The 111105-nt window shown below is 68.5% G+C and carries 107 protein-coding genes and 3 tRNA genes (1 of these 110 only partly in view); 55 read left to right on the forward strand and 55 right to left on the reverse strand.

From position 1 onward, the window contains the following. The 12 genes from dnaA (at position 1) to AC3B5L_RS00060 (ending at position 13372) form a co-directional block, all read left to right on the forward strand. Positions 1–1392 carry a chromosomal replication initiator protein DnaA gene (gene dnaA, locus AC3B5L_RS00005; RefSeq protein ID WP_187662787.1) on the forward strand — a complete coding sequence of 464 codons (1392 nt, stop codon included), beginning with the start codon at positions 1–3 and terminating at the stop codon, positions 1390–1392. A 485-nt stretch (positions 1393–1877) separates the two neighbouring features. Continuing rightward, the gene (gene dnaN / locus AC3B5L_RS00010; protein WP_490096416.1) at positions 1878–3020 is read left to right on the forward strand and encodes a DNA polymerase III subunit beta; all 1143 of its coding nucleotides are present in this window, start codon (positions 1878–1880) and stop codon (positions 3018–3020) included. A 49-nt stretch (positions 3021–3069) separates the two neighbouring features. Next, positions 3070–4284 carry a DNA replication/repair protein RecF gene (gene recF, locus AC3B5L_RS00015; RefSeq protein WP_280567582.1) on the forward strand — a complete coding sequence of 405 codons (1215 nt, stop codon included), beginning with the start codon at positions 3070–3072 and terminating at the stop codon, positions 4282–4284. Next, the gene (locus AC3B5L_RS00020; protein WP_268777835.1) at positions 4277–4786 is read left to right on the forward strand and encodes a DciA family protein; all 510 of its coding nucleotides are present in this window, start codon (positions 4277–4279) and stop codon (positions 4784–4786) included. The genes recF and AC3B5L_RS00020 overlap by 8 nt, the downstream gene beginning before the upstream one ends. A 118-nt stretch (positions 4787–4904) precedes the next feature. Further along, positions 4905–6986, forward strand: a complete 2082-nt coding sequence (gene gyrB / locus AC3B5L_RS00025) for a DNA topoisomerase (ATP-hydrolyzing) subunit B (RefSeq protein WP_187662791.1) — start codon at positions 4905–4907, stop codon at positions 6984–6986. A gap of 72 nt (positions 6987–7058) precedes the next feature. Further along, positions 7059–9614, forward strand: a complete 2556-nt coding sequence (gene gyrA / locus AC3B5L_RS00030) for a DNA gyrase subunit A (RefSeq protein WP_187662792.1) — start codon at positions 7059–7061, stop codon at positions 9612–9614. After that, complete coding sequence (locus AC3B5L_RS00035; protein WP_025102877.1) at positions 9611–10015, forward strand: DUF3566 domain-containing protein; 405 nt, start codon at positions 9611–9613, stop codon at positions 10013–10015. The genes gyrA and AC3B5L_RS00035 overlap by 4 nt, the downstream gene beginning before the upstream one ends. Before the next feature lie 163 nt (positions 10016–10178). Next, positions 10179–11531 (forward strand): sensor histidine kinase, encoded by a 1353-nt coding sequence (locus AC3B5L_RS00040; RefSeq protein ID WP_259954809.1) that lies wholly within the window; start codon positions 10179–10181, stop codon positions 11529–11531. Beyond that, a complete protein-coding gene (locus AC3B5L_RS00045; RefSeq protein ID WP_187662794.1) occupies positions 11519–12208 on the forward strand; it encodes a LuxR C-terminal-related transcriptional regulator in 690 nt (229 codons plus the stop codon). The genes AC3B5L_RS00040 and AC3B5L_RS00045 overlap by 13 nt, the downstream gene beginning before the upstream one ends. Next, complete coding sequence (locus AC3B5L_RS00050) at positions 12205–13110, forward strand: DUF4097 family beta strand repeat-containing protein (RefSeq protein WP_268777833.1); 906 nt, start codon at positions 12205–12207, stop codon at positions 13108–13110. The genes AC3B5L_RS00045 and AC3B5L_RS00050 overlap by 4 nt, the downstream gene beginning before the upstream one ends. Positions 13111–13196: 86 nt before the next feature. After that, positions 13197–13270: transfer RNA gene (locus tag AC3B5L_RS00055), tRNA-Ile, on the forward strand. A 26-nt stretch (positions 13271–13296) separates the two neighbouring features. Beyond that, a tRNA-Ala gene (locus AC3B5L_RS00060) sits at positions 13297–13372 on the forward strand. Between the two features lie 18 nt (positions 13373–13390). Here AC3B5L_RS00060 and AC3B5L_RS00065 read toward each other — a convergent pair. Both AC3B5L_RS00065 and AC3B5L_RS00070 read right to left on the reverse strand, forming a co-directional pair. Next, positions 13391–14512, reverse strand: coding sequence for a M24 family metallopeptidase (locus tag AC3B5L_RS00065; RefSeq protein WP_490096008.1), 1122 nt, complete (start codon positions 14510–14512; stop codon positions 13391–13393). A gap of 51 nt (positions 14513–14563) precedes the next feature. Continuing rightward, positions 14564–15010 carry a DUF1801 domain-containing protein gene (locus AC3B5L_RS00070; RefSeq protein ID WP_187662797.1) on the reverse strand — a complete coding sequence of 149 codons (447 nt, stop codon included), beginning with the start codon at positions 15008–15010 and terminating at the stop codon, positions 14564–14566. A 136-nt stretch (positions 15011–15146) separates the two neighbouring features. Between AC3B5L_RS00070 and AC3B5L_RS00075 the strand changes: the two genes are divergently transcribed. Then, positions 15147–15569: an NUDIX hydrolase gene (locus AC3B5L_RS00075; RefSeq protein WP_187662798.1), complete on the forward strand. Its 423-nt coding sequence runs from the start codon at positions 15147–15149 to the stop codon at positions 15567–15569. 10 nt (positions 15570–15579) lie between these two features. Here AC3B5L_RS00075 and AC3B5L_RS00080 read toward each other — a convergent pair whose 3' ends face one another. Together AC3B5L_RS00080 and AC3B5L_RS00085 are read right to left on the reverse strand one after the other, a co-directional pair. Further along, positions 15580–16062, reverse strand: coding sequence for an aminoacyl-tRNA deacylase (locus AC3B5L_RS00080; protein ID WP_232089133.1), 483 nt, complete (start codon positions 16060–16062; stop codon positions 15580–15582). Next, the gene (locus tag AC3B5L_RS00085) at positions 16059–16556 is read right to left on the reverse strand and encodes a hypothetical protein (protein WP_025102885.1); all 498 of its coding nucleotides are present in this window, start codon (positions 16554–16556) and stop codon (positions 16059–16061) included. The genes AC3B5L_RS00080 and AC3B5L_RS00085 overlap by 4 nt, the downstream gene beginning before the upstream one ends. 146 nt (positions 16557–16702) lie before the next feature. Here AC3B5L_RS00085 and AC3B5L_RS00090 point away from each other — a divergent pair, with 146 nt between their 5' ends. Beyond that, positions 16703–17260, forward strand: a complete 558-nt coding sequence (locus AC3B5L_RS00090; RefSeq protein ID WP_187662799.1) for a peptidylprolyl isomerase — start codon at positions 16703–16705, stop codon at positions 17258–17260. Between the two features lie 21 nt (positions 17261–17281). Next, positions 17282–18175 carry a rhomboid family intramembrane serine protease gene (locus AC3B5L_RS00095; protein WP_490096009.1) on the forward strand — a complete coding sequence of 298 codons (894 nt, stop codon included), beginning with the start codon at positions 17282–17284 and terminating at the stop codon, positions 18173–18175. 151 nt (positions 18176–18326) lie between these two features. On the opposite strand, the gene AC3B5L_RS00100 is transcribed toward AC3B5L_RS00095, so the two are convergent. Further along, on the reverse strand, positions 18327–18566 hold the full coding sequence (locus AC3B5L_RS00100) for a cell division protein CrgA (RefSeq protein ID WP_025102888.1): 240 nt from the start codon (positions 18564–18566) through the stop codon (positions 18327–18329). 104 nt (positions 18567–18670) lie between these two features. On the opposite strand from AC3B5L_RS00100, the gene AC3B5L_RS00105 reads away from it, so the two are divergent. The 3 genes from AC3B5L_RS00105 to AC3B5L_RS00115 are packed head-to-tail and all read left to right on the forward strand — an operon-like array spanning position 18671 to position 20275. Then, the gene (locus AC3B5L_RS00105) at positions 18671–19465 is read left to right on the forward strand and encodes a class E sortase (RefSeq protein ID WP_187662801.1); all 795 of its coding nucleotides are present in this window, start codon (positions 18671–18673) and stop codon (positions 19463–19465) included. A gap of 25 nt (positions 19466–19490) precedes the next feature. Continuing rightward, a complete protein-coding gene (locus tag AC3B5L_RS00110; protein WP_136051341.1) occupies positions 19491–19646 on the forward strand; it encodes a DUF4175 domain-containing protein in 156 nt (51 codons plus the stop codon). Then, positions 19643–20275, forward strand: a complete 633-nt coding sequence (locus AC3B5L_RS00115; RefSeq protein ID WP_490096010.1) for an anthranilate synthase component II — start codon at positions 19643–19645, stop codon at positions 20273–20275. Before AC3B5L_RS00110 ends, AC3B5L_RS00115 begins: the two co-directional genes overlap by 4 nt. Before the next feature lie 19 nt (positions 20276–20294). Here the strand turns inward: AC3B5L_RS00115 and pknB are convergent, their stop codons facing one another. The 7 genes from pknB to AC3B5L_RS00150 are packed head-to-tail and all read right to left on the reverse strand — an operon-like array spanning position 20295 to position 29169. Continuing rightward, entirely contained in the window at positions 20295–21986 is a 1692-nt protein-coding gene (gene pknB / locus AC3B5L_RS00120; protein WP_187662803.1) for a Stk1 family PASTA domain-containing Ser/Thr kinase, read from the reverse strand. Between the two features lie 44 nt (positions 21987–22030). Next, positions 22031–23782 (reverse strand): serine/threonine-protein kinase, encoded by a 1752-nt coding sequence (locus AC3B5L_RS00125; RefSeq protein WP_232089135.1) that lies wholly within the window; start codon positions 23780–23782, stop codon positions 22031–22033. Continuing rightward, positions 23779–25233 carry a peptidoglycan D,D-transpeptidase FtsI family protein gene (locus AC3B5L_RS00130; RefSeq protein ID WP_268777826.1) on the reverse strand — a complete coding sequence of 485 codons (1455 nt, stop codon included), beginning with the start codon at positions 25231–25233 and terminating at the stop codon, positions 23779–23781. The genes AC3B5L_RS00125 and AC3B5L_RS00130 overlap by 4 nt, the downstream gene beginning before the upstream one ends. Position 25234: 1 nt before the next feature. Beyond that, positions 25235–26620 (reverse strand): FtsW/RodA/SpoVE family cell cycle protein, encoded by a 1386-nt coding sequence (locus AC3B5L_RS00135; protein ID WP_187662805.1) that lies wholly within the window; start codon positions 26618–26620, stop codon positions 25235–25237. Beyond that, a complete protein-coding gene (locus tag AC3B5L_RS00140) occupies positions 26617–27921 on the reverse strand; it encodes a PP2C family protein-serine/threonine phosphatase (protein ID WP_060922719.1) in 1305 nt (434 codons plus the stop codon). Before AC3B5L_RS00140 ends, AC3B5L_RS00135 begins: the two co-directional genes overlap by 4 nt. Before the next feature lie 7 nt (positions 27922–27928). Beyond that, the gene (locus tag AC3B5L_RS00145; RefSeq protein WP_187662806.1) at positions 27929–28447 is read right to left on the reverse strand and encodes an FHA domain-containing protein FhaB/FipA; all 519 of its coding nucleotides are present in this window, start codon (positions 28445–28447) and stop codon (positions 27929–27931) included. Beyond that, positions 28444–29169: an FHA domain-containing protein gene (locus tag AC3B5L_RS00150; RefSeq protein ID WP_315636788.1), complete on the reverse strand. Its 726-nt coding sequence runs from the start codon at positions 29167–29169 to the stop codon at positions 28444–28446. Before AC3B5L_RS00150 ends, AC3B5L_RS00145 begins: the two co-directional genes overlap by 4 nt. A 144-nt stretch (positions 29170–29313) precedes the next feature. Between AC3B5L_RS00150 and AC3B5L_RS00155 the strand changes: the two genes are divergently transcribed. Beyond that, positions 29314–29396: transfer RNA gene (locus AC3B5L_RS00155), tRNA-Leu, on the forward strand. A gap of 209 nt (positions 29397–29605) precedes the next feature. On the opposite strand, the gene AC3B5L_RS00160 is transcribed toward AC3B5L_RS00155, so the two are convergent. Beyond that, positions 29606–31381 (reverse strand): transposase, encoded by a 1776-nt coding sequence (locus AC3B5L_RS00160; RefSeq protein WP_490096011.1) that lies wholly within the window; start codon positions 31379–31381, stop codon positions 29606–29608. Beyond that, complete coding sequence (locus AC3B5L_RS00165) at positions 31378–32466, reverse strand: hypothetical protein (RefSeq protein WP_490096012.1); 1089 nt, start codon at positions 32464–32466, stop codon at positions 31378–31380. The genes AC3B5L_RS00160 and AC3B5L_RS00165 overlap by 4 nt, the downstream gene beginning before the upstream one ends. 1117 nt (positions 32467–33583) lie before the next feature. Between AC3B5L_RS00165 and AC3B5L_RS00170 the strand changes: the two genes are divergently transcribed. The 8 genes from AC3B5L_RS00170 (at position 33584) to AC3B5L_RS00205 (ending at position 37972) form a co-directional block, all read left to right on the forward strand. After that, entirely contained in the window at positions 33584–33907 is a 324-nt protein-coding gene (locus tag AC3B5L_RS00170; RefSeq protein ID WP_490096013.1) for a hypothetical protein, read from the forward strand. 360 nt (positions 33908–34267) lie between these two features. After that, positions 34268–34414, forward strand: a complete 147-nt coding sequence (locus AC3B5L_RS00175; RefSeq protein WP_490096014.1) for a hypothetical protein — start codon at positions 34268–34270, stop codon at positions 34412–34414. A gap of 191 nt (positions 34415–34605) precedes the next feature. After that, positions 34606–35127 (forward strand): hypothetical protein, encoded by a 522-nt coding sequence (locus AC3B5L_RS00180; RefSeq protein ID WP_490096015.1) that lies wholly within the window; start codon positions 34606–34608, stop codon positions 35125–35127. A gap of 291 nt (positions 35128–35418) precedes the next feature. After that, a complete protein-coding gene (locus AC3B5L_RS00185; protein ID WP_490096016.1) occupies positions 35419–35673 on the forward strand; it encodes a hypothetical protein in 255 nt (84 codons plus the stop codon). 59 nt (positions 35674–35732) lie between these two features. Beyond that, positions 35733–36287, forward strand: a complete 555-nt coding sequence (locus tag AC3B5L_RS00190; protein ID WP_490096017.1) for a hypothetical protein — start codon at positions 35733–35735, stop codon at positions 36285–36287. A gap of 176 nt (positions 36288–36463) precedes the next feature. After that, positions 36464–36967 carry an ImmA/IrrE family metallo-endopeptidase gene (locus tag AC3B5L_RS00195; protein ID WP_490096018.1) on the forward strand — a complete coding sequence of 168 codons (504 nt, stop codon included), beginning with the start codon at positions 36464–36466 and terminating at the stop codon, positions 36965–36967. Continuing rightward, positions 36968–37417, forward strand: coding sequence for a hypothetical protein (locus AC3B5L_RS00200; RefSeq protein WP_490096019.1), 450 nt, complete (start codon positions 36968–36970; stop codon positions 37415–37417). A 282-nt stretch (positions 37418–37699) separates the two neighbouring features. Then, the gene (locus AC3B5L_RS00205; protein WP_490096020.1) at positions 37700–37972 is read left to right on the forward strand and encodes a hypothetical protein; all 273 of its coding nucleotides are present in this window, start codon (positions 37700–37702) and stop codon (positions 37970–37972) included. Positions 37973–38045: 73 nt separating this feature from the next. On the opposite strand, the gene AC3B5L_RS00210 is transcribed toward AC3B5L_RS00205, so the two are convergent. The 4 genes from AC3B5L_RS00210 to AC3B5L_RS00225 all read right to left on the reverse strand — a co-directional run bounded on the left by AC3B5L_RS00210 (position 38046) and on the right by AC3B5L_RS00225 (position 43100). Next, positions 38046–38612 carry a hypothetical protein gene (locus AC3B5L_RS00210; protein ID WP_490096021.1) on the reverse strand — a complete coding sequence of 189 codons (567 nt, stop codon included), beginning with the start codon at positions 38610–38612 and terminating at the stop codon, positions 38046–38048. Between the two features lie 99 nt (positions 38613–38711). Next, entirely contained in the window at positions 38712–39731 is a 1020-nt protein-coding gene (locus AC3B5L_RS00215; protein WP_490096022.1) for a discoidin domain-containing protein, read from the reverse strand. Positions 39732–39906: 175 nt separating this feature from the next. Beyond that, a complete protein-coding gene (locus tag AC3B5L_RS00220) occupies positions 39907–40923 on the reverse strand; it encodes a metallophosphoesterase (protein ID WP_490096023.1) in 1017 nt (338 codons plus the stop codon). 779 nt (positions 40924–41702) lie between these two features. Continuing rightward, positions 41703–43100 carry a phosphoribosyltransferase-like protein gene (locus AC3B5L_RS00225; RefSeq protein ID WP_490096024.1) on the reverse strand — a complete coding sequence of 466 codons (1398 nt, stop codon included), beginning with the start codon at positions 43098–43100 and terminating at the stop codon, positions 41703–41705. Between the two features lie 145 nt (positions 43101–43245). Here AC3B5L_RS00225 and AC3B5L_RS00230 point away from each other — a divergent pair, with 145 nt between their 5' ends. Continuing rightward, a complete protein-coding gene (locus AC3B5L_RS00230) occupies positions 43246–43794 on the forward strand; it encodes a hypothetical protein (protein WP_490096025.1) in 549 nt (182 codons plus the stop codon). A gap of 283 nt (positions 43795–44077) precedes the next feature. Here the strand turns inward: AC3B5L_RS00230 and AC3B5L_RS00235 are convergent, their stop codons facing one another. Next, a complete protein-coding gene (locus tag AC3B5L_RS00235) occupies positions 44078–44365 on the reverse strand; it encodes a hypothetical protein (RefSeq protein ID WP_490096026.1) in 288 nt (95 codons plus the stop codon). A 23-nt stretch (positions 44366–44388) separates the two neighbouring features. After that, a complete protein-coding gene (locus AC3B5L_RS00240; RefSeq protein ID WP_490096027.1) occupies positions 44389–44778 on the reverse strand; it encodes a hypothetical protein in 390 nt (129 codons plus the stop codon). A gap of 401 nt (positions 44779–45179) precedes the next feature. Here AC3B5L_RS00240 and AC3B5L_RS00245 point away from each other — a divergent pair, with 401 nt between their 5' ends. Beyond that, positions 45180–45404: a hypothetical protein gene (locus AC3B5L_RS00245; RefSeq protein WP_490096028.1), complete on the forward strand. Its 225-nt coding sequence runs from the start codon at positions 45180–45182 to the stop codon at positions 45402–45404. On the opposite strand, the gene AC3B5L_RS00250 is transcribed toward AC3B5L_RS00245, so the two are convergent. From AC3B5L_RS00250 to AC3B5L_RS00260, 3 genes are all read right to left on the reverse strand, one after another. Beyond that, complete coding sequence (locus AC3B5L_RS00250) at positions 45401–46324, reverse strand: hypothetical protein (RefSeq protein WP_490096029.1); 924 nt, start codon at positions 46322–46324, stop codon at positions 45401–45403. The two genes, AC3B5L_RS00245 and AC3B5L_RS00250, sit on opposite strands and share 4 nt — an antisense overlap. A gap of 145 nt (positions 46325–46469) precedes the next feature. Further along, positions 46470–47237: a DUF4145 domain-containing protein gene (locus AC3B5L_RS00255; protein ID WP_490096030.1), complete on the reverse strand. Its 768-nt coding sequence runs from the start codon at positions 47235–47237 to the stop codon at positions 46470–46472. Between the two features lie 65 nt (positions 47238–47302). Further along, positions 47303–48448 (reverse strand): DUF4062 domain-containing protein, encoded by a 1146-nt coding sequence (locus tag AC3B5L_RS00260; protein WP_490096031.1) that lies wholly within the window; start codon positions 48446–48448, stop codon positions 47303–47305. 248 nt (positions 48449–48696) lie between these two features. Between AC3B5L_RS00260 and AC3B5L_RS00265 the strand changes: the two genes are divergently transcribed. From AC3B5L_RS00265 to AC3B5L_RS00295, 7 genes are all read left to right on the forward strand, one after another. Further along, positions 48697–49029 carry a helix-turn-helix domain-containing protein gene (locus tag AC3B5L_RS00265; RefSeq protein ID WP_490096032.1) on the forward strand — a complete coding sequence of 111 codons (333 nt, stop codon included), beginning with the start codon at positions 48697–48699 and terminating at the stop codon, positions 49027–49029. After that, positions 49026–49799: an ImmA/IrrE family metallo-endopeptidase gene (locus tag AC3B5L_RS00270; protein ID WP_490096033.1), complete on the forward strand. Its 774-nt coding sequence runs from the start codon at positions 49026–49028 to the stop codon at positions 49797–49799. Before AC3B5L_RS00265 ends, AC3B5L_RS00270 begins: the two co-directional genes overlap by 4 nt. Further along, complete coding sequence (locus tag AC3B5L_RS00275) at positions 49789–50427, forward strand: PIN domain-containing protein (RefSeq protein WP_490096034.1); 639 nt, start codon at positions 49789–49791, stop codon at positions 50425–50427. Before AC3B5L_RS00270 ends, AC3B5L_RS00275 begins: the two co-directional genes overlap by 11 nt. A 51-nt stretch (positions 50428–50478) precedes the next feature. After that, entirely contained in the window at positions 50479–52269 is a 1791-nt protein-coding gene (locus AC3B5L_RS00280) for an RNA-guided endonuclease InsQ/TnpB family protein (RefSeq protein ID WP_490096035.1), read from the forward strand. A gap of 161 nt (positions 52270–52430) precedes the next feature. After that, positions 52431–52898, forward strand: a complete 468-nt coding sequence (locus AC3B5L_RS00285) for an MCP four helix bundle domain-containing protein (protein ID WP_490096036.1) — start codon at positions 52431–52433, stop codon at positions 52896–52898. Positions 52899–53019: 121 nt separating this feature from the next. Then, entirely contained in the window at positions 53020–59754 is a 6735-nt protein-coding gene (locus AC3B5L_RS00290) for a DUF7507 domain-containing protein (protein ID WP_490096037.1), read from the forward strand. A gap of 65 nt (positions 59755–59819) precedes the next feature. Next, complete coding sequence (locus AC3B5L_RS00295; RefSeq protein ID WP_490096038.1) at positions 59820–60287, forward strand: YdgH/BhsA/McbA family protein; 468 nt, start codon at positions 59820–59822, stop codon at positions 60285–60287. A 24-nt stretch (positions 60288–60311) separates the two neighbouring features. Here the strand turns inward: AC3B5L_RS00295 and AC3B5L_RS00300 are convergent, their stop codons facing one another. After that, a complete protein-coding gene (locus AC3B5L_RS00300) occupies positions 60312–61172 on the reverse strand; it encodes a ribokinase (RefSeq protein ID WP_363590210.1) in 861 nt (286 codons plus the stop codon). 49 nt (positions 61173–61221) lie between these two features. Between AC3B5L_RS00300 and AC3B5L_RS00305 the strand changes: the two genes are divergently transcribed. Then, positions 61222–62154, forward strand: a complete 933-nt coding sequence (locus AC3B5L_RS00305; RefSeq protein ID WP_187662812.1) for a nucleoside hydrolase — start codon at positions 61222–61224, stop codon at positions 62152–62154. A 3-nt stretch (positions 62155–62157) separates the two neighbouring features. Here the strand turns inward: AC3B5L_RS00305 and AC3B5L_RS00310 are convergent, their stop codons facing one another. Continuing rightward, on the reverse strand, positions 62158–63159 hold the full coding sequence (locus AC3B5L_RS00310; protein ID WP_259954164.1) for a LacI family DNA-binding transcriptional regulator: 1002 nt from the start codon (positions 63157–63159) through the stop codon (positions 62158–62160). Between the two features lie 131 nt (positions 63160–63290). Between AC3B5L_RS00310 and uriT the strand changes: the two genes are divergently transcribed. After that, positions 63291–64700 (forward strand): uridine transporter UriT, encoded by a 1410-nt coding sequence (uriT, locus tag AC3B5L_RS00315; RefSeq protein WP_259954163.1) that lies wholly within the window; start codon positions 63291–63293, stop codon positions 64698–64700. Between the two features lie 6 nt (positions 64701–64706). On the opposite strand, the gene AC3B5L_RS00320 is transcribed toward uriT, so the two are convergent. The 5 genes from AC3B5L_RS00320 to AC3B5L_RS00340 form a co-directional block, all read right to left on the reverse strand. Then, positions 64707–65843 carry a calcium:cation antiporter gene (locus tag AC3B5L_RS00320; protein ID WP_259954162.1) on the reverse strand — a complete coding sequence of 379 codons (1137 nt, stop codon included), beginning with the start codon at positions 65841–65843 and terminating at the stop codon, positions 64707–64709. Positions 65844–65965: 122 nt separating this feature from the next. Continuing rightward, on the reverse strand, positions 65966–66769 hold the full coding sequence (locus AC3B5L_RS00325; protein WP_490096039.1) for an SDR family NAD(P)-dependent oxidoreductase: 804 nt from the start codon (positions 66767–66769) through the stop codon (positions 65966–65968). Then, positions 66766–67239, reverse strand: coding sequence for a MarR family winged helix-turn-helix transcriptional regulator (locus tag AC3B5L_RS00330; protein ID WP_187662817.1), 474 nt, complete (start codon positions 67237–67239; stop codon positions 66766–66768). Before AC3B5L_RS00330 ends, AC3B5L_RS00325 begins: the two co-directional genes overlap by 4 nt. A gap of 27 nt (positions 67240–67266) precedes the next feature. Continuing rightward, on the reverse strand, positions 67267–67581 hold the full coding sequence (locus AC3B5L_RS00335; RefSeq protein ID WP_187662818.1) for a hypothetical protein: 315 nt from the start codon (positions 67579–67581) through the stop codon (positions 67267–67269). Continuing rightward, positions 67578–67844 carry a hypothetical protein gene (locus AC3B5L_RS00340; RefSeq protein WP_187662819.1) on the reverse strand — a complete coding sequence of 89 codons (267 nt, stop codon included), beginning with the start codon at positions 67842–67844 and terminating at the stop codon, positions 67578–67580. The genes AC3B5L_RS00335 and AC3B5L_RS00340 overlap by 4 nt, the downstream gene beginning before the upstream one ends. Before the next feature lie 361 nt (positions 67845–68205). Between AC3B5L_RS00340 and AC3B5L_RS00345 the strand changes: the two genes are divergently transcribed. Continuing rightward, positions 68206–68340, forward strand: a complete 135-nt coding sequence (locus AC3B5L_RS00345; RefSeq protein WP_255218720.1) for a hypothetical protein — start codon at positions 68206–68208, stop codon at positions 68338–68340. Between the two features lie 149 nt (positions 68341–68489). Beyond that, positions 68490–68801, forward strand: coding sequence for a hypothetical protein (locus AC3B5L_RS00350; RefSeq protein ID WP_187662820.1), 312 nt, complete (start codon positions 68490–68492; stop codon positions 68799–68801). Between the two features lie 8 nt (positions 68802–68809). Here the strand turns inward: AC3B5L_RS00350 and AC3B5L_RS00355 are convergent, their stop codons facing one another. The 4 genes from AC3B5L_RS00355 to AC3B5L_RS00370 all read right to left on the reverse strand — a co-directional run bounded on the left by AC3B5L_RS00355 (position 68810) and on the right by AC3B5L_RS00370 (position 72715). After that, positions 68810–69787 (reverse strand): SRPBCC family protein, encoded by a 978-nt coding sequence (locus AC3B5L_RS00355; RefSeq protein WP_259954160.1) that lies wholly within the window; start codon positions 69785–69787, stop codon positions 68810–68812. Beyond that, entirely contained in the window at positions 69784–70029 is a 246-nt protein-coding gene (locus tag AC3B5L_RS00360; RefSeq protein ID WP_259954159.1) for a hypothetical protein, read from the reverse strand. Before AC3B5L_RS00360 ends, AC3B5L_RS00355 begins: the two co-directional genes overlap by 4 nt. A 69-nt stretch (positions 70030–70098) precedes the next feature. After that, on the reverse strand, positions 70099–71283 hold the full coding sequence (locus tag AC3B5L_RS00365; RefSeq protein ID WP_259954172.1) for a zinc-dependent alcohol dehydrogenase: 1185 nt from the start codon (positions 71281–71283) through the stop codon (positions 70099–70101). A gap of 103 nt (positions 71284–71386) precedes the next feature. Continuing rightward, complete coding sequence (locus AC3B5L_RS00370) at positions 71387–72715, reverse strand: cytochrome P450 (protein WP_490096040.1); 1329 nt, start codon at positions 72713–72715, stop codon at positions 71387–71389. Positions 72716–72864: 149 nt separating this feature from the next. Between AC3B5L_RS00370 and AC3B5L_RS00375 the strand changes: the two genes are divergently transcribed. Then, the gene (locus AC3B5L_RS00375) at positions 72865–73302 is read left to right on the forward strand and encodes an SRPBCC family protein (RefSeq protein WP_259954156.1); all 438 of its coding nucleotides are present in this window, start codon (positions 72865–72867) and stop codon (positions 73300–73302) included. A gap of 15 nt (positions 73303–73317) precedes the next feature. Here the strand turns inward: AC3B5L_RS00375 and AC3B5L_RS00380 are convergent, their stop codons facing one another. Beyond that, complete coding sequence (locus AC3B5L_RS00380) at positions 73318–74133, reverse strand: shikimate 5-dehydrogenase (RefSeq protein WP_490096417.1); 816 nt, start codon at positions 74131–74133, stop codon at positions 73318–73320. A gap of 487 nt (positions 74134–74620) precedes the next feature. Here AC3B5L_RS00380 and AC3B5L_RS00385 point away from each other — a divergent pair, with 487 nt between their 5' ends. Next, a complete protein-coding gene (locus AC3B5L_RS00385) occupies positions 74621–74827 on the forward strand; it encodes a cold-shock protein (protein ID WP_017203899.1) in 207 nt (68 codons plus the stop codon). Positions 74828–74918: 91 nt separating this feature from the next. Here AC3B5L_RS00385 and AC3B5L_RS00390 read toward each other — a convergent pair whose 3' ends face one another. After that, positions 74919–75584 carry an HAD hydrolase-like protein gene (locus AC3B5L_RS00390; protein WP_187662826.1) on the reverse strand — a complete coding sequence of 222 codons (666 nt, stop codon included), beginning with the start codon at positions 75582–75584 and terminating at the stop codon, positions 74919–74921. Positions 75585–75728: 144 nt separating this feature from the next. Between AC3B5L_RS00390 and AC3B5L_RS00395 the strand changes: the two genes are divergently transcribed. Next, positions 75729–75965, forward strand: a complete 237-nt coding sequence (locus tag AC3B5L_RS00395) for a hypothetical protein (RefSeq protein ID WP_062637647.1) — start codon at positions 75729–75731, stop codon at positions 75963–75965. A 3-nt stretch (positions 75966–75968) separates the two neighbouring features. Here the strand turns inward: AC3B5L_RS00395 and nucS are convergent, their stop codons facing one another. Then, the gene (gene nucS / locus AC3B5L_RS00400; RefSeq protein WP_187662827.1) at positions 75969–76664 is read right to left on the reverse strand and encodes an endonuclease NucS; all 696 of its coding nucleotides are present in this window, start codon (positions 76662–76664) and stop codon (positions 75969–75971) included. A gap of 35 nt (positions 76665–76699) precedes the next feature. Next, complete coding sequence (locus AC3B5L_RS00405) at positions 76700–77551, reverse strand: GAP family protein (protein ID WP_490096041.1); 852 nt, start codon at positions 77549–77551, stop codon at positions 76700–76702. A gap of 115 nt (positions 77552–77666) precedes the next feature. Between AC3B5L_RS00405 and AC3B5L_RS00410 the strand changes: the two genes are divergently transcribed. Both AC3B5L_RS00410 and AC3B5L_RS00415 read left to right on the forward strand, forming a co-directional pair. After that, on the forward strand, positions 77667–78863 hold the full coding sequence (locus AC3B5L_RS00410) for a sensor histidine kinase (RefSeq protein WP_490096042.1): 1197 nt from the start codon (positions 77667–77669) through the stop codon (positions 78861–78863). Continuing rightward, complete coding sequence (locus AC3B5L_RS00415) at positions 78860–79504, forward strand: response regulator (RefSeq protein WP_490096043.1); 645 nt, start codon at positions 78860–78862, stop codon at positions 79502–79504. The genes AC3B5L_RS00410 and AC3B5L_RS00415 overlap by 4 nt, the downstream gene beginning before the upstream one ends. Before the next feature lie 2 nt (positions 79505–79506). On the opposite strand, the gene AC3B5L_RS00420 is transcribed toward AC3B5L_RS00415, so the two are convergent. Continuing rightward, complete coding sequence (locus AC3B5L_RS00420; RefSeq protein WP_259954142.1) at positions 79507–80745, reverse strand: MFS transporter; 1239 nt, start codon at positions 80743–80745, stop codon at positions 79507–79509. Between the two features lie 60 nt (positions 80746–80805). Between AC3B5L_RS00420 and AC3B5L_RS00425 the strand changes: the two genes are divergently transcribed. Next, the gene (locus AC3B5L_RS00425; RefSeq protein ID WP_259954141.1) at positions 80806–81867 is read left to right on the forward strand and encodes a LacI family DNA-binding transcriptional regulator; all 1062 of its coding nucleotides are present in this window, start codon (positions 80806–80808) and stop codon (positions 81865–81867) included. A gap of 13 nt (positions 81868–81880) precedes the next feature. On the opposite strand, the gene AC3B5L_RS00430 is transcribed toward AC3B5L_RS00425, so the two are convergent. After that, entirely contained in the window at positions 81881–83383 is a 1503-nt protein-coding gene (locus tag AC3B5L_RS00430; protein WP_490096044.1) for a hypothetical protein, read from the reverse strand. A gap of 120 nt (positions 83384–83503) precedes the next feature. On the opposite strand from AC3B5L_RS00430, the gene AC3B5L_RS00435 reads away from it, so the two are divergent. From AC3B5L_RS00435 to AC3B5L_RS00465, 7 genes are all read left to right on the forward strand, one after another. Then, a complete protein-coding gene (locus AC3B5L_RS00435) occupies positions 83504–86476 on the forward strand; it encodes a Na+/H+ antiporter subunit A (RefSeq protein WP_187662836.1) in 2973 nt (990 codons plus the stop codon). Further along, positions 86476–87066 carry a Na(+)/H(+) antiporter subunit C gene (locus tag AC3B5L_RS00440; RefSeq protein WP_232089137.1) on the forward strand — a complete coding sequence of 197 codons (591 nt, stop codon included), beginning with the start codon at positions 86476–86478 and terminating at the stop codon, positions 87064–87066. Before AC3B5L_RS00435 ends, AC3B5L_RS00440 begins: the two co-directional genes overlap by 1 nt. Further along, positions 87063–88616 (forward strand): Na+/H+ antiporter subunit D, encoded by a 1554-nt coding sequence (locus tag AC3B5L_RS00445; protein WP_259954137.1) that lies wholly within the window; start codon positions 87063–87065, stop codon positions 88614–88616. The genes AC3B5L_RS00440 and AC3B5L_RS00445 overlap by 4 nt, the downstream gene beginning before the upstream one ends. Beyond that, positions 88613–89206, forward strand: coding sequence for a Na+/H+ antiporter subunit E (locus AC3B5L_RS00450; RefSeq protein ID WP_292797088.1), 594 nt, complete (start codon positions 88613–88615; stop codon positions 89204–89206). The genes AC3B5L_RS00445 and AC3B5L_RS00450 overlap by 4 nt, the downstream gene beginning before the upstream one ends. After that, positions 89203–89472 carry an MrpF/PhaF family protein gene (locus tag AC3B5L_RS00455; RefSeq protein ID WP_187662839.1) on the forward strand — a complete coding sequence of 90 codons (270 nt, stop codon included), beginning with the start codon at positions 89203–89205 and terminating at the stop codon, positions 89470–89472. Before AC3B5L_RS00450 ends, AC3B5L_RS00455 begins: the two co-directional genes overlap by 4 nt. Beyond that, positions 89469–89858 (forward strand): monovalent cation/H(+) antiporter subunit G, encoded by a 390-nt coding sequence (mnhG, locus tag AC3B5L_RS00460; protein WP_071328007.1) that lies wholly within the window; start codon positions 89469–89471, stop codon positions 89856–89858. Before AC3B5L_RS00455 ends, mnhG begins: the two co-directional genes overlap by 4 nt. A 659-nt stretch (positions 89859–90517) precedes the next feature. Next, positions 90518–91039: an endonuclease domain-containing protein gene (locus tag AC3B5L_RS00465; protein ID WP_490096045.1), complete on the forward strand. Its 522-nt coding sequence runs from the start codon at positions 90518–90520 to the stop codon at positions 91037–91039. 38 nt (positions 91040–91077) lie between these two features. On the opposite strand, the gene AC3B5L_RS00470 is transcribed toward AC3B5L_RS00465, so the two are convergent. The 5 genes from AC3B5L_RS00470 to AC3B5L_RS00490 all read right to left on the reverse strand — a co-directional run bounded on the left by AC3B5L_RS00470 (position 91078) and on the right by AC3B5L_RS00490 (position 97902). Continuing rightward, positions 91078–91839 (reverse strand): alpha/beta fold hydrolase, encoded by a 762-nt coding sequence (locus AC3B5L_RS00470; RefSeq protein WP_490096046.1) that lies wholly within the window; start codon positions 91837–91839, stop codon positions 91078–91080. Between the two features lie 35 nt (positions 91840–91874). Continuing rightward, entirely contained in the window at positions 91875–94514 is a 2640-nt protein-coding gene (locus tag AC3B5L_RS00475; protein WP_490096418.1) for a penicillin acylase family protein, read from the reverse strand. Positions 94515–94649: 135 nt separating this feature from the next. Beyond that, positions 94650–96485 (reverse strand): YhgE/Pip family protein, encoded by a 1836-nt coding sequence (locus AC3B5L_RS00480; protein ID WP_490096047.1) that lies wholly within the window; start codon positions 96483–96485, stop codon positions 94650–94652. After that, complete coding sequence (locus AC3B5L_RS00485; protein WP_490096048.1) at positions 96482–97279, reverse strand: hypothetical protein; 798 nt, start codon at positions 97277–97279, stop codon at positions 96482–96484. The genes AC3B5L_RS00480 and AC3B5L_RS00485 overlap by 4 nt, the downstream gene beginning before the upstream one ends. Beyond that, complete coding sequence (locus tag AC3B5L_RS00490) at positions 97276–97902, reverse strand: TetR/AcrR family transcriptional regulator (RefSeq protein WP_187662845.1); 627 nt, start codon at positions 97900–97902, stop codon at positions 97276–97278. Before AC3B5L_RS00490 ends, AC3B5L_RS00485 begins: the two co-directional genes overlap by 4 nt. Before the next feature lie 201 nt (positions 97903–98103). On the opposite strand from AC3B5L_RS00490, the gene AC3B5L_RS00495 reads away from it, so the two are divergent. Beyond that, positions 98104–98811, forward strand: a complete 708-nt coding sequence (locus tag AC3B5L_RS00495) for a GntR family transcriptional regulator (RefSeq protein WP_490096049.1) — start codon at positions 98104–98106, stop codon at positions 98809–98811. A gap of 42 nt (positions 98812–98853) precedes the next feature. On the opposite strand, the gene argG is transcribed toward AC3B5L_RS00495, so the two are convergent. Then, positions 98854–100299 carry an argininosuccinate synthase gene (gene argG / locus AC3B5L_RS00500; protein ID WP_259954124.1) on the reverse strand — a complete coding sequence of 482 codons (1446 nt, stop codon included), beginning with the start codon at positions 100297–100299 and terminating at the stop codon, positions 98854–98856. A gap of 115 nt (positions 100300–100414) precedes the next feature. On the opposite strand from argG, the gene AC3B5L_RS00505 reads away from it, so the two are divergent. Further along, positions 100415–101122 carry a ZIP family metal transporter gene (locus AC3B5L_RS00505; protein ID WP_259954122.1) on the forward strand — a complete coding sequence of 236 codons (708 nt, stop codon included), beginning with the start codon at positions 100415–100417 and terminating at the stop codon, positions 101120–101122. An 18-nt stretch (positions 101123–101140) separates the two neighbouring features. Here the strand turns inward: AC3B5L_RS00505 and AC3B5L_RS00510 are convergent, their stop codons facing one another. The 9 genes from AC3B5L_RS00510 to AC3B5L_RS00550 form a co-directional block, all read right to left on the reverse strand. Next, positions 101141–101548 (reverse strand): pyridoxamine 5'-phosphate oxidase family protein, encoded by a 408-nt coding sequence (locus tag AC3B5L_RS00510; RefSeq protein ID WP_187662849.1) that lies wholly within the window; start codon positions 101546–101548, stop codon positions 101141–101143. Between the two features lie 87 nt (positions 101549–101635). Then, entirely contained in the window at positions 101636–102334 is a 699-nt protein-coding gene (locus tag AC3B5L_RS00515; RefSeq protein WP_259954120.1) for a phosphotransferase family protein, read from the reverse strand. 24 nt (positions 102335–102358) lie between these two features. Beyond that, entirely contained in the window at positions 102359–103462 is a 1104-nt protein-coding gene (locus AC3B5L_RS00520) for a DUF4064 domain-containing protein (RefSeq protein WP_259954119.1), read from the reverse strand. Then, on the reverse strand, positions 103456–104205 hold the full coding sequence (locus AC3B5L_RS00525; protein WP_187664061.1) for a hypothetical protein: 750 nt from the start codon (positions 104203–104205) through the stop codon (positions 103456–103458). The genes AC3B5L_RS00520 and AC3B5L_RS00525 overlap by 7 nt, the downstream gene beginning before the upstream one ends. A 126-nt stretch (positions 104206–104331) precedes the next feature. Next, the gene (locus AC3B5L_RS00530) at positions 104332–107871 is read right to left on the reverse strand and encodes a PKD domain-containing protein (RefSeq protein WP_490096050.1); all 3540 of its coding nucleotides are present in this window, start codon (positions 107869–107871) and stop codon (positions 104332–104334) included. A gap of 216 nt (positions 107872–108087) precedes the next feature. Continuing rightward, positions 108088–109140, reverse strand: coding sequence for a vWA domain-containing protein (locus AC3B5L_RS00535; RefSeq protein WP_187662852.1), 1053 nt, complete (start codon positions 109138–109140; stop codon positions 108088–108090). Beyond that, positions 109137–110123, reverse strand: a complete 987-nt coding sequence (locus AC3B5L_RS00540; RefSeq protein WP_232089139.1) for a VWA domain-containing protein — start codon at positions 110121–110123, stop codon at positions 109137–109139. Before AC3B5L_RS00540 ends, AC3B5L_RS00535 begins: the two co-directional genes overlap by 4 nt. Continuing rightward, positions 110114–110602 (reverse strand): hypothetical protein, encoded by a 489-nt coding sequence (locus AC3B5L_RS00545; protein ID WP_259954116.1) that lies wholly within the window; start codon positions 110600–110602, stop codon positions 110114–110116. Before AC3B5L_RS00545 ends, AC3B5L_RS00540 begins: the two co-directional genes overlap by 10 nt. Then, positions 110589–111105, reverse strand: partial view of a DUF58 domain-containing protein gene (locus AC3B5L_RS00550; RefSeq protein ID WP_490096051.1) — the 3' portion only. Its footprint extends 371 nt past the window's final position; the window shows 517 of its 888 coding nt (coding positions 372–888); its start codon lies off the right edge, out of view — the gene reads right to left on this strand; it ends in the stop codon at positions 110589–110591. Before AC3B5L_RS00550 ends, AC3B5L_RS00545 begins: the two co-directional genes overlap by 14 nt.

A 111105-nucleotide genomic window follows, 5' to 3' on the forward strand; every position in this document is an offset into this window, starting at 1 on the left:
ATGTCCTCACCAGCCCAGCCCGAAGTCCCGATCTGGACCACGGTGCAGGAGCTGCTGGAAGCCGACGATCGGGTCACGCCGCAGCTCCAGGGCTTCCTGAGCCTCGCGGTGCCCGCCGGGGTGATGTCGGCGACCCTGTACCTCGAGGTGCCGAACGACCTCACCGCCGCGCAGATCAACAAGCGTCTCCGCCTGCCCATCATGGAGGCGCTCGCTCACGTCGGCGAAGAGGTCACGTCCTACCGGGTGGTCGTGAACCACGAACTCGCGGACCAGCCCACGGCCCCCATCGCGGTCGCCGACTTCGGTCGCCAGGAGCCGGTACGCGCCGAGTCGCCGATGGAGCAGCCGACGGCGCTGCGCCACGAATCCCGCCTCAACCCGAAGTACACCTTCGACAACTTCGTGATCGGCCAGTCCAACCGGTTCGCACACGCGGCCGCCGTGGCCGTGGCCGAGGCTCCGGCCAAGGCCTACAACCCGCTCTTCATCTACGGCGACTCCGGACTGGGCAAGACACACCTCCTCCACGCCATCGGTGACTACGCGCAGTCCCTCTACGCCGGGGTGAAGGTGCGGTACGTATCGAGCGAGGAGTTCACGAACGACTTCATCAACTCCATCGCCAACAACCGCGGCGCCGCGTTCCAAGCGCGGTACCGCGACGTGGACATCCTCCTCATCGACGACATCCAGTTCCTCCAGGGACGGGCGGAGACGCAGGAGGCGTTCTTCCACACGTTCAACACGCTGCACGACCACAACAAGCAGGTCGTCATCACCAGCGATGTCGCACCGAAGCACCTGACCGGCTTCGAGGACCGCATGCGCAGCCGGTTCGAGTGGGGCCTCATCACCGACGTGCAGGCGCCCGACCTCGAGACCCGTATCGCCATCCTGCGGAAGAAGGCGCAGAGCGAGGCCCTCCACATCCCGGACGAGGTGCTCGAGTACATCGCCACGGTCGTGTCCTCGAACATCCGCGAGCTGGAGGGTGCACTCATCCGCGTCTCCGCGTTCGCGAGCCTGAACCGCTCTGCCCTCGACATCTCCCTGGCTCAGACCGTGCTGCGGGACATCATCGACACGGCCGAGGACAACATCATCTCGCCGACCGACATCATCACCGCGACCGCGCAGTACTTCAAGCTCACCGTCGACGACCTCTACGGTTCCAGCCGTTCGCAGCAGATCGCCACCGCACGGCAGATCGCCATGTACCTCTGCCGTGAGCGCACCAGCCTCTCCCTCCCGAAGATCGGTCAGCTCTTCGGCAACCGGGACCACACGACGGTCATGTACGCCTACAAGAAGATCAGCGAACTCATGAAGGAGCGTCGCTCGATCTACAACCAGGTGACCGAGATCACCACGCAGCTCGGTCGTCGCTGACGACCTGCATCCACGAGAGGGACGCCGCAACCGACATCGGACGGCGTCCCTCTCGGCGTTTCGGCGACATGCACCCGCCGGATAGATGCGTCTATGCACATGTGGATAACTTGTGGATGAACGTGGAACGCGCCGTCTCGAATGTGGGGCGATCGGGGAAACCTGTGGATAACCCCGGGACGGCGAAACGACGACCGACCCCTGTCCACCCGCGGATTCCTCAGGGTCTCCACAAGTGACACGTGTGTAGTTCCCTACTCGCGCCTGCTTTCCACCGACTTATCCACAGTATCCACAGGTGTTAACACCGTTAAGGAGTTAAGTCATTCAGGGTGCGATCCGATCACCAGACGGTGGGGAGAACCGGCGGCGGCATGACAAGTCCTCCGGCGTAGGGAACCGCAGGACTGTGGGGCTAGCATGGGATTCCCTGCAGTGGCAGGACCCGACGACGACCCGTCATGTTCGACGACAAGGGAGCACCCGTGAGGTTTCAGGTCAACCGCGATGTCTTCAGCGAGGCTGTGTCCTTCGTCGTCAAGCTGCTGCCCCAGCGCAATCCACAGCCGATCCTCGCCGGTGTCCTGATCGAGGCGGACGGCTCCGGACTCACCCTCTCGGCCTTCGACTACGAAGCATCCGCACGGACGACCATCGAGGCGACGGTCGAGACACCGGGCACGATCCTCGTCCACGGGCGGCTGCTCTCCGACATCGCGAGCCGCCTCCCGAACGCTCCCATCGAGATCGCCGTCGAGGATGACGGCGGAATCGCCGTGACCTGTGGCTCGGCTCGCTTCACCCTCGCGGCCATGCCGGTCGAGGAATACCCGTCCATTCCCGAGGTGTCCGGATCCTCCGGCGTCGTCCCGGCCGACGATTTCGGCACGGCGATCGCGCAGGTCGGCTTCGCCGCGTCCCGTGACGATGTGACTCCCGTGCTGACGGGTGTCCAGCTCGAGGTCTCCGGACAGACGCTCAGCCTCGTCGCCACCGACCGCTACCGGGTCTCGCTCCGCGACGTGCCCTGGGACGGCGAGGCCGTCGAGGCCACCGCACTCGTTCCCGCCCGCACCCTCGTCGAGGTCGGCAAGACGTTCGGACACGCCGGCACGATCCAGATCGCCTTCTCGGGTGCCGGGGATCGCGAGATCATCGCGTTCACCGCCGGCAACAAGACCGTGACGTCGCTGCTCATCAAGGGCAACTTCCCCCCGGTCCGCCGCCTCTTCCCCGAGCAGACCGACCACTACGCCGTCGTCAACACGGCCGATCTCATCGAGGCCGTCCGCCGTGTCTCCCTCGTGCTCGACCGCGCGGCGCCACTGCGTTTCACGTTCTCGACCGACAGCGTCACGATGGATGCATCGGGCAGCGAGCACGCCCGCGCGTCCGAGTCGGTCGACGCGATCCTCTCCGGCGGCGACGAGGTGACGCTGGGTCTCAACCCGCAGTACCTCATCGAAGCCCTCGGTGCGGTCAAGAGCGAGTTCGTGCGGGTGACCTTCACCTCCAGCGACAACGCCAACAAGCTGAGCCCGGTCCTCATCACCAGTCAGACGTCGGTCGACCAGGCCGGTCTGGACTCGTTCAAGTACCTCCTCCAGCCCAACCTCCTCCTGCGCTGAGCACCCCCGGCCCCGAGGGAGTGTCCGACCCGGAAGGTAGGCTGGCTCCGTGATTGTGGAGCATCTCAGCCTGGTCGATTTCCGCAATTACGCGACCGCGGAACTCGCCTTGCACCGCGGGCCGAACGTCCTCGTCGGGCGGAACGGCCAAGGCAAGACGAACCTCGCGGAGGCGGTGGTGTTCCTCGCGACGCTGGGATCGCATCGGGTGTCCTCGGACGCGCCGATGGTGCGGGACGGGCAGGAGTTCGCCGTCATCCGGGCCCGGCTCGCGCACGGTGAGCGACGCGTGCTCGTCGAGGTGCAGCTCAATCGCCAGGGGTCGAACAAGGCGCGGATCAACGGCTCCCCGTCGAAGACGAACGAGCTCCCCCGCTACGCACATGTCGTGCTGTTCGCGCCGGAGGATCTCCAGATCGTGCGGGGCGACCCCTCGGCCCGCCGCCGGTTCGCCGACCAGCTCCTCATCCAGCGCACCCCGCGACTCGCCGCCGTGCTGGGTGACTACGACCGCGTGCTCAAGCAGCGCAACGCCCTGCTCAAGTCGGCGCGGGCGCGGGGCATCCGCGGTGAAGCGCTGAGCACCCTCGACGTCTGGGACGACAAGCTCGTCTCCCTCGGATCCGAGATCATCACGGCACGGCAGCGGCTGGCGTCCGATCTGCAGCAGCCCGTCGCCGATGCATACGCGGCGATCGCCGGCGCGGACCACCGTCCCCGGCTCGACTGGGCGCTGTCGGTCGCCGGCAGCGATCCCGAGGATGACGACGACCGCGATGACGCGGACGGTGCCGCTCCCGTCGACGACGTGCGCGGGGACGCCCGTCGCATCGCCGAGATGTTCCGCGCCTCTCTCGCGGCGAAACGCTCGAACGAACTCGACCGCGGCCTCACCCTCACCGGACCCCATCGGGACGACCTGGTGCTGCGGGTCCGGGACCTGCCGGTGAAGGGGTACGCCTCCCACGGCGAGTCCTGGTCGGTCGCACTCGCCCTGCGACTGGCATCCGCCGAGCTGCTCCGCAGCGAGTCCCCGGCCGGCGACCCGGTACTGATCCTCGACGACGTCTTCGCGGAGCTGGACGCCGATCGGCGGCAGCGGCTCGCCGCGCTCACCGCGGGCTACGAGCAGGTGGTGGTCACGGCCGCGGTGGAGGAGGATATCCCCGACGTGCTCCATGCTCACGTCGTCCGCATCACGGCGGGGACCATCACCGATGAGCGGGACCGGCTGCAGGGAGAGGGCGGTGCGCCGAATGACTGACGTGGTCACCGACAGCCCGGCCTCGGCGGAGGCTCCCGAGACCGTCGCCACCTACCTGCGACTGCGGGGACTCAAGCCGAGCGCCAAGAACTGGAAGCGCAAAAGGCGGATCTCCGTCGACGACGACAACGCGCCGTTCACCCCCGGCCGTGATCCGGGAAGCCTCGGCGCCGTCCTCGACACGCTCAGCCGCGAATCCGGCTGGGAGACGACGCTCGCCCGGGAGGACCTCGTCCGCCAGTGGGCTGACCTCGCGGGGGCGGACACCGCGAAGCACTCGGAGCCGGTGTCTCTCGAGCGCGGACTGCTCACCGTCAAGTGCGATTCCACCGCGTGGGCGAAGAACCTCCAGTTCATGCGCGCGACGATCCTCACGGAGATCGGACGACGGTACCCGGAGGCGGGAGTGGAGAACCTCCGCTTCATCGGACCGGACGTCCCCTCGTGGAAATGGGGTCCCAGAGCCGTTCCAGGGCGGGGCCCGCGCGATACCTACGGGTAGGGCACCATGCAAGGGGTCCGAAACGCTCAGAGGGCCACACGCGGCCGTTGAGCGGCATTTCGACTCGAAACCCGGCTAGAATGGGAGTTCGAGATATCGATCTGGAGAATGCCCTCTGATGACGCCTGAATCCCCTGCTGACGAGACGGAACCGAACAACGACGCTTCGTCGGGCTCACAGGCCGGAGGATCGGCGGCACCCGCACCGAAGAAGCAGCAGCCCGGTGAGTACGGCGCCGACTCGATCCAGATCCTCGAAGGACTCGAAGCGGTCCGCAAGCGACCCGGCATGTACATCGGCTCGACCGGTCCCCGCGGACTGCACCACCTCGTCTACGAGATCGTCGACAACTCGGTGGACGAAGCGCTGGCCGGGTATGCCGACACGATCTTCGTCACCCTCCTCGCCGACGGCGGCGTGCGCGTGGTCGACAACGGTCGCGGTATCCCCGTCGACCCGCACTCGTCGGACCCCTCGAAGTCGACCGTCGAGGTCGTGCTCACGATCCTGCACGCGGGCGGCAAGTTCGGTGGCGGCGCCTACGCCGTCTCCGGCGGTCTGCACGGCGTCGGATCCTCGGTGGTGAACGCCCTGTCGACCCGCTTCGACGTGGAGGTCAAGCAGAAGGGCTTCGTCTGGCGGCACAGCTTCGCCGACGGCGGCGTCCCGCAGCAGAAGCTGGAAAAGGGCGAGGCCACCGAGGAGACCGGGACCAGCATCACGTTCTGGCCGGACGCGGAGATCTTCCAGGAGACCGTCGAGTTCGACTACGACACGCTCCGCACCCGGTTCCAGCAGATGGCGTTCCTCAACAAGGGACTGCGCATCGAGCTCTCCGACGAGCGGCCGGAGTCGGCGTACGAGACCGAGGAAGACGGCCAGGCGGTCACGAAGCAGCCGGGCGACGTCTTCTTCTACGAGCGCGGTCTCGTCGACTACGTCGAGTACCTGAACAAGGTGCGCCACGCCGAGGTCGTCAACGAGGAGATCATCGCCTTCGAGTCCGAGGACACGGCGCGCAAGATCTCGCTCGAGGTCGCGATGCAGTGGACGACGTCGTACACGGAGAACGTGTTCACCTACGCCAACACCATCAACACGCACGAGGGTGGCACGCACGAGGAGGGCTTCCGGGCGGCGCTCACCACGCTCGTCAACCGCTATGCCCGTGCGAACAACCTCCTCAAGGAGAAGGACGACAACCTCTCCGGAGACGACGTGCGCGAGGGGCTGACCGCCGTCATCTCGATCAAGCTCGGCGAGCCCCAGTTCGAGGGTCAGACCAAGACGAAGCTCGGCAACACCGAGGCGAAGGCCTTCGTGCAGAAGGTCGTCGGCGATCAGCTCGGCGACTGGTTCGAGCGCAACCCGAACCAGGCGAAGAACGTCATCCGCAAGGCCATCGACGCGGCGACGGCACGCCTCGCCGCGCGCAAGGCGCGCGAGACCGCGCGTCGCAAGAGCGTGTTCGAGTCCGCGGCGATGCCCGACAAGCTCAAGGACTGCACGAGCAAGGACCCGTCGATCAGCGAGATCTTCCTCGTGGAGGGCGACTCGGCCGGCGGTTCGGCGGTGCAGGGTCGGGACCCGCACACGCAGGCGATCCTGGCGCTGCGCGGCAAGATCCTCAACGTCGAGCGCGCGCGTCTCGACAAGGCGCTCGGCAACAAGGAAGTCCAGGCGATGATCCAGGCCTTCGGCACGGGCATCGGCGAGGAGTTCGACATCGAGAAGGCGCGGTATCACAAGATCGTGCTGATGGCCGATGCCGACGTCGACGGTCAGCACATCACCACCCTGCTGCTCACCCTGCTGTTCCGTTACATGCGCGGACTCATCGAGGCCGGCTTCGTGTACCTCGCGATGCCGCCGCTCTACCGCCTCAAGTGGTCGAACGCGGCACACGAGTACGTGTTCAGCGACGCCGAGCGCGATGCGCTGCTGGCCTACGGCCTGGAGAACGGCAAGCGCATCCCCAAGGACGCGGGCATCCAGCGCTACAAGGGTCTCGGCGAGATGAACGCCAAGGAACTGTGGGAGACCACGATGGACCACACCACCCGGACGCTTCGTCAGGTGACCATCGAGGACGCCGCCGCCGCGGACGAGATCTTCAGCGTGCTGATGGGCGAGGACGTGGAATCGCGTCGGAGCTTCATCCAGCGCAACGCCAAGGACGTCCGGTTCCTCGACATCTGATCACCGCGGGGTCCCTGAGTCCGTCGAACGGGACCCGCTGCTCCGACCAGCTCAGCCCACCAGGAAAGACACATGACTGACGAAGAACGCCCCGACATCACCGAGGGTCACGAGCACGGCAAGATCGACCAGGTCGATCTGCAGTCGGAGATGCAGCGCAGCTATCTCGACTACGCCATGGCGGTCATCGTCGGCCGCGCCCTCCCCGACGTCCGCGATGGCCTCAAGCCGGTGCACCGCCGTGTCATCTACGGCATGTACGACGGTGGGTTCCGCCCCGACAAGTCGTTCTCCAAGTGCGCCCGCGTCGTCGGCGAGGTCATGGGTCAGTACCACCCGCACGGCGACTCGGCGATCTACGACGCCCTCGTCCGTCTGGTGCAGCCCTGGTCGCTCCGGTACCCGCTCGCCCTCGGCCAGGGGAACTTCGGCTCCCCGGGCAACATGGGTGCCGCAGCCCCGCGATACACCGAGACGAAGATGGCTCAGCTCGCGCTCGAGATGGTGCGCGACATCGAGGAAGACACCGTCGACTTCACCGACAACTACGACGGTCAGACGCAGGAGCCCACAGTCCTGCCCGCCCGCTTCCCGAACCTGCTCGTCAACGGCTCGGTCGGCATCGCGGTCGGGATGGCGACCAACATCCCGCCGCACAATCTGCGCGAGGTGTCCGACGCGGCGCTCTGGGCTCTCGACAACCCCGGGGTCTCGCGCGAGGAACTGCTCGAGGGTCTGATCCAGCGCATTCCGGGCCCGGACTTCCCGACCGGCGCGCAGATCCTCGGCACCAAGGGCATCCATGAGGCGTACCGCACGGGTCGCGGCTCGATCACGATGCGCGCAGTCGTCAACGTGGAGGAGATCCAGGGTCGCACCTGCCTCGTCATCACCGAGCTGCCCTACCAGGTCAACCCCGACAACGTGGCGGTGAAGATCGGCGACCTCGCCCGTGACGGCAAGATCACCGGCATCGCCGACATCCGTGACGAGTCGTCGGACCGCACCGGTCAGCGCCTGGTCGTGGTGCTCAAGCGCGATGCGGTCGCGAAGGTCGTGCTGAACAACCTGTACAAGCACACGCAGCTGCAGGAGAACTTCGGCGCGAACATGCTCGCGATCGTCGACGGTGTCCCCCGGACGCTCGCGATCGACGGCTTCATCTCGCACTGGATCGCTCACCAGATCGATGTGATCGTCCGACGCACGGAGTTCCGCCTCCGCGAAGCCGAGAAGCGCATGCACATCCTGCGCGGCTACCTGAAGGCGCTCGACGCGCTCGACGAGGTCATCGCCCTGATCCGTCGTTCGCAGACCACCGCGGATGCGAACGAGGGACTGCAGAAGCTCCTCGACATCGACGAGATCCAGGCCGACGCGATCCTGCAGATGCAGCTGCGTCGACTCGCCGCTCTCGAGCGTCAGAAGATCATCGATCAGGCCAACGAGCTCGAGGCTCAGATCACCGACTACAAGGCGATCCTGGCCGACGAGGGCCGCCAGCGCTCGATCATCCGCGAGGAGTTGACGGGCATCGTCGAGCGGTTCGGCGACGAGCGGCGGACGCACATCCTGCACGGCTTCGACGGCGACGTGTCGATGGAAGACCTCATCGCCGAGGAGGAGATGGTCGTCACCGTCACGCGCGAGGGCTACATCAAGCGCACGCGCAGCGACAACTACCGCTCGCAGCACCGCGGCGGCAAGGGTGTCAAGGGCGCCCAGCTGCGCGCGGACGACATCGTCGAGCACTTCTTCGTCACGACGACGCATCACTGGCTGCTGTTCTTCACCGACAAGGGCCGGGTCTACCGCGCGAAGACGTACGAGGTGCCGGAAGCAGGGCGCGACGCGAAGGGCACCCATGTCGCGAACCTCCTCGCGCTGCAGCCGGACGAGAGCATCGCGCAGGTCCTCGACATCCGCGACTACGCGGTGGCGGACTACCTCGTCCTCGCCACGCGCGAGGGCCTGGTCAAGAAGACCCGTCTGGACAACTACGACACGAACCGCCAGGGCGGCGTGATCGCGATCCGTCTGAACGACGAGGACGAGCTGGTCAGCGCCCTCCTCGTCAACGCCGAGGACGACATCCTGCTCATCAGCCGCCGGGGCATGTCGGTGCGATTCCAGGCGACCGACGAGGCGTTGCGCCCCATGGGCCGTGCCACCGCCGGGGTGAAGGGCATGAAGTTCCGTGAGGGTGACAGCCTGCTGTCCGCCTCCGTCGCCGCACCCGGGAAGTACGTCTTCGTGGTCACCGACGGGGGCTATGCGAAGCGCACCGCCGTCGAGGAATACCGCGTCCAGGGGCGTGGCGGATACGGCATCAAGGTCGCCAAGTTGAACGACGATCGGGGCACTCTCGCGGGTGGTCTGATCGTGTCCGAGGACGACGAGGTCTTGGTGGTTCTGTCCAGCGGCAAGGTGGTACGCTCTGCCGTGGCCGAGGTCCCCGCCAAGGGTCGCGACACCATGGGAGTGGTGTTCGCCCGCACGACGGAGGCCGACCGCATCCTCGCCATCGCCCGGAACGGCGAACGTGGTCTCACCGAAGAGGAGACCGAGCCGGATGCCGACGCCGAGGCCCCCCAGACGACTGAGACACCCGAGGATACAGACGCATGAGCACAGTGGCTGACAAGCTGGCGAAGAAGTCGACACGCAAGACCGGTGGCAAGCAGGTCCGGCTGCGGCTCGTCTACGTCGACTTCTGGTCCGCGGTGAAGCTCTCGTTCCTGGGAGCGGTCGCTCTGGCCGTCGTCACGATGGTGTCGTTCTTCCTGATCTTCCTCGTGCTGCAGGCGACCGGCATCATGTCCACGGCCGACGAGTTCGTGCGGAGCTTCACCGACGGCGCGATCCCGCTGTCCGAGCTCGTGGGGCTGCCGCAGGTCATGGCGTTCGCGGCGGTTGTCGCGATCCTCAACCTCATCGTGTTCACGGTGCTCGGCGCCGTCGTCGCGGGCATCTACAACCTGGCCGTGAAGGTCACGGGCGGGTTGCTCGTCGGCTTCATGTCGAACTGACCCGAAACCCCGTCTTTCCGCCGAAACCCCGGCCTGCGCACCGATGCAGGCCGGGGTTTCGGCGATAGCGCGGGGTCTCGGCGGGTGGGGGTAGGGAAAACCCGAACGTGAGTGTCCGGTTGACTCGGTGGGCGAGGTCCGGCGGCGGCCCTACCGTGGAAGCATGACCACACAGACTGCGACCCCGGGCACCGCGCCAGCGGTGAAGCCGCCGTTGCGCATCCCGCTCACGATCCTGCATCTCGCCGGTGTCGGGGTGATCGGGGGCGCCATCTTCGGCATGCTCGGCGGGCTCCTCGGCACCGGACTCGGCCTCCTCTTCGTCTTCGGCGTCGGCATCGTGGTGCTCGTGGGCCTCGTATATGTGCTCTTCGGCGTCGGCTGGTTCGAGATCGCTCGCGTCGCCGCCCTGTACCGGGTACCGAACGCCCCGCTGCGGCTCCAGCCGCGGGACCGTCCCGGCTTCGGCGGCTGGCTCCGCGCGCTCGGGAGGCAGGCGATCGATGGGCGGATGTGGCGTGCGGTGGCGAACTTCGCCATCACCGCGGTCCTCGGCTTCGTGGTGCTCCGACTGTTCTGGGCACTCCTCTGGTCGATGATCATCGCCTTCGCACCGCTGACCTCGGCCGAGACCATCGTCGGCCCCTTCGGTGGCGGGCAGATCCCGGTGTCCTGGGCGCCCGTGATCGGCATCCTCGGCGCACTCGCCTCCGCCGCCGGGATCATCGGCCTCGCGCTCCTGGCCCGGACACTCGCGCTGGCGATCGTCGCCCGGGCTCGTGAGGTCGAGCTCACCGAGCGTGTCCGCGCATCCACCGCCCAGCGTGAGGGTGCCGTCCGTGCGGCCGATGTGGAACGGACGCGGATCGAGCGCGATCTGCACGACGGCGTCCAGCCGCGGCTCGTCTCCGTCGGGATGACCCTCGGGCTCGCCCAGCAGAAGATCGACACCGACCCCGACGCCGCGAAAGAGCTCATCTCCGAGGCCCACACGTCGACGAAGGCCGCCATCACCGAACTGCGGCAGCTCGCCCGCGGGATCCACGCCTCCGTGCTCGACGACCGCGGACTCGACGCCGCGTTGTCCGCGCTCGCCAGCCGCTCCCCCATCCCCGTGCAGTTGGACGTGCGGATGGACCCTTCGACAAGCTCAGGGACCCAGGGTGGCGGGGCAGGGACCCAGGGGTACGGCTCAGGGACCCAGAGTGGCGGCGCCGGGGCAAGCCGGCCCGGACGCGATGCGGAGGCGGCGGTGTACTTCTCCATCGCCGAATCGCTGACCAACGCGGCGAAGCACTCCCGAGCGAGCGAAGCGCGGGTCACCGTCCGGCTCCGCGAGGGAAACGTCCTCTGGGCGCGGGTCGAGGACAACGGCATGGGCGGCGCCCAGGTCATCCCGGGCGGGGGCCTCGACGGCATCGCGAACCGGATCCTCGCCGCGGGCGGGACCTTCCGTCTCGACAGTCCGCAGGGCGGCCCGACCAGCCTGGAGGTGAACGTGCCATGCGCATCCTGATCTGCGAGGATTCCGTCCTCCTGCGCGAGGGGCTCGTGCGTCTGCTCGAGGACGCCGGCCACGAGGTGGTCGCGGCCCTCACCGACACGACCGGTCTCCGCGAGGCCGTGACGTCGACGACGCCGGACCTCTGCATCCTCGATGTGCGGCTGCCGCCGACCTTCACGGACGAGGGCATCCGCGCGGCGCTCGATCTGCGGGCGGTGCATCCGTCGCTCGCCATCCTCGTGCTGTCCCAGTATGTGGAGGAGCGCTACGCGTCCGATCTCATCGCCGCGCAGGGCGGTCCGCTCGGCTACCTCCTGAAGGACCGGGTGGCGGATGTCGCGGAGTTCATCGATTCGGTGCAGCGGATCGCCGACGGCGCCACGGTGCTGGACCCGGAGGTCGTGGCCCAGCTCCTGACCCGCCGGAACCGCGACGATCGCATGATGCGGCTCACCGAGCGGGAGCGCACCGTGCTGGCGCTGCTCGCCGAGGGCAAGTCGAACCAGGCGATCGCTGCCCTCCTCTTCCTCTCGGGAGCGAGCGTCGAGAAGCACATCACCTCCATCTTCCAGAAGCTGGGCTTCGAACAGGACGAGGCGGGCAACCGCCGCGTGCTCGCCGCGCTGGCCCACCTCGAGAACACGGGCGGCACGACGCCGTCGAACGGCCAGACAGGAGTCTCACGATGACCACCGAGAACACCGGAGCACAGGGCGGGCACACCCCGATCACTCCCCCGCCGCCGTCCGCGGCTTCCCCCACGCCGTCGCCGAGCGCGCCCGGACCGCGGCGTTCATCCGGAGCGACCGCCGTCATGATCGTCACCGCCGTGGTCGGTGGGATCGCCCTGCTCGGAGCCGGAGGCACGGCGGCCGTCGCGGCGACCGGCACCCTTCTGTCCTCCAGCCGACCGGATTCGGTGCAGACGGTGGACGTCGACGGCGTCACTGCGATCGATCTCGACGCCGATGCGAGCATGGTCCGCATCGACTTCGGAGATGTGGACGCGGCGGAGCTCTCCGTGACCAACGGTCGAGGTTCGTGGACGTTCGAGCGCGAAGCGGACGAGCTCGTCGTCCGGAGCCCTCGGCCCGCCTTCGGCTGGTGGTTCGGCAACTGGTTCGGTGACGACGAGCGCGCCGTGCTCACCCTTCCGAAGGAGCTCAGCAGCTCGGACCTCGACGCGAGCCTCACGCTCGATGCCGGCGCTCTCGACGTCTCCGGCGAGTTCGGCACCCTCGAGGTGCAGATCAACGCCGGATCCCTCGATGTCTCCGGAGCGGCCTCGGCCGTCGATGTGCAGATGAACGCGGGGCGGGCGGACGTCCTCCTCGACGGCGTCGACCAGGCGGATCTCGGCATCGCAGCAGGCGACCTGACGGTCGAACTCACCGGCGACGCGCCGACGGCGACCACCATCGATGTGAGCGCCGGATCCCTGAACCTGACGCTTCCGGATGTGGAGTACCGGATCACGCAGGACATCAACGCGGGATCGTTCGATGCCCGTGTCGACGAGTCGCCCAGCGCCCGTCGCACGATCGATGTGTCCGTGTCGGCCGGCAGTGTGAACGTCGACCCCGGACGATGAACCGGGCGAGGGCGGGGCTCCGGTGCGGGGCCCCCGCCCTCGATTCGGATTTTCGGCGAAACTCCGGTAAAGTTCTGGAGGTTGACGGGGCTATAGCTCAGGCGGTTAGAGCGCTTCACTGATAATGAAGAGGTCCCAGGTTCAAGTCCTGGTAGCCCCACCCTTTCAATTCAAGAATTCCCTCACGGGGCCTTAGCTCAGTTGGTAGAGCGCCTGCTTTGCAAGCAGGATGTCAGGAGTTCGAATCTCCTAGGCTCCACCATCCTCCCCCCGACTCACTTCACCCGTCGGTTGCCGTGAGTCCGTGCGGTGCCGTGTTCAGGCGTTCGACTCCGTCCGCCGTCACGACCACGATGTCCTCGATGCGGGCGCCCCACTCTCGCGGGAAGTAGATGCCAGGCTCGATGCTGAAGGCCATGCCCTCTCGGATCACGAGGTCGTTGCCGGGGGCGATGTAGGGCTCCTCGTGCACCGAGACGCCGATCCCGTGACCCGTGCGGTGCAGGAACGCCTCCCCCAGCCCGGCCTCCGCGAGCACCGAACGGGCGGCCGCGTCGACCTCCGCCGCCGTGACTCCAGGGCGCACCGCATCCACCGCCGCCTGCTGCGCGCGGACGAGGGTGGCGATGCGGTCCGCAGCATCCGGATCAGGCGTTCCGACGACATAGGTCCTCGTGCTGTCCGAGTTGTAACCGCTCGGCACGGCGCCGCCGATGTCGACGACCACCACGTCGCCCTCCTCGATGACCCGGTCGGAGACCTCGTGGTGCGGATCCGCGCCGTTGGGCCCAGAGCCGACGATGACGAACTCGACCGTCCGATGGCCTTCCTCGACGATCGCGGCGGCGATGTCGGCGGCGACCTCTCGCTCGGTGCGCCCCGCGCGCAACCAGGCGGGTACGCGGCGGTGCACGGCATCGATCGCCGCGCCGGCGCGACGCAGCTCGGCGATCTCCTCGTCATCCTTGATCATCCGACCCTCCCGGAGGACGGGCGTGGCGAGTTCGAGCCGCGCCTGCAGCCGTTCCCCGATCGGCACGACGTGCAGCGCGGGAAGCGCATCCGAGACGCCGACGCGGGAGACGGAACCCGTCGCCGCAGCCACGAGGGCGTACGGGTCCTCGCCGTCCACCCAGTCGGCGACCGTCAGTCCCAGCTCGCCGATGGCCGTACTGCGCACCTTGGCGAGCTCCATGCGTGGGACGACCACCGTAGCCGCGCCGCGGGGAGTAAGGACCAGCGCGGTCAGCCGCTCGATGGTGTCGCCCTCGACGCCGAGGAGGTACTGGAGGTCGGGGCCGGGGCCGACGACGATCGCGTCGAAACCGGCAGCATGCGCGAGGTCCTGCGCGCGCTCCAGGCGGCGGGCGTAGACGGCGGCGGAGAAGGGGAGGGTGCTCACAGCCACCACGCTAACGCGAGCGACACCGCTGCGTCAGGCCTTCACCGCGAATCAGCTGATCGCCTGGCGGATGCGCGCGGCGAGGAACTCGAGATCCTTCTCCGTGAGCGCGGTCACCGCGTACGCGGTCGGCCAGACGGTGCCGTCGTCGAGGTGGGAGATCGGCTCGAAGCCGAAGGTTCCGTAGCGGACCTTGAACTTGCTCGCCGGCTGGAAGAAGCACAGCACCTTGCCGTCTCGGCCCCACGCCGGCATGCCGTAGTACGTGCGGGGCACGAGCTCCGGCGCCACCTCGGACACCAGCGCGTGAAGCTTCTCGGCGAGCCGCCTGTCCTCGTCGGTGAGCTTCGCGACGGCTTCCTTGAGATCGGCCTCGCCGGCGGCGCGCAGTTCCTCGGGCGACTTCTTGGCTCGGGAGCGTCGGGTGCGCGCCTCCTTCGCGGCGGCCTGCATGGCCTCGCGCTCCTCGGGGGTGAAGTTCTTCTCGGTGTCGGCCATGATGGTCCTCTCGTGCGGCCTCGATGATGGTCCCAGCGTAGGGACGCCGACCGCTCCCGTGCTTCTCGATTCGTGATCGATCCGCCGGTCCCGTCACGCGGCGGGCGATGGCACGATACCCGGATAGGGTGTCTCCATGGACCTGCGCGTCGCCGCATACGGGGTCGTCACCGATGAGGGTGGGCGCCTCCTCCTGGCGCGATGGACCGAGGGCCGGCGGGTGGCCTGGACCCTTCCCGGCGGCGGGCTGGAGCCGGGCGAGGCGCCCGAGGATGCCGTGCGCCGGGAGATCCGCGAGGAGACGGGCTACACGGTGAGGGTCGGGTCGCTGCTCGGTATCCATTCCCGTGTCATCCCCGCCGGGCGGCGCGTGCAGAAGTCGTCGGATCCGCTGCACACCTTGCGCATCGTCTACCGGGCGGAGGTATCCGGCGGGAAGCTCCGTTGGGAGACGGAGGGCTCCACCGATCGCGCGGAATGGTTCCCGCTCCCCGCGGTCGCGGGTTTGCAGCGCGTTCGCCTGGTCGACATCGCGTTGCGGATGGCCGGCATCCTCTAGGAGTCGACCGTCAGCGTTCGTCGGGAACCGAGATGTCGGCGACGGTGGCGTCGTACGCGGCGATGAGGTCGTCGGCGTCGACGAAGAGGCTGTAGCCGTGCGTGCCGGCGCCCATCGCCACCCGCTGACCGACGATCGATGCGTCGGCGTAGACCGGCCAGTCGGTGGTGCTGCCGATCGGCACGATGGTCCCGCGCTCGTAGCCAGTCGCCGCGAGGGCCAGCTCGGGCTCCGGGAGGCGCAGCTTGTTGACGCCCACGAGGGCGCGCAGCTTGGGCCAGGAGATGGATCGTCCGCCGGGGACGAGAGCGAACAGATACGTGTCGTCCGAGCGTTTCACCACGAGGGTCTTCACGATGCCCGACGGCGGGATGCCGAGGATCTCGGCGGCCTCGACGAGGCTACGCGCCTGCGGCCGCTCGCGGATCTCGATGTCGAGTCCACGGGCGGCCGCAGCATCCCGCACCCGCGCGTGCGGGTCGGGAGTGGTCACGCGTCGGGAGCCGACAGCGGGTCGTCGGCCACCCACAGCTCATCGTCGGCCCGCAGCGCCTGCCAGGCGGCGTAGAGCACGCCGACCGCGGCTGCGGCACCCAGGACGATGGCGATGACGGATCCGAGACCAGGACCCTTCTTCTGCGAGACGGCCTTGCGCGCCTTGTACTCGACGCCGTGACGCTTGGCGTTCGCGACGTCCCAGGCGGTCAGTGCCGTACCCACGACACCGCCGACGATCGGGACGACCTTGTCGTCCACGACGTGCTTGCCGGCCTTCACCGAACGGTCGACGACCGGGGCGACGCGGCGGTTGTAGGTGTCCTGGACGACCGGGACGATCTGCTCGCGATTGAAGTTGCCGAGCTGGCGACCTGCCTCACGAGCGACGTCGGCAGCGTGGCCGACGAGCACCTGCTGGTCTTCCCACAGCTGGTTCGCGTCCTTCTGAAGACGACGAAGCTGCTTCTTCCGCTTGCGGCTGAGGCTCACGATGCTCTCCTGTCCATTGGAGTACGGGTTCCCCATCTTGCCACGAGAGGCTGGATGCGGCGAGGGAATCGCCCGCCCCTTGCATCATCGGCGCCGTGCCTGTACGCACCCGGCCCGCTCACCGGAAGCTCTGCGAGAATGAACGCATGGTTCACGCTTCCCACGTCGCAACTCTGCACACCAACCACGGTGACATCGTCATCAACCTCTTCGGCGACCACGCCCCGAAGACGGTCAAGAACTTCGTCGGCCTCGCCGACGGCTCCCAGGAGTGGACGCACCCCGCCACCGGCAAGCCGGGCGAGGGCCCCCTCTACAAGGACGTCGTCTTCCACCGCATCATCCCGAACTTCATGATCCAGGGCGGCGACCCGCTCGGTCAGGGCGTCGGCGGTCCGGGGTACAACTTCGACGACGAGATCAACAACGAGCTCAACTTCAACGAGCCCTACATCCTCGCGATGGCCAACGCGGGTCTTCGCCGCAACGCCATCACCGGCAAGGTCGAGGGCACGAACGGCTCGCAGTTCTTCATCACGACCGACCCGACGCCGTGGCTGCAGGGCAAGCACACGATCTTCGGCGAGGTCGCCGACGACGCGTCGCGCAAGGTCGTCGACGCGATCTCCGCCGTTCCGACCGCGGCGGGCGATCGCCCGATCGAGCCGGTCGTGCTGCAGTCGATCGACATCGTCGCCGCCTGACGACAGCGACGGCCGATCCGGATGACGACGCCCGAGTTCACGAACAACCGTGAGAACTTCTGCTACCGGCATCCGGATCGGCAGAGCTTCGTGCTCTGCCAGCGGTGCCTTCGGACGATCTGCCCGGAGTGCCAGACGCCTGCCCCGGTCGGCGTCATCTGCCCGGAGTGCATGAACGCGGAGCGCAAGAACCGCACCCCTGGGCAGAAGAAGGCCGCGCGTCGGTGGCGCGGCGGTGGGGCAGCCACCATGGGTGCCGTGCGCAGCGGCAAGCCCGTGGTCACGTACGCGCTGCTCGCGGTGACGTCGTTCATCGGCCTCGTGCAGCTCATCCCCGGGCTCAACGCCCCGATCATCCAGGCCCTCGGCTTCTACGCGCCGTTCCTGTACCCGAACCTCTCCCTCCTGCCGTTCGAGCCGTGGCGGTTGCTGACGGCGCTTTTCGTGCACGGCGGCTTCGTGCATCTCGCCCTGAACATGCTCGCGCTGTGGATGCTCGGACAGAATCTCGAACCGATGCTCGGTCGCGTCCGCTACCTCGCGCTGTATCTCATCAGCGGTCTCGGCGGTTCGGTCATGGTGGCCGTTCTCGCGCCGGAGACGTGGACGGTCGGCGCCTCGGGGGCGATCTTCGGACTCCTGGCGTCGCTCCTGATCATCGGACGGCACATCGGGGCGAACGTCACCGGCATCCTCGTCATCCTCGGCATCAACTTCGCCTTCGGATTCTTCGCGGGCGGCATCTCCTGGCAGGCGCACCTCGGCGGCGCGATCACGGGCGCTCTCGTGGCGCTGATCTACGTCCGCACGAAGCGCCGCGATCAGCGGACCTGGCAGATCGTGTCGCTCGCAGCCCTGGTGGTGCTGTTGATCGTCGTGGTCGCCGTGGTACCGCCGCTGATCCTTTTGGCCTGATCCCGAGTTGTTAACAGGGTTGTTAACCCCTGTGAATAACATCGGTGTAATTCTCCCCAGTGTGGGGATAACCTGTGGATAACTTCCGCTTCGCTCCACAGACGAAAACCCCCCGCCGAAGAGGCGAGGGGTTTTCCGTCGTTCTGCGCGGTCAGCGCCAGCGTGTCGTCATGAGGAATCCGATGAGGGCGATGCCCAGGCCGATGGCCAGATTCCAGTTGTCGAGCCCGGGGATGGGGAACTGCATGCCCGAGATGTAGAAGACGAGGATCCACGCGAGGCCGAGGAGCATGAAGCCGATCATCACCGGCTTGAACCAGACGGCGTTGGGAGCGGCGTCGCCTTCGGCGCGCTCGACGGCGGGTTCTTCGGTCTTGCGGTCACGTGCCATGCCGTCATTGTACCCGGGAGACCTCGGCGCCGACGAGCCGTCAGGGCGCGGATCGGCGATGCCCCAGCTCCTGCTGCACAGGTCGGACGGATATGATCACGCCCATGACTGCATCTGTCGCGCCTGGGGGGCGGCGCGAACGGCGGCAGCGACCACGGTCGCGAGCCACGTTCGCGAGCGTGCTCGGCGAACTGCTCCTGACCGCGGGCGTCGTCGTCCTCCTCTTCGTCGCCTGGCAGATGTGGATCGGCGACATCATCATCGCGGCCCAGAAGAACGAGGAAGGTGCCGCGATCTCGCAGCAGCTCGCCGCGGGGGAGGCACCGGAACTGCCGCCGCTGGTCGAGACGGACGACGGCGAGACCGTGTACGAGGCGCCCGTCCCCACGGCGCCGGCCGACGGGGAGTGGTTCGGTCAGATGCACATCCCCCGATTCGGGGCCGACTACAACTTCGGCATCTACGGGGGCACGAGTCGCGCGCGCACCCTCGACCAGAAGGGCATCGGCGTCTACACGCAGTCGAAGATGCCCGGAGAGGTGGGGAACTTCTCGCTCGCCGGCCACCGGACGACCTGGGGGAAGCCGTTCAACCAGCTCGACAAGCTGCACGTGGGCGACGCGATCGTGGTGGAGACGCCCGACGGCTGGTACACCTACCGGTTCCGCACCCTGGAGTATGTGAAGCCGACGCAGACCGACGTGCTCGCCGACGTGCCGCAGATGCCGGAGCAGCAGACCGGCGAGCAGTACATCACACTGACGGCGTGCTCGCCGCTGTACTCGCTCGCCGAGCGCATCGTCGCCTACGGGGTGTTCGAGAGCTTCCAGCCTCGGGCCGAGGGGCCTCCGTCCGCCCTCACCGACCCACCGCCCCCGCCGGCCGCGCCGTCCGTCTGACCCGCCACCAGGAGAGAGAAGACCCATGTACGCCGCACTCTGGCGCCTGCTGCCCGGCCCGTGGTGGCTGCGCGTCCTCATCCTGCTCGTGGTGATCGCCGCGGTGCTCTACGCGTTGTTCTGGTACGTGTTCCCGTGGGTCAGCCCGCTCATCGCGCCGGGCGAAGTCGACGTCGAATGACCAAGGTGCTCGTGGTCGACAACCACGACAGCTTCGTGCACACCCTCGTGGGCTACCTCCGGGAACTCGGCGCCGACACCACGCTGGTGGAGTCGGACGCGACCGACCCGGCCGGGATCGACGCGCTTCTCGGCGCGCATGACGCCCTCCTGCTCTCTCCGGGGCCGGGGGCGCCCGCCGATGCCGGCGTCTCGGTCGACGCGGCACGCATCGCGATGCGGCGGGGAGTGCCCACCCTCGGAGTATGTCTCGGGCACCAGGTCATCGGGGCCGCATTCGGCACGGCCGTCGGTTCCGCCCCCGAGGTGATGCACGGCATGGTCTCGGCCGTCCGGCATGACGGCTCCGAGCTGTTCGCGGGTCTGCCCTCACCCTTCGACGTCGGGCGCTACCACTCGCTCGCTCTCGCGGCGGGTGACCTTCCCGCCGACCTCATCGTGACCGCGACCGCCCCCGACGGCACCGTCATGGCGCTCGCGCACCGGACACTGCCGGTGCACGGGGTGCAGTTCCACCCGGAGAGCGTCCTCACCCCAGGGGGCTACCGGCTCCTCGCCAACTGGCTCCGGCTGTGCGGCGACGAGGAGGCCGTCACCCGCTCCGTCCGCCTCGACCCGCTCGCACGCTGAACCGCCGCGGAGTGTCGCGTCAGGATCCGGTGCAGTAGCGGAGTTCGACCGACGACCCGACGGGGACGTCGCCCGGCGCGACGGACATCGAGTGCACGGTCTCCGGGTCCGTCGCCGGGCACTCCGGCGCCTCGGTCGGCACCGGGGTGAGCCCCAGGTCCTCGAGCGCCTGCGTGGCCGAGTCCAGGGACCAGCCGACGACGTTGTTCAGGGTGACCTTCCCGCTGGCGACCTCGAGGTTCACGACGGTGCCGGGAGCGACCTCGGCATCCGCCTCCTCGCTCGCCGTCATGACGGTGTTGGCGGCGAGGCCCTTGTCGTTGCGCTGCGTCACGGTGCCGAGTTCGAGGCCGGCGGCCTTCAACGCCTTCGTCGCGGCATCGAGGGACATCCCCTCGAGCTTCGGCACGACCACTGTCTCTTCGCCGGAGGACACGTAGAGGGTGACGGTCGAACCCTGCTCCACGGAGACGCCGCCCTCGGGGTCGGTGCGGATCACGTTGCCCTCGGCGATCGACGGGCTCGACTCGATGACGATCTTGGAGGAGAGATCCAGCTCAGCGAGATCGTCCTGTGCGCGCTCGGAGGCGACGTTCGTCAGGTCGGGGACGACTCGCGAGGTGCTGGGCACGTCGGCGGGACGCATGCTGATGGTCCAGACCCAGAACAGCACCGAGGCCAGGAGCACCGCCAGCAGGGCGACTCCCGCCCAGATCCAGGCGACGGGCGGTCCCGACTGCGTGCGTGCCATCGTGGTGTCGGTGCTGAGCTGACGCAGCGACCGCGCCGTCTCCTGCGCCTGTCGGGGGCTCGGGCCGTAGAGCTCGCTGGTCAGCGCGCCGATCTGCTTGCGGGTGGGTGCGGCGCCCGTCACCGCGGCATCCAGAGCGGCGCGGAAGTGCGCGGCATCCGGGTACCGCTGGTACGGGTCCTTGGCGAGGGCACGCAGCACGATCGGGTCGAGGGCGGCGGGCGACTCCTCGTTGACCTCGGAGGGCGGGACCGGCGTCTCGCTGACGTGCTGGTAGGCCACGGCGACCGGCGACTCGCCACGGAACGGCTGTCGCCCCGTCAGCAGTTCGTAGAGCACGACCCCGGTGGAGTAGAGGTCGGCACGGGCGTCGACAGGTTCGCCCTTGGCCTGCTCGGGGGAGAAGTACGCGGCGGTGCCGATGATCTGAGTGGTCTCGGCCACCGTCGAGGACGAGTCGGACACCGCGCGCGCGATGCCGAAGTCCATGACCTTCACCTGGCCCTTGTCGGTGACCATGACGTTGCCGGGCTTGATGTCGCGGTGCACGACGCCCGCGCGATGCGAGTAGTCCAGCGCTTCGAGGATGCCGTCGACGTAGCGCACCGCGTCCTCGACGGGAACCGGACCGTCGGCGATGATCTTCTTGAGCAGGGTGCCCTTGACCAGCTCCATCACGATGTACGGCGGCTCGTCCGAGGAACTGTCGACCGTCGACGGATCACCGGCGTCGTACACACGGACGATCGACGGGTGCGACATGCGCGACGCCGACTGCGCCTCCAGGCGGAACCGCGTGCGGAAACTGGTGTCGCGGGCGAGATCGGGATCGAGGATCTTGATCGCGATCTCGCGGCCGAGGGTCAGGTCGTACCCGCGGTACACCTTCGCCATCCCGCCGTGTCCGATGAGCTCGTCGACGCGGTACCGGCCCGCGATGACTTGTGGCTCTGTGGACACGGATGACCCCCTGGAAACGACTGCGGCTGGACTGGATACTCAGGCTACCCTTGGGCGCCGTCGCCGCCGTCACCCTCGCCGTCCTCCGGTGCCACGATCGTGACGGAGAGCGGGGGAGAGGCGTTCGACGTGCGCTGGTCGCCACCGGAGCACAGGCCCTGATACGTCGCGATGAGCTGCTGTCCCACGGCGTCGCCGACGGTCACCTGAGCGTTGCGCTGCGTCGGCTGGAAGTTCGGGCCGCCGGAGGCGAAGGTGCCGTTCTGCAGCGAGACGACGTAGCCGGACAGCGTCGTGCCGCTGGGGCAGGTGAAACCGGTGCCCCAGGAGATCGTCACGGTGCTGCCCGCGACCGGGTCGCCGGTGATCGTCGGCTGGTCGGTCGGCGTCGGCAGCGGCGTGCGGCCGGCGTAGACCGTGAGCGCGATCGGGGTCGTCGTGGCGACGTTCCCCTCCGGCTGCACCCGGTAGACCTTGCCGACGTCGCCGTCGCTCGGGGCGGGGTCGCCCTCGCCGCAGGCGATGTCGGAGAACCCGGCCTCCTTGAGCGTCGCGGTCGCGGTGCCGCAGTCCATGCCGTTGAGACCGAGTGCGGTCACGTCGACCCGGGTCTCGTCGGGCGTGGGCTCCTGCGAGGGCGTCTGCGTCTGTGTCTGCGTGGGGGTGCGGCTCGCGGACCCGGTGGGGTCGGGGTCGGCATCCTTGCCCTGGTTGCCGAACAGCGCCCACAGCGTGCCGGCGACGACGATGAGCAGCAGGACCAGCAGCGCGATGAGCGGCCAGGTCCAGGCGCTCTTCTTCTTCTTTTTCTTCTCCTGCTCCTCCGCGGCGGCCTCGTCGGTGGGAAGCTGCGCGGTGGTGGGGAGGATGCGTGTCGTGCCGTCGTCACCGGTCGCGGTGAGCATGCGCGTGGCGTCGTCGTCGCCGGCGATGCCGCCCGTCGCGATGGCGGGCACGGCGATGGCCGCGGAGTTCAGGTCTCCGCGACGCAGGGCCTGGGCCGCACGAGCGACCGTGGCCGAGGAGGAGGGGCGATCCGCCGGCTTCTTGGCGATCATCGCCATGACCAGGTTCTGCACGGGGATCGGGACCGTCGGCGGCAGCGGCGGCGGCTGCTCGTTGATCTGCGCCATGGCGATCGCGACCTGCGACTCGCCCGTGAAGGGGCGCTTGCCGGCGAGGCACTCGTACGCGACGATGCCGAGCGAGTACGTGTCGGTCGCGGGGGAGGCAGGGTGACCCGACGCCTGCTCCGGCGACAGGTACTGCACCGTGCCCATGACCTGACCGGTCGCGGTGAGCGGTACCTGATCGGCGATCCGGGCGATGCCGAAGTCGGTGATCTTCACACGGCCGTCGGGCGTGATGAGGAGGTTCCCGGGCTTGATGTCGCGGTGCACGAGACCCGCGGCGTGCGCGGCCTGGAGGGCCGAAGCGGTCTGCGCGACGATGTCGAGCGTCTTGTCGGCACTCAGTGCGCCGTCCCGCTCCAGGATCGTCGACAGGGCCTCACCCGGCACGAGCTCCATGACGAGGTAGGCGCTGCCGTTCTCCTCGCCGTAATCGAACACGCTGGCGATGCCCTCGTGGTTGACGAGCGCAGCATGACGCGCTTCCGCGCGGAACCGCTCGAGGAACCCGGGGTCCCCCATGTACTCGTCCTTGAGGATCTTGATGGCGACGGTGCGTCCGATGACGTGATCCGTCGCCTCCCACACCTCGCCCATGCCGCCGATCGCAATCCGCGACTGCAGCTCGTAGCGACCACCGAACGACACACCCTGCGTCGGCCTCATCTGCCCAGCACCGCCTCTATGACCTTCTTCGCAATCGGAGCGGCGATGGTGTCCCCGCTTCCTGATTGACCCTGTCCGCCGCCGTTCTCGACGACGACCGCTACCGCGACCGCGGGGTCGTCCGCGGGGGCGAACCCCGTGAACCACAGCGTGTGCGGCCTGTTTCCGTTCTCCGCCGTTCCGGTCTTACCGGCCACGTCGACCCCGTCTATTCTTGCACCCTGCGCCGCGCCGTTTGAGACGCTCGCGACCATGGCGGAGGTCACCTCGTCGGCGACGTCCGGCTCCATCGCGCGACCGAACTCGGTGCTGTCGAACGACCGGATCACCGAGAGGTCGTTGCCGATCACGGCGTCGACCATCTGCGGGTTCATGACGACGCCGTCGTTGGCGATGCCCGCGGAGACCATGGCGATCTGCAATGGCGTCGCGGTCACCTGCCCCTGCCCGAATCCGGTGAGGGCGGTCTGCGCGTCGTCGAGCCCCTGGGGGTAGCTCGAGGGCGTCGAGGTGAGCGGGATGTCGAAGCTGCGGTTGAACCCGAACTTCTCCGCCATCTCCCGGATCGTGTCATCGCCGAGCTCGACCGCGAGCTCGGCCATGGGGATGTTGCAGCTGAGACGGATCGCCTCGGCGATCGTGACCGTCGCGCCGGAGCCGCAGGTGCCGCCCCACGCGTTGGAGACGCGACTGTTCGAGCCCGGCAGCGTGTACGAGGCGGGGTTGGGGAGGGTCGACTCCGGCGTCCACTCTCCGCTGGCGTAGGCGGCCGCCGCCACGACGATCTTGAAGGTCGACCCCGGGGGATTGAGGTCGCCGGCGATCGCCCGGTTCGACAGTGGTTTGCCGGGGTCGGCCACGAGCTGGTCGTAGGTCGCGTTGGCGGCGTTCGCGTCGTGGGTCGCCATGCTGTTCGTGTCGAAGCCGGGGGTGGACGCCAGCGCGAGGATGCGTCCGGTCTTCGGGTCCATCGCCACGACGGCGCCCTGCAGGCCGTCCAGTGCCTCGGTGGCGGCGCGCTGCGCAGCCGTGTTCAACGACAGCTCGACGCTGAACCCGCGCTGGGGCTGACCGGAGAGGATCCGCTCGATCTCCGCGAAGAACGCGTTCGAGCCCGTGCCCGAGAGATCGGCGTTCATCGCCTCCTCGATGCCGGTGCTGGAGCCGAGCGCGGGGTTGAAGTAGCCGGTGACGGGCTCCCACATCTCGGCGTCGGTGTAGACGCGCTGGAACCGGTACGTGTCGTCGCTGGGGACCGAGTTGGCGATCGCGGTGCCGTCGACGATGATCGCGCCGCGCTGGATCTCGTAGCTGTCCAGCCGGGTGCGCTTGTTGTGCGGGTTCTGCGACAGCCCGTCGGTCTCGACGACCTGGATCCAGCTCGTCGCGGCGAACAGCGCGATGAACATGAACAGCATGACGATGCTGAGTCTGCGGAGTTCTCGTGTCATGTCAGCCGATCACCACCCGGGGCTGACGGCGGACGCCGTCGGAGATGCGGAGGAGGAGTGCCACGATGAGCCAGTTCGCGACGAGCGACGAGCCACCGGCGGCGAGGAACGGGGTGGTCAGACCGGTCAGCGGGATGACCCGGGTGACACCGCCGACCATGATGAACACCTGCAGCGCGATGGTGAACGACAGGCCCGTGGCGAGCAGCTTGCCGAAATCGTCCTGACCGGCGAGACCGATGCGGACGCCGCGGCTGACGAACACCATGTAAAGGCAGAGGATCGCGAAGAGCCCGATGAGGCCGAGCTCCTCGCCCAGGCTCGTGATGATGTAGTCGCTGTGCGCGAGCGGCGTGATCTCCGGGCGGCCCTGCCCCCAGCCGGTGCCGATGAGGCCGCCGCGGGCGAGCCCGAACAAGCCCTGCATGGGCTGGTATCCGGCGCCGTCGGGGTCGACCTTCGAGGAGTCGAACAGGAAGAGCCAGTTGACGAAGCGGCCCTGCACGTAGCTGAGGATCTGGGAGGCGACGGCGACGCCGGCGACCACGAGGCCGAGACCGATGAGCACCCAGCTCGTCTTGCCTGTCGCGACGTAGAGCATGGCAACGAACATGCCGAAGATGAGCGTTCCGGTACCGAGGTCGCGCTGGACGACGATGATGCCGAGCGAGACGAGCCAGACGACGAGCACGGGTCCGAGCTCGCGCATGCGCGGCCAGGTGATCCCGAGCACTCGCTTGCCCACGGACGTGAGGCTCTCCCGCGTGCGTACCAGGTAGCCGGCGAAGAAGATCGCGAGACAGATCTTGGCGAGCTCTCCGGGCTGGAAGGCGAACATGCCGCCGAGCGACACCCACACCTGTGCGTTCGCGTCGGGGATCCGCAGACCGGGGACGAACGGCAGGAGCAGGAGGAGGATTCCGGCGAGTCCGAAGATGTAGGTGTATCGGAACAGGATCCGGTAGTTGCGCAGCAGGATGACCACCGTGATCGCCCCGGCCAGGGAGATGGCGGTCCAGGCGAGCTGTTTGGTCGAGTAGGCGTTCCACCCGGTGTTCGCGAAGGCGATGTCGATCCGGTAGATCATCGCGACGCCGAGTCCGGTGAGCAGCGTCGCGATGGGGACGACGAAGGGATCGGCGTCGGCGGCGACGAAGCGGAGCACGATGTGCAGCGCGAACGCCAGAGCTGCCAGGCCGCCGCCGATCGCCAGGATCATCGGGTCGATGGTGCCGAGGGCGCCGAGCTGGACGAGGGTGAGGGCGGCGCCGCTGATCGCACAGGCGAAGAGGAGCAGCCAGAACTCGCGGTTGCGCTGCGTCTGCGGCATGCGCAGCCGGCGCAGCGCCTTGATGACCGTGGTGTCGGCCTGGACGTCGGTGCTCACCCGGCACCTCCCGACGGTGTGGCGCTCGGGGAGGGGAGCGGTGTGGGCAGCGGGGTCTGCTCGATGATGTTCGCCTCGGCGCCCGTGCGGAGACGGTCGACGATGGCCATCGCGTCGGAGAGCGAGCGTGCGCTGATCGTGCGCTCGACCGAGGCCCGCTGATACGGGGGCAGGTCGGCGAGGAGGATCTCGGTGTCCTCCACCGGCGTCGACAGCGTGATCGGACCGATGTTCTGCTGCACACCTTGGAAGATCACGACACTGTCCTCATCGGCGCCGATGAAGTAGCGCGTCTGCGTCCAGCTGTAGGCGGCGAACGCGGCGAAGCCCAGCATCGCGAGGACGACGAGGGTGCCGGCGATCCAGCCCAGCCGGCGGCGCTTGGCGCGACGGCGGTCCTCCTCGATCAGCTCCTCGAGGTACTCGGGCGCCGGCTCGAAGTGGCTCGGCTCGTTCGCGGCCTGGCGGACCGGATGCAGCCAGTTGCTCCGCGGGGCCCGCACCGGCGGCACGTAGACACCCGACGGGTTCGATGCCGCGCCGACGATCGTGGCGGTGCCGGAGTGGACGGGATGCTGACCGCCGACGTCGACGATGACGATCGTGACGTTGTCGGGGGCGCCGCCGTCGAGGGCCTGCTTGAGGAGGTTGTCCGCCGTGCGGCCGGGGGCGAGCCCGAGCTGCATGGCCTTGAGGATGCGGGCCTCGTCCACGACACCGGAGAGGCCGTCGGAGCAGAGCAGCCAGCGGTCGCCGGGCTGCGCGTGCATGACGAACATGTCCAGCTCGGGGTCGGCGTCCATGTCGCTGAGCACGCGCATGAGCACGGAGCGCCGCGGGTGGTACCTGGCCTCTTCCGGCGTGATGCGGCCGGAGTCGACCAGGCGCTGCACGAAGGTGTGGTCGGCCGTGATCTGCGTCAGCGCGTCGTCGCGGTAGAGGTAGATGCGGGAGTCGCCGATGTGACCGATGACGGCATACTCGTCCACCATGATGATGGCGCTGAGCGTGGTGCCGAGCCCGGCGAGCTCCGGACGATCCTTGGCGGCGCGGATGAGGTCGCCCGCGGCGGTCGTGGCGGCGGCCTGGAGGGCGGCCTGCGCATCCTCCGTGGAGGAGTACGGCTGGTCCAGCGGCTCCATGCGCTGGATGGCGATGCTGGAGGCGACGTCGCCGCCCGCGTGTCCGCCCATGCCGTCGGCGACGACGAACAGGTTCGCCCCGGAGTACCCGGAGTCCTGGTTGTTGGAGCGGACCTTCCCGGTGTGGGAGATCGCGGCGCTCGAGCCTTCGAAGACCATGCCGGCGTCAGGCCCTCAACTCGAACGTCGTCGCGCCGACCTTGACCGGGGTGCCGAGGCTCAAGGAGACGGGGCCGCCCGTCACCCGCTGGCCGGCCACGAACGTGCCGTTCGTCGAGTCGAGGTCCTGGATCGCCCAGGTGTCACCACGGAGTATGAGTCGGGCGTGATGGCTGGACGTGTAGTCGTCGCGGATCACGAGGGCGGATTCGCTGGAGCGGCCGATCGTCATCGCGTCGGAGCCGAGGGGGAGCTCGAGACCGGCCTTCGGCCCGGACGTGATCACGAGGCGCTTCGCCGTCGCCACGGTCGCGGGGCCGGTCGAGGGTCGCGCCGACGAGGGACGGGGCGGAGCGGTCGGTGCCGGAGCGGCAGCAGCGGGTGCTCCCGCGGTGGCCTCGGCGGGGAGCTTGCGAGCACGCACCCCGAACAGGTCGGCGCGCAGGGAGTAGACGACCCCGAACACGAAGAACCACATCAGCACGAGGAAGCCGATGCGGAGCAGGAGCAGGACCAGTTCGCTCATCCGAGGGCTCCGAACACGCGGGTCGCGTCATCGTCGGGGCGGGACGACCGTGACGGGGTGGCGACGGGGACGATGCGGAACACGAGGTCGGTGCGACCGATCGTGATCGTGGTGTCGGAGGGGAGGGCGGCTTCGCGGAGCTTCTGCCCGTCGACCTTCGTGCCGTTCGTGGACCCCATGTCGCGGAGCATGGCGCGCTCGCCGTCCCAGAGGATCTCGGCGTGACGACGGCTCGATCCCGCATCGGCGATGGTGATGTCGGCGTCGGAGCCGCGGCCGATCACGGTGCGGGCGCGCGTGAGGGTGTGCCGGCGCCCGTCGACGTCGACCACGGCCTGCCAGCTCACGCGTCCTTCGACGGTGCCCGAGGTGACGCGCACGGTGCCGGTGGCGACCTTGTCGTCCGCGTCGAGTGTGAGGGACAGCGGGCCGGCGAAGCTGTAGCCCTGCGACTTCGCGTGCTTCGTGAGGAGGGCGTGCAGCTCGTCCGTCAGCGCGCCGCCGAGCCCGCGCATGCGCTCCGCGTCGTCGGGGCTCAGACGCACGACGTAGTTGTTGGGCGCGATGATGCGGTCACGGCTCACCACGGCCGCAGTGGTATCCGCCTCGCGTCGCAGCGCCGAAGCGATCTCCACGGGCTGGATGCCGCTGCGGAAGGTCTTCGCGAACGCGCTGTTCACTGCGCGCTCGAGACCCTTCTCAAAGCTGTCAAGTAGTCCCACTGGGCTCCTCTGGCATGCCGACCGGTAGGGACATCGTAGCCAGGTGACCTGGGGGAACGCCGCCGACGCCCCTCCGGGGGTGTGCAACGAGGCCGAAAACGCGTGATATCCTCGGAAAGTTGAGTTCTTCGGAACGAGACGCTCGCGCGAGTGGCGGAATGGTAGACGCGCTGGCTTCAGGTGCCAGTGTCCTTATGGACGTGGGGGTTCAAGTCCCCCCTCGCGCACAGGGCAGGTTCATGAAAATCCATGAACCAGTTCATGAAATGCGGGTTCGGCGGTTGCCTCGGTGAAAATCGGGGCAGCCGCCGCTTCATTTTCCGGCCTCGACACAGCCCCTGGTTCCGCATCCGCGCTCGCTGCAGTTTCGCCCCACGACGAATAGCCCCTGAGGGGCTGGCGGTCTTGCTATTCGATTGCGAGCGATTCGTCCTGACTATGCGGGCGGGGCAAGCGCTCCGACTGTCGCTGGACGGGCGTTCGGTACGTCCGCGATGGTGAACTTCTTGGTCGACTTGCGCTTCTTCTCTGCCGGTGTGCATTCCTCGCGGATTGCTCGCACCAGGACACGGATGTTGTAGGCGACAGCCATCAGCGCTGTGGCGATGGAGTGATAGGCCTCGCCTCGTCCGGGGCGCTTCGCGGCCGATTCCAAGTCCGTGAATCGAGTGTGCTTGATGGACTTGTTGACCGACTCGACCTGGTTGCGTTGACCGTATACAGCTTTCCACTCTGCGGTTCCCCACGGGTAGCGCTGCAGGTGACGTACGACTTCGGGGTAGGGGTGAATGGTGACCGAGCCGCGGAGGGCGTTCTTGGATGGCCTCATCGGCTTGTTGGTAGCGGGGTCGAAGGCCCTGTACGTCCGGCGGTCGGGGTAGGTGAACCGCTGGTCGCCGCGGTTGTGCTCCTTGTTGGAGATGTCTCCGTGGCGCTTCATGGCGTAGGGCTTGCGGGCTTCGATGGTCCGCTCGACGTCTGCCCAGGTGACGGGCAGACCCGTGACTTGGTTGACCTTCTTGTATTTCTTGTCGTGGAACCACATCGTCATGTACTTGAGTTCCGCGGGCATGTATTCGACGTACAGCGCTCCATCGACGACGATGATGGGGAGTCCCGGCACGGTTGCCTGGATACCGAACTGCTTCTTGCCGTAGTCGTACGCGAACTCGAAACCGTCGACGCGGCATGCCTGTGAGAAGTTCTCCGACATCATCCCGTTGAAGGCGCGGTCGGCGGCCGCGATGCCGCGCTGTTCGAAGCTGCGGGAATGCTGGAACATTGCCTCGCGGGGCTCGTCGGTGATGTTCCCCGGTCGATGGAAGCCGATGCCGGTGATGATGCGGGCGAAGGCGGGATGATGGTCGTAGCCCTTCGTGTCCATCATCGTGACGATATCCATCTCGAACGCGGGCCGGGGAGGCTCGCTCCCCTTGTCTTCTCGGTGGGAGCGGTCATAGGTGCCGGCGGAGAAGTCGACGTTTGTCAGGAGGCCGCCTGAGCGCAGGGACTTGCTAGCCTCGCGCACATCTGGGTGGTCGAGAGCGAGGCCGTTTCTCACCAACGTTGTGGCCCTGCTGTGGGCCTGCCCGAGGATGGGCACCTCGGTGGAGTCGATAGCGACATCGCCTGAGTACCGCTCGCGGTACCGCTGGGGGAGTTTGCAGACAGACGAATCAAGGAGTGACTGTCGCATCCACCGAAGCCGGTCGGCGCGCTGTTCGTCGCGGGCGGCGTCTGCGATGACCTGCTCTGCGATGGAGAGCCGACGACGCTTCTGCGTCCGGTAGTACGGGTCGACCAGCTTGGTGAGACGGTTCTTCGCACGCCAGTGCCGGTGCAGCCACCTGTTCCCGTCGACGTCCTCCCACTCGATACCGAGCGCTTCGAACTGGGCGACGGTCAGGCGATGGGCGTAGGTCTCGGCGAACTCCGTGTACTGCGCGCCTTTGCTCCACACCGCGCTGATGAGCTCGATGACGAGAACAGCACGGAACGAGATAAGTGCCTTGCGTCCTGACTTCTTCTTTCGTTCGAGAGCAGCCCATTCCTCAAGCTGCTGCGGGACGCCGGACTTGTCGATGATGTTCACGTAGTTGTTGAACATAGCCATCGGCATCGGGCCCGTGACGGCCATTGCGCGCTGGTACTCGAAGTTGCCGACACCGACGATGTCCCGCAGCTCCGCGTCGAGGTCTAGGTGCGCGCTCACAGCTCGACCTCCCCGCGCAGAAAGTCGATGTAGTCGTCATCGGGGACATCCGCGACGTAGTGCAGGAGTCGGCCCAGGTGCTCGAACTTCTCGAAGCCCCCAGCGATGAACAGGGACTTGATGCCGGCGATGGCGCGCAGATGAGTGACCAGCCAGGTTGCACGCAGACGCGCACCAGTGGGTGCATCGCCGTCGGTGAGCTGGGTGAACGCCGAGAGCACGGCCGTGGGCCGAGTGCGGTTCGGGGTCCCCCACAGTGTCTCGTGTCCGGCCGGAATCTGCTCGAGGATGGCGGTCATCCATTCGTCCCATTCGCGCAGCAGCGGGACGCTGCGTTCCAGGTCTCCGAGGACCCGGATGACGAAGCCCCCATCGTTCTTGGCCTCGACGTCCTGCGTTCGGACACTGACGAGCTCTCCTGGGCGTACGCCTGCGCCGGCGCACAGAGTGAGCATGAGCATGCACCGGTACACCTTGAGCGGGGTGCGCTGCGCGACGGCCCAGTGACGGAACTCCGCCATCTCAGCGGCGGTGTACGGGGCCGCCGTCGTCTTCCGGCTCAGGGCTGTCATCTTCTCGCCATGCTCTTCCGGAAGGAGAATCTCGGAGATGCGCATGAGGTAGCCGCGGTAGTTGCGGCGTGTGCCGTCGGCGAGGCGGAGCCGCTTGTCATTGACGTATAGGTCAATGGACTGCCGAGCCCAGATGGTCTCCGCGTCCAGCGGCCAGCCTTGGCGCAAGCACCAGGAAACGAAATGCGATGCCGCCCGGATGAGGACTTCCGCGGAATAGGGAGTCACTGGTGCGGCGACAGACACGGCATCGCGGACGAACGGGCCGATGCGCTCCCAGACGGCCTTGTCGATGTTTGGTACGTACTCCGTCATGAACGCGACCACCGAGACGGCGAGGATGGTCCACGACGCGCGCCGGAGCGCTTCCTCGATGCTGGACTCGATATCAATGAGTTCGCGGAGGGAACCGAGGTTCTCGCGAAGCACGCGGCTGTGACGTCGCGCCCATGAGGTGTCGTCGAAGTGGAGTTGCTTGGACTGTCTGATGAGGTTCTTCTGAGTGATTGACACAGGGGCCTATGCAGCCCGTGCGTCCGGTGCGCACGGTCGAGTGGGCAGTGTCGCTGTGTATATTGGTCGAAGCGGAAGTGAAGAACAGCAGCCTCTGTGAATTGACACGATCCGCAGTGCATTTTCAGCAGAAGGGTCGTGCCATGGTGCGTCCAATTGACGGACAGGGATTCGCTTTCGTTCCCAGAACGCTCGTTGCGCAACCAAAAGCGTTTGGTCAAGTCTTGGGTCTTCTGGGCCCCGCTCATGACGTCGCCGAAACAGGGGAACGGTATCGAGCTGCGATGGTGCAGCACCTCATGGCAGCTGCCGTGCGCGGCGAGCTCCTCGCCACTGAGGGAATCTCGCCCAGTGCATTCGCCGGTCGGTTCGCATCTCGGGGAATGGGTGCCGACCGGATTCGCCGGATTTTCCGGGGTGAGACCATGGCGCAGCTCACGGATCTTGTGTTCTGGTCAACCCAGTTCCCCGCCGTAGGAGCTGTCATTGTGGAGCACACATCGGGCTGGACCCTCACTGAGTCCTCCGAAGAGGAGGTGCTCGCGGAGAGTCCGTCAATGGACGTGAAGCCTACGTCGCTGGCGACTCCTGTTCTCGGCGAACATCTAGGCGCCCGGACATCACGCGAACAACTCGAGGCGCAACGAAGAGAGTCTGCCGCGCCGGGGCTGCGGCGAACTCCACAAAACCCGTACTCGTCGACTCCTCGTCGCATTCGATGATCCTTGGATAGATCACAGCAGGATAGGCCCACTCTGCGGGGTCCGACAAGTAAGGCCTGGTCTGTAGGGTGTATCACTCGGGGCCTTATCGTTCAATATCGGAATGGTGTGGGGTTCTGAGGACGCAGTACGGTTCGGCAAGGCGTTGAAGTCGCTGAGGACGGCGAACCACTTCACGCAGGAACAACTCGCATATGCGGCCGGTCTCACTAAGAACCAGATCCAGCTGTTTGAAGCGGGTCGAGGGTCCGGAAAGGCTGGAAGCACCAATCCGGCAAACCCCACGATGGCGACTATTGCTGGACTCGCGTCAGCATTCGACATGACAGTCTCGGAGTTGTTCGCAGCACTCGACATGTGAAGCGTCCATGCCACTGCGGTGCACCGCGCATGGCATGGACGTGACGAATTACTGGACTCCTACCGCGATGCTTCTGCTTCGACCGGATGATGCATTGACTGCGGACGAGCGCGCCTCGGTCGAGACGTACCTCGCGTTCATCGACGAGATGGACGGGATCGGACGATCCACACCGCTGGGGCGGTGGTGCGCGGCCGCATGGCGCATCGAGCGGCCAGCTCGTGCCTTGGGCCGCATCGCCGGTCCTGGTGAAGGAGCGACTCAGAAGGAGCTCGACTGGATTAAAGAGCAGAGGTGCAAGGAGCTGAACTCCTTCCAACGCGCCCGCCTCGTGGCGATCCCCGGATGGACATGGTGACGTGATCTGACCGGTGCGGGCGATGCCGATGTTCTCAGCTGCGCCGGGATGCCGCGGCGCGACGGACGTCTGCGGGCAACGGAGTCGTCGTGTAACGAGGCCCGGTGATCTGCGCCCTCAAAAATGGCACCTCATCACCCGTAGCGACACTTCTCAGTTCCCTGCTCGTGACGAGCGCGCGGGAGTCGTCGGTCCCCGAGCGTCTGGCCTTTCGCATCGTGCGCGTCCAAAGCCATCCCGGGGCGAACCTTGTGATGTCCGAGCCTTCTCGTACGCTGGCGGCGTCGATGACCATACACCTGGGGAGGTACAACGATGTTGCATGTCAATGGGGCGTGGAAGGGGTGGGATGGCCATACCGTGGTGAAGCTAACCGACGGCAGCGTGCGGGAACAGGCGGAGTACCGATACGAGTACCACCACGCCTACCGGCCCGAAGTGGTGATCTCCAACGGGCGCATGCTCGTGGCTGGCATGAGTCAGTCGGTCCGCGTTCGTCGCGCGTGAGGTGCAGCGATCCCGAGCGCCGGAATAGTGGGTAGTTCATTCATAGTGGCTGCGAAGGAGGCCATCAGCGATCCGGTTGACGACCCGCAGAGGCACTCGCGTGCTGATGTTCTGCGCAGCCCATGCGCCGTGCCTTAAGGAACCGGGATCGGCTCTGGGGTGATGTCTGTGCTCGCTACTACTGTGAAGGTGTGACGGAGATGGAGAAGCCCGCGCCCGTCGAGCGCCCGGCTGAGGACGAGGTGCAGCGCGCCCGGTTCGCGCGCGTGCGACTTCTGAATGATGAGTTGGACAAACTCACCACGGACGCGTCAGAGCGGACCGCCAGCGTGACGAACAAGGCGTCGTTCCTTGCGGTTTCCGCCGGGGTCCTCGTCGCGGCGTCCACCGTTCAACTGTGGACACACGCACCGTGGCTCGGCGTTGTGGCCCTCGCCCTCTCGTGCATCGCTCTCGCGTGCGCGGCCGTCGCCATGAGACCTGGAAGCCGCCTCGGCATCCAGGCACGGCGCCTCGTCGACCGTTACGCCGACTCGGCGATGAGCGCGCTCGCGGTCGAAGCCCAGCTCATCGAGGACAAAGCCGCCGCGATTACCCAGCGCGAAAGCGACCTTCGCGCCCGCGCGGCGTGGGTCTGGATCGGCTTCGCGGCACTCGCGGTCGCCGCGGCAGCATTGGCAGTAGTTTTCGGATTTGAAGTCCTAGGAGCGTAGAAGATGGCAAGACCCGGCTACGAAGACAGTGTCGCCAGTGGTGACGGTTCAGCACCCGCATCAGGAGGGCTGCACATTGGCGGCGACAACCTCGGCACCTTGACTGCAAGTGGTGGCAGCACCCTTAGTCGCGTGCTCGGAACCCTCCAGGAGAGCGACAATGGGACGCCCTGAGTACGACGACGCCACCGCCGGCGATAGCGGCCCGACGAACACTTCGGGTGACACGACCGGGTGGCTGCAGCACGGCCAGAGCACGGACGACTTCGAGACGCGATGAGCATGGACCTCATGGGCGACATCGAGGCGCAGCTGCGTCGCCGTGGGCACATGCAGGTCAACGTCGCCACCGACGACGAGGCCGACCAGTGGAAAAACGCGGCACGAGCTGCTGCCCGACGCCTTTCACGCCCGGTGGAGACTATCCAACACCGCCACATCGTTGTCGCGGCGCTCAAAGACTGGCCGGGGAACGCGCTCGAACAGCAGGTCCAGGATGCGGGACTGCGCAACGTCATAAACAGGATCCCGAACCCGCTGGGCTGAGCGATTTGCTCAATCGTGTCGCTCCTGAGGGGCGGTATCGAATACGGAAGGCTCTCATCGTGGAGAATGCTGTTATCGCCGTGGTGGGCTCGTTGGCCGGTGTGAGTCTTGGAATGCTTGGAAACTGGGGGCTCGCGGTTCGTCAGGAACGGGTCCAGAAGCGACGGGACGCAGCCGCCGCAGAACACGAGCGTGCCGATGAACGTCGCCGCGTTGCCGGACGGATCGCTGACGGATTTCTCGCTCCGCTCCGTACTCTTCGTTCGCTGGATGAACTGCACTTCCAGGACCTCGTTGTAGAGGTGTTTCTGCCCCAAAACTGGTATGAGCACTATGAGCCGGCGCTGCTGCGCGTCATCGGTGACCTTGACGACGAGGACGCACGTAGCGCTCTCTTGGACGTCGTAACGCTCCTCGGGGAACGCAACCTCTTTCCGGACTATCGTGCGGGCTACCACTACGTCGAGGCGCAGCTACGACTTGGACTGGAGATCGCACAGGCCCTGGCCCGCGGCGAATCGTTGACCGAGAAGGCACGCGCGGAGGTCGCGGCGTTGAGGGAGCGCAAGGCCGAGCTCGACGAACACGGGCCACGACCGCGACGTCGTATGTGACAGGGCGGCACGACCAGCTCTGGCCGACATGGCCGGGAGACGATGTCACGGGACTGGCGAGGAGGAGGCTTGGGCTGCGCATAGATGTGGCCAGAACAACCTCACTCGCCGCAGGGTGTTAGGTGATGGTGCTCACGACGACGATAGGTTAAGGGGAACTGGGAGAGGAGGCTGTGGTGACCCGCGAGATTCGTGCTGAGGCCGAAGAGGAAGCCGAACGCATCCTTTCCGACTATTGGGACGTGAACGAGGTTCCGGTCAACCCAGTCGTCATCGCCAGGCGGCTCGGTGCAGAGGTGTTCACGGCGCAGTTGCCGTCGGATGTGTCGGGAATCTTTCAGCGCGATGCTGACGGTAACGACAAGATCTACATGGACTCGGACGACAGCGTCAGCCGACAGCGCTTCACCGCTGCTCATGAGATTGGCCATCTGGTGCGGATCCCCAAGGGAGACACCGCTATCCGAGTGGAGCGTCGCGACACCCGTGCGACGACGGGACGCGACCCGGAGGAGGTCTTCGCCAACTCGTTCAGCGCCGCTCTTCTGATGCCTCGCAGCGTCATTCGTCGTCTCCTGGCTGCGGACGTCAGTCGGGCCGTTGTCGCCAAGAGCCTGCGCGTGTCCCAGGAAGCGTTGAACAACCGCATCGACAACCTGTCCCGTGACGGCAAGCTGTAGATGCCGACGAACGACGACGCCGCGGCGCAAGCTGCAAAGATTCAGCGGCTCATCGAAGGCAGCAGCCCGACGCCGGCGGAACCCGACGACTACTCGTTGCCGACCGCGACGGGGGCGGTCCGATGGTACGACCCCCGCACCTGGAAGCGGCGGCAGAGGAGCAGCCTGACGGTCGATGAGATCGTGCTCGACGGTGCTCGATTCGACCACTCGCTCAAGAAGACATTCGGCCGCGTCATCCTGTGGCTCGTCATCATCCAGATCGCCTTGCCGAATGTGATGATCCTGTGCCACTTCTTCCTCGGCGCTGGTGCAAACGTGGAGAGCACGGTCATCATCGCGTGGATCACGGGAACTGTCGTCGAATCGGTGGGCCTGATGGCAGTGGTCACCAGATACCTCTTCAACTCGGACAAGCGCCCAACGGACCCGACCGCAGCACCGTCCTAACCGCGCATCGCTCAGTTGACGCTTCAACAGTTGCCGCGTCCTCATCGACCGGATCGCCGGGAACCGTCTATCGGATCATCGCCGAGCACAGCCGGTACGCGCTCGCCTGCCCGCGACTTGCGAAAACGTCGCTAAGGCGTACTCGAGCACCGAGCCAACGGCGGACCCCTACATATCTGCCAGGATTCGGCTGATCACCAATAAAGAGAAGTATCAGACATCGCCGTTCGCGCTAGGTTTGTCCCACCCGCGGCCGCGGGTATCGAACGCTGGGGAGAAAACGTGGCAGTGCACTGGGTGAACTATGACCTGAACAAGACCGGGCAGAACTATGACGCTCTCATCACCTACTTGAAGTCACACCAGACGTGGGCGAAGCCTCTGAAGAGCAGCTTCTTCGTGAAGACGACGTTGACTGCGGGTGCACTTCGTGAGGGCGCTCAGAAGTACATCGACTCCAATGACGACCTGATTGTCGTGGATGTCACGGGCCGGTCGTGGTCATCCTGGGGGCTTCCGAAAGAGGTCACGGACTGGCTTTACACGAACCTCTAGCATGACTGACGCTCTTGTCCGTGTTCGGTACATGCTGCCGGAACTTTGGATCGCTGTCGAGCTCATCGGTGCGTCATTCGAGATGGTCCGGAATGGGCGGCGGGTCGAAGTGCGCCTCCCTGGGACGGAAGGTGACTTCTCCGCGCTCCCGGAGTCGATCTCGCACCAGGCGTTGCCGTCTCTGGTCAAGGCGGGCCCTGTCTTTCAAGAGCCGGGCAGGGACAGCCGTACGGCAGGGGTGCTGATTGTCGAAGTGGCGGTAGAAACCGAAACAGACGTGTCGTCCCCGAAGCCGATGGTACTTACAGACGAGCTTCGGTCGATTGTCGAGGGAGATCTGCGTGCCGGCCGGGCCATCGCCGATGAGGTGGCCCACGAACTCACTCGCCACTTCCGTGCCGCCGCACCCCGACAAACGTGGCTTGGGCTCGCCGCACACCAGCCGCAACAGTACGGTGTCGCGGCGCTTGAGAACCGCGACACCGGAGAGTTCATCTTTGGGCTCGGAGCGGCGCAGACCACGACGGTCCGTTCGTCCCACTTGCGCCTGGAAGACACTGACTTCGCCCGGATCGCCGCCGCGGTGTCGGCGGGAACAGGTCCGAGTATTGCCGAATCGCTGTTGGCGGACGCGTTCCACCTATCCGATGCGGATGCAATGAACGACCGAGACCGCGCCTGGATTGTGGCGGCCACAGCATGCGAGGTTCGAGCGAAAGAGGTCCTGCGCTCCGTGACGTCACAGGGGGATCGTGACGAGCTGGACTCCGTTCTTAGGCGCCGATCCAATGTCACCGACCTGGTCGACTCTGTTTGGGCTAACTTCGCGGGTACGTCGCTCCGGAGAGATGACCCGGAACTGTTCCGGAAGACCAAGATCCTCACCAGTCAGCGGAACCGCCTCGTGCACGCAGGCAAACACACAGAGAACGTGCCGCCGGCGATGGACCCGGCGGTGACAGCACAGTTGCTGTTCGCATGGATGGCGGTCGCGGAGTCTAATGCTCGTGGCGAGGGTCCTTCGTAGCTGACTCTTCGTGCCAGAGACTGCCTTGATGAGTAAGTGGGTGGTGCCGCTGAACAGCGGCACCACCCGCATGCGGTGGCAGTACGAGGAGTAGACGGTCACCTCATCGACGCTCCACCAGTTGGTGGCGGTTCCGGTCTGCGTAATTCGGATGTAGCGAGCGGTCTGCGGCGTGACCGAGATCGGCCGCTTCCAGCCGAAGCCGATCCCGGTGCCCACGGTCGTCCAGGTGGTGCCGTTCGTCGACAGCTGGAGCACGTACGCGCGGGGGTAGTCATCGCGCTGACCGTTCGGCGTCTGCACCGTCACCATCGCGACGGTGCGGTTCGCCCCCATGTCGACCTGGTACCAATGGCCGTTGGCCTGGTCGGCGCCCGTGTTCCACTGCGTCGAGTTGTTTCCGTCGATGCCGCCGGCGAGCGACGCGCCAGCGCCCACCGAGGATGCCGTTGCCGTCCAGCCGGACTTGCTGACCGTGACGGGGTTGAACGTGCTCGAACCGCCGGAGTACTTCTTCACGGTCGCCGCCATGCGGTCGTTCGCGGTGAAGTTCGCGGTGCCGAAGCGCTGCAGCTTCTGGATGAACGTTGCCGAACTGTCAGTGTTGATCACGGGCACGGGGCTCGGGTTGTTCGAGTAGAAGCCCCAGTATCCCTGACCGTCGGCGTCGCCGCCCTTGACCTTATACGTCCAGTTCGACCACGACTGGTTCTGGGCGTTGAGGCCTGCCAAGGTAGCGACGCCAGATGTGGTCAAGCGTTTCGTTGATGCCGTCCTCCGCCTGCGTCACGCGGACAGCGCGCCCGCTGGTCTCCACGTCAGCTGCTGTCTCAAGAACGGTAGCCCCGAAACTCACGGCGACGTCTTCTCGACCGTCCGGCGCTTCGTCCTCCCGCGGGCCCGCCCATCATGGCTCCTCCTTGGGATGGCGGGTGTGGCGGCGACGAACATCATCGATGATCTCGTCAAGGGTGCGATGCCCGTCGATGTAGGCCCAGGCGTCTCGGATCGCATCGGGTGTCGGCGCCTTCCCATCCAAGGTCGCATCGTGAAGTGCGGCGGCAACGCTATTCATCCGCCACTCGCGCTCGACGTCGCGGTCTTCGTATCGCTGGGCCGTCGCCCGGATCACCCGCAGGCTCGGCGCTGACATCTTCAACGTGTCCATGTCGAGGATCGCGATGTTCCCCTCATGGGTGTCGCGCCCAAGGCTCGCGACGCGGCGGCCGTCGTCGGTTCGGCCGCCACCTGCTGCATGAAGGTGCCCGTGGATGAGGAGTTCGGGTCGCACCGCATTCCAGACCTCACTCACTCGCGCGCGAGACGCCGAGGACGCTTCGAGTGCCGACTTCGGAAACCTGTGGGGATTCGTGCGAAGGATCTCACGCACAACACGAACAGGAGTGCCGGCCGGGGACTCATGGGTGAGCATCAGGTCCACGGGACCTCCGGCGATGGCGGCCGCGACGTGGGCGTCTGTGATGGCTTCATCGGGCCACCAAGTAAGGCCTTCAATCCTCGACTCACGGTCGACGGACGCAGCGCCCCCGAGTGAGAGGACCCTTCGGCCCGCAACGGACATCCACGCCGGACGAGGCAGCATCCACGTGATGTCTGAGACGCGTACTGCGGTGCCGGGATGCTTGTCGAGCAGTGGGGTGATCTCGTCCCACTGTTCGTGGTTGCCGGCAGTGACGTAGATACGGTCAATGTTGGTGCCGGCGAAGATATCGTCTACAGCCGCTGCGGCCATTTGCCAGTCGCCGAGGTGCAGCATCGTTGTGACGTCGGGTGCGACATGCGGCAAGGCCCGTGCAATCGTACGCGCCCAGCCGATGTTGCCGTGCCAGTCGCCGCAGACAACTACTTGCCGGTCTGGCAGGGAGATCTGTCGAGCGTAAGACAATGGCGCAAGTCGAAGCATAAGGCCTTTCTTAGCAGGCCTGTTACTTGTCCTCTACCCCGTCATCTACCCGAGAGAGGGTGCCAGGTCCGCGTCATCGCGATGCTCGAAGCAGCGGGAGGTCGCTCGCTGCACCGTGCACCTCCAGCACGGGGTCCTTCGAGCAGCCCGCTCCGGACCACACGGGGTTGGTTCGGTAGAACACCCGGCGTACGGAAGGGACGTGATCATCGCGCGAACTTATACTCGCCGGAAGTATAAGAACGCGCCACGGCGTTCCCGGAACCTGGGGAGCGGACGTCGACACGGTCGCCAGCGATGTCCTCGAAGTGCGGGTGGACATCAAGGAGGGTCCCGCGTGGTGAAGGCAGACGCTGAACATTCACGCTCGTGCCGGCCGTGGCCTTCTTGAGCAATCGTGAGCAGGCTCGCCGCCAGCCGGGGTCGCCGGAGGCCACCCCTCTCGTCGCGAAGCAGCACGCAGCTGCGCATCGGGATGCGCTTCGCGTTCCTCGACGAGTACACGATGGACGCATCCAGCCGACGTTGTGCCATGCACATCGCGGAGAAGGGCGACTCTCTGATCCGGCAACGTGATGTTTCGAGCGTGCAGCACGACCCTCAGCCTGGTCATAAGCCCTTTTGCACCAGGCTTTTGGCTCGCCTTTCAGGACCTTCGATGCGGTCCGCCACTGGTGACGCGCTGATGTGGAGGCAAGCGGGCGCGCGACCGAGCGCTGCGCTCAGAGCGCGGTGAGGCACCGGCGAGCTGTCGAAGGTGGACCCACCGGTGGAAGCGGTCAGCGCTTCCGGCGAGGCAGTAGCGGCCGCCAGTTGTTGCCGCCTGCTGTCCCCTCGGACCACATGACGGTCAGGCCGACGGTCGGAGTGTTGTACGAGCTGACAATGAGGAGCCCGAAGTTGCCGTAACCGAACTCGCGTTGTGCACGCCACTCCGCGTCGTGGCGTTCCTCGCCATCGTCGAGAAGCTGCTCACCGATCCGCCGGCACTCGTCGATGAACTCCTTCTGCTGCTCCGCGGAGATCCCTGCGGAGGTGAGAACACTCTCGACGGTCGGAAGCTCGGTTGCGTCGAGCATGGGATATACGGTGGCATCGATCCCGAGTTCAACGAGTCGTGCACTCAGCCCCGCCTTACCTGTCGGGAAACCTGCGGTCGTGACGACCGCGATGCGGCCCTCGAGGATGGCGCTCTGCAACTTCGGTCCGAGCGCAGGGCCGCGCTCTTCGTCGAGGTCTTCCGTGGGTTCCACGCCCAGCCAAGCCTCGAAGATACTGATGGCGGACGACCCTCGGCCGATGATGTCGTCGACGAAGATGACGGGCTTGCCCGATCCGAGGGCGGCCTCGATGGTGGAGACGGTGTAGCCCAGATCTTCCGCGGAGTCGCCGAGATGGTAGGTGTGGATGGCCGAGCCGTCTTTGGGCTCGCCCAGCGGGGCGACGTGTGCTTCAGCGAACTCCGGATGCTCCGCTGCGAAGGTCCTCAGTGCCTCGTTCGCGTCGGACCGGGAGAGCATCTCGTTGAGGATGGACGTCGCTGCGCCATTGTCCGGCCCCATGTATCCGAAGAGGTTCTTGGTGACCTCTTTCAGCTTGGCCCTCGCGTCGTTCTGGCTGAGGAACGCAGGCTGAGGGCGCAGGTCGCCGGGCAGCGCGTCGTAGAAGCCTGCATCCCCCAGGTCACGACGTGTCGTATCCATCGACTTGCCGCCCACCTTGGCGTACGAGCGCATTTCCTGCGGAATGCGGACGTCGTACATCGTGCGGGCGCTGACCTCAGCGGCGATGTGAACCATGTCCATGATCTCGCGAGGGGCGAAGACGAACCCGACGTCCTTGGTGTTGACGTAGGCATCCGCCCAGCCTCGATTCTCCGCCCGCACCTTCTCGACCTTGAACACTCGCTGGTCCTCGATGAGGAACGCGCGACTTTGGTCCGACTCGGAGCCGCGACCGGAGCTGGTGGGTGGGTCGACTCGAATGTAGTCGTGCAGGTTCCCCGGGAGTTCCGTCAGCTGCCCAGCCCTACCGAGGTGCGCGGCGATGGTCTCGATGTGAGTCACCAGCTGTAAGACGAACGCGTCGCGTCGCTCGGGTTGACCGGACAGTTCGCGGATAAACCGCTCGTTCGCTTCCCGGGCCGCGGGATCCGTGCTGTAGGCGTCGAACGGCATCTTCTGAGCGAAGGCGAACGCTCGCACGAACAGGTTCCTGTCCCGCAGGCGTTCCAGGATTTCCGCGGCTGACGCGAGCTTCTCCTCGGGCAGCGGCTCGGTCTCAACGAAACCGAAGGACGTCCGTCGTATCTACCGGGCGGCTTTGGAACTCGAGCAGGAGACGCGGGGCGGCCACATCCTGCACGGAAGCGCTCGCGACATCGCGTCCCATGTTCTCGGGGCGCTCGGCGTTCCCGCGATGCTTGAGGTCATTGGCCGCGGTGTCACCATCATGGGCGAGCGCGCGGCGACCCGCGCGAGTGAGAAGGCAGCGCGGATCGCGAATCGGTTCGCCGCCGTCAGCCTGCTTGTTGCGTTCATCGCGGCCGTGCCGGCGGTTCCCAGCATCCTTGATTTCGTCACTGAGCAACAAGCGACGAATCCGGACGTCACCGCCTGGGGTGTGGTGAGCGAGCTTTTAAGATCGCCCCTTCAGCTCTCCGTCGTGCTGCTCGCGGTGTTCGCGGGAGTGATTCTCCTGAACCTCGGCATCCTTGCCATCAAGGTCGTGCGCATCCTGTGGTCGTTGCGTAAACGCGGCCGCGCATCACAGGTTCGCGGGTGGAGGATCTTTGCGTCCGACGAAGATGATGACCATGTTCTCGCCGACGATCCGAGTCCGAACACTCGTCTTCCGGCGAGCTCGCGCTGAATCAGTCGCCCGAGCGTTTGTACTCGATCTCCTGGCGTCGGCGGACGGACGAGTCGTGTAAGCCTGCGACGCAGGTAGATAGAACGAAAGAGGCGGCGCTCGTCACAGAACGAGCGTCGCCTCTCTTCGTGGTCACCGTCAGCGACGGTGGAACATCACAACCCACTCACCCTCTTGCACCGTCTCGCCGCGCTGGTTCACGACCTTGACGTCGAAATTCACGATGCCACGGTCCGGCTTTGAAGCGGACGGTCGCACCGATGCGACGGTGAAGTCCTCGTCGTCAGACGGATCCGCCAGGTTTCGGGCGCCTGACACGGGGTTCGTCCTCGTAGCCAGCGCTCTTCAACTGCGCGGCACCGCACTCCACGTCCCGGCGATACGACACGATGCCCGCCGCGGGGTAGCCGGGGTCGATGCGCCAGAGTCGGAAGCGTTGTTCGGGGAGTTCTTCGACAATCCATTCTCGATAGTGCTCGCCGTCGAACGGCACGTACGTTTCGAAGTACTCGTAGTCGTTGCCCGCATCATCGGTGGCGATGAGCTGAGTTCGCTGCCGGTGTTCAGCCATGGCGAGAGCGTAGCGTCTTGCGTCTAGCTGCTCCAAGATGCTGCGTCATGACGGGCTTCCAGGAGGACGTCCTCTAGGTGACCTGCACGTATCTGCTCGATGGCGTTGGGTTCTTCATTTCCCTTTCTGTCGGTGAGTCGGGTGTTGAGCCATTGCGCCCATGTCCATCTCGACCCGGTACCGGTGGCCAACACTCGGAGGACCTCTTGCAGTCCATCGACGACGCGACCGTCATGGACTTGGAATGCGGGGTACAGTAGCGTTCCCTCGACTGTCTCGAGCTCAAGGATCATCAGGGCGTTCGCGGCGGTCGCGATCTCCGCCTCAGCCCATCCGAGAGCGCGCGCGAGCGAGGCAACGGTGTAGCAGGGCCCGATGACCTTCGCCCAAGGGTTCACCGCTTCGTCGGTCACGATTGTGCCGCCGCGGTGCGGATGTCTCGGAGTGAGGGTGTCTGCATCCTGAGAGTTCGCATGTCGAGGATCCCGAGACTGCCCTGCTGAGTGTCCCGGCCCATGCTCGCCACCCGTCGGCCGTCCTTCGTGGCGCCACCTCCCGGAACATGCATGTGTCCGTGCACGAGCAGTTCCGGATGGACAGCGTTCCACACCGTGGTATTCGTGCTGCTCGCTGGCGTGGTCGCGAACACGTTTGACGTAGCGACCGCGTTCCTGTTCGTCGGAGCGGTTGTCGCAGCGGGATCGCTGCTCAGCACTAGCTTTGCCGGAGCTGCTCAAAGTGAGTCGAGCTCAGCAAGACACGTGGGTTGAACGTGCTCGAAGGGCATCACCACTCGCACGGCTACGCTTCTCCCATGAAGGAGAACCCAGAAGGAATGAAGGCGTTGTACGCGCAGGCGCGAGCGAACCTGGATGCTGCGGATGCAGAGTTCCGTCGCACTCATGCGGGGCTTCCGCTGGACGTTGTCATCGCTGACTTCGCGTCCCACGGACCGCCGCTGCAGTTAACCGAACAGCAACTGCACGACTACGCAGCTGCGGTATCGAACGGCGAACCGTTCGAGTTTCGCCTCACCTAGGGCAGCAACGCGAGGAGCGGCGGAACCTGGGTGGCGAGCAGATTCGCGAGCGTTCCAGAGGTCAGATCACCCAGGAAGCCGGCGATGGCTCCGAACGCCCGTCGCACTCTTGACGCGTCCTGCTCCTGCACACCCTGACGAGCGCTCTCCATCTCCGGGGCGAGCGCCTGTTGAACCTCTGCGGGCATGGTCGGCGATGCTTGGCTGAGAGCGTCCAGGAACCGGGTGATGTCTTCGGTCCAACCGTTGTTCACGGTCAGGTTCTGGTTGGCGTAGTCACCCATGGCGACGTTGGCGTTACCGCTGACGTTCGTCGTGAAGTTCTGCACAGGGCGGCCGGCTGGCGGAGCGTCGTGCACTGAGCGGCCTGATTCGATGGTGTACCGACCCTTCGCCGTCAGCCGGGGGCGTAGGGGTGCGCTGTACTGCCACGCTGTTTGGCCCTCGATGTAGGCCGCGTCGAGGAGACGTGCGCCGGCCTTCTCGAGCTCCTTCGCTGTAAACGGATTGCCGAGAAATGCCGGGTTCGTTGCGAGGAAGTCATCCGGGATTGGAGAGCGGTCCTCATGCTCGATCTGGATGTAGAGCCAATTCAGGTAGTCATCCTGCAATTGCTTGACCCGGAGTACCGGATTGTCACGGTCCCGCGCGAACGCCGCTGCCTCTTCGCGTCCTTCTGGGGTGAGGCTCACAAGCCAGGGCATGTCGCCCGCAGTCCAGGAGGCGTCAACGAGCCCGCGGTGCTGCAGGTACTTCACGTGCAGGCCGAACGTGTGCTCTGTCAGCTCGGGGTGCGTGTGCTGCAACGCACTGAGCAACGCGCTGGGTCCGACTGCGGGCGCGCTCGCGCCCTCTGCGAGGGTGAGCACGTGATGAAGGAGGAGACCCCGGATGGCTTCGTCGGGTGACTGTGCGGACATGTGGTGAGAATATCGCCAACCTCCGACTGCTTGCGCTGATCCACCCCACGGAGTGCGTCGGGCTACTTTCGCACGGATGTCGAGGCATCGTGGAGTCGAGGGAGCGACAACCGCTGTGATTCACCTCCCCGCCCGCACCGAGTCCTCAGCGTTTGCGAGCTGGTCCGCGTCGCTTGTTCACAGCCCTGACCTGGGCGAGGAGTTCCGCGTCAGATCTGTCGTACAGGCGACGTAGCGCAAGACCGAGATATCCAGCGCCGCTGAGCACATCAGCGGTGGTGAGTTCGTTGTTATGGGACCCGCTGTTGCCTATCCACTTGACGGCTTCCAGAACGTCGGCGACCTCAGGGTGGATCGCCCGAAAAAGCTCAAGACGCTGGTGCGTTGTCAACCGCTCCTTCTTGCTCCTCTTGGTGAGCGTCCACCGCTTCACCTTCTTCGCAGTCAGGAGTTCTTCGACAGCCTGGCGGAGCTGGTTCGCGGCCGCGTTCGGGTTCAACCAGATGATCGCGCTGGCGGCGCGCACCGCGTCCTGGACGGTGTTCGGCGTGCGCGTTGGCAAGTCGATCAGCACTGGGGCGGGGTTCAAGTAGCGCACGAGGTACTCGTCGGAGAACGTCTCGCGGTAGTTCTGTTCATCGAAGTCAAGAACGTATCTCCAGTCGCCCGCGACCGAGACAGCCTGCCCGCAGGATGCACGAGTGCATGACAGGTGACCATCGAATGTGCCGGAGAGCTCGCCAGGAGGTTCCAAGTTTCGATGCACGAGTTCGACGAGCTCATCCGAGACCTGATCCTTGTGCGTATCGAGGTTCCCGGGCTCGAGCGTGGGATGCCCGCACCGGGGGCATGGGTGGTGGGGCCAGTCCGCCTCACGGAGCCAGGTGCCGAGCGGTTCGAGAGCATGATGCACCTATCGAACGTACCGCCCGGTGCGGGCGTTCGACCGTCCTGCTGGCTCGTCGCAGTCGCCGCGATCTACAACCCGACGACGACGCCTTCGACGGATCCGCCGGTCGGATCCGGAACGTTCACGTACACCTGCGGTGGCGTCCAGGCTGCCCTGAGCCAACGGCGGCCCTGATGGCTAGGGCCTAGCGCGAAAGCGTCGACTCTTGAGGCCACTCCATCAGCGAGCAGTCGCTGGGTGAAGAGCAGACGAGCCACCGGGCGCAGGATGGAGTCGTCGAGGTTTGCGCTCCGGATTTCTTCGAAGGGGTCAATTGGCTGTGCGAAGTGACCTGCCCGCGTGCCGAGCTCGTTCGTTCCGAATAGTCCGTCGGACAGTGACCGCCGGAGTATCTCGTCGGCGCTGATCCCGTTGACGCTCATCGGCATCCGATGCGAGCTTCGCTCGCCGGCTGCCAGGGTCAGCTTCTCCTCGTGGCGCGCATTCGACACGGTGCGCGTCGTGAGGTCGGTGAACTGTACGGAGCGCGCGTCATGCGGAGCGGCGAACGCCACCGTCGAGCGGCTGTCTCGCAGCCTCACCAGCTCGGAGTGGACGGCCGGGCTCAGGATGTCCGCGGTGACAGTGATGGTCTTTCCATCGCTAGTGAGCTCTTTAGCTCGGAAGATCGTCCGCCCGACGCGTACCCACGGCGCGAGTTCTTCCGACGCGAGGTCCCTCAAGCGTCGCTCCACCCGTCGACCCAGGTCCTCAGCGTTGTGCCAAGGACTTGTCGTGTAGAGGTTCCGGAGGCCGTTGATGACATCGCGCTGGGTGCCGTCCATGTCGCCCGATGTGTCACCGTTCACGAACAAGCAGAGTCTGAGGCCGTCACGCTCTGCCTCGAGCAGTTCAGTGTGAGTGGCTGAGTTGCCGTCGGCCATGCGCATGCCGTACCTCGGACCGAACAACCCCACGTAGATCTCCGAGGAGCGCACACCGGAGAGATATGCCTGTTCGGCAGAGACGTCCTGGGCCCCAAGATCCTCTTCGAACATCACCGGAACGGCTCCGACCGCCTCGATGGCCGCCCGAACCGCTGCGCGCTCTGCGGTCATCCCTCCAATTAGGCTCGAGACGAAGATGCGCCGCCCACGAGCCCACACGCGGATGTCATCATCGGAGGCGACCATCGAAGCGGAACGCTGGTCAACGATGAGAGAAGCCTGGGTCATAGCAACAGTTCACCACGAGAGTCGGACGCCGTCCACGCCCGGTCGACGACGTCCGAGCTGAGAGGCGACGCGGTGGCTACATCGCGCATAGACAAGAAACTGCCGCGAAAATCGCGGAAGACTCGGGAGTAGTCGTCGGGAAAATCTTCACGAGAAGTCGGAAGACAACCACGAGAAGAAATCGTTATACCACGCACACAGCTTTCGTGAATAAAATTCCGCTACTCTAATTCAAGACAGGGGGCAACATGACACTGATTGGTGACCGCATCGCGCGGCTCCGCGATGACATCGGACTGACGCAGGCCGATGCATCGGCGCGCTCTCCGATCTCTCAAGCGACGTGGAGTCGCATCGAGTCAGGGGGCAAAGAGCCGCACCTGGGTGAAGTTGTCGGTATCGCAGCAGCGCTCGGCTGCTTCGTGTCCACCGTGCTCGGTCACGGCGACACCCTGGATCAGTTGCAGACTGCAGCTCGCACTACCGGTACACCAGCGGACGATGCGAAAAGCGTCGTCGAAGAGCTTGGCTTCTACCTTGAAGCGAAAGCTCAGCTGCGCAACGCCGGCTACATCGGGTGACAGCTGAAGCAGACGGCCAGCACCTCGCAGAGAGGGCCCGTCATGACTGGAGCCTGGGGCTCGCGCCCATCGCCGACGTCGCTGCACTTCTCGAAGAGACAGTGGGCGCTGACGTCCTCATCATCCGGATGCCAGACCACCACGACGGCTTCACTCGACGGAACCCGCAGACGGGGGACATCATCGTCGCCGCGGCGGCAACCGATTCTCCAGAGCGGCAACGGTTCACGCTCGCGCATGAGCTGGGACACATCCTTGCGGATGATCTGCACGACACCCTCGAGACCGTGCACACGGCAGGTGCGTCCGAGACTCGTGCGCACGCGTTCGCTCGACACTTCCTCGCACCTCTCGACGGCGTTCGACGCCTGAAGGAGAAGCACACCGGCGCCGAGCTGGTTTCCGAAGTCATCCGTCACTTCGGCGTTTCGCCCAAGGTGGCCGGTATCCAGCTGGGGCGTCTTGGCCTTGATCCCGCCGGCAAAGAGGCGGCCATGTCGAAAAGTGCCGCGTGGTACGCAACTCGCTATGGATGGGACTCGGAACGTGCGGGTGAGGTGGCCGCCGCGCGGATGGAACGCCCCCCGCGGTCCATCGTCGCCGCCGCGACCGCTGCGTTCGAGGACGGTCATGTCGACGACGTCATGCTCGCCAGACTTCGAATGAACGCAGTCTCGGTCACCGACGAGCTGCTGAAGGATGCTGGCATCGAAGTCGTTCAGCCAAGAGTGGAAGAAAGATCCTTCGACGCGGGCGACGATGACTGGTAATCCCCTCATCATCGACGCGGGCCCTGCTCTGAATTTTCTTGCGGCAGGCGAGCAGGACCTGCTTTGCGATGTCATCGACCTGCGCGAGCGCACGCTTCTCATGCCTCAGACCGTGCACGATGAGATCCACAACAAAGCCGAACGTGCGAACGGAGCAAGGTTTTCAGCATGCCCCGGACGGCTCACCTCGCTGCTAGAGGCTCAGCGCATCCAGATGCTTTCCGACGACCCTGAAGACAAGAACCTCGTTCGTCAGGTGGAGCGAGTCGCGGGCATCCCTATGATCCGTCGCGTGAAGGAACCGAAGGATCTCGGAGAAACCCTCGTCCTCGCTCATGCGCTACGGATGACCGCGGACGGACAGTCAGTGGTAGTGCTCATCGACGAGAGCGAAGGGACGAAGAAGGCACGAATGTACGGGTTGAAGGTCCTGACCACCGTCGGCGTGCTCGTCGCCGCTGCCGGCTACGGGCTCGTTCAAGACCGTGGCGAGATGCAGAGCAGATACGAGTCCATCGCGCAGTACGATGACGGTCTCCCGGGATGGGACCGCGACGCCAACCGTAACCAGCTCGCAGACAAGCGGATCTATCTCGCGCATCAACAGAAGTACGCGACGAAGAAGTAACTCCGCGCAGTAGCTCTACTGCAATCGCCGCCCGCCGCGTACATGGTCATCATGGCCCAGAAGACCGCGCATGGAAGTGCTGTGAACACTTCAACGCTGCCTCCGGGCTACGAGCACGGCACCACGCGGGCCTACGCTCACTGCCGTCCGAAGTGCGCCGAGTGCCGGGCCGCGAACACCGCCGCCGCGGCAACACGCCGAGCAAAGCGACTGGCGGAGGGCATGCCCGACGCAGCCCACGGGACGCCCAGCGGCTACACGTTCTGGAACTGTCGCTGCAAACGCTGCAACAAGGTCGCGCGGACGTCATCGAAGACTCGCACCCGCAAGCCCCGCGTGAAGCCCGAGCTCGCCGCGATGCCGACCAACGAACACGGCACCACGCGAGGCTACAACCACTGGGGATGCCGATGCGTCCTCTGCGGATCCGCCGCGTCGGAAGCTCGTGCGACGTTGAAGGCCCGCAAGCGCGCCGCCCACGAGGGCCCCGTTCGCGTCAAACGCTTCAGCTACCGCATCCACCCGGAGCCCAGCGCGGTCGATGAGCTCCGGCGCGTCTTCGGATCGTGCCGCTTCGTCTACAACTCGTACATCGCCCTCGCACGCGACCGGTACGCCGCCGGTGAGCCGCACCCATCGGGCTACGACGCATCGAAGACGCTCGTGACCGAGGCTCGGAAGAACCCCGACACTGCGTGGCTCGGCGATATCTCTCACTCGGCACTAAGCGCGGCCGTGCACGATGCCGCCGCTGCCTATCAGCGGTTCTTCGACTCCGCTGGCGGCAAGATCCGCGGTCGCCGGATCGGACGCCCGCGCTTCAAGTCTCGTCGCAGCGCCCGCAAGTCTGCTCGATTCGCCGAGGACTCGTTCACCATCCGTGGTGGGTGGCAGAACACAGGGCAAGGTGGGGGTCGCCTGCACCTTGCGAACATCAGTCAGGACATTCACGTCAATTGGCACCGACCCCTCCTCGGATACCCGAGTGCTGCGACCGTGCGAGAAGATCCCGATGGAACGTTCTGGGTGTCCTTCGTCGTCCGCGTCCCCATGGAGAAGCCGAAGCAGCCGACGCGGCAACCACGCGCCGCCGGCATAGACGTCGGCCTCAACGACTACGCCGCCATCACATACTCCGACGGCAAGCGCGAGAAGATCGTCAACCCCCGTCACTACCGCCAGGCCGAGGACCGTCTCCGCCGCGCCGACAAGAACCTCTCCCGGAAGACTCCCGGGAGCACCAACTACGCGAAGGCGAAGCGAGCGCGAGCTCGTGCACATCGTCGCGTGGCAAACCTCCGTGAGAACCATGCCCGTCAGCTCGCCTCGAAGCTCAGCCGTGAGAACCAAACGGTCGTCATCGAGACCCTGAACATCGCTGGCATGGCAAGCACGAACATGGCCAAGAGCATCAACGATGCTGGCTGGGGACAGTTCCTCTCGTTCCTCGAGGAGGCGTGCGCCCGGAAGGGAGTCGACCTCGTCAAGGCGCCGAGGTTCTTTGCCTCTACACAGATCTGCTCGGTCTGCGGTGAGAGCGGCGGTAAGAAGCCGCTCGACGTCCGCGCCTGGCAGTGCGACTCCTGTGGAGTCAGCCTGGACCGCGACTATAACGCCGCGACCAATATCCTTGCCGCGGGGCCCGCGGTCTACGCCTGTGGACGGGACGTCAGACTTCAGCTTGCTGGAGCCGTCCCGCATGAAGCAGGAAGCCACCGATCCGAGGCGTCCACGGGCGTATCTCGCAGGCGGAAGCGTGCCGTTGGGCGGAGCGTGCAGGCAAGTTCAGATCCGCGGAAACTCAAGGGTTTCCGGGGTGCCGTGGAAAATCGGGGAGCTTAGCGTGGAAAGCGCCGAGAACCCCGTTTCACGAGCCCTACTCCCGATTGGGATCGCGGATTTCATGAACCACCCCACAGCGGGTGAATTCATGAAAGAGTCGGTCAGAGTCTGACCGACTCTTTCGTTTTCCCCCGCGAACGTCGACAGAACGGTCTCAGCGCATGAGCCCTTGGATGCACACCGCCGGACTGATCGTCGTCCGGATCGTCCTTCCCGTCGCACTCGTCCTCGTGGGGCTGCTGCTTCTCTGGTACGGCGTCGGCATCGCGGACAGCGATCCGGGAATCGCCTGGGTGATGATGGCGGTCGGGGGAGCGGGCGCCTTGTTGTCCCTCTTTCTGCTCTGGCGACTCAACAACGCCCGCGGGCGCGAGGATTTCCGGTGGTACGTGGTCCCCGAGAACGAGGAGATGGACGAGGACGCCGCCCCGCCGGAGCTGCTCTCGGACGAGGACAGGGAGCGCCTCACCCGTGAACTGGCCGAGGTGAACCGCCGGTGGCGAGAGGCACTGGAGGCGGGTTTCCTCTCCGGCGGCTCGCTCGCCGCCCACGAGATCCGTGCGGAACTCGAGGAGCGCGCCGCGGCTCTGCGCCACCGACTCGGCCTGTCCGCCGAGCAGGAGAACTGACTCACGTCCTCATCCTGGAGGGACGAAAGTCACCCTGGAGTTCCCTGATCGCTCCCCCTACTCTCAGCCGTATCCCAGTTCGGAGGGGTGGGTGAACTGGGCACGGAACAGGGGAGTGTCCATGCAGTTCTCTCTGCATACGAATTCCGAACGCGAACAGAAGAACAAGGACCGGAGAACGCGACGACGCCTGCTGTCGCCGCGACGACCGTGGGCGGTGGCGACGATGCTGGCCCTCGTGCTCGGGTCGCTCGTCGCGCCCGTGCTGCCCGCGACGGCAGCCCCTGGTGACCCGGCGCAGCTGTACCTCGGCGTCTCGTACGAAGGTCCGATCGTCGGCTCCGACAAGGACCTCACGGCACCCACGGAGTGTCCGGCGAACTCGGTCCTCACCGCGGTGCAGACGGAGAACCGGACGGCGGATGCCCCGGGCGCCACCGGCAACTCGATCCTCACGCGCTTCAGCCTGCAGTGCTCCACGATCACCGTGAGCAACGCGGGCGTCATCACCGCGACGGTGAACCCCACCTGGATCACCGGACCGGTCTACGACCAGAGTCGCGGCAACGTGCAGACGGCGACGTGTCCGGCGAACACCTTCGTGCACCGGATCACCGGTACGACCTTCGTCGGCGACAACGGCGCCCGCTGGCCCTCCTCGGTGCAGATCACGTGTCGTCCGATGACCTTCACGGCGGCCGGCGAGCTGCGGGTCAACCTCGCGGCGACTCCCACCGTGCTCACCGCAGGCCAGAACTTCAACACCAACGGCGGCCTCGACACGCCCACACCGCGATGCGGGCTGGCCGGGACGACCGGAACGAGCGACATCGTCGTGCGCGGTTATCGGGCGCAGAGCGGTGGCGAGGGCATCGACGGCTTCAATCCTTCCTGTACGACCATCCCCGACGACTTCGGCGATGCGCCGGCCAGCTACGGTTCGGTCTCCCAGGAGCTGAACGCGGCGACGTATCTGGGGTGGTCTGCGGATGCCGAGAGCGCGATGCAGTACAGCGCGAACGCGACGGGTGACAACGTGGTCGGCGGTACGGCCCCGAACCAGACCATCAACGACGAGACGGGGGTGGCGTCGTTCGGGCCGATCATGGCGAGCGTGACCAACACGTATTCGGTGTCGGTGCTGGCGTCGAACAAGGTGCCAGGGGTGCCGGCGACCTTGGTCGGCTGGATCGACTTCAACCGCAACGGCGTGTTCGATGCGAATGAGGGTGCCACCGCGGCGGTGCCCGCAGGGACGGCGGACGGCTCGTCGGTGACGCTGAACTGGTCCGGCATCGCCTCCCAGACGGTGGGCGGGCAGACGTTCGCGCGGTTCCGCATCCAGAGCGGGACGGGTCTGACCACGGCGACCCCGACGGGGACCGGCGGCCCGGGTGAGGTGGAGGACTATGCCCTCGCGATCACGGCTCCGGCGCCGTCTCTGGCGTTGACGAAGACGGTCACGCCGACCACCGCCTCCGCGGCGGGGGACACGGTGACCTACTCGTTCGCGGTCTCCAACACCGGCAACGTCGCCGTATCGGGTCTCGGCATCCGCGAGTCCGCGTTCAGCGGCACCGGGACGCTCGGGGCGGTGAGCTGCGCGGCGACGACGCTCGCCGTGGGGCAGAACACCACCTGTACGGCGGCATACACGCTGACGCAGGCGGACATCGATGCGGGCACGGTGACGAACACCGCGCTCGCGACCGGTACCTCTGAAGCGAACACCGGTGTGGAGAGCAACCCGAGCACCGCGACGGTCACCACGACCCGCACCCCGGCGCTCACGGTCGTGAAGTCGGCGACCCCGTCCGGACCGGACGACTTCACGGTCGGACAGGTGATCGACTACTCGTTCATCGTCACCAACACGGGCAACGTGACCGTCTCGAACATCGCGGTGAACGAGACGGCGTTCACGGGTTCCGGCTCCCTGTCGACGATCGAGTGCCCGGTCGCCCCCCTCGCCCCGGGTGCGCAGACGACCTGTAGCGCGAGGTACACCCTGACGCAGACGGACGTGGACGGGGGATCGGTCAGCAACACCGCGACCGCCACCGGCGTGCCGCCGGGGTCGCTGACGCCACCGGTGTCGCCGCCGTCGACCGTGCGCGTGCCGGTGGACCCGGCTCCGGCTATCTCGCTGGAGAAGAGCTCCGAGACGACCGCGATCACGGCCGCCGGACAGACGATCGACTACTCCTTCCTCGTCACCAACACCGGGAACGTGACCCTGACCGACGTGGGTATCGATGAGGAGGCCTTCTCGGGCACCGGGGCGCTGGACGTGAGCTGCCCGGCCGGCGCCGGATCCCTCGCCCCGGGAGCCGAGGTCACCTGCACCGCGAGCTACACCGTGACCGCCGCGGACTACAACACGTCCGCGCTCACGAACACGGCCACCGCGACGGGCACGCCGCCGACCGGCACGGCACCGGTGTCCTCGCCGTCCACCGTCGAGATCCCCGTCACCTCCGCTCCGGCGCTCACGGTGACGAAGTCGGCGGACCGCACGGAGATCACCGCCGCGGGTCAGACCATCACCTACTCCTTCCTCATCACCAACACCGGAAACGTGCCGATCGCCGACGTCGGGGTGACGGAGACCGCCTTCACCGGCACGGGTACGGCTCCTGTCATCACCTGCCCCGCGGCCGCCGCATCGCTGGCTCCGGGTGCGCAGGTGACGTGCACCGCTCCCTACGTGGTGACCCAGGCCGACATCGACGCGGGCGGGGTGACCAACACCGCGACCGTGACCGGGGAGCCGCCCACGGGCGAACCGCCGGTGTCACCGCCCTCGACCGTGGTGGTCCCTGCGGACGAGTCGCCCGCGATCAGCCTCGTCAAGACCGCCGACCCGACGTCGATCACCGCCGCCGGGGCGACCGTCGACTACGCCTTCCTCGTCACGAACACCGGCAATGTGACCCTCACCGACATCACCGTGACCGAGACCGCCTTCTCCGGCACGGGCACGGCCCCTGTCATCACCTGCCCCGCCGCCGCCGCCACACTCGCTCCGGCCGCCCAGGTCACCTGCACCGCGTCCTACGAGGCGACGCAGGCGGACGTCGACGCGGGTCAGGTGACCAACACCGCCACGGCGACGGGCACGCCGCCCCGCGACCTCGAACCGCCGGTCTCCACCCCCTCCACCGCGATCGTCACCGTGCCGAGCAGCCCCGCCCTCACGGTCGCGAAGTCGGCCGACCGGACGGAGATCACGGCCGCGGGCCAGACCATCACCTACGCCTTCCTCGTCACCAACACCGGCAACGTGACCATCGCGGACGTGACCGTCGACGAGGTGTCGTTCACCGGGACCGGCGCGGCTCCGGTCGTCACCTGCCCCGCGGGCGCGGCATCGCTCGCGCCCGGGGCCCAGGTCACCTGCACTGCGACCTATGAGGTGACACAGGCCGACATCGACGCGGGCGGCGTGACGAACACCGCCACCGTGACCGGTGACCCGCCCGGAACCCTCGAGCCGCCGGTGTCGCCGCCCTCCGAGGTCGAGGTCCCGTCGATCGAGACGCCCGGGATCACCGTCGTGAAGTCGGCCGATCCTTCGACCGCCGCCGGCTACACGGTCGGAACGGAGATCACCTACACCTTCGTCGTCACGAACACCGGCAACGTGACCCTCACCGACGTGACGGTGGATGAGACGGCCTTCACGGGCTCGGGCGAGCTGTCGGCGATCACCTGTCCGGCGGGGGCCGCGGCGCTCGCGCCGGGGGCGCAGATCGCCTGCACCGCCACGTACACGCTGACGCAGACCGACGTCGACTCGGGGCAGCTGTCGAACACGGCGACGGCGACCGGAACGCCGCCTTCCGGCACGCCGCCGGTGTCGCCGCCGTCGACGGTGGAGATCCCGGGTGACCCGGCGCCGGCGCTGACCGTGGCGAAGACCGCGGATCGAACCGAGATCACGGCGGCGGGGCAGACGATCACCTATTCGTTCCTGGTGACCAACACCGGTAACGTCACGGTGCGCGACATGACCGTGGACGAGGGCACCTTCACGGGCACAGGGACGGCTCCCGTCGTGACCTGTCCGGCGGGTGCGGCCACCATGGCACCCGGGGCCCAGGTCACGTGCACCGCCGAGTACGTCGTCACGCAGGCGGACATCGATGCGGGCGGGGTGACGAACACCGCGACCGTGACGGGCACGCCGCCGTCGGGGGAGCCGCCGGTGTCGCCGCCGTCCGAGGTCGAGGTGCCGTCGGAGCCGTCGCCCGGCCTGTCGGTCTCGAAGACGGCGGACCGGACGGAGATCACGGCCGCCGGGCAGACGATCACCTATTCCTTCCTCGTCGTGAACACCGGCAACGTGACGCTGACGGATGTCGAGGTGACGGAGGCCTCGTTCACCGGCACAGGGACGGCACCCGTCATCGAGTGCCCGGCCGCGGTGGCGTCGCTCGCTCCGGGAGCCGAGGCGACCTGTACGGCGGAATACGTCGTCACGCAGGCTGACGTGGATGCGGGTGGTGTGACGAACACCGCGACCGTGACGGGAACGCCGCCGTCGGGGGAGCCGCCGGTGTCGCCGCCGTCCGAGGTCGAGGTGCCGTCGACGCCGGCACCGGGACTGTCGGTGGTGAAGTCGTCCGACCGCACCACGATCACCGCAGCGGGCCAGACGATCATCTACTCCTTCCTCGTGACCAACACGGGGAACATGACGATCGCCGACGTGACGGTGGACGAGACGACCTTCACCGGAACCGGCACGGCTCCGGTCGTGACGTGTCCCGCCGCAGCCGCATCGCTCTCGCCGGGAGCCCAGGTCACCTGTACCGCGCCCTACGTGGTCACCCAGGCCGACCTGGATGGCGGCGGGGTGACGAACACCGCGACCGTGACCGGTACGCCGCCCACGGGCGAACCCCCGGTCTCACCGCCGTCGACCGTGCTGGTCCCCGGCGACCCGGCACCCGCGCTGACCGTGGCGAAGACGGCCGACCGGACGGAGATCACCGCCGCCGGGCAGACGATCACCTATTCGTTCCTCGTCACCAACACCGGAAACGTCACGCTCACGGAGGTGGGCGTGGACGAGGTCTCGTTCACCGGTACCGGGACCGCGCCGGTGGTGACCTGCCCCGCGGGAGCAGAATCGCTCGCCCCGGGGGCGGAGGTGACGTGCACCGCACCGTACGTCGTGACGCAGGCCGACATCGATGCGGGCGGCGTGACCAACACGGCCACCGGTACGGGAACGCCGCCGTCCGGGGAGCCGCCGGTGTCGCCGCCGTCGACGGTCAGGGTGCCGTCAGACGGGTCGCCGGCCCTCACGGTCGCCAAGACGGCGGACCTCACCGAGATCTCGGCCGCAGGGCAGACGATCACGTACTCGTTCCTCATCACCAACACGGGCAATCTGACGATGACGGACGTCGGTGTCGAGGAGGTGTCGTTCTCGGGGACGGGAACCGCGCCGGTGGTCACGTGTCCTGCCGAGGCGGCATCGCTGGCCCCGGGAGCGACGGTGACCTGCGCCGCGCCGTACGTGGTCACCCAGGCCGATGTGGACGCCGGGCGACTGACGAACACGGCTGTCGCGACGGGGGAGCCCCCGACGGGACCGCCGACCAGCGAGCCGCCGGTCACGCCGCCGTCGACGGTCGAGGTCCCCGGCGACCGGAACCCGGCGATCACGGTCGTGAAGTCGGCCACCCCGAATGCTCCGGACTCCTATGTGGTGGGCCAGGAGGTCACGTACTCGTTCGTCGTGACCAACAGCGGCAACGTCACGCTGACGGATGTCGTGGTGAACGAGGGGGCGTTCTCGGGGACGGGGACGCTGTCGGCGATCGACTGCCCGGCAGGCACCGCATCGATGGCCCCCGGGGCGCAGCTCGTCTGCACCGCGTCGTACGTGCTGACGCAGGCGGACATCGACGCCGGTCAGGTGACGAACTCCGCCACGGCGACCGGCGACCCGCCCGGGGATCTGCAGCCTCCCGTGTCGCCGCCGTCGGAGACGCGCGTCCCGGCGCTTCCCGCCCCCGGCCTGAACATCGTGAAGTCCGCGACCCCGGCCGTGATGACCACCGTGGGGGAGACTCTGGAGTACTCCTTCGTCGTGACCAACACGGGCAACGTCACGCTGGCGGACGTGGTGGTGGACGACACGGACTTCTCCGGAGAGGGCGAGCTGTCGGCGGTCACATGCCCGGATGAAGCGGCCCGCATCATCCCGGGGCAGACGGTGACCTGCACGGCGACGTACACGACCACTCAGGCCGACGTGGACTCCGGACGGCTGACGAACACCGCGACGGCCACGGCGACACCGCCCACGGGCACGCCGCCGGTGTCACCGCCGTCGACCGTGGAGGTGCCGTTCGACGGGACCAACTCCCTCGCGATCGAGAAGCGGGCGACGACCGTCGACGTCAACGCCAACCGGATCATCGACCTCGGCGATCGCGTGGAGTGGACGATCATCGTCACCAACACCGGGGCACAGACGGTTTCCGACATCGCCGTGTCAGACCCGACGGCCGGTGCGGTCACCTGCCCGGCGACGAGCCTCGCCTCCGGGGAGCAGATGACATGCACAGTGCCCCCGCACACCATCGACGCCGCGGACGTGCGTCGCGGCGAGGTACGAAACGTCGCGACGGTGACGGGGAACACGCCGGACGGGCCCATCGATCCGCCGACCTCGCAGACGATCACCCGAGTGGTCCCCACCCCGCCGACCGGTCTCGCGGTCACGGGCGGCACGCTGATGGCCGGAGGGCTGCTCCTCGGGGGAGTGATGGTCCTCGCCGGGCTGGGTCTCGGCCTCACCCGGGTGCGCCGGCGAGAGGAAGAGCAGGAGCAGCGCTGACCGAGAAGTGGTCCGTGGCGGGTGCGAATCACCCGCCACGGACGGTCGGGTCGAAGGAGGAGCCCATGATGTCCGCACGCCACCGCAGGATCGCCCGTCTCACGGCGCCGCTCCTGATCTCCGTGTTGCTGCTCAGCGCCTGCACCGCGGCCGAGGAGGAGCCGACCCCCACCCCGACCGCCGCGGACGGAGCGCCGCAGATCCCCGGTGAAGAAGAAGGGGTCGTCGGAGCGACGAGCGTACCGGAGGACGTGCCGGACGCTCCGGAGGTGCGCGCCGGCACTCAGATCACGACGTGCACCACCGAGGACGACGGCGGGACGGCGGAAGGCGTGGTCGGCAATCCCACGGACGAGGATGCGACGTACGTCGTGACCGTGTTCTTCACCACCGACGCGGCCACGGTCGTCGGGTCCGGTCAGGCGACGGTGGAGGTCCCCGCCGGCGAGGAAGCCGACTGGTCCCTCACGGCGGACTTCGTGCCGCCGAGCGATCTTCGCTGCGCGCTGCGCGGGGCCGGCGCCGCGTCCTGAACCGACCGCCATCGACGGGCGCCGCTACGGCGCGGGGACGTAGTGCGCGAGCGGGTCGAAGGGAGGCTGCGAGGAGAGGTGCGCGACGGCGGCAGCGCCCACCGCGCAGGCCGTCTGCAGGGCCGACTGCGGCGGCAGTCCGCTCTGCAGGGCGAGCACGAGCGCGGCGCAGAAGGCGTCTCCCGCCCCCACGGTGTTGAGCGCGCGGGTGGGCACGCCGTCCGCCCGTGCGATCTCCTCGCCGCCGCGGAACAGGGCAGCCCCCGCGGCGCCGTAGGTCACGGCGACGAGGGCGGCATCGGCCAGCTCCGGCATCAGCTCGCGCTCGGTCTCGTTCACGATGAACAGATCCACCCGCTGGAGCAGCGCGTCGGGAAGGGGCTGTGCGGGGGCGGCGTTGACGGCGACGAACCCCTCGGCGCGGGCGACGACGCTCTCGACGACGGACATCGCGATCTCCAGTTGCAGCAGGACGGCCTCGTCCGGCCCGACCGCGACGCCCTCGAGGGAGACGAGCTCGTTCGCGCCGGGGCACACCGCGATCTGGTTCTCGGCGTCGGCACCCACGACGATGAGGGCCGTCCCGGTGGGCGCGGCGACCGTGCGCAGGTCCGCGGTGTCGACGCCGGCGTGGCCGAGCTCATCGCGCATCCAGGCGCCGTCGGCGTCGGCCCCGACGGCCCCCACCATCCGGACCCGGCCGCCCAGCTTGGCCGCCGCGACGGCCTGGTTGGCACCCTTGCCGCCGAGATCGCGCGAGAGCCGGCCCCCGGCGACGGTCTCGCCGGCGGTCGGCAGCCGATCGACGAAGGCGGTGAGGTCGACATTGGCGCTCCCGACGACGACGAGGGAAGGGGCGAGGACAGCGTCCGGCTTGACGTTCATGAGAAAGAGTGTAAACGTTTACGCACACCCGATTGCAAAGGAGCACCCCATGCCCGTCCCCGTCCTCCTCGACTGCGACCCCGGCCACGACGACGTCTTCGCCATCTGGCTGGCGGCGGGAGACGAGCGCATCGACCTCCGCGGCGTCACGACCGTCGGCGGCAACGGCTACCTGGAACACACCACCAGGAACGCGCAGATCGCCCTCACGGTCGCGGGCGTGACCGGCGTCCCCGTAGCTGCGGGAGCCGACAAGCCGCTCCGCCGCGAGCTCACCCCGGGGGCCTGGATCCACGGGGACAACGCCCTCGGTGGACCCGTCCTCCCCGAGCCCACGGTCCCGCTCGACCCGCGGCACGCCGTCGACTTCCTCGCGGAGACCCTGAAGGCCTCCGCGGAGCCGATCACGGTGATCCCCACGGGCCCGCTGACGAACATCGCCCTGCTCCTCCAGCAGCACCCGGAGGCGGCCCGCAACATCAAGGAGATCATCTGGATGGGCGGATCGACCGGACGCGGCAACGTCGGCGCCTATCCCGAGTTCAACGCCTGGGCCGACCCCGAGGCCGCGGCGGTCGTGTTCGCCTCCGGTCTGCCGCTCACCATGGTCGGCCTCAACATCTCCCACCAGGCGCTCATCACCGAAGAGGTCGTGCAGCGGATCGCGGCGGTCGGCAACCGCACGGCGGCGTTCGGCGTGGAACTGCTGCGCTTCTTCTCCGCGTCGTACGACAAGGCCGAGGGGATGCCGGAGGGACCGCTGCACGACCCCATCACCGTCGCCATCGCGATCGATCGCGCCGTCGCCACGGTGCAGCGCTGCCATGTCGACATCGAGACGGCCGGCGAGTTCACGGCAGGGGCGACGTGTGTCGACCTCCACGACATGCTCGGCAAGGAGCCGAACGCCGACGTCGCGCTGACCCTCGACGTGCCGGCCTTCTGGAACCTGGTGACGGATGCCGTCGCAGCACTCGCCTGAGGGTCACGCGCCCGGCGCGGGAGACGTCGACTCGGCCACGCGCAGGGTCGGGGCCACGCGGCGCAGGGCGTACGGGGCGTCCGGATCCTCCCTCCGCTGCACGAGAGCCTCCACCGCCTCCGCGGCGAGCTCGTCGAACGGCTGGACCACGGTCGTCAGACGCGGCTCGCACACGTCCGCCAGCATGGTGCCGTCGAATCCCGTGATGAGGATGTCGTCGGGGACGCGGAGGCCGGCGCGCTTCAGCGCGGCGACGGCACCGGCGGCGACGAGGTCGTCGCCCGCGACGATGGCGTCCGGGAGCGGACCGCGCGCTCGCAGCTCCGTGACGGCGGACTCGCCGAAGGCGAGCAGGTATTCGCCGAACACGTTCTCCTCGACCGGCAGCGACCGCGCGCGGACGATCGCCTCGAACGCGGCGCGGCGCTCGCGGCCGACCGACGTGACGTCGTTGCCCGACACGAGGACGATGCGAGAGGCGCCGCGGGAGACCAGATGGTCGACGGCGAGCCCGATGCCATGATCGTTGTCCACCCCCACGAAGTCGGCATCCAGGTCCAGCACCCTCCGGTCCACCTGGACCAGGGGAAGGCGCTGGGCGGTATCGGCGACGGCGTCGAACGACAGCTCCGCATCGGACGGGACCACGAAGACCCCCTCGACGCGGCGCTCGACGAGCATGCGCAGGCGCGCGCGCTCGCGGTCGACCTCGCCGTGCGAGTCCGCGATGACGAGGTCGAATCCCCGCCGCTGCAGATGGTCCTCGAGGCGATGGACGAGCTCACCGTAGAACGGGTTGCTGATCACCGGGACGACCACGCCGATGGTCGCGCCGGTGCCTTCGCGCAGACCGCGGCCGATGAGGTTGACCCGATACCCGAGCTGCTCGGCCACCCGGGCCACATGCTCGGCGGTGGCTCCGGAGACGCGCTCCTTGCCGTTCAGCGCGCGGGACACCGTGGCGATCGACACCCCGGCCGCGGCTGCCACATCGTGCAGCGTCACCGACGGCTTCCTCATCCGCACCTCGACTCCCGTCGGGCGCCGACACCGGCGCCTCGACTCCCAAGATAAGCCGCGCGTAAAGGATTACGCATTCCGGCGCCCCCGCACCGACACGAAGAAGTGAGAACGACATGCACACCACCGCCCTCCGGCCCCGGACGGCCGTCGCCCCGCTGATGGTCGCCCTCCTCGCGGCCTGCCTCGCGTTCCAGCTCAACGCGAGCATGCTCAGCCCCGCTCTGGTCACGATGGAGCGCGAGCTCGACGCGACGGCATCGGAGATCGCGGCGACCCAGACGGTGTTCTTCACCGCCGCCGCCCTCTTCACCCTGTTCCTCCCGCGGCTGGGCGACCTCATCGGACGGCGGCGCGTGCTCGTCGGCATGCTCGTGGTGATGGCGGTCGGCTGCGTGGTCGCGGCGCTCGCGACGAACGTCCCGATGCTCTTCGTCGGCCGCCTCATCCAGGGCGTCTCCGGTCCCGTCGTACCGCTGTGCCTGATCATGCTGCGCGCGGCCGTCGCGGACCCGAAGATGTACGGCACGCTGCTCGGCGTCGTCACGGCCGTCAACGGCGGGATCGCGGGCGGCGACGCGCTGCTCGGCGGCTACCTCGCCACGAACCACGGGTTCGCCTCGATCTTCTGGACCATGGCCGGTGTCGCGGTGGCTGCGGCGCTCGTCGTGCGCCTTCTCGCCCCGGAGACGATGGCGGAGGACCGTCCGCGCATGGACTGGTGGGGGTCGCTGCTCCTGGTCGTCTCCGTCGGGTCGATGCTCGTCGCCCTGAACGAGCTCGGGAAGCTCGCCGAGGCGGACGTGCTCCTGGTGATCGTGCTGGCTGTCTTGGCCGTGGTGTCGTTCCTCGCCTTCTGGAAGCTGGAGGGCGCGCTGCGGGACCCGCTGGTCTCGCCCGCTCAGCTGAAGCAGCGCTCCACCTGGGCGCTCTGCGCGACCTCGTTGCTGACCCTCTCCGGCATCTTCGCGGTGATGAACGGCGTGGTCCCCGCTCTGGCGCAGGACACCGGCATGGGTCTGTCCATGAGCGCCGAGGAGGTGTCGTTCTGGATCCTGATGCCGTACGCGCTCGCCGGCCTGCTGATGGGACCGCTGACCGGACGGCTCGCGGCGACCGTGGGCTACCGCGCGATGCTCCGGGTGGGACTGATCGGCACGATCGTCGTGCTCGTGCTGATGGTGGCGAACGTCGGGACGTCCTCCCGGGTCACCCTGCTGCTGCTCTCGGTCGCGGCCGGCGTCACGTACGCCGGCATCGGCAACATCATGCTGAACGGCCTCGGCGTCGTGCTGTCGCCGAAGGAGCGGCCGGGATCGCTCCCCGGGTTGAACACCGGCGCGATCAACCTCGGGGCGGGACTGAGCTTCGTCGTGATCTACGCGGCCCAGACCTCGTTCGGCGGCAGCGGGGATGCGGCGGGCGGCTACGTCGCCGCGCTCCTCACCGGCGCCGTCGTGCTCGCAGGCGCGCTGACCTTCTCCCTCTTCATCCCGAAGCCCGTCCACGCCGAGCTGACCCGCTGAGGCGGCTCAGCTGAAGAGGATGAGCACGTAGACGGCGAAGGTCGCCAGGTGCGCGGCCCCGTGCATCGCGGTGACCCGCTTCGCCGCGAACGTCGTCACCGACAGCAGCAGGGTGACGGCGAGCATGAGGAGGTTGGCCGGCGACTCGGCGAGCACCACCTGCTGCCCGGTGAGCATGCCGATCAGGAGGACCGCCGGAATGGTCAGGCCGACCGTCGACACGAGCGCCCCGTGGCAGAGGTTGTTCACGCGCTGGGCCTCGCCGTTCAGGGCCGCGCGGATCGAGGTGATCGACTCCGGGAGGAACACGATGCCGGCGATCAGCAGCCCCGCCAGGGCGACGGGAGCGCCGAGCCGGCCGAGACCGTCGTCGAGCAGGGCCGCCATGTCGTGCGAGAGCAGCACGATGGGGACGACGGTGATGACGAGGAGGACGAGGCGGGTCAGCACCTCGACGCGGTGGGCCGCGAGCACCGCGCGGATGGGGGTCCGCGGTGCCGCGTTCGCCGCCGTGTGGGCTGGCCGCAGCCTCTCGTCCACCTCGGTGAAGTCATCGGCCTGCGCACCCATCTGCCGGAACAGGAAGAACGCGTACAGGACGAGTGTGAGCACGATGATCGGGATCTCCTGGCCGACCGTGTACGCACCGCCGTGGCCGATGAGCCCCGGAAGTCCGAACGCCAGAGCGACGAGGACCACGAGCATCGACAGGTACGCGGATGTGCCGGTGCGGTTGTGCGCCATACCCCGATGGCGGAGTCCGCCGAGGAGGAGGGCCAGGCCGATGACGAGGTTGAGGATGATCATGGAGACGGCCATGACCGAGTCGCGCGCGATGGTGGCGTGCTCGCCCGGCCCGAGCATGACCGCCGAGATGAGGATCACCTCGATGAGCACGATCGACAGGGTCAGCACCAGGGATCCGTAGGGATCGCCCAGCCGGTGGGCGAGGGCCTCGGCCTGCTTCACGACGCCGAACGCGCACACGAGGATCACGGCGACGATCGCGAGGAGGGCGACGACCAGGAGTGGTCCCGGCACGGGAGGCGCGAGCAACGGGTGCAGGGCGAGCAGGGCGACGACCGCGCCCCAGCCCAGGGCCACACGCAGCAGGTCGGTGCGGGTGATGAACGACCGGATCATGACGGACTCCTTCATGAGTCAGTCGTCGTGTGCGGGTACTGCTCCCTCGTCCGCTGCTCCGGGTGCCGGAGACACCCTCAGGATACCCGCGCTCCCGGAACAGCGGCTGAGCAGTGCAGGTCTCAGCTCTGGGGGGCGTCGTTCCAGGACCAGATGTCGTCGCCGCGCAGGACGGCGTCGGCTCCGCCGTCGCAGTAGATCGTCTGACCCGCCATGTGGGTGTTGACCGGGCTGGTGAGCCAGACGAGGAGCTCGGCGATGGAGGACGCCGGCTGGTGGTAGTTCAGGGGCATCGGCACGGCGGCGTCCACCATGGCCAGACCTTCGGGCGAGTCGAGCAGGCCCGCGGTCATCGCCGTGATGACGGTGCCGGGGGCGACGGCGGTCAGCGGGATGCCCGCTCCCGCCCACGCCGGGGTGATGCTCTCGCGACGGACCCACCGCGACAGGGCGCGCTTGCTGGACGAGTAGTTGAGGAACCCGGCCTCGGGCGTCGCGGCCAGGCGGTCGCCGATCTCGATCGCGCGCGCCTCGTCGCCGGCGAGGGCCGCGTCGACGAGCTCGGGCGACACCGGCTGCAGCGAGGCCATCGACGACACCACGGCGGCGCGCGGCGCATCGGCCAGGCTCAGCGTGGGCTGCAGCGCGGTCAGGAACTCGGTCACGCCGAAGAAATTGATGGACATCGTCTTCGAGATCGGAGCCGAGATGCCGGCGCAGGCGATGACGGCGTCGATCCCGTCGTCGGCCGCCTCGACCACGGCGCTCGCCGCGGCCAGACGCCCCTCGTGGGTGGACAGATCTCCGTCGACCTCGACGCCGGCGAGGTCGACGCCGATGACGGTGTGGCCCTGAGAGCGGAGCAGCTCGGCGGTGGCGGCGCCGATGCCGGATGCGGATCCGGTGACGATATAGGTGCGGGTCATGGGGTTTCCTCCTTGATGGACACGACCGGCGGCGTGCCGGACAGTGCGGTGACGAAGCGGCCGAGCTGGCGGCGGAATCCGTCGATCTCGTCCGGTGACCAGCCTGCGACCGCATCGCCGACCATGCGATGGCCGGCCTCGACCAGGCGCGTATAGGCCGTCCGGCCCGCGTCCGTCAGGCGCACCTCGACCGTGCGTCCCGAGCGCACGGGGTCGACGACGCCCTGCGTCGCCATGCGGGCGACGAGCTTCGACGTGGTCGGCCGCGACAGTGTCGCGTGCGCGGCCAGGTCGCCGAAGCCCATCGCACCGCCGTTCATCCCGAGCAGGTAGAGCGCGCGGATGGCGGACGGATCGAGGGCGACGTCGACGGCCTCGGCGACCTGGCGTTGCAGATCGCTCTCACTCCATTCCGACACCACGCGGACGAGGGCCAGGTGGATGCCGGCGACGTCTTCGCCGGTGGTCATGTGTCCAGGGTACGCCTCAAAGTTGCCTCAGGCAACAGTTGTGATGTATCCCGCGCTCGCGGTGTCCTCCGCGAGGGTGAAGAAATGCCGATCGCCTGCCCGCCGCGCACGCCGCCACCGGCGCTGCTGCCCGTCGGCATAATCGAGCACGATCCACGCGGGTGGAGGTGTGCCCTGCGGACCGAGGACGAATGAGCACGCCCCGAGGCCGGGGGAGGCGAGTTCGGCGACGAAGCGGTCGTCGCCGGGTGCGAAGGGTGCGGTCTCGTGGAGCTCTGCCGGCTGCAGGCGGAGGACGGTGTCGGAGTGCTCCCGGACGTCGGAGCGGAGTCGACGCCTCATGCGACACCGCCTCGGCGTGCCGCCCACTCGCGGGTGTCGCGGACGCCCTGCGCATCGAGGTAGGCGCGGATCACGTCCTGGGTCAGGCGGATCTGCGCCTCCGTGCCCATCGCCGCCTGCATGACGCCGATCGCGGGCGCGGGCTTCCCATCCACCCGCTCGAGCGCCTCCCAGACGATGTCCTCGCGGCCGCCGCGACCCAAGGAATGCGGCATCGAGGTGAACCCCGTGCGGCGATGGTCGGTGGGTCGTGTCTCTGGCATGGGGATTCCTCTCTCGGGGCGGATGGGCAGGCTCGCGCCGAGGGACGTGTGTCCCTCGCGCTGCGCACGTCGGACCGCGGGGGGTGCTCTCCCCGACTCCGGCGCACGGGCTGCGGCGGCGCGCCTCCGCAGGCGGCCCTCTGAGTGGCGTGCGGAGCGGTCTGCCTGACCGGTTGCTGTCCTCCGACCGTACCACGTTATTTTGAGTCATTCAAAAGAAGTGAGAGACGATCACGGTTCCGTACAGGGTTGCAGAGCGATTCGCTCAGGCGTTTTTCTCCCGTTCAGCGGGAAATTTGACTTCCCTGTGCTTCCGGGTATGGTCGGGGGTTACGCCAGCCAGTCACAAAGGGGAAGCGCCATGTCAGGAAAGTCCACACCGGGTCGCGCCGGAAAGAAGGCGCCGCAGCTCTCTCTCAAGGAGAAGCGGGCGGCGAAGCGCGCGAAGAACGCCCCGGACGAGTTCCTCAAGCCTCGCAAGGGCGCGAAGAGCTGAGGACTCCGGCCCGGCGGGTGCGGCGCTCGATCGTGGCACCCGCCGGTACCCGGGCGATGGGCTACCGGGGTGCCACCGTTGTGTCAACGGGCCTGTCCTGAGCGCCGATCCGACGCACGCTGGAGTCTCCGTCACGAGAGGAGCGCGTCATGTCGAACCCGGAGGCCTTCATGTACCCGGATGAGCCGCTGCAGCCGGAGGAGCCTCTGCGACCCGAGGAGGAGGACGTCGTCGAGTCCGATGAGGAGCCTTCGCGAGAAGGCATCGCGGCACACCTCGCCGAGCGCGGAGGCGACGATCCGGACGCTCTTCAGGACGTGCCGGCCGGCGGGGCCGGAGCCGACGCCGGCGCGGGGAACGCGGCCCGCGTGGACCCTGCGTCGAAGAATCCACCGGAGCCCGCCTACGAGTCGACCCACAGCAAGGAGCCCGGCGTCGGTCCGCGGCATGAAGAGGGCTGAGCGACCGATCAGCGGAAGACCCGACTGATTCCGCTCTCGACCTGCACGAGTTGGATGAACACCAGCCCGCGCAGGAGGGGCGCGAAGGGCGACCGCAGCGCTCGTCGGATCGGCCCGCGTGGCCTGGTCTCCCATGTCAGCGTCGCCCGGAGCTGTGTGCCGCCCGCCGCCGGTTCGAGCGCGAGGGCGAGGAGGCGCGGGTTCGCGTTCGGGGCGTCGGGATGCTCGAAGCGCCAGGCCACGTGTGTGGGATCCTGCGGCGCCGAACGGGTCACCCGGAGGCGATGGAATGCCGGCTTGCGCCGGAGTGGTCGTCCGTCGGGGGCCGTCGTGGGGGCGAACGCCTCCCAGGGACCGTCCTCGGGTCCCGGGAGGATGGTGGCGACGCTCTGATCCCAATCCGGGAGACGGTCGGCGGTCGAGAGCAGTGTCCAGACATCCGTCATGGCGGCCGGGATGAACATCGAGCGTGACCCGGAGATCCCGGAGATCTCCCGCCGTCGCTGCAGCGGGCGCGCTGCGGCTTCGACCTCATCCAGTTGCACCGTGATGTCGTCCGCCGTCACGGCGAGCCGGTCGAGGATGGCGGTGATCAGGCCGCTGGGCTCCTCGAGAAGGGCGCGGAGCACGGCGGCCGAGTCGCCCTGTCGGCCGCCCCCTGTGGCGGCGCGGAGCACCGCGAGGGCGCGGTCCGTCCAGTCGTAGCCCTCGGTCTCGTGGAAGACGATGCGACCGGGGCCGATCGAAGGGGCGTCCACGCCCACGGCCTGGAGCTGTCCGGCGTGCTGCGCCTCGACCGCCGTCCGGGTGGCGTCGAGATCGACGCCCGCACGCCGCAGGACCTGTCCGCCGGTGTCGGCATCGAGCGTGAGCGCGAGCAGCAGGTGATCGATGTCGGCATCGCGGACACCCAGGCGTGACGCCTCCTCCATCGCCGCGAGCGAGAGGGTGTGCATGGTCGCAGCGGCCTGCGTGAACCGGCTCATGCGTTCCGCCGCGGAACCGGGATCGTCGGATCGATGCGACGACTGTGCTTCTTGTGCACGGCCTGCCGCGTGACCCCGAGGGCGTCGGCGACGGCCTGCCAGCTCATCCCGGCGCGGAGCCCGGCCTCCACCTGGCGCAGTTCGAGAGCGTCGGCGAGCGTCCGCAACGAGGCCACCGCGCGCAGCCCGGCACGGGGATCGGTCGTGTCCGCGGCGGCGCGGGCGATGTCGAGGGACTCCATGATGTCAACCTAGGTTGCTGGCAGCGATGCTGTCAACCCGGGTTGCTTCTGGAGCCCCTCGACGATCCGTCAGGCGGCGGAGGGGTGCAGCACGACCTTGATGCAGCCGTCCTTCTTCTCCTGGAACGTCCGGTACAGGTCCGGGGCGTCCTCCAGGGCCGCGTGGTGCGTCGTCAGATCCATCACGCCGAGCGGGTCGGACGGGTCCTCCACGAGCGGGAGGATGTCGTCGATCCAGTTCTTCACGTTGCACTGTCCCATGCGCATGCTGATCTGCTTGTCGAACAGGGTCTTCATGGGCAGGATGTCGGCGTCGCCCGCGTACACACCGCTCAGCGAGACCGTGCCCCCACGACGGACGGCATCGATCGAGGCGTACACGGCGGCGAGACGATCGATCCCGGCCTTGTCGAGCATCTGCCGTGCCGCGGGATCGGGCAACAGTCCGACCGCCTTCTGCAGGAACTCCACGCCGCTGTTGCCGTGTGCCTCCAGGCCCACCGCATCCACGACCGCGTCGGCGCCACGACCCTCGGTGGCATCGCGGATCTCCTCGATGGCCGTGTCCGTGAGGTCGAGCGTCTCGATGCCGTGCCGCTCCGCCATCGCGCGCCGCTCCGCCACCGGCTCGACCGCGATGACGCGGTGGCCGCGGTGCCGGGCGATCCGGCTGACGAACTGCCCGACGGGGCCGAGTCCCATCACCGCGAGCGTCCCGCCTTCGGGAAGCTGCGCGTACTCCACGCCCTGCCATGCCGTCGGCAGGATGTCGCTGAGGAAGAGGTAGCGCTCATCGGGCAGGTCCGGCCCGACCGGGATGTGGTTGTAGTCGGCCAGCGGCACGCGGAGGTACTCGGCCTGCCCGCCGGGGACCTGGCCGTAGAGCTTGGTGTAGCCGAAGAGTGCCGCGCCGCTGCCGTACTTGCGCACCTGGGTCGTCTCGCACTGGGACTGCAGCCCGCGGAGGCAGAAGAAGCACACCCCGCACGAGATGTTGAACGGGATCACGACGCGGTCGCCGGGCTTCAGCTTCGTGACGTTCGCGCCGACCTCCACCACGACGCCCATGGGCTCGTGCCCGAGGATGTCCCCGCGGTCGAGGAACGGGCCCAGCAGTTCGTAGAGGTGCAGGTCGGATCCGCAGATGGCCGACGAGGTGATCCGGACGATGGCGTCCGCCGGCTGCTGGATGACCGGGTCGGCGACCTCCTCCACCGTCACGTTCCGCTTGCCCTGCCAGGTGAGTGCCTTCATCATGTCCTCCACGTCTCGATGTCCGTCGTCCCTCCACGCTCTCGGGCGAGCGGCAGCATGGCCACCCGGTTGACAGGTCGTGGACGACGTGCGATCCCAGGACTCAGTGGAACGGGCAGCCGCGCCCGGAACCGGCGGCACGCACCCGCCCACCCGAGGAGGGCCTGGTGGGAAGGCGGCGACGGTTCACGTCGAGTCCCTCGTCGAGCACCGTCAGCTCCGGGTCGCTCAGCACCGCGACGGCGGCGGAGAGGCCGGCGATGACGAGCTTTTCCCCAGGGCAGCGGTGTCCGGTGGCGACGTCGCCCCCGCCCTGCGGGACGAAGGTCACGAGGTCCTCGTAGTCGTCCACGTCGGTGAAGCGCTCGGGGGCGAAGCGCTCGGGGTGGGACCACGACCGCCCATCCGTGTTCGTGCCGAGGATGTCGAGCACGACCCGGCCGCCCTCCGGGACGGTCACCCCCTCGATCTCGACCTCGGTGGTGGTGCGACCAGGCAGCATCGGCACGAACAGCCCCGTCCGCCGCACCTCCTGCGCGAACATCGTCGCCAGGGTCCCCCCGACCAGGGCCCCGCGCTCGGAGGTCTCGGCGGCGATCCGAGTGCGCCATTCGGGGTGATCGTGCAACTGCTTCGCGGCGAAAGCCACGAACCGCGCGGCGGCGATCATCGGGCGGATGCTGTTCTGCAGCTCCACGCCGGCGACCTGGGTGGGCAGGAGCGCCCCGGTCTCGTCGCGGTGCGCGGCCCACAGGGCGAGTGCCGTGCCCTCGGGGGCCGACAGATCGCCGGCGCGGACGGCTTCGATGAGGCGTCGCGCATGGCGGTCGGAGAAGATGCGGTTCGCGAAGGCCTCGACATAGGCGGGGGAGTAGGGAGCACCGAATCCGTCGACGATCTGGGCGAGTCGGGCTGCCCATCGGGTGTGCGCCGCGGCCGTGCCGGGCAATCCCGCCCACCGCATCATGGCGCGACCGAACGCACCGACGGCGGCGTCGTACGCGGTCCGGGTGCCGCCGGCGCGCCAGTCCTCGAGCTCCGCCGCCCACTCCCGTTCGAGGAAGGGCGTGAGCCGCTCGACCTGGGCATCCTCGTACGCGGCCTCCACGAAGGTGGCTTTGCGGTGGCGGTGCGCCGCGCCGTCGAGCGCGTGCACCGAGCCGTGCCCGAAGAGCGGTTCGCGGATGACCCCCGGCATGGCGCCGGCGCGGGCGATGCGGCTCTCGTCGTAGAACAGCTCCACCCCCTCGGCTCCGCGGACGAAGGCGGCGGGGTGCCCGAGGAGGCGCATCGGGGCGGAGCGGGCGCCGGGGCGGGCTCGGCGCCAGATGCGCTCGCCGAAGTCGTAGCCCCGGGTGAGCAGCGACGGCGAGTCCTCGTGCAGGACCGCGTCGAGGCCGTTGGACAGTCGGGAAGTCAGTCGCTGAAGCATGATCCGACCCTGTCACGTGGCCGCGAGGGGGCCCAAGGGGGAGGCGACTTCGGATCGATTGTGCTAGCCGGGCTGCCGGTGCCGCCGATGTCAAGCACCTGTCCGACCGACGCTCGGAGCACCCAGGATGGGCAGGGAACGGAGGAACCATGGCCACCAACACCCGCGACCTGACGTGCAGCACTCATGACGTGTTCCGCGTGCTGGCGAACGGCTGGCTCTACCCCGCGTGGGTGGTCGGCGCGTCCCGCATGCGTGACGTGGACGACTCCTGGCCGGCGGCCGGGGCCCAGCTGCACCATTCGGTCGGCACGTGGCCCGCGCTCCTCGACGACACGACGGAGCTGGTCGAGTGGCACCCCCCGCACCGCGCCGTGATGCGGGCACGCGGCTGGCCGGTCGGCGAGGCGCAGGTGACGATCCGCGCGCGGTCGACTCCGACCGGATGCCAGGTGCGCATCGATGAGGAGCCGGTGAAGGGCCCGGCGACGATGGTGCCCCGGTTCCTGACGACGCCGATGCTCCGCTGGCGGAACGCCGAGACGCTGCACCGCCTGGGCTACCTGGCCGAGGGTCGCGCGTCCTGACCCGGGCTCATCGCCTCACGCTCCCGCCCGCATGAACTCCTCGGCGGCGCGCACCTGCTCTGCGGACGGACGGATCCCGGTGTAGAGGACGAACTGCTCGAGCGCCTGTCGCGTCGCGACCTCGGCGCCCGTGATCACCGTCTTGCCCGCGGCTCGACCGGCGGCGATGAGCGGGGTCTCGGCGGGCAGGGCGACGACGTCGAACACGACTCCAGCGGCGTCCACCGTGGACTCGGGGAAGGCGAGTGCGTCCGCCTCCGCACCCCCGGCCATGCCGATCGGGGTGACGTTCACGATCACGTCGGCGGTGGTGTCTCCGGCCTCCGCGCGCCAGGCGAAGCCGTACAGCTCGGCGAGGGCCCGGCCGGCCGTCTCGTTCCGGGCGACGATCGTCACGTCCGAGAAGCCGGCGTCGCGGAACGCGGCTGCCGTGGCCTTCGCCATGCCGCCCGAACCGCGGAGGAGGACCGAGGACGCGGGGTCGAGGTCGTTCTCCGCGATCAGCTGCGCGATCGCCGAGTAGTCGGTGTTGTGGGCCGTGAGCACGCCGTCATCGTTCACGATCGTGTTGACGGAATCGATGGCCTGCGCTGAGGGGTCCATGCGGTCGACGAGGGCGATGACGTCCTCTTTGTAGGGCATCGAGATGGCGCACCCGCGTATGCCGAGGCCGCGCACCCCCTCGATCGCCTGCCTCAGATCGGTCGGAGCGAAGGCCTTGTAGATCCAGTTCAGACCAAGGGCTTCGTACAGATGGTTGTGGAAGCGCGTGCCGTTGTTGCTCGGCCGTGCCGACAGCGAGATGCAGAGCGTCATGTCCTTGTTCAGCATGGTCACCGATTCAGGCTACCCCTGCGTCTGTCAAGGTCCATGGCGGGAGATCGCGTCCTCCCCTAGGGTGAAAGTGCATGCAAGGGGATCGATCGTCTACGCCTCTCCCCAGGAGGCGGAGGCCCTCCCCACGGGCCGGACGATCCGTGCATGCGATTGGGCCCTCTCGAGTAGTTCAGTCCCCAATGAACTCCTCGAGAGGGCCGCTCTCCGGCCGGTCGCCACGAAGATTTTTCAGATTTGTCCCCCAAAAGGGGGACAAGAAGCGGGTGGAGGGGTTAGGCTGTTTCTGACGCACCCTCCGGTCGTCTTCGGCCCTCATCGCTCCCCCCGCGGTGAGGGCCACACCATTTTCCGGGCGCGTCCGCTCATGCAACATTTGGATTACCTTCTCGCAACGACTATTCCGCTGGGGGTCCCCTCCACTAGCGTTAGCGATGTCGGTGCACCCCTGCGTCGGCTTCTACATCAGCAGAACAGGCAGTACATGAGCACCCAGGGCACGGTCAAGTGGTTCAACTCGGAGAAGGGCTTCGGCTTCATCTCCCCCGACGACGGAGGCGCTGACGTCTTCGCGCACTACTCCGCCATCCAGTCATCCGGCTACCGCTCTCTCGAAGAGAACCAGCGGGTCGAGTTCGATGTGGCGCAGGGCCCCAAGGGCCTGCAGGCAGAGAACATCCGCCCCGTCTGAGGCGGAAGCAACACCGGGAACTCCCCGTCGGAATCACGCGCAGGCGCTGACCCGGCGGGGAGTTTCGTCTTCCCTGGCGGCCTCGGGCGGGTCAGGGCAGGAGGAGTGCGCGCAGCTCGTCGACGGTCGCGACGCGGAACGCCGCGTCGTCGCCCTCGTGCGGGTCGCTGAATCCCCAGCCCACGAAGATCACGGGCACGCCGTTGGCGAGACCGCCCTCGACGTCATGATGCCGGTCGCCGACGAGGACAGGGCGGGAGGTGTCGGCGCCGAGTTCGCGCAGCCGTCGCAGCGCCTCGGCGACGATGTCGGTCTTGGAGGCGAGCGTGGCCTCGTCCGGCGTGGCGCCCACGGTCGTGAGGAACGACGGCCGGAGTCCGAAGTGATCGACCAGGGCGTCGACCTGGTTCTCGGGCTTCGAGCTCGCCGTCGCCTGGGGGACACCCGCCGCGTGCAGGTCGTGGATCAGCTCGGCGACGCCCGGATACGTCTGCACGTCGGTCGTGTACCCGTCGGCCTTGCCGAGGGTGCGGTAGAACGCCACGGCCTCGGCCGACTGCTCCGGCGTCATCCCCGCCTGGTCCTGGAAGGACTGGAACATGGGAGGGCCGATCCAATGCACGAGCTCTTCCCGCGTCGGCGCCGGATGGCCGAAGTGCGTCAGGGCGATGTTCAGGCGACGCAGGATCCCGACCGAGGCGTCGACGATGGTCCCGTCGACGTCCCAGAGCACACACGAGTAAGGCGAAGAGGGCATGCCTTCAGCCTAGGGTCCCGCGAACGGGTGCCCGCCCGTCCTGCACAGGTGTGCACGAAACGGATTTATCCACCGAACACGTGAACACCCTTCACGTCGACCTAGAGTCGTGACAGCGGCGGGATCACGGGTGAGAATGGGGGCATGTACGTGTCGGTGGAAGTCATCACGATGCTGGCGACGGCCGCGACGACTCTCGTCGCGATCATCAGCGGGTTCGGCTGGATGATCGGTCGGATGGACACGCGGTTCGCCGCGATTGACGCGAGGTTCGCGATCCAGGACGCGAAGTTCGACCGGATCGAGCACGAGCTCACCGAGGTGAAGATCGCGATCGCGCGGCTCGAGGGTCCGCAGCCGCGCCTGGTCTCGACGCGCTGAGGATCAGAAGAGGCGGGGGATGCCCGACTCGATGCCCTTCATGTCGTCGTAGTCGAGCACGAGGCAGCGGATTCCGCGATCCTCGGCGAGGACGCGGGCCTGCGGCTTGATCTCCTGGGCGGCGAACACGCCCTGCACCGGAGCGAGGTGGGGGTCGCGACCCAGGAGCTCGAGGTAGCGGGTGAGCTGCTCGACGCCGTCGATGTCGCCGCGGCGCTTGACCTCGACCGCGATCGCCACGCCGTCGGCGTCGCGCACCAGCAGGTCGACCGGGCCGATGGCCGTGGGGTACTCGCGACGCACCAGGGTGGCACCCTCGGCGACGCGGTCCACCTGCTCCGCGAGCAGGCGCTGCAGGTCCGCCTCGACGCCGTCCTTCTGCAGCCCGGGGTCGATCCCGAGCTCGTGGCTGGAGTCGTGGATGACCTCGTAGATCTGCACGCGGAGGGCATCGCCGGTCTTCTTGTGAGTCACGCGCCACACTTCGACGACGCCGGCGCCGGCTTCTTCCTCGCCCGGGTCCTCGGTGGCGAGCACGCACGGCGGGCTCATCCAGTTCAACGGCTTGTAGCTGCCGCCGTCGGAGTGCACGAGCAGACTCCCGTCACCCTTGTGCACGAGCAGGCGGGTGGCGAGCGGAAGATGGGCGTTGAGCCGACCGGTGTAGTCGACCGAGCAGCGGGCGATGACGAGACGCACCCGACGAGCCTACTTCGTCGTCGCCGTGGTCGCGGTCAGAAGATCGCGCCGAAGAGCCCGAGCTCGGTGGCGGCCGACCGGGCGATGAGGAAGCCGATGATGCCGATGATCCAGGCGGTGTTCTCCGCGCCCGTCCGCTCCATCCAGGCGGCGAAGCGCTCCAGCGGCCGCTGCACGAGCGGGGCCGCCACCAGTCGCAGCACGAGGAGCACGACGGCCGGGGCGATCATGAGCGCACAGTATCCGGCCAGGGACAGGATCCGCAGCGAGGTGTCGACGCCGGCGTCCGCCAGCATCGTCATCGCCACGATGTAGGGCAGCATCGTCGCGACCTCCACGAGGCCGGCGGCGATGGCGACGGCCATGACCGCGAACCCGCGCGTCTTCGGGTCGAGCAGTCGTTCCCGCCAGCGGGTGATCCGTCCGGGCCGGGGCGCGGCCGTCGCGGTGGCGGCGGACGGAGCGGGAGGTTGCATCTGCGCGCCCGATGCCGACACGGGGTCTCTGCCCGGCATGCCGGGATCCGGCGGCGCGACGGTGGCCGTGGGCTCCCCGCCCGGCGCTGCTTCGGCGGGCTTCGTCGGCATCACGAACGCCGTGACGAGGAGGGCGGCGCCGACGACGAGGCGGGTGATCATTCCCGCCGGGGAGCTCAGGAAGTCGGAGGCGACGTCGACGAGGTTCACCAGCCCCCACAGGAAGAGGAGTCCGACCACGAGATAGAACACGGCGATCGTCGCGAGATAGAGGAGGATCCGCCCGGCGCGCACACGCCCGGGGTGCAGCAGCAGGAAGACCGGGATGAGCAGTGTCCCGACGCTCAGACCGTCGATGAGCGCGAGCACGGCGAGGGAGAGGGGCAGCGGCAGCCCACCGAAGAGTTCCATGCCTTTACGATCCCGACCCCTGGGCGAACGCGGATCGGGCGAAAGTCGGGGTCGTTCAGACCCCCTCATCCTTTGGTCGGATGCGACGGAGTGCGGGCCGTGGTTGCATGAGGGCATGCACGATCCGGCCGACGGAGGGCCCGCCGCCTGGTACCGGCGGCACCGATGGTGGGTGGACCCCGTCGGCATGGCCGTCCTCGCGACGATCATGGCTGCTCTCGGGTTCCACGGGATCTGGGGCCCCTTCTCGCTGCTGCCCGAGGACGTCTCGCCGTGGTGGGCGCTGGTGCTCGCCATCCCGGCCTGCGCTCTGGCCCTCGGCAAGCGTCGGCACCCGTGGACCGTGCTGGCCCTCGTCACCATGCTCTTCGTCGCCGACCTTGTCACCGTCGGCGGCGTCGGGACGCTGGTGGTGCTGCTGGACGTGCTGTGGACGGCGGCCTTCCTCGCCGGCCCGCGTGGGCGCCGCGTGCTGCTGGTGCTGCTGGGCACGGCGACCATCGCGCTCTTCCTCGCCGCCCTGCTCTTCTCGGGGGCAGAACCACCGGTCGCGCTGCTGTTCGGCGTGCAGTTCGGAGCGATCTTCGGCACCGACTACTGGTGGGCGGTGGCGGTGTCGCAGGCGCATGAGCTGGCCGAGCTGCACCGTCAGCGGGCGGAAGACGCCGCGGCGACCGCCGCCAGAGACCGGGTGCAGGCGGTGCAGCGCGAGCGGGAGACCATGGCCAGGGAGTTGCACGACGTGGTGGCGGGGCACGTGATGGCGATGGCCATCCGGGCCGAGGCGGCGCTCGCTGCTCCGCCGGACCGGTCGGACGACCGTGCCGCGCTGCAGGCCGTGCGGGATGCCGGGCTGGACGCGCACGGAGCCCTGCGCACGATGATCGGGGTGCTGCGCCGCGGCGACGGCGCGCTCGCTCCGACGCCGGGGTGGGCCGACCTCGACCGCCTCGCCGCCGAGGCCCGGCGCTCGGGGCTGGACGTGCGGCTCGCCGTCGACGATCCGGGCGCGCTCGGCGGGGGCGGGGAGCAGGCGGTGGTGCGGGTGGTGCGCGAGGCGCTGGGAAACTGCGTCCGCCATGCCAACGGGGCGGTGGTCGAGGTCACGATCGGCCCGGCCGACGGGACGGCCAGCGTCGCGGTGCGGTCGCGAGGCGGGGCGCCGACCGCGACCGCCGGGCAGGGCGGCGACGGGTGGGGGCTGCAGATGCTGCGGGAGCGCATCACCGCCCTGGGCGGGACGTTCCGGGCCGGACCGGAGCCCGACGGCTGGCTGGTCGAGGCACGACTGCCGGTGGAGGTGCGGGCATGACCGCGCCGACCGTGCTGCTCGCCGACGACCACGGCGCGATCAGGGCGGGCCTGCGCATCATGCTGGAGACGCACGACATCGCCGTGGTGGGCGAGGCGGCCGACGGGGAGGTCGCGGTCCGCAACGCGGCGGCGCTCCGGCCGGACGTGGTCCTCATGGACCTGCGCATGCCGGGACGTGACGGGGTCTCGGCCACCCGCGAGATCGTGGAGCGCGCACTGGGAGATGTCCTCGTGCTGACGAGCTTCGACGAGGATGAGCTCGTGCTCGCGGCGATCCGCGCCGGGGCCGTCGGCTTCCTTCTGAAGACCGTCGACGCGCCGACCCTCGTCCAGGCCGTGCGTGCTGTCGCTGCCGGAGAGGGGGCGCTGGACCCGCGGGTCACCCGGCGTGCGCTCGCCGCGGTGGCGGCGTCCGCCTCGGAGCCGCCGCCGATGACGACGTTCGTGCTCCCGGAACTGACGCCGCGGGAGCGGGACGTCCTCGACGGGATTCTGCAGGGGTGGTCGAACGCCCAGCTCGCCGCGCGCCTGAAGATCTCGGTGCCGACCGTGAAGACCCACGTGTCGAACGTGCTCACCAAGCTCGGGGCGCGTAGCCGGTCACACGCGGCCGCGTTGGTGCGCGGTGTCGAGGACTGAGGTCAGCGCTCGGTGGTCGGAACCGCCGGAGCCTTCTCCTCCGTGCGGAGCGGCCGGGCGGCGCCGGAGAACAGGCCGGAGAGCACCACGAGCGCGACGAGGATGAAGAGCGTGTTGAGCAGCCCGATGTGCTCGCTGATGACGCCGAGCACGGGAGGGCCGCCGAGGAACGCCACGTAGCCGATCGTCGCCGCCGCACTCACCCGTGCGGCGGCCTTGGCCGGGTCGTCCGCCGCCGCCGACATGCCGAGGGGGAAGCCGAGCGACGCGCCGATGCCCCACAGGGCTGCGCCGACGAGGACCAGCGGCAGTGTGGGCGCGAGGATGAACAGCAGGATTCCGGTGGCGGCCGTCGCGGCCAGGATGCGCAGCACCAGCACCCGGCCGAACCGGTCGACCAGCGGTCCACCGAAGAGGCGCACCACCGTCATCCCGACGGAGAACACCGCCAGGGCGACGGCCCCCGTTCCCTCCGCGAACCCGTGCCCCTGCTCGGTGCCCAGGGCGATCCAGTCGTTGGCCCCGCCCTCCGCGAAGGACATGCCGAGCATGACGGTTCCCAGCAGGTAGGTGCGCGGTTCGCGCCAGGCCTCGAGGGCGGTGTGCATCCGCTGACGGAACGGGGGCTTCTCGTGGTCCTCGGGGTCGAGCGCGGCCTCGCGCACCGGCACCTGGAAGAAGCAGACGACGGCGATCGCGGCGATGAGGACGCCCATCGAGACGGCGTGCGTGCCGACGTCGACCTTGAGCGCCGCGGCGAGGGCGCCGATGCCGGCGCCGAGCACGGTGCCGAAGCTGAAGAACGCGTGGAAGACCGGCAGGATGGTGCGGCCCATCTGCTGTTCGATGGCGGTGGCCTCGACGTTCATCATCACGTCGACGCAGCCGTTGCCGAAACCGAAGAGCACCATGCCGATGAGCACGACAGGCACCGACCCGAAGACGGTGGCGCCGAGGCCGACGAGCGCGATGCCGGTCGCGAACGTGAGCATCGCCAGGAGCATGCCGCGTCGCGCGCCGGTCCGCGCCATCACCGCGGGGCTGGTGGAGATGCCGAGGATGGACGCGACGCCCATGCCGAGCAGGATGAGGCCGACCTGCGCGTTGTCGAGGTCGAGCGCCTCCTTGATCCCCGGCACGCGGGAGGCCCAGGTCGCGATCGAGAGGCCGCTGGCGAGGAAGATGGCGAAGATCGCGGTGCGCCAGCGCACGAACTGCGAGCGGGTGAGGGCGGTGTCCATGGCGGACAGCCTATCGAATCGATTCGACCTTCGGTGACGGAACCGGGCTATCCTCGGAGTATGACCAGGGAGACGCCGCGACGGCCCACGATCGCCGATGTGGCTCGCGAGGCGGGGGTCGCCACCTCGACCGCGTCCGTCGTCTTCAGCGGCAAGGCCAAGGTCGCACCCGCCACCCGGGACCGGGTGCTCGCCGCCGCGACCGACCTCGGCTACACCGGCCCCGATCCCCGCGCCGCCTCCCTCCGGCGCGGGCGCAGCGGCATCGTGGCGGTGGTCCTGGAGGGACATCTGCGCGCGGCGTTCCTCGATCCGGTCACGACCGCGATGATGGACGGCCTCACCGACGGCCTGGCCGACCTCAGCGCCGGGATCCTCCTCATGCGCGACGAGCCGGGCGAGGACGGCTCTGCCATCGCGAGCGCTCCCGTCGACGCCGTGGTGCTCATCGGATGCTCCGGGCGCACCCGCGCGTCCCTGGAGATCGTGCTCGGACGCGGTCTCCCGGTCGTCGTCATCGAGGGCGATGCGGGGCTCGATGTGCCGCGCATCACGCTGGACAACGTCGCCGCCTCCGCGGACATCGCCCGTCACGTGCGCGACCTCGGTCATCAGGACGTCGCGCTCGTCACCCTCTCGCTGGACGCGGAGCGCGAGCGCACCCTCATCACTCCGGAGCGGTTGGCGAACGCGACCGTCGACGTGACGGTCGACCGTCTCGCCGGGATGCGTGAGATCTTCCCCGACGCCCCGGCGATCTCGGCCTCCGGAAGCCTCATCGACGAGGGCATCCTCGTCGGGCGGATGCTGCTGGCCGATCCCGCCACCCGGCCGACCGCCGTGCTCGCGCAGAGCGACCTGCTCGCCGTCGGTGTGATCCGTGCCGCGGAGGAACTCGGACTCCGTGTCCCCGAAGACCTCTCGGTGGCCGGCTTCGACGGGATCCCGCTCGACGGCCTCGGCGATCTCACCCTCACCACGAGCGTGCAGCCCGCGGTGGAGAAGGGCAGGGCCGCCGGGGAGCAGGTCGCCCGGATGCTGCGCGGGGAGCCGGGCGTGACCCAGGACCTGCACTGCGTGTTCCGCGCCGGCACGACGACCGCACCGCCCCCCTCGCGCTGACAGCGCGCACCGGTCACGAACGCGCGGGCCCGAGGGGAAGCGTCGCCGGCGCGTAGTCGAGGATGCGGTACCGCCCGCACTCGACGAGGGCGGTGGGCTCCGCGGTGGTCCGCAGGTTCCACGGCACGGTCTGCGTGTCCTCGACGAGGAACGACACCGCACCCACGGCGAAGTCCCGACGATCGACGAGCCAGGCGTAGCCGTGCAGCTCGTGGTCGACCTGCACGAGCCGGGCGGGATCCGACGCGTGCAGCTTGGGCAGTCGGATCGTCCAGAACTGTCCCGCACCGGTGCGCCCCGACGCGTCCACCCAGTCGGTCACGCAGGCGAGATCGCGGTCGGGCGCGCTCGCCGCCTGCACGATGCGCGGCACGGCCGCCGCGCTGCCGACGAGGAGGGCGATGGCGACGACGGTGGGGACGACGCGAGTCACCGCGGCTCGCGGCATCCGGACGCGCGGGAGTGCGACGAGGGCGAGGATCGGGGCGAACACGAGCGGCTGCAGGTACCGGGCCGCGTGGGTTCCCGCCGCGATGCCGCCGACGATCACGAAGAGCGGGAGGACCCAGGCTGCCATCGCCACGAGGCGGATGCCGCTGTCCGACGCGTGCGCCGTCCGCACGACCGCGAGCACCGTCAGCGTCAGGATGACGACCGCGGCCAGCACGCCGCCGGGGGTGGACAGGCGCTCGATCGCGAGTCCCGCGTAGTACTCGACGGCGTGGGCCCACTCCGAGGGCTGCACGTAGCCCGCGCCGGAGTTCGCGATCCATGCCGAGAACGGAATGCGACCGAGGAAGCCCAGAGCGCTGCCCCCGACCAGGGCCCCGATCAGGGCCGGCGCGTGACGCCGGACCGGGGGCGCAGCGAGGGAGACAGCGCCGAGGATCAGGGAGAGCGGCACCGTGGCCCATGCGGCGAACAGCGGATTGCTCATGGTCGCGACCGCCGCGACCGCACCGAGGGCGATCACCGGCGTCACGCCTCCAGAGGTGTCGTCGACGACGCGCCGACACAGAGCCACGGCGAGGAGCACGCCCACGACCGTGGCCGAGTAGTACGTGGTCGTCAGCATCAGCGACGCGAGCTCGAGCGCGTCGCGCGACGTCGACGACTCGGTGAGGATGAGGAGACAGAACGTCGCGAGGGCCGCGACCGACCAGGCGACCGGTGCCCGACCCTCGACGCGCCGACCGGCGGCGAGGCGGATCGCCCCGTAGAGCGCGAGCACGTTCACCACCGCGTTGGCCGCCAGCACGCCGTCCACGTCGAAGGGCAGCACGGCGTCGAGGGCCGTGAACACCGCGATCTCAGGAAGGAAGAGCACACTGGACATCGCCCAGTCGCCCCCGCCGCCGTCCAGGATCGATCGGGCGACCAGAGCCACGATCAGCGAGTCCCCGTCGTCGAACATCAGCGTCGACCGGGGTGACGACGCCAGGTATCCGACGACGATCAGCGCGAGTTCCAGCGCGGCCGCCCACCCCGCCAGCTCCCGCCCCCGGACCCGCCGCATACGACCACTCTGACACGCGATCTCGAAGCTCGCGGAGCCGACAGGCGCCTCGGCCCGGTAAACTAGACGGACACCGCCCGCCTGAGCCGTACGGCCGACGAGCCCCGAGGAGCCGCGTATATGCTGATGCTCCTCGCAGTGTTCCTTCTCGGGTCGCTCTTGATGCCCGTTCTGGTGCGCTGGTTGGGAGCTCAGGCTTTCGCCGTCGCCGCCCTCGTCCCGGCCGCCGCGTTCGTGCATGCCCTCGTGCTCACGCCGCAGGTGCTCGACGGCCCGGTCCCGTTCGTCTCGGTGCCGTGGATCCCGCAGCTCGGGCTGAACCTGTCCATGAACATGGACGTCCTCGGGTGGGTGCTCACGCTCATCGTCACCGGCGTCGGCGCGCTCGTGCTGCTCTACTGCCGCTGGTACTTCCACGACGAGGCGGCCGGCATCGGGCAGTTCGCGGGCGTGCTCCTCGCCTTCGCCGGCGCGATGTACGGTCTCGTCCTCACCGACGACCTCGTGATGCTCGTGATGTTCTGGGAGGCCACGAGCATCCTCTCCTACCTCCTCATCGGCCACTACCGACGCCGCGCCGCCAGCCGACGTGCCGCGCTCCAGGCGCTCCTGGTGACCACGCTCGGCGGACTCGTCATGTTCGTCGGCGTCGTGCTCCTCGTCGTCGACGCGGGGACATCGAGCATCCGGGAGATCCTCGCGATCGCGCCGACCGGTCCGATCGTCGATGCGGCGATCGTCATGCTCCTGATCGGCGCCATCAGCAAATCGGCGCTCTTCCCCTTCCACTTCTGGCTCCCGGGCGCCATGGCGGCCCCGACGCCGGTCAGCGCCTACCTGCACGCCGCGGCCATGGTGAAGGCCGGCATCTACCTCATCGCCCGCTTCGCACCCATCTTCGCGTTCAGCCCGACGTGGCGGCCGATCGTGCTCACACTCGGCATCCTCACGATGCTCCTCGGGGGCATCCAGGCGCTGCGGGAGACCGACCTCAAGCGTGTGCTCGCGTTCGGCACGGTGAGCCAGCTCGGTTTCTTCGCGGTCGTCGTCGGCTACGGCACGCAGGCGGCCGCCCTCGCCGGCATCGCGCTGGTGATCGGGCACGCGCTGTTCAAGTCGGCGCTGTTCCTCATCGTCGGCGTCATCGACCGCCAGCTCTCCACCCGTGACGTGACCGAACTCTCCGGCGTCGGCCGGCAGGCGCCGGTCATGGCCACGGCCGCGTTCATCGCCGTGGCCTCGATGGCCGGGGTGGCTCCGACCATCGGATTCGTGGCGAAGGAGTCGACGCTCACGGCGCTGCTGGATGATGCGCTGGGCGGCTCCGTGTGGGGCCTGGTCGCCCTGATCGGCGTCGCGCTCGGATCCATGCTCACCGCGGCATATGGTGTGCGCTTCCTCTGGGGCGCGTTCTGGACCAAGCGCGACGCCGACGGACAGCGGCAGCCCGACACGGTCTGGCCCGATCCGCCGGTCGGCTTCCTCTCGGCACCGATCATCCTCGCCGGGGTGACGCTCGCCGCGGGGATCGGCGCCCCCGCGCTCGACGTCGCCCTGCAGCCCTATGCGCTGACCGCCACCCCCGGACTCGACCACGAGGGCGCGGCCGTCGAGGGTCCGGGACACCTCGCGCTCTGGCACGGCCTCGAACCCGCTCTCGGCATCTCGATCCTGTCGATCCTGCTCGGCATCGGCCTCTTCCTCCTCACCCGCCGGACCGGGTGGGACCGTCGTCCGCGACTGCTGCCGTTCACGGCCGCCGACGCCTACTACGTGGTGATGCGCGGCATCGACCGGCTCTCGGTGCTGAGCACCACGCTCACCCAGCGGGGTTCGCTGCCCGTCTACGTGGGGACGATCTTCGTCGTCTTCGTCGCCGCCGAGGTCACCGCGCTGGTGGCGAGCGACATCGACCGCTATCAGCTCTCGCTCTGGCACACGCCGGCTCAGCTCGCCGTGGCCCCGATCATGGCCGTCGCCGGCGTCGTGGCCGTGCGTGCCCGCAAGCGCTACACCGGCGTCGTGCTCGCCTCCGTCACGGGCCTGGGCATGGTCGTCCTCTTCGCGACCAGCGGAGCACCGGACCTCGCGCTCACCCAGATCCTCGTCGAGACGGTGACGATGGTGACCTTCGCCCTGGTGCTGCGCCGCCTTCCTGCGCGGATGGGCGAGCACAACGCCTCCGTCAGCCGCATCCCGCGCGCCCTGCTCGGGATCGGCGTCGGCCTGACCATGGCCTTCGTCGCCGTCGTCGCGACCCAGTCCCGCGTGGCCGACCCCATCTCGGCGATCTTCCCGGAGATCGCGTACGAGATCGGCCACGGCAAGAACGTCGTGAACGTGGCGCTGGTCGACCTCCGCGGTTGGGACACGATGGGCGAGCTGTCCGTGCTCGTGCTCGCCGCGACCGGTGTCGCCTCTCTCGTGTTCGTGACCCACCGCGCCGACCTGCTCGCCGCCACGAAGACCCTGCCCCGCTCGGTGCGGAAGTCGGCACGGAGCCGGCCGCTCGTGGAGACCACGGACGGCGTGCGCTTCCAGACCGCGGAGAACCGCTCGGCACCGCGCGCCTGGCTCGTCGGCGGCCAGAAGATGAAGCCGGAGAACCGGTCGATCCTGCTCGAGGTGATCGTCCGGATCCTGTTCCACACGATCATCGTGGTGTCGATCTTCCTGCTCTTCGCCGGGCACAACCTCCCCGGCGGCGGCTTCGCGGGCGGGCTCGTCGCGGGCATGGCCCTCGTGATGCGCTACATCGCGGGAGGCCGCTGGGAGCTGGGTGCCGCCGCGCCGACCGATGCCGGAAGACTCCTCGGCGCGGGCCTCATCCTCGCCGTGGGCACCGCCGTCGTGCCGCTGTTCTTCGGCATGGCGCCGCTCACCAGCACCTTCTGGGAGTGGGAGATCCCCGGTATCGGACACATGGAGTTCGTCACCTCGACCATCTTCGACATCGGCGTCTACCTCGTCGTGATCGGACTCGTCCTCGACGTGCTCCGCAGCCTCGGCGCCGAGGTCGACCGGCAGGCGGCGCTCCGCCCCGGTGAGAGCACCGCCGTCGACTTCTCCTCGAGGACCGGGGGGAACGGCTGATGGACGTCTCGCTCGCCCTCATCGCGATCATGGCCGTGCTCTTCGCCTGCGGCGTCTACGCGATGCTGGAGCGCAGCCTCACCCGCGTCCTCATCGGCTTCCTCCTGCTCGGGAACGCCACGAACCTGCTCCTGCTCATCGTCATGGGCGTACCGGGGAACGCACCGTTCTTCGGCACGGAGGGCGACCTGAGCGACCCGCTGCCCCAGGCGCTGACGCTCACCGCGATCGTCATCACGTTCGCCGTCTCGGCCTTCCTGCTGGCGCTCATCTACCGCTCCTGGCAGCTCGGTCAGGCGGACACGGTCGAGGACGACGAGGCCGACATCGCGCTGCGGGAGCGCACCGACGAAGACGAAGACCTCATGGACGACGAGTCCGAGACGGACGACGACGACGCCACGACCGACTTCGTGGGCGTGCAGACCGCGCCCATCACCGTCCTGCACATGCGCGACAACCCGGCGATCCACGATGACGCGCCGTACGACGCGCCGTACGTGCCCGAGCCGGAGCCGGAACCCGACGGCGCGGACGAGGCCGACGCGGACCGGGACGACGACACGACAGACGGGGAGGGCAGGCCATGACCACGCTCGTCCCCCTCCTCGTCGCCCTGCCGCTCCTCGGTGCCGCGATCACCCTCGTCTTCGGTCGCAACGCGCGCCTGCAGGTGTTCGTCACGGTCGCCACGCTCGCGGTCGTGTCCGTCATCGCGGCCGTGCTGCTCGTCGTCGTCGACGCAGGCTCCCCGCTCGCGGTCTCCGTGGGCGGGTGGCCGGTGCCCTTCGGCATCGTCCTCTACGTCGACCGCCTCGCCGCCCTGCTGGTGCTCGTCTCCAGCATCGTGCTGCTCGCGGTCCTCCTCTTCTCCATCGGCCAGGGTGTGGCCGACGGGGCGGACGAGACCCCGATCTCGATCTTCAACCCCTCGTACCTGATCCTCGCCGCCGGCATCTTCAACGCCTTCATCGCCGGCGACCTGTTCAACCTGTACGTCGGGTTCGAGATCCTCCTGGTCGCCTCGTACGTGCTCATCACCCTGGGGGGCACCGAGTCCCGCATCCGCACCGGGGCGGTCTACATCGTCGTCTCGCTCGTGTCGTCGATCCTGTTCCTCGCGTCGATCGCGATGATCTACGGTGCCCTCGGCACGGTGAACATGGCCCAGATCGCCGAGCGCATGTCGGAGCTCCCACAGGACACGCAGCTCGTCCTGCACCTCATGCTCGTGGTCGCCTTCGGGATCAAGGCCGCGATCTTCCCCGTGTCGTTCTGGCTGCCCGACTCCTACCCGACGGCCCCCGCGCCGGTCACCGCCGTGTTCGCCGGCCTGCTGACCAAGGTCGGCGTGTACGCGCTGATCCGGACCGAGACGCAGCTGTTCGCCTCGAACAGCATCGACACCCTGCTGCTCATCATCGCGCTGGCGACCATGGTCGTCGGTGTCCTCGGCGCCGTCGCGCAGGCCGAGCTCAAGCGGATCCTGTCGTTCACGCTCGTCAGCCACGTCGGCTACATGATCTTCGGTCTGGCGATCGCGACCCCGGCAGCCATCGGCGCGACCGTGTACTACATCGTCCACCACATCGTCGTGCAGACCACCCTGTTCCTCGCGGTGGGACTCATCGAACGTCGGGCGGGCAGCACGTCGATCCTGCGGGTCAAGGGCCTGCTGAAGATCGCCCCCGTCATCGCGCTGCTGTACTTCATCCCCGCCATCAACCTGGGCGGTCTACCCCCGTTCTCCGGGTTCATCGGCAAGTTCGCCCTGTTCGAGGCCGCGGCCTCCGTGGGCACGCCGCTGATGATCGTGCTCATCTTCGGCGGCATCATCACCTCGCTGCTCACCCTGTATGCGCTCATGCGCGCCTGGAACCTCGCCTTCTGGCGCGAGGAGGAGGACTCGACCGAGACCGAGGGCCGCATCTCCTACCTCACCGGAGCCCCCGCCGCGGATGAGCAGCAGGAGCGCCGACACATTCCGAGGATCATGACCATGGCCACCGCCGGCATGGTCACCGTCACACTGGCCCTGACGATCTTCGCCGGACCGCTGTACGCTCTGTGCGACCGTATCGGGGCGGGCCTGCTGCAGCCGGTCAACCTCGTACAGCTGGAAGACGAGGTGGAGGGATGAGGCCCGAGACCAAGCGCGTCTGGCGGGACATCGGCATGCAGCTGCCGTTCCTCGCCTGGCTGATCGTGCTGTGGATGCTGCTGTGGGCCCAGTTCACGGTGCTGTCCTTCCTCACGGGACTCGTGGTGGCGATCTTCGTGACGCGGGTGTTCCGCCTCCCCACGGTCGAGCTCTCGGGGCGCGTCAACCTCTGGTACGGGGCCCTGTTCGTCGTGCAGTTCCTGTTCGCGATCCTCCGCGGCGCGCTCTCCGTGACGGCGCAGGTGTTCGACTTCCGCCGCCAGCCGGGTACCGCCATCGTCGCGGTACCCCTCCGCTACGCCGACGACCTCGTCATGACCCACGTCGCCGTCGTGTCGTCGCTCATCCCGGGCTCCCTCGTCGTCGAGGCCGACCGCGACCGCGGGATCCTCTATCTGCACGTGATCGGCGTGCGCAGCAAGGAGGACGTCGAGACGCAGCGGCAGGGCGTCCTCGGCTGGGAGAAGCGCATCGTCCGGGCGCTCGGCAACCCGACCCAGTACCGTGCGCTCAAGGCCGACGAGCGCGCCGGCCGCATCGACCCCGCGACGATCGGCGGTGCCCGATGAACACCCTGCTCCTCATCATCCTCGCCGTGTTCGCCGTGGCTGCGATCCTCGCCGTGATTCGCATCGTCCGCGGCCCCTCGATCCTCGACCGCGCCGTCGCTGCCGACGTGCTGCTGACCGAGGTCATGTGCGTGCTCGGCGCCGAGATGGCCATCAACGGCCACACCCGCAATATCCCCGTGCTCCTCATCATCGCGGCGGTCGGCGTGTTCGGGTCGATCGCGGTCGCCCGGTTCGTCGCGAGAAGGGACAACACGACACCATGAACGTGTTCGGTCTGATGATCCCGGATGCCGTCGTCGATGTGGCGGTGCTCGTCCTCATCCTGCTCGGGGCGATCCTCTGCCTCTCCGCCTCCGTGGGGCTCCTGCACTTCCGCGATGTGCCGACGCGACTGCACGCCGCAACGAAGCCCCAGGTGCTCGGGCTGCTGCTGATCTGCGTCGCGATCGCTCTGTCGCAGCGGTCGATCGGCGGCGTGCTGTTCGGTCTCGTGCTCGTGGCGCCCGTGGTACTCATGCAGTTCGCGACCGCCCCCCTGTCCGCGCACATGGTCGGTCGCCAGGCCTACCGCAACGGCACCATCGAGCAGCGGGGGCTCGTCGTCGACGAGCTCGCCGAGTCGAAGCAGACCCCTCCCGCCGCCGGCTGACCGCCTCGCCGCCGACGTAGCCGGTTCCGCCCGCTGTCGGTTCACAACTCAGGAGATCCGCGGCGTCATCGTGCCGCGCGTGCGCTCAGGTCGGATGGGGGACGGATTCTCCTGAATTGTGAACGCCGTGCGCGGCCCCCACTTCTCCTCCACCGCCTCGCGATCCGGAGCGGCCACTCCACATTCGGTCTCATTCCCCGTCCCGCCGTGTCGCGCCGGGCATCCTCCGGGATGTGATCGCCCACTCCGGACCCCAGCGCGCAGCAGAGGTCTTCGACTCCACGGTGTTCAGTCGAGCGGATCTTCGCTCCGCCGGGCTGAGGGGGCGCGAGCTGACCGCCCTGGTGCGGAGCGGGCGGCTTCTGCGACTGCGCCGGGACCGATACGCCCGCCCGGATGTGGATCCTGTCGTCGCGGAGGCCGTGCGCATCGGAGGTCGCGTCACCTGCGTCTCCCTTCTTCAGCTGCTAGGGGTGTTCGTGCTCGCGGCCCACGGTGTGCACGTGCAGGTCGATCCCCATCGCTCGCGGTTGGGGCGTCGAGACGCGGAGGCTCACAGGGTGCACTGGGCAGAGGACGGCGCAGCGAGTACGCTGCACGTCACGTCCCTGGATGCGGCCGTACGGCATGCCGTCCGATGCCAGTCGCCTCGGGCGTCGGTGGCCACCCTGGACAGCCTCCTTCATCAGCGCCTCATCACGATGGACGAACTGCGCGCGATCTTCGCTCGGCTGCCGCCGCGGTTCGGCGCGGTGCTCGCCCTGGCCGACGCGTCATCCGAGTCGGGGCCGGAGACCTTCGTGCGGCTCCTCCTCCGGTCGCTCGGTGCCTCATTCGAGACACAGGTCCACATCCCCGGCGTGGGTCGAGTCGACTTCGTCGTCGATGGATGGCTGATCGTCGAGTGCGACAGCCGCGCTTTTCACGAGGGTTGGGCGAAGCAGCAACGGGATCGTGCGCGGGACATGGCGGCCGCTCGTCTCGGCTATGTCACAATCCGGCCGCTCGCCGCTGACATCTTCTCCGACCCCGCAGGCACGCGAGAGGCGCTGCGGGAGGTTTTGGAGGCGCTCGGGCCCCGGCTCGTCGGCGCTCGCCGTTCACAACTCAGGAGAAAGGGCAACCGCAGCCTGCCTCAGCCGCCGAACCGCCCCAACGCGCCGCGATCTCCTGAGTTATGAACGGTCGACCCGAGGGGCGCGGGCAGCGATTCGAAGGGTCAGGTGCGGGCGGCGAAGGCCTCGATCAGGCGGGCGGCGGGCTCCGAGTCGCTGATGAGGGTGCCGTGGCCGTGGTCGGGGATGACGGCGAGCTCCGCGCCGGGGATCGCGTCGAGGATGACCTGGCACCAGCTCATCGGCGCCAGCGGGTCGTCCTCCCCGCGCAGCACCAGCACCGGGCGCTGGATGCGCACGAAGGCCTTCTCGGGCTTGTGCACGATGGTCGCGCGCATCTTGCGGATCAGATGCGGGCCGCCGCGAAGGTACTCCCGGGCACCGCGCCAGATGACGAGCGGTCGTTCGCCCACGAGGTCCTGCAGCAGGTATCGCGCCTGGGCGCCCACGTTCCGGGCGGCCTTGTCGACGGTCGGACCCGCCAGCACGACTCCGGCGACGAGGGTGGGATGCCGGGCGGCGAGCTCCGCGGCGATCTGACTCCCCATCGAGTGCCCGATCACCACCACCGGGTCCGCGTCGACGTACCGGAGGTAGGCGGCCACCAGGTCGGCGTGCCGCTGCATGGTCAGGGTGCGTGTGGGCTCGGGCGCCTCGCCGAAGCCGGGGAGGTCGAGCGCGATCACCCGCCCCTGCAGTCGCTGGGTGAGGTCGAGGTAGACGCTGCGCCCCATGCCGATGCCGTGCAGCAGGAGGTAGGTGGGCGGTCCGTCGCCGAAGGTCTCGGCGATCAGGGTCGCGCCTCCGTGCTCGAACTCCAGGAGGGTGGCCGGCGTCCCCTTCGGGGCGAGGTAGCTGGTGGGCACCTGTCCACGCTAGCCGAGCACCCTCCACGCTCCTCTCAGCCGGCGGGCGCGAGCGTCAGGGTGTCGACCGCTGCCGCCTTGACGGCCTTCGGTGTGAACGCCCACGACCGCTGCACCCCCGTCGACCAGTCCGTGGTCTGATCGACGTAGTGCTCGTGGAAGGCGTGCCCTGAGGCTCCGGTGAGGTGGATCCACGTCGAGTCGTCGAAGTCGGCGAGATCGACGACCATCCGCATGGAGGGCACGGTGGTTGTGGCGTACGAGACGCCGAGCTGCCACCCGGTCGCATCGACCACGGAGGCGCCGCCGCCGACCGGATACGGACCACGGTTGAAGAGGGCCTCGATCGGGCCGATGCCTGACGAGCCGAACGTGTCGCTCGTGAGGGTGAGGGCATGCAGATCGCCCCAGTTCCACCGCGCGACGTCCGTGCCCTGAAGCGCGGACAGCTCGTCGTACGCCTCTTCGGCCGACAGTGCGAGCATCTCGTCCCGGCCCTCGACATCGAGCTGGGGGTTGCTCCACAGCGGGTCCGCCGGGTTCTCCAGCATCGCTCCGACGACGGTGAACAGCCGGCCCTGACCGTCGATCGGCAGCGGCTGCTCGCGCTCGGCGAAGATGTTCTGCACGAGGTTCGACCAGAGCACGTTCGCGTACGCGGCGCCCGCCGACGAGGCGCTGTTCTGCGCGTCCCAGCCGCGGAGCAGCTCGACGGCCTGCTGCGGACCCGCTCCCTCGACCTCGATGTCCTTCATCGCGGCGACGAGCTGCGTGCCGATCCACATCTCGCCGTCCATCTGGATGTCCCGCATGTCGTCGGCCGTCAGGGGCCCGGCCGCGGCCCGGCGCTCGATAAGGTGGGCGATGCGGGCGGCGCGGTATCCCTGGTCCCAGTCTCGGGAGAGGAAGTGCTCGTAGTCGTCGGTCACGATGGCGTTGTTGGCCGTGACGATGTATCCGGAGCTGGGGTTGTACGACACCGGCAGCTCCTCGAACGGGATGTACCCGGTCCAGTCGTAGCTGCTGTCCCACCCGGGCTGCGGCATCCAGCCGTCGCCGGCACCGCGGATCGGGAGCCGGCCGGGGGTCTGGTAGCCGATGTTGCCGTCGACGTCGGCGTAGATGAGGTTCTGCGCCGGGACGTCGAACAGGGAGGCCGCGCGGCGGAAGTCCTCGAAGTCCTGGGCGGTCGACAGCGCGAAGATCGCCGTCGCGGTGGTGCCGGGGTCGAGCGCAGTCCACCGCAGGCTCACCGCGTACTCGGCGGCATCCGAGCCGGGAGCGGCCGGAACGGCGCCCTCCGCGGTGAGCCCTGGCGTTGGGTCGTCCGCGATGCCGGTGAAGTCATCCGTGAGGCCGGAGATGATCGGTCCGTGCACGGTGGAGCGGATGGTGAGCTCGATGTCGTCCCCGCCGGCGACCTCGATGGTCTCCGTGCTCTCCTCCAGCGGCACGAGCTCGCCGTCGCGCCAGTAGGAGTCGCCCTCGATGCGCTCGACGTACAGGTCGGTGACGTCGGTGGTGAGGTTCGTGAAGCCCCACGCCACGCGCTGGTTGTGTCCGATGACGATGCCCGGAAGCCCCGAGAAGGAGAACCCGCCGACGTCGAACGGGCAGTCCTCGTCCACCGTCGCGCACTTCAGCTGCACCTGGTACCAGACCGACGGGAGCGAGGCGCCGAGGTGCGGGTCGTTGGCCAGCAGCGGCATCCCGGATGCGGTGAGGTCGCCGGAGACGACCCAGGAGTTGGAGCCGATCCCCTCGCCGACGTCGCCGACGAGCACGCTCGCCGCCTCGATGACGGACGAGGTCTCCTCCCACTCCACTGTCGTGAGCGCCTGCTGTGCCTCGCCGTCGCCCTCGGGCACGGTGAAGGCGGCGGGCTCGGCGCCGGTCTCCAGCGGCGGGACCGTGGAGATGGTGGGCACGATCACGGGGTTCCGGTCGAACGGGTAGTCCGGATAGAGCGTGCCGAGCAGAGCCTCCACATCGACCTGCGGGTCCTCGGCGAGCTGCCCCGCGAGGAGTGCCCGCTCGGTCTCGTCCTCGACGTTGGTGCGGAGGTCCCAGGCCATCGCCTTCAGCCACGCCACCGAGTCCGCGGGTTCCCACGGCTCCGGCTCGTAGTCGGGGTTCTGCAGTCCGAGGACCGCGTACTCGAGGGAGAGCTCTGCGCCCGAGCGGGAGGACAGGTAGGCGTTGACGCCGTCCGCGTAGGCCTCGTAGTAGCCGCGGGTGACGTCGTCCATCGCCTCGACCTCGGCCTCGGCGGTCGTGCGCCAGCCCAGCGTGCGCAGGAACGCGTCGGTGCCGGCCTGGGAGGCGCCGAACAGCTCGGCGACTCGGCCGGAGGTGACGTGCCGGCGGAAGTCCATCTCGAAGAACCGGTCCTGCGCGTGCACGAAGCCTTCGGCGAAGAAGAGGTCGTCCGAGGAGTCGGCGGTGATCGTGGGCACCCCGCTGGCGTCGCGCTGCACGGTGACCTCCGCTTTCAGCCCCTCGAGCGTCGTCGAGCCGGAGGTCTGCGGGAAGGAGCGCTGGATCGTCCAGGTCACGAAGAACGCGCCCGCGACGGCCACCACCACGAGGGCGGCGACCACGAGGAACGCGATGCGTCCGATGCGAGCGCCGAGAGAGGGGCGCGGGGAAACGGCGGACGCCGTCGAATCGGTCATCATCGTCGAGAACTCTTTCGGGTAGCCAGGTGAGACTCAGTCCCACCGAGCCCCAGTGCGCGTTTCACGGGTACGCGCTCTCGCATCATAGCCGCCCCGCGCTCGCCGCGGGATGGTCCGCGGCGAGCGGGAGGGTCAGCCGATGAGGCTGGGCTGCAGATCGCGCAGCGTGCGGCGGTGCGTCATGCGGGTGACACCGATCATCGCCAGCAGCAGGGCCCCGACGAGCCAGGCGCCCAGCACAGCCAGGTCCCAGCCGGCTCTCGCGTAGTCCCCGCCGTACATGAGCTGGCGCATGGCATCGACGACGTAGCCGAGGGGCAGCACGTGGTGCAGCGCGGCGAGGGGAGCGGGCAGTGTCTGCCAGGGGAACGTCCCGCCCGCTGTGACGAGCTGGAGCACCATGAGCACGAGGCCGAGGAACTGCCCCACGGACCCGAGCCAGACGTTGAGGGCGAGGATGATCGCGGCGAACGTGGCCGAGGCGAACATCATCACCCCGAGCGTGCCGAGCGGATGATCGAACGTGAAGCCGAGCGTGAGTGCCAGGATCCCCATGAGGCCGAGCATCTGCACCGCACCGAGCATCGCCGGCGTCAGCCAGCCCGCGAGCGTGATCCGGATCGGGGAGTGCAGCGCCGTGACGGCCCGGCGGGAGATCGGCTTCACGATGAGGAACAGCGCGTAGATGCCGATCCACGCGGAGAGGGCGGCGAAGAACGGGGCGAGGCCGGCGCCGTAGTCCTCCGCGGAGGCGACCTTGTCGCTGGAGACCTTCACCGGGTCCGCGATCGTGTCGGCCTGCAGGGAGCGCAGGTCGGGGGTGGAGGCGGGGATCGCCTGCACACCGTCGGCGAGCCCGTCCCGCAGCTCCGCGGTCCCGGAGGACAGTGTCTTCAGGCCATCGCGGAGCTGGGCCGCGCCCGAGTTCGCCGCGGCCGCGCCCGTCGCGAGGGTGCCGGCGCCGCCGGCGAGCTCGCTCGCCCCCGATGCCAGTGAGGCGGAACCGGCGGCGAGCTGGTCGACCTTGCCGACGGCGTTCTGCACCTGCGCGTTGCCCTCCTCGATCCGGGTTCCGAGCGGATCCAGGCGGGCGAGCACCTCGTCGATCTCCTCGGGCGCGAGTCCCTGCTCCGTCAGGAGGTCGGCGATGTCCGAGCGCACCTGCGGCAGCGCGTCCGTCGCCTCCTGTACCGCGGCTCCGGCCCGGTCGGCGACGTCGGCGAGCTGGCGGTTGCCCGCGCTCACCTGCTGCGCGCCGTCGGCGAGCGTCCGGGCCCCGGAGGCGAGCTGCGCGGAGCCGTCGGCGAGCTTCGCCGTCCCGTCGGCGAGCGTCGTACTCCCGGAGGCGGCGCTGCGCGCGCCGTCGACGAGCTGCGTGGCGCCGTCGGTCGCGGAGACCAGGTTGTCGCGCACGTCGCTGAGGCCGGTCAGCAGTCGCTCCGCGGCCTCGCTGCCGACCATCTCGGCGACGGAGCTGCGGATCTTCTCGACGGCCTGCGATCCCATCGACGACGCGAGGTAGTTGTTCGCGTCGTTGGTCTCCAGCTCGATCCTGGCCTGGTGCGGGTCGTCGCCCGCCGCGGAGGTGAGGGCGGTGGAGAAGTCGGCCGGGATCGTCACGGTGAAGTCGACCGCGCCGTGGCGCAGGGCGTCGGCGGCTTCGTCCTCGGTCATGCGCTGCCAGTCGAACGCGTTCCCCTCGATCAGGTTCTCCGCCACGTCCTCCCCGTAGTTGACCGTCTCGTCGCTCGCCGGTTCGGTGCCGGTCGTGGGGGCGGGAGCGCCCTCGTCGTCGACCACCAGGGCCACGGGGACCTCGGAGAACTTCGCGTACGGATCCTGGTTCGCCCAGAGGTAGAGGCCGCCGTAGAGGATCGGCACGCAGATGAGGGCCACGAGGGCGAGGATGCCCATCCGGCTCGCGGTCAGGCGGCGGAGTTCGGCGGCGATCATGGCGGGGACCTTCATCGCGCTTCTCCTTCCTCGTCGGACGGGGCGTCGTCCTCGGACGGTACTTCGTCCTCGGACGGTACTTCGTCTTCGGTCAGCGGTTCGTCTTCGGTCAGCGGTTCGTCGTCGGTCACGGCCTCGTCGTCGGTCACGGCCTCGTCGTCGGGACGCTCGAGGACCAGCGGCTCGACGGGACCGGACGCGTTGATCGCGTCGAACTCGTGCATGCGCTCGAGGGCGACGGCGGCGGAACCGCCGACGATCACGAGCATCGCGTACCCGCGGTCCGCGAACTCGGCCGCGATGCGCCACCATCCGTCCGGGCTGCCGCCGTGGCGATCCGGGGCGACGAGGACGATGCCCTCGACGCCCTCGCGGAGCACGGCGAGCTCGCACAGGATGCGCACGCGGGCGGCCGGGTCGACCGAGCCGATGGGGACGGAGGCGAGCTCCTGGTATCCCACCCGGCCGAGCCAGCGTCGGGCGTGGAGCGGGGTCGCACCGCGCCCGGCAAACATCAGCTCCTCACCGACCACCCCGGCGACGGTGATGTCCGGATGCGGGTCGCTGACGTCCGGCGCGTCCACGAGCGCGACCCGGCGACGCAGTTCCTTCGGGCTCGCCGCCGCATCGATGGTGACGCGGCCGGTGTCCGGGCGCATCCGCCCGCTCGCGATGAGGCCGAGCACGGTCGGCCGCTGCTCGGTCTCCGCGAGCGCGTAGCGGACCGCGCCCGAGTGGAACTCGAGGCTCATGGAGGGAAGAGCCTGTCCGGCGCGACCCTTGCTGACATCGTGCAGTGTGATCCTCATGCGCGGACCTCCTGATCGTCGGCGGTGATGTCCGGGTGAGAGGAGAGCAGCTCGTCCGCCTCGCGCCAGGAGAGTCCCGCGATGCTGAGCACGGCCCGGACGGCGACGTCTCCGGCGCCACTGCTCTGCGCGTCGGTGCGGGAGACGACCGTGCGCGCCATCTCCTCGATCAGTCGGGCGAGCGTGGGGGCAGCGAGATCCGTGCGGAAGCTGCCGTCCTCCTGTCCCCTCCGCACGAGGGCGGCGACGCTCCGGCGCAACGGCGCGAGGGCGGCGGCGGTGTGCTCGACGTGCGCCTCGTCGAGGGCGAGCGCGGCGGCGACCTGGATGTGCGCCGCCTCCTCCCAGAGCCGGGCGGCCAGTCGGGCGAGGGCGAGGCGGGCGTCGGGGTCGTCGATGGAGGCGGCGATGGCATTGAAGCGCTGGGCGCCGGTGGAGACGAGTTCGCGGATCAGGGTGTCCCGGTCCTCGAAGTGTCCGTAGAGGGTGCGGCGCGACAGGCCGGCGGTCCGGGCGATCGCGTCGAGGGAGGCGTGCGGGTCGGAGGCAAGGGCGCTGCGAGCCGCGGACAGGATGCCGGCGCGGTTCTCTGCAGCGTCGCGACGGAGGGCGCGAGTGGTCATCCCTTCATGGTAATAACATGCACAGCCCTGTGCAAGATAACTCAGCAACCTCGCAGCGTACCGACTGGGAGGCAGGGCGCCGAGGCTCCTCCGGGGCAGGCCGTGTTATGTTACGCGTCGCGCTTCGGCGCATTCTCAGTGGAGAGACCGGTCCGGACCGGGGCTCCGGCGGGATCGGTCCATGGAACGGCGGGGGACGCCATGATCGAGAAGAAGGATGATGCACGCGCGGTGAGCGGGACATCGGCGGGAGGGGATGGGCACGGCGGCCTGCAGGGCAGGCTGACGGATGCGATCGTCTCGGGGGCGCTCGCGCCGGGCACGCGGGTGGACGAGCGGGGGCTCGCAGCCGCCCTCGGCGCCGCGCCGGCGGATGTCCTCCGTGCCCTGGACGGCCTCGCCGCTGTCGGACTCATCGCGGTGCGCCGCGACGGCACCCGGTGGGTGACCGCCTTCGACGGCGACCGCGCGCGCGATGTGGTGGCCCTGTTCGGCGACGTCTGGATCGGCTCCGTCCGACGCACGATGGCAGTGCTCCACGCGGACGACCTCGACTACCTGGACGAGCTCGTCGAGGACGTGGCACTGGCGGTGAGGTGGCGGGACGGCTCCGCGTTCGGCGACGGCCTGCGCGCTCTCGCGGTCGCCTTCGCGCGGATCGAGGGCAACGCGGAGCGGGCCGAGCTCGTCGGGAGCCTGGGGACTCTTCTCGCGTGCGTCGCCCGTCGCGCGGGGAGTGTCTTCGACTGGTCGGACGTGCGCGCCGCGGTCGTACGGATCGCCGTCGTACTGCCGGGACGCGACGCGGCGGCGATGCGCACCGCCCTCATCGCGCTGTTCGACGACGTGCTGCCGGGGATCGTCGACCGCGCCGTGGCGCCGGCGCATCCGCTCGCCGCGGCGTCCTGATCACGGGGGCGGGTGCACGGTCGCCCGCGGCGCCCCGTGCTCTCAGTCGGTGCCGGAGTCGAAGGCCGCGCGCTCGGAGGCCGTGTCGACCGCGTCGGCGAGGTTCTCGTCAGCCTCCGAGATCGAACCGTGCACGGACTCGGTGATCTCGGCGGACTCGCCGGCGGTCACACGGCCGACGAGCTCGCCGGTCGCGCCGCCGACGAGGCCGAGGCCCGCGTACTGCTCCAGGCGCGCGCGGGAGTCGGCGATGTCGAGGTTGCGCATCGTGAGCTGGCCGATCCGGTCCACCGGGCCGAACGCGGCGTCGCCGACGCGCTCCATCGACAGCTTCTCCGGCCCGTATGACAGGTTCGGGGAGACCGTGTCGAGGATCGTCCAGTCGTCGCCGCGGCGCAGGCGGATCGTCACGGTGCCCGAGATCGTCGAGCCGACCCAGCGCTGGATGGACTCGCGGAGCATGAGCGACTGCGGCTCGAGCCAGCGTCCCTCGTACATGAGGCGACCGAGGCGCCGGCCCTGCTCGTGGTAGGTCGCGAGGGTGTCCTCGTTGAGGATGCCGTTGACGAGGCGCTCGTACGCGATGAAGAGCAGCGCCATGGCCGGGGCCTCGTAGATGCCGCGGGACTTCGCCTCGATGATGCGGTTCTCGATCTGGTCGCTCATGCCGAGGCCGTGGCGACCGCCGATCGCGTTCGCCTCCTGCACCAGGGCCACCGGGTCGCTGAACTCGACGCCGTTGATCGCGACCGGACGGCCGCCCTCGAACGTCACCGAGACGTCCTCCGCCTCGATGGCGACGGACGGGTCCCAGAACTTCACGCCCATGATCGGGTCGACGGTCTCCAGCGAGACGTCGAGGTGCTCGAGCGTCTTCGCCTCGTGGGTCGCGCCCCAGATGTTGGCGTCCGTCGAGTACGCCTTCTCGGCCGAGTCGCGGTACGGGAAGCCGTGCGCGACGAGCCACTCGCTCATCTCCTGGCGACCGCCGAGCTCGGTGACGAAGTCCGCGTCGAGCCAGGGCTTGTAGATGCGCAGGCGGGGGTTGGCGAGCAGGCCGTAGCGGTAGAAGCGCTCGATGTCGTTGCCCTTGTAGGTCGAGCCGTCGCCCCAGATGTCGACGCCGTCCTCGCGCATCGCACGCACGAGCAGCGTGCCGGTGACCGCGCGGCCGAGGGGAGTGGTGTTGAAGTAGGTCTTGCCGCCGGATCGGATGTGGAAGGCGCCGCAGGAGAGCGCGACGAAGCCCTCTTCGACGAGCGCCGTCTTGCAGTCGATGAGACGAGAGGCCTCGGCGCCGTACTCCAGCGCGCGGCCGGGGATGGAGGCGATGTCGTCCTCGTCGTACTGGCCGAGGTCGCCCGTGTAGGTGAAGGGGACAGCGCCCTTGTCGCGCATCCAGGCGACGGCGACGGAGGTGTCGAGTCCTCCGGAGAAGGCGATGCCGACGCGCTCGCCGACGGGCAGGGACTGGAGGACCTTGGACATGGCTCCCAGTCTATCGGCGCGCGACCCACCCCCTTTCGTGTGTTCCGGCCCCTTTCGGACGCACGCAGAGGGGTGGCTCGCGCAGAAAGGGGTGGGTCGGCGGGAAGATGGGCGCATGGGTGGAGCGATTCTGTGGGGAGCCGTCGCGGCGGCTCCGCTGTTCGTCGGCGCGGTGCTCGCGATGCTGCGCACGTGGCCGCCGCGGTGGCTGGGCATCGTGCTGGGCTTCGGCGCCGGAGCCCTGATGGCCTCCATCGCCTTCGAGCTCTGGGAGGAGGGGCTCGACCGCGGTGGTCCGATCCCCCTCGTCACCGGCGTCGCGCTCGGAGCCCTCAGCTATTACATCGCCGCCCGCATCCTCGACGCCAGAGCCGCCAGGAAGAAGGGCGAGGCCGGGGGAGGCCAGCTCGCAGTGGGGGCGCTCCTCGACGGGATCCCGGAGCAGCTCGTGCTCGGCATCGGTCTCGCCTCGGGGGAGCCGGTGAGCATCGCGCTCGTCGTCGCCATCCTCGTCTCGAACCTCCCGGAGTCCATCGGCTCCGCCGCCGACCTGCTCGACGGCGGCATGCGACGGAGCAGGGTGCTGCTGCTGTGGGCCGGGGTCGCCGTGCTGTGCGCGGCGGCCACCGTCGCCGGATTCGCCCTGGCGAGCGTGACCGGCGAGGTCTTCCGCTCCGGGGCGAGCGGTTTCGCCGCGGGCGCCCTGCTCGTCATGCTGGTGGATTCGATGGTCCCGGAGGCGCAGTCGAAGGCGAAGGAGTCCACGGGGTTGGCGACCGTCCTCGGATTCGCGCTCGCCGCGGGTCTCGCCTTCGCCTCCTGAACGGGACGGCGGGCGCGTTCAGACCCCGCTGGTGCGGGGGTCGCGGCGGACGCTGCGTCCGGTGATGCGCTCGATGCGGAACGACAGCGGGAGATCACGGTCGTCTCCGGCCCACGGGTGCACCCGCGCCGCCGCCCCGGCCGCCTGATCCTCCGGAACCGGCGACAGGACCCCGTGCATCAGCACACTCCACCCCAGGCCGCCGATCGGATCGTGGTAGTCGACCTCGAAGGAGACCGTGGCCGCCTCGCGGGACAGCGCCGCCAGGTGGCCGTCCGGTGAGGTGCGCAGGAGCAGCTCGTGCCCCGAGACGACGAAGTTCACCGGATGGATCTGCACCAGGCCGTCGTCGACGAATCCGATCCGGCCCACCGTGGTGGTCGCCAGCAACTCGTAGGACTGCTGCTCATCGAGTTCGTTGATCATGCGGACACTCCCTCCCCCTGTGCGGCCAGTGTAGCCACGCCGCTGCCGATCATCGAGGGGATGGACCGGGAATCACCGGGTGAGGTGTCAGGCCGACCACCTCTCCAGGTCCGCGGTGAGCGCGGCGAGGTACTCCGGAGGGCCGGCTTCCGCGAACCACAGCCACAACTCGGCGGCGTGCACGGGGTACCACGCACGGACGCGGGCGGGATCCGCACCGTACCCGTCGATGAGCGCCCGCTCCGAGCGCGGATCCTTCCGCGCGGCTCCCCACGCGGCTCGCGCCAGCTCCCGCAGCGGATCGCCGCGGTGTGCGGCCTCCCAGTCCACGATCCCGGAGATGCGTCCGTGCTGCGCGAGCAGGTTGCCGTCCGTCCAGTCGCCGTGACAGAAGACGCTTCCGGACGAGGGTGGGATGAGCAGGGGGAGGCGTGGCGCCTCGGCGGCGCGATACCGCTCGATGATGGCCGCGTCGTCCGGCGCGGGAAGCAGATCGTCCGGCGGGTCGAGCCGGTGCAGGGCGCGGAGCAGGGGTGCCGACGCCCGGAGATCCGCGATCCGGACGTCGGCGTCGGCGTCGTCGAGACGGCCACCGGGGAGTGCGGTCATGAGGATCACGCCCTGCCGCTCCTCGACCACCTCGGGCACCGGGAGCCCGGAGCCGACGAGCCCGCGAAGGGCCCGCACTTCGTTGAGGTGCCGCGCCGGATCGGAGAGGCGCTTCTCGACCAGCCGCCGCCCGCCGTGCTCGACGAGCCGCACCGTGCCGACCGCTCCCTGCCTCATCCCGTCATCCTCGCACCGGGCCGGTCACTCGAAGCCGGGGTAGTCCTGCAGCCGCTCCTCGAACTCCGCGCGGTCGTCCTCGCTCAGCACCTTGCCGGCGATCACGACGAGCTGGAGCCCCTCGATCGGTTCGCCGGTGCGCGCGCTCTGCGCCTCCCGCGAGCTGCGGAAGCCGCCGTCGGCATCGTTCGACAAATCGTAGATGTTCGCGTAGAAGCGCAGCGGGTCGGGGTAGTTCTCCGTGTAGTACTCCCACGTCGTCTGCGTGCGAGGGTCATCGCTGCCGTAGAGCTTGGCGATCATGGACGGGTCGATGCCGGAGTTCGTCGGATCGTTGAACGAGTACAGGTTCCACAGTCCGTGGGACGCCACGACCTCATCGATCGCCGCCATCACGTCGAGCTTGCGCGCGTAGCCCTGCACGGGCTGCTCGGTCGCCCAGGCCGCCGACGTGTACTCCGACAGCATCGACTCGCCGCCGTAGCCGTTCCGCTCCGGCCGGACATCCTCGTCGCCGACCTGGACCCACGTGAACCCGAAGTCCGCGGTGAGCCGTTCACGGATGTCGGTGAAGAGGGAATCAGCCTCCGCGCGCACCTCCTCCATGGACTGCTGGGTGAGCGCCTCCTGCGGGGAGGTGCCCTTGATCCCGGGGTAGGCCTCCGCGTGCCGCTGTTCCGCGGTCTTCACGCCTTCGTAGTTCCCGGATGCCGAGGTGCGCAGAGCGCTGAGTGCCCCCACGGTCGCGACGTTGAACAGGACGGTGAGGACGAGCGCGATGACACCGAGCCGTCGTCCGCCGGGGGTGAAGAGCGCGGCCACGATCACTCCGAGCACCACGAGCTGCAGCGTGATCATCGTCACTCCGTACAGCAGGTCGGTGCCGCCGACCACGAGCGTGCCGAACAGGATCAGGGTGAAGAGGATCGCGGCGACCAGAGCGATCCAGCCGAGCGCAGTCGTGGAGGTCTTCTTCTCCTCCGTGGGCAGCTGTGGATCGACCGGTGGCGTGAGGCCGATCGGCTGCTGCCGCCGGGCACCGCGGTAGCCCCCGGGCGGCGGGACGGGCGGGGCGCCCTCGGTACCGCCGACGTAGCGGGCGCGCTGCCGCTCGTGATCACTCACCATGGCCTGTCCGTCCCGGTGCCGCCGGGGTCGTCACCCTGTTGCTGGTCGCGCTCCTGCGTCCCCTGCTCGAGCTTGTCCTGGAGGTCCTGCAGCTTGTCCTCGGACGGCTGCGGTTCCTCCTGATCCTCTTGCGGCTCCTGCGGCTGCTGTTCCTGCTCCTGCTCCTGTTGCTTCTGCTTGAGGCGGTCCTCGGTGTTGTCCAGGGTGTCCGACATGTCGCGCTCGGGGTCGGGGGACTGCTGCTGCGCCTCGTCGCTGCGGCACTCCTCCGGGGTCTCGACCGTGACGGTCAGCGCCTCGCCGTAGAGGGCGGTCGCCCCGGCGCCATCGCCATCGGCCCTGGCGGCGTCGCCCATCCGCTCGATGACGAGAGCGAGGTTGATCCGGACCGGGCAGACCTCCAGGCCGGTCGCGAGGTCGAGGGAGCGCTCCAGCTCCGCACGGGAGGCGGGGAGCTCGTCGGCACCGGCCAGTGCGGTGCCGATGTTGTAGGGGGCTTTGTACGGCTCGAACCAGTTCAGGACGTCCTGTCCACGCGCCGAGGCTTCGGAACCCGCGAAGTCGTCGACGACGTAGGCGGTGATGGCCTGGTGGGCGAACGCGTACATGCTCAGCAGTTTGCCCACGAAGAGGAGGGCGGCGAGGGTGAGCGGGATCGTCCCGATCGCGACCCACCGGCGGATGAGCCGGCGACGGCGGTTCGAGCGGAGGAGGGCTGCGGCGGGGTCGTCCTGCGCAGGCATCACGACCCACCTCCTCCCCTGTCGTCGGCGTCTGAACATCCTATCCGCGACGATCAGGCGGGACCCGCGTTCGCGACGAACGCCGGCCTCGTTCGAGGCCGGCGTTCATACGGTGGACCGATCCGATTACTGCGCAGCCTTGACGCGGAACGTGTCGAAGGACACGCCGAGCGGCGCGGTCGCGCTCGCGGAGCGGCTGCCGCTCAGGCCCACACCACCCGCCGGCAGCGGGGTGGGGTCGCTCGCCCGCAGCTGCCAATCGGCGGGCTCCGCGGCGTCTGTGACCCAGAGCTTCGCGACGAGCGACGTCTTGTCCGTTCCGGTCACGGACGCCTTCAGCGTGTACGTGGTGCCAGGGGTGACCGTGACGCCGTTCAGTGCCCGGGTCGCGAGGGCGGTGCCGTCGCGGTGCGCCACGAGCCAGACCGTGCCGTCAGGGCGAAGCCAGGCGCGGACGAGATACCGACCAGCGGACGAGTCGCGGGCGATGACCCCGATGTAGGAGCCTCCTGTGCTTGACGGCTGATCGATGCGGAAGGTCGTCTCCAGCGCCGGGTCCGGAACCGACGGGGCGTTCAGCGTCGCGTGGCGGGTGTCTCCCGCGGCCAGCTTCAGCTGCCCGGAGCCGTCGGCGACGCTGGCCGCGGCCGCGGACCCGCCGGCGATCTTCCAGGCGCCGCCGGCGAGGGCTTCGCCCCAGCCGGGGCCGGCGGTCCGGTCGAACTCGTCGCTCGCGAGCGGCGCGGGCTCCGCCACAACGGCCTCCCGGGTGGTGGTCGCCGCGCCCCCGACGTCGTCCGTCACCGTGAGGGTGACCGTCCGCGTCCCGGCCGTCGGGTACGTGTGCGTCGCCGTCGCGCCTTCACCCGTCGTGCCGTCACCCCAGTCCCAGCGGTAGCTGCGGATGCTGCCGTCGGCATCGGTCGATGCCGACGCGTCCGCCGTCACCGTCAACCCCGAGGCGGAGAGGGTGAACGAGGCCGTGGGCGGCGTGTCGGCGCCCTGGACGACGACCGATTTCGTGACCGAGCCCACGAGATTCTGGCTGTCGGTGACCGTGAGCTTGACCGCGTACGTGCCGGGCTTCCCGTAGGCATGCGACGGCGTCTTGCCCGTACCGGTCGTACCGTCCCCGAAGTCCCAGCGATAGTCCGAGATCGTGGTCGTCCCCGGCGGCACGGAGGTGCTCGCGTCGAAGGCCGCGGTGAGGCCGCTTGCCGTGGCCGTATAAGCGGCGACGGGGGCTGTGGAGCCATTCCCCACGCTGTAGTGGGTCTTGATCTGTCCCGCGGTCAGGCCATACGGGTAGACCGCGAACTCATCGACAGTGCCGACGAGGTGGGCATCGCCGGCGAGGTTGGCAGGGGCGGCAAGAGTCTTGGTCGGCTCATCCGCCCAACCCTTCAGCCTGCCACCGCCAATCTTCCAGAACCCGTTGAAGTCCTGCGCTGTGGTGACGTTAGGGAGCTGGCCGTCGAGCTTTCCGTCGATGAAGAGCTTCATTCCCTCGGGGCTCACCGACGCGACGACATGATGCCAGCGGTTGTCGTTGTATGCCGTCGCGGTCGTGAGCACTTTGGTGCCGTCGTTGTATACCCCGAAGTTCAGGCGGCCATTGTCTGACATGTAGACGGTTCGGTCGTAGTTCTTCGAGTAGAAGCCAGCGGCCGAACTCTCGAAGTCGAACAACACGCCGCCCGCGGTCGTCGAGGTCTGGAACCACATCTCGGCCGAGAACGATGACGGCGCCGCGGCCTTCGTGGTCGTGTCGACTCGTCCGGTCTCTGTCCCGTCGAGGGCTGTCGCCCCGGCCACGCCCTTCGGCACGCCTGATGACCGAGGCGTCGCTCCTGAGCGGATGAGCGGGCTGTTCGTACCTGCCACATCCTGCGCGACGGTTCCCAACGGGTAGTACAACTGGGGGCCGTCAGCGAGCACGGCGTTGGAGTACGCAGGTGTGGACGCGGCCGCCGTGGCGGTCGTCGTCTTGCTCGAAACCGTGTGGCCGTCGCTGTCCGTGGCCGTGAAGGTGTACTGCTGCTGTGCGCCGACCGGAGCCGTCGTGTCCTCGAAGCTGACTGCGGGCAGGTTCCACCACGTGGAGTCCACCTTCGTGGTGAACAAAGGGGTGGTCGAGTCGGCGCGGCGCAACTCGTATGTGAGCGTGAGATCGTCACGGTCCCAGTTGGCGGGAATGGTGACCTTCACGCGCCCGGGGGTGAGCGAAGTCGCGGTCGGCACCCACTTGTCGCCGGAGAGGCGGGGGCCGTCCTTCGGGCCCTCTGGAGGGGTGGTCGAGAAGCGGACGAGTCCTTCGAACCGTCCGTTGTTGACGGAGCGGAACTCGCCGCCGATGGAGATCATGGTGCCGGTGCCGGTGATCGACAACCCGGCCTGACCGAGTCCTGTGGTGGTCCCGACCGCCCAATCGGGTGACCACGCGTACGGCGACGGGGCGGGCGTGCCGCCCCAGTCCTTGCGACCGGGCGCGGTCGGCGCGGGTGCCAGCGTTCCGCGAGCATCCGCCGTGTATGCCTCGGAATAGCGGTGTACGCGCGGAGCCTGCTCCGGGTGGAGTCCCAGAGTTTCGCATGAATGCGTGTGACTGGTGGTGTAGACGACCTTGCCGGTCGAGTACACGCCGTAGTGGTCGCCGAGGCAATCCGCGATCCAGCGCACCTTGCCTGTGCCGGCCTCGGCGGCGAAGGTACCTTCGAGGCTGCCGGTCGCGGCGTCGGCGAAGCCCCAGCCGGTGCCGTAGACACCCGTCGCGTCGGTGGCGAGACCGAACGTCCCGGCCTTGCCGGCGTAGATGCCGGATCCGGCGCCGTTCTTGACGGTCTTGGCCAGCCCCCAGTCCGTGTTCAGTGCTCCGGTGGTCTTGTCCACGGAGGCGCTGCCGCGCATCTCGGTGTTGCCGTTGACCTGGGAGAAGCGTCCGCCGACGATCGTGTCCGCGCCGGCCGGGTCCATGACCATGGCATCGACCTGGAGGTCGGTCTGCGGAGCCCACGGTCGGAGGGCACCGTTGGTGGTGTCGAAGGCGGCCAGGTTCTTCCGCGGCGTGCCGTTGGCCTGGGTGAAGAGGCCGCCGGCGTAGACGGTCGTCCCCGACGTCGCCAGCGCGTAGACGCCGGATCCGCCGATGGAAGGCACGAATCCGGGGACGAGCTCGCCGCTCTTGGCGTCGATCGCGGCGATGTTCCAGCGGTCCTTGCCGTTGACCTTGTTGAACGAGCCGCCGATGTAGATCCGGGTGCCGTCGGGCGAGGCGGCGACGGCCTTGATCACGCCGTTGACCTTCGGCGCGAACGGCAGGAGCGCGCCCGTGTCGATGTTGTAGGCGAGCACGTTGGAGCGCGCCGTCAGCGCCGTCCCCGGAGCGGCCTTCGGCTCGCGCGCGTTGTCGAACTTGCCGACCGCGTACACGATCGAGCCGATCGTCGTCTGCGCCCAGACATACCCGTCGTCGATCTGCACGGTCGGGATCGGATCGGACGTGACCACGTTCTGATCCCGCTGCAACAGCGGAGGCAGGCCGCCCGGGGCTTCGGCGGCCACGGCAGCACCCCCACCGAGGGCGACCAGCCCCGCGGCGACCATCACCCCCGCGATCGCTCCGGCCACGCCGGTGCGCGCGCGCTTCCAGACAGCACTGTTCCCCATGTGTGTTCCCCAGTCTTCTGATGGCCGACCCCACGTCGGCACGACATCGCCGGACGACCGGCCGCGAGAGCTTCCCCCAGAGATGCTCGTATCGCAGTCGTCCGCCTCGGCGAACCCCCGTCGAAGGCATAAGAGCCTGCGACGGGTAACACAATACCATCGAAAGGCGCGGCACACACGCCGTATCTGCAGGGAAGCCCGGGGCCTCGGGCGCCGTCAGGGGGTGTGGGGTGGAACCGACCGTCCGGCGCGAGGGACGCGGAGACCGCGGAGCCGGGCGACCAGGATCGTCGCGCGGGTGAGCTCCACCGCGAGCGCGGCGAGGATGACCAGTGCGGCGACCCAGTACAGCTCGATCACGTTCCCCACCTCGCCGGCGTCGGAATAGGCGGTGGTACTCGACGGTGCGGCGGGGAGCGACGGGGCGACGCCCGCCTCCCGGTGCTCGTACTCGACGCCGAGCTGTCCGGCGATCGTCTCGAGGTTCCCCTCGTCGATGACGGAGAGTGCATCGGCACCCTGGTACTGGATGTACTCGGAGCCGATCTGATCGAGGCCGCCCGTCGTCACGCGCATCGGACCGCCCTCGGCCGTCCCGTACCCGAAGACGGCTCCGGCGTCGGTGTAGCGCGCGCTGTCGGCGAAGGACTCCGGCGCGGAACCCGTCGTCTGCTCGCCGTCGCCGAAGTAGAAGACCATGCGCGAACGGTCCGGCGACGACTCCGCCGCGGCGGCGAGGGTCTCGCTCAACAGCGGTGCGGCCACGCCGATCGAGCTGCCGCGCGACTGGCTCGTGACCTCGGGGCGCAGCACGTCCAGCGATCCGAGGAGGGCGGTGGTGTCGGTGGTCAGCGGAATCCGCAGCTCGGCCGCCGCATCCGAGGTGACCAGGGCGAAACGGGCTCCGGGGTACTCCTCCACGAGGGCCCGCACGTCCGCGCGGACGCCATCGAGCCGGGGAGAGCCGTCGTCCCAGTCCTCGGCGACGATGCTCGCGGTGGTGTCGACGACCAGCACGATGTCGGTGTCGGTCGCCAGCGTCTGCGTGGATCCTCCGGGGAGCCCCGGCCGCAGCAGCATCACGGCGCAGGCGAGGACCATCACGAGCCGCAGGGCCCACAGCGACCGGTGCACGGCGAGAGCGCGTCGATCGGTCACGACCTCGCCGCCGACCCGCGGGGCGCGGACGAGCATCCAGACGCCCACCGCGGCGACGCCGGCGCACAGCAGCAGGATGAGGAACACGGGGAGGACGGGCTGGAAGATCACAGGCGCACCCTCCACACCAGGACGACGAAGCCGAGCGCGAGGACCGAGAGAACGGCGATCCACAGGTTCGGGGTGTCCGTCCAGACCACCTGCGCCTCGCCGCGCAGCGCCGTGGCCTCCTGCTTCTGCACCTCGTCGATGATGTCGCCGACCGTGGTCGTGTCACGGAGTCCGTACGCGGCGCCTCCCGTGGCCTCGGCGGCGGCCGCGAGCTCGGCGCTGACGTCGGCGTCCTTGCCCTCGACCGGGTTGATCGCGAACACCCGCACATCCTTCGAGGCCGCATACGCCGCGGCCTCGTCGAGCGTCACGATCGAGGCGCCGTTGATCTCGTTGTCCGTCGCGAAGATCACCGACCGCGACCGGTCGTCGTCCGGGTGGTCGAAGCCCATGGTGCACGCCGCGAGCCCGTCGCCGATGAGGGAGGCGCCGTCGCCGTTGAGGGTGCCGAGCCAGTGCTCCGGGATCTCGTCCACGTAGTCGAAGCTCGACATCATGCTCGCGAGGTGCTCGCGGATGAAGTCGTAGTCGTCGGTGAGGGGGAAGATCTGCACGGGCGAGCTGTTGAAGATCGTCAGGCCGATGCGCTCCCCCTCGAAGCCGTCGAGCAGCTCGTCGAACACGGAGAGCACCTCGACGTCGACCTCGGACATCGAGCCCGACACGTCCAGACACAGCATGATGTCTCGGCTGGTGTCGACGGGCTGCACCGTCTGGGCGGACATCGGCCGTGCGGCCACGACGCCGGCGGCCAGTGCCGCTCCCGCGCCGAGAGCGAGCAGGCCGGTCAGGGCGACGGCGCGACGGGACAGCGCCTGACGGAAGGACGGGAGCGCCCGCAGCCGCTCCGCCCTGGCCACGCGGGCCGTGTCCGCCGCACGCCGGTCCCGATGGCGGCGCAGCCCCACCACGAGACCGATCACCACCGCGGCGACGACGACAGCGGCGGCGAGGACCAGCATCCAGACGTTCGCTAGTGCCATGCGCGCACCACCGTCCTGGCGGCTTCGGCTCCGGCGACCGGGTCGATCGCGGGCCCCTGCCGGAAGATGCTCGGATAGTAGTGACGACCCATCGCGTCGATGAGCGCCGGGTGGACGCCGCGGGACACGAGGTCGTCGAGGGCGAGCACCGGTGCCTCCAGACCGCTGTACTCGTTGACGAACGTGCGTACGACGCGGCTCAGCTCCAGGTTCGCCTGCCGTGCGGAGAGCCGGCGGTCCCGGTAGTCGTGCTCGACGCGGTCGATGCGGTCGAGGTACTCCGAGCGCAGAGCGGACAGCACATCGAGCGTGGACGGCTGCCCGGCATCCGCGGCCCCTCCGGAGGCGGCGGTGCGGGGGCGGGTGAGCCGGAACAGCAGCCAGGCGCCCACGATCAGCAGCGCCAGGACGCCGAGAGCGAGCAGCATCCATCCCCACCCATACTGCGCCGGGGGGTAGAGCTCGTCAGAACCGGGCATCGGACCTCCGGTTCAACAGGTGCAGCAGCTGCGGAACGGCGTGGTCCTGACCGTCGAGCGCGGCGTGGCTGATCTCCATCCGTGTGAGCAGGTCGGCGAGCCGGGCGGCATCCGCCGCCCGCTGCGCGCTGAGCTCGTTCACGATCGTGCGGTCGCCCTGGATGAAATCGGGAACCTGCCAGAGGCTGTCGACGTCGGCGCGCAGCCGCGCGGACCGGTGATCGAGCACCGGTTCGGCGTCGCGCAGGGTGATCCAGAGCACGTCGTGCTGCACGCGCAGTCGGCGCAGCAGCCGCTCGGTCTCCGTCGTCACCGGGGCCTCGTCGGTGACGACGACGACGATCATGCGCCGCGCGATCGTCCGCGTGACGAAGGAGAGCAGGGCGTCGCGATCGCTGGGGGCGGCCGCGTCGTCGACCGCGCGGTCGATCGTCCGCAGCGCGTGTTCCAGGGCACCTTCGCTGCGCCCCGGTGCCAGGCGACGGACGCGGGAGGCGTCGCCG

The organism is Microbacterium sp. C-MGS6, from assembly GCF_058140415.1.

What these genes read in the sequence shown, in the direction of transcription:
- AC3B5L_RS00110 (WP_136051341.1), top strand. Translation starts at nt 19,491, where the DNA reads ATGTACGCCGCACTCTGGCGCCTGCTGCCCGGCCCGTGGTGGCTGCGC.
- dnaA (WP_187662787.1), top strand. Translation starts at nt 1, where the DNA reads ATGTCCTCACCAGCCCAGCCCGAAGTCCCGATCTGGACCACGGTGCAG.
- AC3B5L_RS00350 (WP_187662820.1), top strand. Translation starts at nt 68,490, where the DNA reads ATGTCGAACCCGGAGGCCTTCATGTACCCGGATGAGCCGCTGCAGCCG.
- AC3B5L_RS00320 (WP_259954162.1), bottom strand. Translation starts at nt 65,843, where the DNA reads ATGATCCGGTCGTTCATCACCCGCACCGACCTGCTGCGTGTGGCCCTG.
- AC3B5L_RS00130 (WP_268777826.1), bottom strand. Translation starts at nt 25,233, where the DNA reads ATGACACGAGAACTCCGCAGACTCAGCATCGTCATGCTGTTCATGTTC.
- AC3B5L_RS00335 (WP_187662818.1), bottom strand. Translation starts at nt 67,581, where the DNA reads ATGAGGCGTCGACTCCGCTCCGACGTCCGGGAGCACTCCGACACCGTC.
- AC3B5L_RS00305 (WP_187662812.1), top strand. Translation starts at nt 61,222, where the DNA reads ATGCCCGTCCCCGTCCTCCTCGACTGCGACCCCGGCCACGACGACGTC.
- AC3B5L_RS00505 (WP_259954122.1), top strand. Translation starts at nt 100,415, where the DNA reads ATGGGTGGAGCGATTCTGTGGGGAGCCGTCGCGGCGGCTCCGCTGTTC.
- AC3B5L_RS00510 (WP_187662849.1), bottom strand. Translation starts at nt 101,548, where the DNA reads ATGATCAACGAACTCGATGAGCAGCAGTCCTACGAGTTGCTGGCGACC.
- AC3B5L_RS00495 (WP_490096049.1), top strand. Translation starts at nt 98,104, where the DNA reads ATGATCGAGAAGAAGGATGATGCACGCGCGGTGAGCGGGACATCGGCG.
- AC3B5L_RS00520 (WP_259954119.1), bottom strand. Translation starts at nt 103,462, where the DNA reads ATGGTGAGTGATCACGAGCGGCAGCGCGCCCGCTACGTCGGCGGTACC.
- mnhG (WP_071328007.1), top strand. Translation starts at nt 89,469, where the DNA reads ATGAACGTGTTCGGTCTGATGATCCCGGATGCCGTCGTCGATGTGGCG.
- AC3B5L_RS00530 (WP_490096050.1), bottom strand. Translation starts at nt 107,871, where the DNA reads ATGGGGAACAGTGCTGTCTGGAAGCGCGCGCGCACCGGCGTGGCCGGA.
- AC3B5L_RS00125 (WP_232089135.1), bottom strand. Translation starts at nt 23,782, where the DNA reads ATGAGGCCGACGCAGGGTGTGTCGTTCGGTGGTCGCTACGAGCTGCAG.
- AC3B5L_RS00450 (WP_292797088.1), top strand. Translation starts at nt 88,613, where the DNA reads ATGAGGCCCGAGACCAAGCGCGTCTGGCGGGACATCGGCATGCAGCTG.
- AC3B5L_RS00455 (WP_187662839.1), top strand. Translation starts at nt 89,203, where the DNA reads ATGAACACCCTGCTCCTCATCATCCTCGCCGTGTTCGCCGTGGCTGCG.
- AC3B5L_RS00045 (WP_187662794.1), top strand. Translation starts at nt 11,519, where the DNA reads ATGCGCATCCTGATCTGCGAGGATTCCGTCCTCCTGCGCGAGGGGCTC.
- AC3B5L_RS00140 (WP_060922719.1), bottom strand. Translation starts at nt 27,921, where the DNA reads ATGGTCTTCGAAGGCTCGAGCGCCGCGATCTCCCACACCGGGAAGGTC.
- AC3B5L_RS00540 (WP_232089139.1), bottom strand. Translation starts at nt 110,123, where the DNA reads ATGGCACTAGCGAACGTCTGGATGCTGGTCCTCGCCGCCGCTGTCGTC.
- AC3B5L_RS00545 (WP_259954116.1), bottom strand. Translation starts at nt 110,602, where the DNA reads ATGCCCGGTTCTGACGAGCTCTACCCCCCGGCGCAGTATGGGTGGGGA.
- AC3B5L_RS00095 (WP_490096009.1), top strand. Translation starts at nt 17,282, where the DNA reads ATGACGACGCCCGAGTTCACGAACAACCGTGAGAACTTCTGCTACCGG.
- AC3B5L_RS00020 (WP_268777835.1), top strand. Translation starts at nt 4,277, where the DNA reads ATGACTGACGTGGTCACCGACAGCCCGGCCTCGGCGGAGGCTCCCGAG.
- AC3B5L_RS00330 (WP_187662817.1), bottom strand. Translation starts at nt 67,239, where the DNA reads ATGACCACCGGCGAAGACGTCGCCGGCATCCACCTGGCCCTCGTCCGC.
- AC3B5L_RS00475 (WP_490096418.1), bottom strand. Translation starts at nt 94,514, where the DNA reads ATGACCGATTCGACGGCGTCCGCCGTTTCCCCGCGCCCCTCTCTCGGC.
- gyrB (WP_187662791.1), top strand. Translation starts at nt 4,905, where the DNA reads ATGACGCCTGAATCCCCTGCTGACGAGACGGAACCGAACAACGACGCT.
- AC3B5L_RS00260 (WP_490096031.1), bottom strand. Translation starts at nt 48,448, where the DNA reads ATGACCCAGGCTTCTCTCATCGTTGACCAGCGTTCCGCTTCGATGGTC.
- AC3B5L_RS00420 (WP_259954142.1), bottom strand. Translation starts at nt 80,745, where the DNA reads ATGGACACCGCCCTCACCCGCTCGCAGTTCGTGCGCTGGCGCACCGCG.
- AC3B5L_RS00525 (WP_187664061.1), bottom strand. Translation starts at nt 104,205, where the DNA reads ATGCCTGCGCAGGACGACCCCGCCGCAGCCCTCCTCCGCTCGAACCGC.
- AC3B5L_RS00200 (WP_490096019.1), top strand. Translation starts at nt 36,968, where the DNA reads ATGCCGACGAACGACGACGCCGCGGCGCAAGCTGCAAAGATTCAGCGG.
- AC3B5L_RS00115 (WP_490096010.1), top strand. Translation starts at nt 19,643, where the DNA reads ATGACCAAGGTGCTCGTGGTCGACAACCACGACAGCTTCGTGCACACC.
- AC3B5L_RS00425 (WP_259954141.1), top strand. Translation starts at nt 80,806, where the DNA reads ATGACCAGGGAGACGCCGCGACGGCCCACGATCGCCGATGTGGCTCGC.
- AC3B5L_RS00355 (WP_259954160.1), bottom strand. Translation starts at nt 69,787, where the DNA reads ATGAGCCGGTTCACGCAGGCCGCTGCGACCATGCACACCCTCTCGCTC.
- AC3B5L_RS00405 (WP_490096041.1), bottom strand. Translation starts at nt 77,551, where the DNA reads ATGGAACTCTTCGGTGGGCTGCCGCTGCCCCTCTCCCTCGCCGTGCTC.
- AC3B5L_RS00100 (WP_025102888.1), bottom strand. Translation starts at nt 18,566, where the DNA reads ATGGCACGTGACCGCAAGACCGAAGAACCCGCCGTCGAGCGCGCCGAA.
- AC3B5L_RS00070 (WP_187662797.1), bottom strand. Translation starts at nt 15,010, where the DNA reads ATGGCCGACACCGAGAAGAACTTCACCCCCGAGGAGCGCGAGGCCATG.
- AC3B5L_RS00035 (WP_025102877.1), top strand. Translation starts at nt 9,611, where the DNA reads ATGAGCACAGTGGCTGACAAGCTGGCGAAGAAGTCGACACGCAAGACC.
- AC3B5L_RS00440 (WP_232089137.1), top strand. Translation starts at nt 86,476, where the DNA reads ATGGACGTCTCGCTCGCCCTCATCGCGATCATGGCCGTGCTCTTCGCC.
- AC3B5L_RS00290 (WP_490096037.1), top strand. Translation starts at nt 53,020, where the DNA reads ATGCAGTTCTCTCTGCATACGAATTCCGAACGCGAACAGAAGAACAAG.
- AC3B5L_RS00360 (WP_259954159.1), bottom strand. Translation starts at nt 70,029, where the DNA reads ATGGAGTCCCTCGACATCGCCCGCGCCGCCGCGGACACGACCGATCCC.
- AC3B5L_RS00220 (WP_490096023.1), bottom strand. Translation starts at nt 40,923, where the DNA reads ATGCTTCGACTTGCGCCATTGTCTTACGCTCGACAGATCTCCCTGCCA.
- AC3B5L_RS00285 (WP_490096036.1), top strand. Translation starts at nt 52,431, where the DNA reads ATGAGCCCTTGGATGCACACCGCCGGACTGATCGTCGTCCGGATCGTC.
- AC3B5L_RS00345 (WP_255218720.1), top strand. Translation starts at nt 68,206, where the DNA reads ATGTCAGGAAAGTCCACACCGGGTCGCGCCGGAAAGAAGGCGCCGCAG.
- AC3B5L_RS00415 (WP_490096043.1), top strand. Translation starts at nt 78,860, where the DNA reads ATGACCGCGCCGACCGTGCTGCTCGCCGACGACCACGGCGCGATCAGG.
- AC3B5L_RS00145 (WP_187662806.1), bottom strand. Translation starts at nt 28,447, where the DNA reads ATGAGCGAACTGGTCCTGCTCCTGCTCCGCATCGGCTTCCTCGTGCTG.
- AC3B5L_RS00490 (WP_187662845.1), bottom strand. Translation starts at nt 97,902, where the DNA reads ATGACCACTCGCGCCCTCCGTCGCGACGCTGCAGAGAACCGCGCCGGC.
- AC3B5L_RS00445 (WP_259954137.1), top strand. Translation starts at nt 87,063, where the DNA reads ATGACCACGCTCGTCCCCCTCCTCGTCGCCCTGCCGCTCCTCGGTGCC.
- AC3B5L_RS00295 (WP_490096038.1), top strand. Translation starts at nt 59,820, where the DNA reads ATGATGTCCGCACGCCACCGCAGGATCGCCCGTCTCACGGCGCCGCTC.
- AC3B5L_RS00225 (WP_490096024.1), bottom strand. Translation starts at nt 43,100, where the DNA reads ATGCCGTTCGACGCCTACAGCACGGATCCCGCGGCCCGGGAAGCGAAC.
- uriT (WP_259954163.1), top strand. Translation starts at nt 63,291, where the DNA reads ATGCACACCACCGCCCTCCGGCCCCGGACGGCCGTCGCCCCGCTGATG.
- AC3B5L_RS00325 (WP_490096039.1), bottom strand. Translation starts at nt 66,769, where the DNA reads ATGACCCGCACCTATATCGTCACCGGATCCGCATCCGGCATCGGCGCC.
- AC3B5L_RS00075 (WP_187662798.1), top strand. Translation starts at nt 15,147, where the DNA reads ATGGACCTGCGCGTCGCCGCATACGGGGTCGTCACCGATGAGGGTGGG.
- AC3B5L_RS00185 (WP_490096016.1), top strand. Translation starts at nt 35,419, where the DNA reads ATGGGCGACATCGAGGCGCAGCTGCGTCGCCGTGGGCACATGCAGGTC.
- AC3B5L_RS00300 (WP_363590210.1), bottom strand. Translation starts at nt 61,172, where the DNA reads ATGAACGTCAAGCCGGACGCTGTCCTCGCCCCTTCCCTCGTCGTCGTC.
- AC3B5L_RS00275 (WP_490096034.1), top strand. Translation starts at nt 49,789, where the DNA reads ATGACTGGTAATCCCCTCATCATCGACGCGGGCCCTGCTCTGAATTTT.
- AC3B5L_RS00480 (WP_490096047.1), bottom strand. Translation starts at nt 96,485, where the DNA reads ATGAAGGTCCCCGCCATGATCGCCGCCGAACTCCGCCGCCTGACCGCG.
- AC3B5L_RS00090 (WP_187662799.1), top strand. Translation starts at nt 16,703, where the DNA reads ATGGTTCACGCTTCCCACGTCGCAACTCTGCACACCAACCACGGTGAC.
- AC3B5L_RS00265 (WP_490096032.1), top strand. Translation starts at nt 48,697, where the DNA reads ATGACACTGATTGGTGACCGCATCGCGCGGCTCCGCGATGACATCGGA.
- AC3B5L_RS00365 (WP_259954172.1), bottom strand. Translation starts at nt 71,283, where the DNA reads ATGAAGGCACTCACCTGGCAGGGCAAGCGGAACGTGACGGTGGAGGAG.
- AC3B5L_RS00430 (WP_490096044.1), bottom strand. Translation starts at nt 83,383, where the DNA reads ATGCGGCGGGTCCGGGGGCGGGAGCTGGCGGGGTGGGCGGCCGCGCTG.
- AC3B5L_RS00410 (WP_490096042.1), top strand. Translation starts at nt 77,667, where the DNA reads ATGCACGATCCGGCCGACGGAGGGCCCGCCGCCTGGTACCGGCGGCAC.
- AC3B5L_RS00040 (WP_259954809.1), top strand. Translation starts at nt 10,179, where the DNA reads ATGACCACACAGACTGCGACCCCGGGCACCGCGCCAGCGGTGAAGCCG.
- AC3B5L_RS00280 (WP_490096035.1), top strand. Translation starts at nt 50,479, where the DNA reads ATGGCCCAGAAGACCGCGCATGGAAGTGCTGTGAACACTTCAACGCTG.
- AC3B5L_RS00390 (WP_187662826.1), bottom strand. Translation starts at nt 75,584, where the DNA reads ATGCCCTCTTCGCCTTACTCGTGTGTGCTCTGGGACGTCGACGGGACC.
- AC3B5L_RS00170 (WP_490096013.1), top strand. Translation starts at nt 33,584, where the DNA reads ATGGACGTGACGAATTACTGGACTCCTACCGCGATGCTTCTGCTTCGA.
- AC3B5L_RS00235 (WP_490096026.1), bottom strand. Translation starts at nt 44,365, where the DNA reads ATGGCTGAACACCGGCAGCGAACTCAGCTCATCGCCACCGATGATGCG.
- AC3B5L_RS00380 (WP_490096417.1), bottom strand. Translation starts at nt 74,133, where the DNA reads ATGCTGAACAAGGACATGACGCTCTGCATCTCGCTGTCGGCACGGCCG.
- gyrA (WP_187662792.1), top strand. Translation starts at nt 7,059, where the DNA reads ATGACTGACGAAGAACGCCCCGACATCACCGAGGGTCACGAGCACGGC.
- AC3B5L_RS00375 (WP_259954156.1), top strand. Translation starts at nt 72,865, where the DNA reads ATGGCCACCAACACCCGCGACCTGACGTGCAGCACTCATGACGTGTTC.
- AC3B5L_RS00395 (WP_062637647.1), top strand. Translation starts at nt 75,729, where the DNA reads ATGTACGTGTCGGTGGAAGTCATCACGATGCTGGCGACGGCCGCGACG.
- AC3B5L_RS00515 (WP_259954120.1), bottom strand. Translation starts at nt 102,334, where the DNA reads ATGAGGCAGGGAGCGGTCGGCACGGTGCGGCTCGTCGAGCACGGCGGG.
- AC3B5L_RS00485 (WP_490096048.1), bottom strand. Translation starts at nt 97,279, where the DNA reads ATGAGGATCACACTGCACGATGTCAGCAAGGGTCGCGCCGGACAGGCT.
- AC3B5L_RS00050 (WP_268777833.1), top strand. Translation starts at nt 12,205, where the DNA reads ATGACCACCGAGAACACCGGAGCACAGGGCGGGCACACCCCGATCACT.
- argG (WP_259954124.1), bottom strand. Translation starts at nt 100,299, where the DNA reads ATGTCCAAGGTCCTCCAGTCCCTGCCCGTCGGCGAGCGCGTCGGCATC.
- AC3B5L_RS00340 (WP_187662819.1), bottom strand. Translation starts at nt 67,844, where the DNA reads ATGCCAGAGACACGACCCACCGACCATCGCCGCACGGGGTTCACCTCG.
- AC3B5L_RS00250 (WP_490096029.1), bottom strand. Translation starts at nt 46,324, where the DNA reads ATGTCCGCACAGTCACCCGACGAAGCCATCCGGGGTCTCCTCCTTCAT.
- AC3B5L_RS00105 (WP_187662801.1), top strand. Translation starts at nt 18,671, where the DNA reads ATGACTGCATCTGTCGCGCCTGGGGGGCGGCGCGAACGGCGGCAGCGA.
- AC3B5L_RS00370 (WP_490096040.1), bottom strand. Translation starts at nt 72,715, where the DNA reads ATGCTTCAGCGACTGACTTCCCGACTGTCCAACGGCCTCGACGCGGTC.
- AC3B5L_RS00435 (WP_187662836.1), top strand. Translation starts at nt 83,504, where the DNA reads ATGCTGATGCTCCTCGCAGTGTTCCTTCTCGGGTCGCTCTTGATGCCC.
- AC3B5L_RS00245 (WP_490096028.1), top strand. Translation starts at nt 45,180, where the DNA reads ATGAAGGAGAACCCAGAAGGAATGAAGGCGTTGTACGCGCAGGCGCGA.
- AC3B5L_RS00385 (WP_017203899.1), top strand. Translation starts at nt 74,621, where the DNA reads ATGAGCACCCAGGGCACGGTCAAGTGGTTCAACTCGGAGAAGGGCTTC.